This is a genomic window from Fibrella arboris, assembly GCF_041321095.1.
GTDB classification, from domain to species: domain Bacteria; phylum Bacteroidota; class Bacteroidia; order Cytophagales; family Spirosomataceae; genus Fibrella; species Fibrella arboris.
The window spans coordinates 1-115,343 of record NZ_JBGGWE010000004.1 but is presented as its reverse complement, the minus strand read 5'-3'; the positions used below and the strand labels follow the sequence as shown (position 1 = coordinate 115,343).

Below are 115,343 nucleotides of genomic sequence, written 5' to 3'. Positions count from 1 at the left end.
GGTATAAAGAAGCTACTTGGCTTGCTTTATTTCCTCGATCATCTGCTGAATCATTGCCAGCATGGTCTGTTTTGCCTGTGGGTTCTGAATGGCGTGCTGCAACATTTTATTCGACCGTAACTGGTAGTTGATCCGTTGCAAGTCCCGCATTTGTTCGTTCAACTCAGTTAGGTAAGGACTTTGCTCAACAATTCCTTCCGGGGTGAAATCGCCCAGGCGGCTAAATTTGAACGTTTCGCCCGTTGGTTCACCAGTCTGACTGGTCAACATCACGGTGACTTCCGGTTGATAGTGATCCAGTACATCGTCGACCGACTCCATATCGGGCACGGCTTCAGCCTCCATTGGCAATTCGTCTGTGAATTTGCCGATGTACAGCGTCTTGTTCATGCTGATCGGCGAGAGACTAGGCGGAATCTCTCGTAATCCGGGCCAGGCCCCAGGCATTGTGTTGTCAAATTGGTTCATCAATTTTCCATTTAATTAGGCAAGCCTTTAGAATTGTAGTACTAAGCTACTGAAACAGCTCATTCCTGCCAACTGTTTGTCGTCAATACCGGGTTTAATAACCAGATAGATTAGTTAACGGCAAGTTGACCGCTCAAGCTTACTTTCAAGTACGAATGAATTTCAACGCTTCGTGGACGAAATAAGCTATGCTGCGCAAGTGAAGGTAGGTTTGTCTCGTCATGATAAGACGTTCGGGTCTGCTGAACAGGAAGGGCGGCTTATTAAAGCTATACGACGGCAATGGCTGATAGCTACTCATTGATCAATGGCAAAAAGATACGTTGGTTTTAACTAAAAAGGCTGTTTATCAGATGATTACTCATGAGATAAACAGCCTTTTTAGTTAAAATCTACCTGTTACTTGAGCGTCAGCAGGTAACCAATCGTAAAGTTTGCATCCCAGTCGAACACAAACTGTTGGGTACCGGTGGCATCGGCTACCCCTTTATATATGGTAAGACCAGCCTTCTGTTTTGCGTTATCACCCTTATAATCAGCGGGCATTTTCAATACGGTGTACCGCTCTTTACCGACACGTACCTGTTTGGCCAGCTCAAATGGGATGCCGCCAATGATGAAGCAGGTCTTTCGGCGATCGGCGGGTACTTGCTTGGCCTTGCTCTTTACTTCATCGTACACCTTTGCATCGTCCGTACTTTCCTGGAAATACTTTGCACCATACGTTTCAAGCGCTGTGATGTCGCTGCCGTTCTTCCACGAAATCTTTGTGTTGCCCGACCCAATGTCAACGACAAACGCATTGTCATCAAATTCGGCGGGGAGCGCTGCCCGAAGTGCCAACCGACCCTCCTGTTCGGGGGTTACGGTATTGACAACGTAGTTAAGGGCTTTCAGATTTTTAATGATCTTTTGCGTGGCTTCTGCTTTCAGAGCACCGGAACTGACTACAAACTGAATGTCGCGGCCACCAACGCCGAAGTTGAGCATATTGGCAATGTACTGCTTTAGCCCCGACCGAATATCGAGGTCGGTCGCCATATTTTCCAGCACAAGACTATTACCAAAATCAGCTTTTTCCAGCTTCCACCGTTTCTGATCGTCGATTCGCACAATGAACGAATTGAATCCGCTGGCACCCAGCTCCACAACGCCTTTCAACTGGCCGCCCTGCGGTTCAGGCGCCTGAAAGTTAAAGGCCGAACGAGTGCCCCCCTGCGTAGCGGCATCGGCCGATCTGGCATCGGCCTCATCGGTAGTTGCTACACTGCCCGTGCCTTCAGCATCGGACGTTGTTTGTTCACCTGGCGGTAGAGTGGGCGACGTGGTGTCGGTTTGTTCGGTCTTGTTGCCAGCCTTGAATTTCTGGATCAGGTCAATACCGGCTACGTATTTCAGACCGAAATAGATAAGCCCTAGAATCAGAGCCGTGATCAATAGACGGCCAGCAGTGGTTAATCGGTTCATGGAAAAAATGGAGGTTTAATTTTTATGGTATGAAGCGTTGCCTCGTCGGCACAACTGGATGATTCGGTCAGTAAAGGGCTGGCTGTAGTATCGCTAACCAATAAACTGGTTCCAGCGCCTAATGCCTCGGGTACGTGATCACCCAGTTGTCACTCGTTTAATCGAGCAGACTGCGGTAGCCTTCGTCTTTAGGTGGGTTGATAACGCGGGCTTCGAGCGGCCGGTCGGCGGCAGGGGCGTTGATCTGGACCAATGAGAATTCGCCTTTGTTGTAGGCCTCCAGTAAAGTCTGGCCTTTGTCGGAGAGCATGCCATTCTGAATATCAACCCCGTTGATAAAGTCCATCGACAGGTCCATGGCCCGTTTCATTTCGCCGAGTTTTTTGCTCATATCATCCTGGATGTATTCCATCGACTCATCGAAGTAGAACTTTTTGTCTGGATTGCCTTTGAAGATGCTCACGGCGGTTTTCAGCGCATTAGAGCTTTCTTTCACAATCCGGTACTCAGTTTCTTTCAGTTTCACCTTGATATCGGTTTCTTTGATCAGGTAGTCGGCCGATTTGTTGACCTTCTCCATGAACTCAAGGACGAGCTTCATGTTCCGCTGAAGAGGAAATAATTTCTCGTTCATTTCCTGAAGACCGGCACCTTCCATAGTGGCCAGCGTAGCCGCTTCTTTCATACCGGGCTTTGTGGCTGCCAGTTCGTTGGCCTTATTAGCTTCGGCAAACTTCTGCTTGATCGAGTCGTTGTTCTCATTTATTTTCTTGTTCAGCTTCACGAGTTGGCCAGCCAGCGTGTCTATCTGTCCCTGCATTTTCTCCCGCTTTTCGCGAAGATCCTGCACGTAGATTTTCATGATGGCGATTGGGTCAAGCTGAATGACCGTGCCTGTAATTTTGCGCATCAGGGTTTTGTACAGGAAAAAAACGGCCGTGCGCACATCGCGACTCGTAAACAGAAAAACAAGGAGGGCCACAATACCCAGCAGAAACGCCAGGTAGAGCGTGTTCTCGGTTGCCCGGATGAGAAACTCCATGATCCGGTTGAAATACACCAGGCCCACGGCGCCCAATGCCCCGAGCATCAGCATGCCCGTGATACCTTCGGGGCGACCCCAAAACGACGCTTTATTGCTGTCGTTGTTGTCGCCACCTGCTAATTGTGAAAAGTCAGGAGAAGCCATATTGATTACAGTTGTAAGAGTTGTTAGTGAACAGTAAACTTATTTCAGATACGTTGCAATCTTCGACACATCGGATTTGATCTGATCGGTGAATGTAGCGTAGGTGGTTTCAAAATTGGCTTTGTTCTGATTGATCTTGGCGCTCTGCTCTGACACCTCGCCACTAATTTTACTTAAACGGTCTGTATTAGCGGTAGCACGCTGTTGCAACTCGGCTATTTGTTTGGCAATGGCTTCATTATCAGCCTGAAGTCGCTTCTGCTCATCCAGCAGTCCGCCCACCCTTTCTTTTGTAGCTACCTCTACACTTTTCAGAAAAGCATCTCGGTCGGCACTCAGGGCTGCCAGGTACTGGTTGGCAGCCGTTGCGAGCATGCCGGGGTCTCCGGTCGATGCCATGGCCTTAAAGCTTGCCCAGGCTGCCTGAAACTGTTTGTCTTCCGGAAGGCCCAGATTACCTAGATTGCGGAGAATCTCCCGGAACTCGAAATAATCTGGCCCCTGCAAGTTGGCTTTACTGAGTACACCTGCAAAGTGATCAATAAATTTAGTGTCTACCGAACCGGTAACTGTACCCGCAGCTTGTGCTGGCGCAGCTACAGATGAAATGCCCTGTGGCTCTGAGCGCGGCGGGGCGGCGGGGCTAGCAGGAACGTTGGGCGCAGCAGGGTCTTCTTTGATGAAGAAGCCTAACAGCTTATCGCCGAAGCTTTTGTCAGTATTCTTTTCAGAATCGGCCATGTTTGTTTGTTCGTGGTTGACGGGACAATACTACGAGCTTGTCTGAAACCTACAACGGGCAATACGGATAAACGGTTATGGGACTGGCCCAACGAACCCTGGACTTGACCAATAAAAAAGCCGACCCGTGGGGTCGGCTTTTTTATGATTTTACTGACATTAGCTGGACGAATTAAGCCAGCTGAGCCTGTAATTTTTGTTCGAGAACAGACTTCGGTACGGCGCCGATTACTTTATCGACCATCTGGCCATTTTTAAATACCATCAGCGTAGGAATGCTGCGGATACCAAATTGCATGGGCACCTGTGCGTTTTGGTCAACGTCCATTTTAGCGATAACCGCTTTGCCGTCGTATTCATTAGCTAGCTGCTCAACAACGGGGCCGATCATCTTACAGGGACCACACCACTCGGCCCAGAAATCGACCAGTACGGGTACATCTGAATTGATCAGGTCATTGAAATTAGCGTCAGTGGCTTCTAAAGCCTTTGATCCTGCTGCCATGATTATAATTAAGTTTATAGCGTTCAAACTCGTTTCATTGGCATAAACCCCGGTGGTAGTCTTTAGTTCCCCCGCCCCATTGTGCGGCCCGGTGCCGACGGTGGTTTACATTTACCAGGCGATCTCTTTTTGGTCGCGCCAGAATTTGCCCGTCTCGGTCTTGGGGGCATCCGTCGCCAGCCAGACGATCGTTTCGGCGCCCTTCTCGACGGAGCGGGAAGCCCCCGCACCACCCATGTCGGTACGTACCCAGCCAGGGCTGACCGAGTTAACGGCAATACCCGGCAACGCCGCTGCAAACTGCCTGGTGACGGCGTTGAGCGCCGTCTTTGAGATGCTGTAGGCCGGCGCATAGGTCTGCATGGTACCAAGCGTGGCCACATCACTCGATATATTAATTATACGGCCACCAATCGAACTCTTTTTAAGATGTGGCAAAAAATCCTGTGTGACCATGATCACGCCCTTTACATTTGTAGTCAGGGTCTTGTCGAGCAGTTCCGGATTGAGTTTTACGATCGTCTCCCCATGATCATCCAGAATGGCGGCATTGTTGATGAGTACATCCAGATGGTCGGCTTTCTGGGAGAACGTACCCGCGGCCTGTTTGATACTGACCGGATCGGTAACGTCGAGCTGTATAAAGGTGGCTTCGTAGCCTTCGTCGCAGAGCGACTGAGCCGCGGCGCGACCTTTGGCGATATCCCGCGAGCCAACAAATACGGCAAAACCACGTTTAGCCAATTGGCAGGCTATTTCAAAGCCAATGCCTTTATTTGCGCCTGTAATCAGGGCTGTTTTAGGATGTTGAGTCGTCATCTTGTACTGATGTTCGTTAGAGGTAAAATCAGAAAAGGTCACCTTTGTTTAAAAAGGAATCTGCGAACACACCGGTTGACAACTCAACACACCGTTACCTCAAATCACTTAGTAAGTTACTTAATCAGCAGTCACCTTTGCCCATTCGTTCTATCATCGTTTAACCACATCGCCTTATGAGGTCATTAATATCCCTCTTGTTGCTTTGCCTCTGCCTGTCTGTAGCTACTGCCCAGACGTCAGCTAAGAAAAAGACGACCACTGCCCAAAAATCGACGACTACCGCCAGGAAAGCTACGACCACACCTGTGAAGAAACCGGTCGCCAGTAAGCCCCGCTCAACGACGGTTGCCGCCGCCACTACCGAAGCGGCGGCCTCTACGCTGACATTTCCCAGTACCGAGCCCGACAATGCCGCCACGCTGGATGCACAGAAAAAGCAGCAGATGTATGACGAACTACATGGGGTAAAGAATCAGGCAAATACGCCCGATACCGGTAAAAAAGGCCGAAAAACCGATAAACAGCGTGACGCCGACGAAATGGCTACCCGCGCTGATCGCAAAACCACTACAGCTGCGGCCGATGAAGCACGTACCTATATTGGGGTGCGCGTTGGGGGGAACTACAATACGTACCTCGACAAGCTGACTATTCCGAATGGAACAGGTGGTATCATTGATGTGACGCCCAGCCCAATGTACGGTTTTCATGCCGGGGTGGTCTTCCAGTTCGGTCGGGGCGGTGTCGCTTTCCAGCCTGAAATCAACTTTAATCAGGACTACCTAAAAACAGCGGCGGGCACATTCTCGGCCAGTTCACTCGTAGTCCCTCTGTTCGCCAAGTTTCAATTCGGTCAACAAGGCAACACGCGCTTCTTTGTCAATGTTGGTCCTTACGGTGCTTATTCCCTTGAATCGGGAAGCACTGAAACAATTATTGGTTACGGTGGAGCATTAGGTCTGGGTGTAGGTATTCCGGTTGGATCAGGTAAGGTTACCGTCGAAGCGCGCGGTTATTACCCACTGGGTGATTCGAAAGGAACGTATGATTTTGCCAACATTCCGGGAAGACCAATCACTGGCCAATTTTCGCTTGGTTATCTGTTCCCGCTTGGAAGCCGATAAATGGGTGCATCCAGTTAAATTTGTAAGCAAACGAAACGGGTGGCTAAGGCTGCCCGTTTTGTCATATATGTAGGATGTAGCCAACAAGGCCGGATGGCTGGGTAGCGTTGCCCTGTTGAAATCCGTACTTTTGCGGCACTATTTGCAACAAAATGCCACTTAACAAACGCAATGTCCTGCGCTATACAGCCTGGACTGTGCTAGCCGTGCTCGTGCTGGGCATCATCGGGTCTGTTTACGCTTACACACAGCGCGAACGCCTGCTTAACGTAGCTATCGAACGAGCCATCAAAAAAGCAAAGCGGGATTATGATCTCACGCTTCGTATCGGCTCGGCCAATTTTACCGGGTTGACCTCCCTGTCGGTTACCAATGTATCTGTGGTACCAGCCAATCGCGACAGCCTTACGCGTGTTGATCGGGTTCAGGTAAGCGTTCGGCTCTGGCCGTTGCTGGTGGGTAACGTCGCCTTGTCGGAGCTATCGATCGAGAACGGTTTTTTTCAGGTTGTTAAGCGCGATTCATTGACGAATCTGGATAGTATTCTGAAACGTCGGAAAGATTCAACAGATACGCGAACACGCAAAAGCACCGATCTGTCTGATGTAGCCGAGAACCTCATCAACAACTTACTGACAAAGATTCCTGACGATCTGAACATTCGCAATTTTGATTTTCGGGTGGTCGATGATGGCCAGCAACTGAACCTGCTGGCGTCAGAAGCGAAGATTGACAATGGCGATGTGACCTCCACGTTTCTGCTGAATAGAAATGAGGCGATCTGGCACATTACAGGCGAGGCTTCGCCGTCGGATAAAGAATACAACGTAGATCTGTATGCCGTTGGCAAGCCGTTGGAAATCAGGTATTTGCAGCAGCGATTCAAGTTGAAGGCGCAAGCTGACACCCTACACGCTGAACTCCGCGACGTGGATCGCTCGGGGGCGGAGTTCCGGCTTGAAGGGGTAGGTTCGGTGCGGAATCTGCGGCTAAACCATCCGGCCTTGTCGCCCAACGATGTGCTGGTGCAACGGGCCGCGGTAGATGCCAATTTGTTTGTCGGTGAAAACTATGTGGGTGTCGATAGCAGCTCAACCCTACACCTTGGTGAAGTAAGTGCCCATCCGTTTGTCAAGTATACGTTGCCCGATGCTGAAGCAGGGACAGGCAAAGTGATCGTAGCGCAATTGCATACCGATGATATGGATGCACAGGCGTTGTTCAATTCGTTTCCGAAAGGGCTATTTGCCTCACTCGACGGCATGAAAGTGACAGGCAAACTACGCTATGACCTAACCTTCGCCTTTGATACGGCCCTACCCGATTCGGTGAAGTTCGATGCTGGTCTGACGCCTGATGGCTTCAAAATTGTACAGATGGGGCGTACCGATTTGCGACGGATCAATCAGCCTTTTATTTATACGCCCTACGAGAAAGATAAGCCGGTACGCGATATCTCGGTTGGCCCGGACAATCCTGACTTTACTCCGCTCGATTACATCGCTCCCGATCTGAAGAATGCGGTGCTTACCTCGGAAGATTACAATTTTTTCACGCATAAAGGCTTTAATGAAAAAGCGTTCCGGGTATCTATTGCGACCAATTACAAGGCAGGGTCTTTTAAGCGGGGAGCCAGTACGTTATCGATGCAGTTGGTGAAAAACGTCTTTCTGAACCGAAATAAAACGTTGTCGCGGAAGGTCGAAGAGATCCTGATCGTATGGCTGATGGAGAACGAACGGCTTGTCTCGAAGGAGCGCATGTTTGAAGTCTACCTGAACATCATAGAGTGGGGAAAGAACATCTACGGAATAAGCGAAGCCGCTCGCTATTACTTTGACAAGACGCCGGCAGAGCTTAATCTGGGCGAAAGTATTTTTCTGGCATTTGTCATTCCCAGTCCCAAAAAAGCGCTTACCCATTTCCAGCCCGACGGCTCGCTTCAGGTACGTAACGTGCGGGGATATTTCAAAATCATTGGCCGCATCATGGCCAAACGGGGCCTTACGCAGCCAGATAGCGGTGCTTATGGTTTCTACGATGTGCGACTACGCGAAGGTCTTCGTCAGCAAGTGATTCCACAGGAATACTACGAATCGGATAGTCTCGATACCGATCAGTCTGACGAAGGCGGCGGCATGGATGACCTGTTCAATCGCCTGTTGAATGGTAAACCCGACGACGACCAGAAACCGGCTACCCAACAACCAGCCGACGACGCACCGACCGTACGGCCGACTCGCCCAACTGATGAGCCTGTTGCTACTGATACAGTGAAAACCCGTAAGCAGCTACGGCAAGAACGCCGCGAGCGAAAACGACGCGAAAAAGAAGAGAAAAAGCAGCAACAGTCAGCGTCTGAGATAGACTAGTTCGTAGGCAAATCCGGCCTGGAGACGGCTGATGGAAGTACCGTCAGCCACAGGTAGGCCAATGTAAATAGGAGCGGTTCAACGTATTTTCTGTGCATCAGCCAACTTTAAATAATTATATTTGTTGTCTCATTATCAGTTCCCTGAATTTCAGCCAGCTAAATTGATTCGATTATGGCCATTATGATTACTGAGGAGTGCATCAACTGTGGTGCCTGCGAACCAGAATGCCCCAATACGGCCATCTATGAAGGCGGCGTAGAGTGGACATGGGGTGGTGGTACGTCCCTCGATGTTGTCGATTTTGGTGATGGTACCGTTGTGAGCGGTAAATCGCCCCAGACACCGGTTTCCAATGAGTTTTATTACATCGTTACAGATAAGTGTACGGAGTGCAAGGGTTTTCATGAAGAACCGCAGTGTGCCGCTGTGTGCCCGGTCGACTGCTGTGTGCCCGATCCTGAGCATGAAGAAGATGAAGAAACGCTGCTAGCCAAAAAAGCCTGGCTGCACGCGGAAGAAGAGTAGTAAACAGGACGCAGATAACGCAGATTGGGCGGGTTTGCACAGATTGTATCATCTAACTAGTAAGGTAACTAGGATGATACAATCTGTGCAAACCCGCCCAATCTGCGTTATCTGCGTACTAGCTATTGCCTAATGCACTACGCTGAAGAGCCGGTTCCAGCGAATTTTGTTCGCAGCGTTGGCCGGATTCGGGTCAATCGACATCCAGATGAATACCGCTTTACCGACAATATGATCGGCGGGTACAAAACCCCAGAAACGGGAGTCAAGCGAATTATGTCGGTTATCACCCATCATGAAATAATAGTCCTGTTTGAAGGTATAGGCCGTAATCGCCTTGCCACCGATGGTGATGCTCTTATCGGTCACCTCTACGTTGTCGTTGCCCTCGTATTTCTTGATAATGGTGCCATACAGCGCAATGGCTTTTTCATCGAGTTGAACTGTAACCCCTTCTTTGGGAACAGTAACGGGGCCAAAGTTATCGACTGTCCAGTTGAATTTGGTACCGCCATAAATCTGTGAGAAAGGCGTCGGTTCCTGGCCGGGCTCTTCATCGTAAGGGGTCACCTTCTTCACCCAATCCAGGGTTTTGATCTTATCGATTGTTTCAACAGTGGTGTTCAGTTTGTAACCAACAACTTTAGTCGCCTTGGTTAGTGAATCGGGCTGCTCAATGGGTTGCCAGTTAAACGTGCTGTTTGGGTAATCGTTGATGATGTCGTATTGCCGGAAAAACGCATCGTCGAGATCTCCTTTTGTTGTCTCGACGAAATAGGTCATCTGCGACTTTGGTGGAACCTCGGCCGCCTTGCCATTCACAAACACCTGCCGATGACGTACCTCCAGCACATCGCCGGGGATACCCATACAACGTTTGATATAGTTCGTTTTCAGATCGGTTGGATACTGATCTTCAGGCGGGAAATTGAACACGACAACATCCCCGTTTTTCACATGCGAGAAACCTGGCAACCGAACCTGCGGTAACTGAATCCAGTCAAGGTAGGAGGGAATCTCGGTCCCCCAGATTTTCTGGTGGGTTAACGGAACCTGCAATGGGGTTTTAGGCGTGCGGGTACCGTAGTGAAACTTGCTGACAAACAGAAAATCACCTACCATCAGGCTCCGCTCCATTGAAGGTGTCGGAATGGTGAAGGCTTCCATGAACAGCCAGCGGATAAGGGTAGCGGCTACGACCGCAAACAAAACAGAATCGAACCATTCACGGATGGCTGATTTTTTCCTGACCGGTTGTGCGGCCTTCGTTTTCGTGTTGACTTCAGACACAGGAAATTGATGTTCTTGATTCAAAGCCAGGTAATCAACGAACAGCACGTTGTTGAGGCTTACCCAATGAATCTTGTTGGTTTACAAAAATACAATGATTTAGTGGCTAACACCTAACCGCCTGTCCGGGCATTCAGATGGCTCATCATTCACCCAATAAATCGTCCATCCCGAAAATGCCCTGACGGGGTGCCAGCCATTCGGCAGCAACTACGGCACCCAAGGCAAATCCTTGCCGACTATGGGCCACGTGCGAAATCTCGATCCGGTCTACTTCCGACTCATACCGGACTACGTGGGTGCCAGGTACGTTGCCTTCACGCACCGAGTCGATCACGATGGCATCGGTCAGCTCGCCTTCGGCAGGTCTGTCTGCTTCCGATACGGCCCAGCGGTTTTTATAAGGTAGTTGGTCGAGTACCCCTTCGGCCAGCGTGATCGCGGTGCCCGATGGCGCATCTTTTTTTTCAGTATGATGGACCTCCGTCATCGACACCTGGTAACTAGGGTAGTCGTGCATGAACTTCGCCAGCGTTTTATTCAACCGGAAAAACAGGTTGACCCCAATGCTGTAATTAGAGGCGTAGAAGAAAGCGCTGCCCCGCTCACGAACGGCGGCCTCGATCTCGGTTCGCTGACTGAGCCAGCCAGTTGTGCCGCAAACCACTGGCCAACCGCGCTGAATGCAATACGTCAGATTGTCGACCACGGATTCGGGCGAACTGAACTCAATCACTACGTCGACGGCTTCGTTGGCTAGGGCGTCGAGGTCGGCCCGGTTGTTCAGATCAATGCGACCAACAATCTGATGACCGCGTTCAAGGGCGATCTGTTCGATGGCTTTGCCCATTTTGCCATAACCGAGTAAGAGAATATTCATTGGCACTAGAATATAGTAAAAGCTACTTTTTAAAATTCATGGTAAGTCGTATGCCCGGCACAAAGCCCGATACCGACGGAAGAATAACGGGGTCGTACTTTAAGGTGAGACTGTCAGAGATGTCAAACGTCTTCAGATGGGCCGTTACGTTGGCATCTACCACGTTCAACCCCCAGAACAGGGCCGTGAAAATGATATTATAATCCCGCCAGCGACGCCAGTAGTCAACACTTGCTTTGAGATAATTAAGCGAACGTTCATTTCCATAGACGAACGCTGTTTTAGTACGGCTTGGATCTTGTCCAGGTACGTCCGGTTTGTTGTAGGCCTCTGTATAGCCCGCTAAATACGTTTTATACTTACTCGTGAAATCAACGATGAAATAGCCGAATGTGCCGAAGCCCGCGTAGATGAATGGGACTTTCCATTTCTGTCCGTTATAGATCTGCCCCAGACCCGGGAGCATAAGAGAAAGAATAGCTGCCCGCTTCGGCACGATCTTCCTGATCTCCTCATTTGCCTTCGCCGACAGTTGAACTGTGTCGGTTGCAGCACTGTCCAGCTCATCGCCTACAGCCAGTGAATCGACGAGCAACGCATTATTATCGGTTGCCATCTCGGGCGTGAGTGTGTCTGTCTTGGCAGGCACACCAGGGCGGATGATCGGCCGTTGCTTCGTTGTATCGGGCGTCTGGGCCTGCAACGTACCCAGCAGACAGAAATACAGAAAGAGAACGTACCCAGCGTGGATGCGTCGGGCGTGGAGCCGCTGAGCGAATTGAAACGTGTTTTTCACTGAGTTACCCGGTAATAACGCGACCGGCGCGAACGTTTGTAGCCATGCTCGTAACGTAAACGCCGGTCGAAATGACACTGTTATTGTCTTAATCTATGTTAAGCCGAATAATTCAGGACGTTAAGAATGCGGTCAAGATCTTCCTGCGAGGTAAAGGGAATCTTGATCTCGCCGGTATGTTTCTCATCGGCTTTGATCACGACCTTGCTGCCAAACATCGATGAGAGCTTGAATTGCAGGCTCCGCATTTCCTGTTTGGGCAGGGTTGTCTTGCGGGCCGGGCTAGCCTCTTCGGTCATTGACAGATTCCGAACGGCTTCTTCGACCTTCCGTACTGACCAGTCTTCTTCAATGATTTTATTGAATAGCCTGATCTGCGTTTCGGGGTTCTCGATGTTGATGATCGCGCGGGCATGACCCATCGAAATGCGCGTGTCGCGCAACGAGGCCTGAATGGCCGGTGGCAGTTTCAGTAATCGGATGTAATTATTGACGGTTGTGCGGTTTTTACCAACGCGCTCCCCCAATTCTTCCTGTTTCAGACTGCATTCGGTGATAAGCCGCTGATACGACAGGGCAATCTCGATCGAATTCAGGTTTTCGCGCTGAATGTTCTCAATCAGCGCCATCTCCAGCATCTGCTGGTCATTCGCCGTCCGCACATAGGCGGGAATATGAACCATGCCGATCAGCTTGGAGGCTTGCAGACGGCGCTCGCCTGAAATCAGCTGGTAATGATCTTTGCCCAACTGGCGTACCGTAATGGGCTGAATAATTCCCTGAACGCGGATGGAGTCGGCAAGCTCGTTCAGGGCTTCTTCATCAAACCGGGTACGTGGCTGAAAGGGATTGGTTTCGATCTGATCGAGGTTGATCTCGGTCATGGTGCTGATCGATTCGTAGGGGGATGGTTTGGCCTGTTGCCGGCCATCGCTGTCTTGCAACAATGCCCCCAGCCCCCGACCGAGACCCATCATTTTATTGTTTTTTGGCGCACCCGCCTTCGCATTTGTCGTGTTCATCGAACAAATAAGTTTACCGTTTGCTGTTTACTGTTTTTAGTTGCTACGCTCGTGTGCATGTTACTGGCAGCGCAACTGTAAACAGTAGACTGAAAACTTTTTAAACAGTTTCCTGTGGCATAAGGCCATTTTTGGCCAGAATCTCGCGGGCTAAATTCAGGTAGCTAATGGCGCCTTTGCTGTCAGCATCCTGAGCCAGCACGGGCACACCAAAGCTTGGTGATTCGCTCAGTCGAATATTTCGAGGAATAATGGTATGGAAAACCATTTGCTGGAAGTGTGAGGTTACCTCCCCAACCACCTGGTTCGATAGCCGTACCCGTAGATCATACATTGTCAGCAGAATACCTTCAATGGCCAGATCCGTGTTTAGCCGCGACTGAATGATCTTGATCGTATTCAGTAGTTTGCCGAGCCCTTCCAGGGCAAAATATTCGCACTGTACGGGTATGATCACCGAATCTGCGGCCGTGAGGCTATTGATGGTAATCAGGCCCAGCGATGGCGAACAGTCAACGATAATAAAATCGTAATCTTCCCGAATCTGATTCAGGGCGTCTTTCATCTTGTCTTCCCGGCTCTGAAGATTGATCATCTCAATTTCGGCACCCACCAGATCAATATGGGAGGGAAGAAGATCGAGATTGGGGAAGTCTGTCTGAATAATGGCATCGCGCGTCTGCACATCCTCGATCATACACTCGTAAATGCTGTTCTCGATCTCCTTGGGGTTGTACCCCAACCCGGAGGTGGAGTTGGCCTGTGGGTCAGCATCGACAATGAGCGTGCGAAATTCTAAGGCGGCCAGACTAGCAGCCAGGTTAATCGTTGTTGTGGTTTTACCGACGCCACCCTTTTGGTTGGCAATGGCAATAACTTTACCCATGGGTTTGTTCGTTGCAGTCCCAAAGATGCCGGAACCAAGTTAGCTTTCCAAGAAACGTTTCACGAAAATGTTCCACAAAGAGAAGTTTCAGGTTTTAAGTCTCAAGTTTCAGGTCCGCTGCCAGTTCAGCAGTTGGTTGAGTAGCAACGCACCTGAAACTTGAGACTTGAAATCTGAAACTTAATTCTACGCCCATACTTTTGCGCCCTCGGTGCAGTTTCGGCACATTTCTATTTCTGCCCTGTTCTGAATAAGTGTTCGGCGGAAGCGCCGGTAAGCATCGCTGAACCATACTTCCCGGAAACTGTGATCCTGCAACGTACCCAGCTGATGATCGGCGTCTTTATCAAAGCAACACGGCACAACGCGCCCGTCCCAGGTCATTACGCAGGAGTGCCACATGCGCCAGCAGTGGTCGAGCAGCGCGTTCTTAATGCCAAATGTGCCGTCGGGTTTTAGGGCATAGCGGCTGTATTTTTCAATAGTGGGCATGAGATCTGATCCCTGTTCATACTCGTAGATCTGCGCCGTTTTTAGCTTTACTTCGTCTACCCCCAGTTCCTTAGCCAGCCGATGCACGTCTGCAATTTGATGTTCATTAGGCTTGACAACCAGAAACTGGAAGATCACATGCGGTGTAGCTGACTTCAACTGTTTTTTCCAACGAATCAGGTTCCTGGTTCCTTCCAGCACTTTACTGAGATGGCCACCCACCCGGTATTGCTCGTACACATCTTGCGTGGTGCCATCAATCGAAATAATGAGCCGATCCAGCCCCGACTCGATTGTCTTTCGGGCGTTTTCGTCGGTGAGGTAGTGGGCGTTGGTACTGGTAGCGGTATAAATTTTCCGATCGGCGGCGTAACGTACCAGTTCCAGGAAATTCGGGTGGAGATAGGGTTCACCCTGAAAATAGAAAATCAGGTAGAGTAAGGTGTCGTGCAGTTCGTCAATGGTACGCTTGAAGAGGTCAACACCGAGCATGCCCGTTGGCCGGGTAAATGACCGTAGCCCGCTGGGGCATTCCGGGCAACGCAGGTTACACGAGGTAGTTGGCTCAACGGATAAAGAAACGGGTAACCCCTTCTGGTTCGGTTGCCCCGACTGCCGGGAGGCGTAAAAACTGGTTAGCACACGAACGGCGTTAGCTATTCGCCGGGGTGTGAGTTTACTGGCAAAGTTCAGTCCGTCGCGGGTACGTCCCCAGAGTGATGAGCGGGTCATAGATGTAAAGGTACAGACGTACCTGCAAGGAGCACTGTCGGACGTGGGATTAACCAGATTGATTTTCTGGCAGGATTTGTCGCGGCTACGGTAAATCCTGCCAGAAAACCGGTGAATACGTAGAAACAAAGAAGGTATCCGCCAGGAGCAGATACCTTCAACGAGTACAACAAAACCACAGTCCGATGGGCCATAACCGAGGCTACGAACACTACACCTAAGCCTGTGGGTCTGTCGTTATATTTTAGTTTAGAGTTGAAGTGTTTGATAATCGCCTAAGCCAGGGGCTTCAATCGCCCGGCAGGCTGGCGTGCCAGAAAGATCTAGGCGTCGATCAGGAACTCATCGTGCTGGCTAACGTCGAGGCCTTCTTTTTCGTCGGCTTCAGAAACACGCAGTGGCAGGATGAGGTCAGTGACTTTCAATAACAGCAATGACATACCAAACGCAAAGGCCGACACGACAACCAGAGCGATCAGGTGAGTGGTGAACAGTTTGGTTACACCGTAAGCCAGTCCTTCGTCAACAACGGCTGCGTTAACGCCTTTGCTGGCGAAAATGCCGGTCATCAGCATACCGACCATACCACCAACACCGTGGCAGGGGAATACGTCGAGGGTGTCATCGAGGGTCGATTTAGAACGCAGATGCGCTACAAAGTTCGATACCATAGCGGCAATAGTGCCGATAAAGATCGCTTGTGGAATGGTTACGAAACCGGCGGCGGGCGTGATCGCTACCAGACCAACTACGGCACCAATTGAGAAGCCCAGGGCCGACACTTTCTTGCCTTTGGCGGCATCGAACAACACCCAGCCAAGACCGGCAGCAGCGGCAGCTGTGTTGGTGGTGGCAAAAGCGATGGCGGCCAATGGTGAAGCGCCTACAGCAGAACCGGCGTTGAACCCAAACCAGCCAAACCAGAGCAGGCCAGTACCCAGCAAGACATAAGGAATATTGGCAGGTGGCAGGAAATTCGCATTCACGTGGTTTTTACGACGCTTCAGATACAGCGCACCAGCCAGCGCAGCCCAACCAGCCGACATATGTACAACGGTACCACCGGCAAAGTCAAGTACACCAAGTTTGAACAGGAAACCTTCTGGATGCCATGTCCAGTGGGCCAGCGGAGCGTATACGAACAGGCTGAACAGGATCATGAACAGTACGTATGAACGGAAGTTGATCCGCTCGGCCATTGAACCCGTGATAAGGGCAGGCGTAATTACGGCGAACTTCAACTGGAAGAAAGCAAACACCACCAGTGGAATGGTTGCTGCCAGTGACCAGGGCTTGCCGTCGAGCACACCTTTGAACATCAGGAAGGTGCGTGGGTCACCGATGAAACCACCGATCGAATCTCCGAAGGCCAGGCTAAAGCCGCAAACTACCCAGATAAGGCTAATCACACCCATGGCAACAAAGCTCTGCAACATGGTAGAGATCACATTTTTATTGCTCACCATACCGCCATAGAAATACGCCAGGCCTGGTGTCATCAGCAGAACAAGGGCTGCGGCCATCAGCATCCAGGCGGTATCGCCCGAATTGATGCCTTCCGTCACGATGGTGGTTGGGACTGATGGACTGAGAACAGCCCATAAACTGATTGCCAGCAGGATAATCAGTGGAATAATTGCAGGTTTTTGCATGATAGTTAACTGGTTTTGTTGTAGAGAAAAATTGTTTGTATGCAGGGTGATTTGTCTATTCCGGTGGCTTATCGGGTAATTTACTCGATGGCCAGAACAGACAAATCAGCCACAAACGAACAGCTATGATTTAAAATTTAAAGATCGCAGCCATACCCAGGGTTGCCTGGCTTTTAGACAGCGTACCATCGTTCATCTCGAACTTGTTGGCCGAATAGCTATCAACCCGGAATTCAGGTTTAAGGAGAACGTGACCATTGGCGCCAGTGATATTACCCGTGATTGTAATTGAATTCACGCTGGCTCCGTTGCCGGCAGCATCTGTTAAGGCACGTGCCCCATTTTTATTGTCGAACGATTCGTACCGGATGCCGAGGCCAAACTTATCGGTGAAAGCGTAGTTCGAATAAATAGCGGCTCCACCCCAGCTTTTAGCGGTAGTAGGCCCTCCATATCCTTGATAATCACCGGTTTGTGAGCCAGCTGCAGCGTTCAGGCCCAGGAAGAATTTAGACGTAATCTGGTAGGTGGTAGTTAAATCAAAGAGCGAATAACTGGCGTTATCTGCCGAGACAGCCACACCCGTACCTGTTGCGTTCGGAATGTCTTTCGACGCTTCGTTCGATACAATCGCGTTCAGATATACGTTCCAGCCAGTAGCTGGTGACACAAACAATTGACCGATCAGGCCTTTTTTCTTGTTGTTGTCAACCAGGTTGTCAACGTTGTTGACCAGACCAACCATCAGATACGCTTTGTCGCTGAATGCGTACTGCGCTTTCAAACCGATATGGTAGAATGGACCATTATTGAAAAGGTTAGACAGCGAGTAGTTATAGTTCACCGGAGCATCAATAACCTCGTAGCCAATGTGTGTACCAAACTGACCAGCTGTAAAAGAGAGCTTTGGTGTTGCCTTGAAAACAATATAGGCTTGTTTGATGGCAAGCGCAGTTGATCCCTGTCCCAGTGGACCATAGAGGTTACCATAATTGCCCAGATCAGCAAAAGGTCCGAACGTGAGGTCCATCACGGCGTCAACTTTATCCGCTGTGTAGACCGCTTTGGCCTGAACCAGACCGATACCGAATTGACCTGCTTTCTGGTCGAATGCACGAGCATTGCCCACCCCTTCGCCATTCAAGCCGAGGTTAGACCGACTTTTAGGGTTGTTGAAGTTACCGAAATAGTATGTGTCGAGATAGCCTGAGAAAGTAAATTTACCAGTATCGTCACCGTCGGCTTTAGGCTTGGCTGCCGTGGGCTGAGCCACTGTAGGCTGCACAACGCCTGGCTTGGCAACAGTGGTTGTGTCTGTGGCATTAGCCGCAAAAGTCGAACTTGCTAAAAATGTAAGTAAAATTGATTTTTTCATGCTGTTTGTTTTGTTAGACTCGACGATAGTTGCAGTTAGGTTTCGTGCAAATTTTATCTAACAAAATGGACGTTGCAAGGTTTTATCCCTCAATTTTAATAAAAATGGCCCGTTAAATAGAAGATTCATTAAATATTACCATTAAATAAAGCCAAAAGAATAGAATTATACTGTGAAAAATCCAACTTTTATAAAATTCGGTATTACGGTGAAAATACAGAATATTATATTGATATTGGAATAAGCTAATTTCATATAAAATAGTGTCAAAAATGAAAAAAGCCCTGACTTCCGCCAGGGCTACAGACTACATAAATGAGGTTAGCTGGTAGGTAAACCGGCTACGCTACTTTGCAATGCACACCTTCCAGCGACCGGAGCGCGTTGAGTAAAGTGTTTGCAGGGGCAACACGCAATGATCTGGAGAGCAAGCCAACTTCAACACGCTCTTCCTTGTCGATTACTTTCATCAGCAGACTGCACGTACCTGGGTGAGCTTTCACCAGTTCGTCTATTTTGGTAATCATGTGCTCACTTAAAGAGGCAATGTCGAGCGTGATCAACAACTCCTTACAAAGCTTTTCCCGAATCTCGCTCAGGTAGCGAATGCTGGTTGGCTTAAATTCTAACTGGTCAGAATTCCACCGATTCTGCGTCTTACCAGTAACGTGCAGGAACAGGCCTACTTCTACATACTGTGCCATGCGGGCATAGTCATCGCCGAAGAGTGTCATCTCCATCGATCCCTGGTAATCTTCCAGCTTGAAAATCATGAACGGATTCCCATTCTTCGCAATCCGTGTTTGTACCGCCGATACAATGCCGCCGATTTTTATGTCAGGAGCATTGGTTTCATACACCTTATCCAGTGTGCAGTTACAGAATCCGTCTAGTTCGACCTGGAATTCATCGAGCGGGTGGCCGGTGATGTAGAACCCTACCACATCTTTCTCGTATTTCAGCTTTTCGATCTGGTTCCAGATAGGCACTATCGGCGGTTTAGGGCGCGGCATGGCCACGTCGTTACCTGCTCCACCCCCAAACAACGACACCTGCGAGGCTGCTTTTTCGGCGTGGTGCGTGTTGGCAAACCGGATAATCTTCTCGATGAAGGTGGCGTTATCGCCTGCTGGTACCTCGAAGTACTGCGCCCGGTGAACGGTCTCGTCGAGCGCGTCGAAGGCGCCGGCATACGCCAGTGATTCAATGGTTTTCTTGTTTACCGTTCGAAGGTTTACCCGGATGATGAAATCGAAAATGTCTTTGTAGGGGCCATTCTGGGTACGTTCTGAGATGATGTTCTCCACCGCCGCGTCGCCCGAACCTTTGATGGCACCCAGACCGAAACGGATTTCCCCTTTCTTGTTCACCCCAAATACGCGTTCCGATTCATTGACATCAGGACCAAGCACCGGGATGTTGATGTTCTTACATTCTTCCAGGAAGAACGTGATCTTCTCAATGTTGCCCAGACAGGAAGTCAATACGGCAGCCATGTATTCTGACCGGTAATGAGCCTTCAGCCAGGCTGTCTGGTAGGCGACGAAGGCATAGCAGGTCGAGTGCGATTTGTTAAAGGCATACGAGGCGAACGCTTCCCAGTCGGTCCAGACCTTTTCGCAGGTTTTGATAGGTAGTTTATTGGCTGCACAGCCATCCATGAACTTACCCTTCATTTTATCGAGCGTGGCACGGTCTTTTTTTCCCATTGCCTTCCGCAATACGTCGGCATCACCCTTGGTGAAGTTGCCAAGCTTTTGCGAAAGCAGCATCAACTGTTCCTGATAAACCGTGATGCCGTAGGTATCTGCCAGGTATTCTTCCATCTCCGGCATATCATACTTCACCTCTTCGCGGCCATGCTTCCGGTTGATGAAGTTCGGAATGTACTGAATCGGACCCGGACGGTAGAGGGCATTCATCGCAATGAGGTCCTCAAACCGGTCTGGTTTCAGGTCCTTCATATACTTCTTCATCCCGTCGGATTCAAACTGGAAAATGGCGTTTGTCTCTCCCCGTTGGAATAGCTCGTATGGCTTCGGGTCGTCGAGCGGAATATTGTCGATCTCGATCTCGCGTCCGTAGTTCTGCTTGATCAATCGAAGACACTCTTTGATGATCGTCAGGTTTCGCAGACCCAGAAAGTCCATCTTAATAACCCCGGCATCCTCGATGACTTTCCCTTCGTACTGGGTAATGATCAGGTTGGTGTCTTTCGAGGTAGACACGGGTACGATGTTCGACAGATCATCGGGCGCAATAATGATCCCTGCGGCATGAACCCCTGTATTCCGCACGGTGCCTTCGAGCCGACGCGCCTGCTGGAGTACGTTCTGCACTTTTTCGGTGTCGATCAGCTTCATGGTACGCCCCATGCCCTGATCCCCCGATTCAAGTGCCCGCATTCTTCGCACGTTCTCTACTTCGTCGGGTGAGATGATGTTTGATAAGCCACCCGGCCCGTCGATCGGATCTTCGAAGATCCGCTTCAGGGTCATGTTATAGGTAGGCTTGTCGGGCACCAGTTTAGCCAGCGCGTTCGCATCATTGAGGGGTAAATCCATCACGCGCGACACGTCTTTGATCGCCGATTTAGCGGCCATGGTGCCATAGGTGACAATCGCTGCTACCTGCTGCTTGCCATATTTATTCACCACATAATCGATCACCTTCTGACGACCTTCATCGTCGAAGTCGGTATCGATATCGGGCATCGACTTGCGGTCCGGATTCAGGAACCGTTCAAACAGCAGGTTATACTTGATCGGGTCGATGTTGGTGATACCGATGCAATAAGCCACCGCCGAGCCTGCCGCCGATCCCCGTCCCGGCCCCACCATTACGCCAATATCCCGGCCCGCTTTGATGAAATCGGCCACAATAAGGAAGTAGCCGGCAAACCCCATTGTTTTAATTGTGAACAACTCAAAGTCGAGACGTTCCTGTACCTCCTGCGAAATATCGACGTACCTGGCTTTGGCTCCTTCGTAGGTTAGGTGGCGCAGATATTCCCACTGGTTCATGACGTCGTCGGCATGCTGCTGGAACTCCTTCGGAATGGGGAAGTTGGGCAGCATGATGTCGCGTTTCAGTTTCAGCATATCGACCTTGCCCACAATCTCGTTGGTGTTGTCGATGGCTTCGGGCAGGTCTTTAAACAGCGTGGTCATCTCCTGCGTGTTCTTGAAATAGAACTGATCGCTGAAGAAGGCGAAGCGCGTGTTTTTGGGCATTGCCTCGTCGTCGTTGAATTCCTTCATCGATGGGGTGCTCTGCTTTTCGCCCGTGTTCACACACAGAAGAATGTCGTGGGCCACCCAGTCGTCCTGATCCACATAATGCGAATCGTTGGAGGCAATAATCTTGACGTTATACTTTTTGGCGAACTTGACCAGCACCTCATTGGCTTTGATCTGGTCGGGGATCTCATGCCGCTGAAGCTCTACGTAGTAATCTTCGCCAAAGCGGTCGAGCCACCATTTGAATTCGATTTCACCGGCCTCTTCACCTTTTTTCAGGATCGTCTTCGGCACCATGGCGCCAATGCAGCAGGTCGAGGCGATCAGCCCTTCTTTATACTGCTCAATGAGTGCCTTCGTAATCCGCGGGTATTTGCCATACAGCCCTTCCATGTAACCCAGCGAGCACAGTTTCACCAGGTTTTTATAACCCGTCGCGTTTTTGGCCAGCAGCAACTGGTGATATCGAACGTCTTTTTTGTCCTTGGTAAACTGCTTGATATGGTGATCTTCGACCACGTAAAATTCGCAGCCTACAATGGGTTTTATGCCCTGTTTAGCGGCTTCGGCCACGAATTCAAACACCCCAAACATATTGCCGTGATCGGTAATCGCTACCGCGGGCATATTGTCTGCTTTCGCCTTTTTGATCAGCTTCTTGATGTCAGCCTGCCCATCGAGCAGCGAATATTGGGTATGGCAGTGGAGATGTGAGAATTGCATAGGACAAGCGGGTTAACGATCTAAAATTAACCCATTAATTCCTGGAGAGAATAGACATGAGGCACGATATTTACCTGTATTTCGTAACTGACTGAGGCTGACCAATCCCGCGATTACTGGTTCAGCAGGCGGTTTAGGCAGTGTTTCCAGCCATCTACGACCTGCGTCACGGTGCTGCTTGCCTAGTTAGGTCAACCACCCTTGCTAATGACCGTGCTGAGTTGTTCAACTATTGCCGTAGCAGTGAGCTTTTGCTGTTCACCGGTGAGCATGTTCTTGACGGTCAGCAGGCCGGTTTGTACTTCGTCAGAGCCAATCAGCACTACGTATGGGATTTGCTTCTGGTTCGCGTAATCGAGCTGCTTCTTTACTTTCGAGAGATCGGGGTAGAGCTCGGCAGGTACGTTGGCGGCCCGCAACTGACTCAGCAACGGTAACGCCACCGACCGGGCTTCGGTGTCGAAGCAAGCCAGCAACACACGCGTTCCCTGCGCGGCCGAAGCTGGGAACAGGGCCAGTTCATCCATGACATCGTAAATACGGTCGACACCAAAGGAAATCCCTACGCCGGATAAGCCTGGCATGCCAAACGTACCGGTAAGGTTATCGTAGCGCCCGCCACCACTCACGCTGCCAATAGACACCCCGTTGGCTTTCACCTCGAAAATAGCACCGGTGTAGTAGGAGAGACCCCTTGCCAGCGTTACGTCAATCTCGACTCGTGCGTCGGTAAGGCCCAGGCCGCTGGCGTAGCGGAGCGTTTCTTCCAGTTCAGCAACACCCTGTTGCGCTAACGTTGACCCGGCCAGCCAGGTACGTAGTTGGGCCAGCACGTCTTCTGGCGTTCCGTTGATGGTAAAGAGTGGAGCAAGGGCCTGAATAGTGTCGGGGGCGAATCCCCGTTCGCTCAATTCATCGATTACTTTTTCCCGGCCAATCTTATCGAGTTTATCAATGGCCACGGCCAGTGTGCTTTCTTCACCCGGCCGGCCAATGGCTTCAGCGATACCAGCCAGAATTTTCCGATTATTGATCTTCAGCGTAAAATCAGCAATGCCAAGGTTCCGAAAAACTTCATGCACCATCATGACTATTTCGGCTTCGCAAAGCAGCGAATCGGTGCCTACCACGTCGGCATCGCACTGATAAAATTCCCGGTACCGGCCTTTTTGGGGGCGGTCGGCTCGCCACACGGGTTGCATCTGATACCGTTTGAACGGCATAGGCAACGCATGGCGATTCATGACAACGTACCGGGCAAAAGGCACCGTCAGGTCATACCTGAGGCCTTTTTCGGCAAGACGTGGGGTTAACTTTTTACTGCCTTCGGCCAGATCGCCGGCTGAAATAGTGGCGGCAAAATCGCCTGAGTTCAAAATTTTGAAGAGAAGCTGGTCGCCTTCATCTCCGTACTTACCGGTCAGGGTCGACAAAGTTTCGAGGCTGGGTGTTTCGAGGGGCTGAAAACCAAAGCGGCGGAATGTTTGCCGGATGGTATCGAAAATAAACAGCCGTTTGCTCATTTGATCCGGCCCAAAATCGCGCGTCCCTTTTACAAGTGATGGTTTCATGCCACAAAGGTACGGCTGTGTTCGGAATGGCGTTATCGGTTTTAGGGCGGCCATCCGAACACGCGCTATTTTCAGAACCATTCTATTCCACGTAGCTTTGCGGCTTCAAGTAAATTTTCGTCAGCTCGCCAGACCGATCGTCCAGTACGGATAATCGTGGGCAACTGATTGGGAACGCTAGGTCCAACCACCGTAATGCTATTCAATTCGCTTCATTTTTTACTCTTCTTCATCTTTACCACGCTGGCTTATTTTAGTCTGCCTCAGCGTGGTCGATGGGCATTGTTGCTGATCGCCAGTTGTTATTTCTACATGGCGTTTATTCCGGTATACCTGCTGATACTGGGTCTGGTTATCCTGATTGATTACGTCGCGGGTATTTACATCGAGCAATCAGCAGGTACCAAAAGACGTCTCCTGCTGATCGTCAGCCTGATTGCCAACATAGGGCTGCTTGCCTTCTTTAAATATTACGATTTCTTCCATGAGCAGATAACCAGCGTGCTGGCTACCGTGGGGGTATCGCATTCTGTGCCAACGCTGGGTGCCCTGGTGCCCGGTATCGTGTTGCCCATTGGCCTGTCTTTTCATACGTTTCAATCGATCAGTTACACCATTGAGGTGTATCGGGGAAACCAGAAAGCAGAGCGCAACATCGGCGTTTACGCGTTATATGTGCTGTTTTATCCGCAACTGGTTGCCGGTCCAATCGAGCGCCCGCAGAATATTCTTCCTCAGTTTCACGCCTTTCAGCCATTCGACTGGGCCCGTGTCAGGTACGGTCTGCTGCTGATGGCGGGCGGTTTTGTGAAAAAAGTAGTCATTGCCGACCGTATGGCGCTGGTAGTTGATCCTGCTTTCAGTGATGTGAACCTTTCGAACGGATCGACGCTGTTACTCGCCGCTGTCTTCTATTCCATTCAGATCTACTGCGACTTTTCGGGGTATACCGACATTGCCATCGGGGCGGGGCAGGTGCTGGGTATCAAGATGATGAAGAATTTTGACACGCCGTATCTAGCCTCCTCGATCAGTGATTTCTGGCGACGCTGGCATATCTCACTCTCCAGCTGGTTTCGAGATTACGTGTATATCCCATTGGGTGGAAATCGGATATCTACCGCCCGAACGTACCTGAACACACTTACCGTTTTTGGATTGAGCGGACTCTGGCATGGTGCCGACTGGAAGTTTATTATCTGGGGGCTCTTACACGGCTGCTACCTGATCATCGGTCAGGTGTGGACTGGTCGCCGGCAAGCCGGGAAGGTGGAGACTGTTCGCCGTAAATCGCAGGTGAACGGACTGGCTGTTGAGCGTCTCAACCAATTATTCACCTTCGTATTGGTCACCCTGACCTGGGTGTTCTTTCGGGCTGCCAGCACCAGCGACGCCATCACTGTACTTGGCAAAATAGCAACGGTTGACTTGTCGGCGCCCATTCAAACCACCGTGAGCAAAGCAGAACTATGCTTTTGCGCACTACTTATTGCGGCCCTCCTGGCCGAACCCCGCTGGATTTCCTTCACCAAACGGGTGAATAACCTACAGTTCTGGGCGACTTTCCTGGCGCTGATCCTGTGCTGTTACTTCCTGGGTGTGTTCACGGCCAATCAATTCATCTATTTTCAGTTCTAATGCGTAAGCATATGATGACCAAGTTGCTGCGTCTCGCGTTTTTAGGCTTATCAGGTGCTCTTTTTGTTGTGGCTCTGTCACCACCCATGCAGCGCTGGCTTGATAAGCACGGGTTTATTCCTAATCAGTATACCTACGGAGATCTTTACAACCTGTCTAATTTACCTGAATTCAAGGAGACAGAGATTGCCGCCAACGGCGATCTGACAGAGGCCGACAAACCCGCCAAACGCCTCCCTGATGTGGATGTGTATACGCTGGGCGATAGCTTTACGAATATCGATACCAGCTACTATGCCGGTAACCATAATTACCACCGCTGGGTGGGTAACAAAATTCCGCTTGAAGTAACACTGGACACCACGAAGAAAAACATTTTGGTGGTGCAGGTTATCGAGCGGGTACTTCAGGAGCGTTTATTTTCGCCTGAGCTCGAAGATATGTTCATTACAGGCGGGTTTGTGCCCCACAAGCTTTCCGGTACACCTGCGCAGGCGGCGAAAGCTCCGGCGCAGACACCGCCAGCTACCTCCTGGCTGTTGACGCGGTTTGGCGAAGAAATAAATCAGCGTATTGAGTTTCTGCTGTTCAACAGACCGCTATTCGTCAGGTTTAAAGAGGCCAAGGCAGAGTTCTTGTTCAGGCTATTTAACCGCACAACAGGCACAAGAGCGTCACGCGACAAAAAGCATTTGTTTTATCAGGTTGAGGTTGATTCAACGTCTAATTACAGTTCGTTTCGAGCAATCACCAATCAGCGGATCGATTCGCTCGTCAACAACTTTAATACACTAAGAAGGCATTATTTGGGCATGGGTTTCAAGGAAGTGTATGTTTGTCTGGTGCCTAACAAAGTGACTATTCTGGACCCTACCTACGCAACATACAACCACCAGATAGAGCGCGTTGAGGCCAATCCACGGTTAGAAGCTCCGCTTATTTCAACGATCGATACGCTCCGGCAGCACCCTGACTGGTATCACTTGGGAGACGGGCACTGGAACAGGCAGGGCAAAAAATTCTGGCTCAGACGGGTCAATGAGGTAGCGGCTTCCTGGTCGTCCGCCCGCTGATTCAGCCGCCACTTTTTTTAACGATCCTGCCAGTCACTACCTACCGGTGGTCGTAAAAGCCAGCAAGGCCGCCCTGCTGAATGAGGGCGATTCCATCACACATGGTAAAGACCCTAACGTCGGCGGGTTATCAACTGAGCTGAAACGGGACACAACAGTAAAAAAATAGGCTGACCAACGCTCCGGCTGAGGTAGATTGCCGGTACGGCAATGGTGCTGCAAACTGAACTGCTGAAGAAAGCGTAGTGCTCAGATTCAGCGGCAAAGTTCAGTATACATACCGATTTTTTGCCTGAAAATGCCTACTTTTGCGTTCCAAAAATTTGAACCGTCAATTAACGATATACTACAATGGGAGTTACCAAATTACTTCGCAAAGGCCGCAAGAACCGCGCTATTGCCAATAACGCCGTTAAAGCCATCAAGCAGTTAACGTTGAAGCCAACCATCAAGAATGTTGATGTTGAGGCTATCAAAGCGTCTTTCGCCGAGAAAAAAGCTTAATTGAAGCTTGAAACTTTTCAGGAAGCTCCGTCCCGTTTTGGTGACGGAGCTTTTCGTTTTTTATTGAATTCCTTTTGCCGACGCTTAATCTCCTGCCGGATAATCTGCCGGGTGTCGATCATGACCCGAAAACGGATGGCAGATCCAAAAACTACCAGTCCCCCATTGATCAGAATCAGACTATAAGTGCCCTTCAGAAACCAGCGCATGAAGGGAGCGCCAGTTTGCATATCGTAACCAGCCCCCGAAAAGACGCATAGGCCAAAACCGACCAATAACAGCCCGGCAGGAGCCATGATGAGCCACTTTGTACGGGCACTCATGCGTTTAACTAATCGCTGTCCGGGTGGCTTTGCTGGATTCGCCATGTACTACGAAGGGATACAGTAAGAGATAGACCTGCAAAATACAGCCTTTCATTTACTAGTAGACTTTTGTACGGGCATAGCCTCACTTTTTTGGCCAAATAAATGAAGCCACTCGCCTAAAAAGCCAAGGCCGTAGGCCGAAAGTTGTGTAAAGGCTGCCTGTAAGCTCAGCCAGCCTACGCGCAGGCTGCCTTCCCTACGCGTTGCATCGATCAGCACAAGTAGGGCAAAAAACAGGTAAACAACCAGGCCGGCAAGGGCCAACCCAGCCGATAACAGGGCCAGCAGTGGTAGGCTCAACCAGCCTAGTGTGAACACCACCGGAAACGTGTGCACGAGTTTGATCGGAATGTTGTAGGTACGTTGCAATTGCACGCGGGTACGACCAAAGCTGATGATCTGCCGGAAAAAAGCACCTAACGTACCGCGCCGTTTATGATACACGACGGCATCGGGAATGAGCCCAACGCGGTAGCCAAGGCGTATGAGCCGGGTACTGAATTCCATGTCCTCGCCCATATCGCGTTTGGCAAAGCCGCCAGTTTCGATGAAAACCCGGCGCGAGAGGCCCATATTAAAAGACCGTGGTAAAAACGAACCGCCCGCGTTCTGTTTTTTTCCACGGATGCCACCCGTCGTAAACACGGAGGTCATGGCGTAGCTGATCGCCTTTTGCGTATCCGAAAAATCAGGGCTGGCCCCGTCGGGTCCGCCGTAGGCATCAAGCTGGGTGTGGGCCAGATAGGTCTTAACAATCTCCAGGTACGTTGCCGGTACTACCGCGTCGGAATCAAACACAACGAAATAGTCGCCATTGGCCCGTTCAAAACCGTAATTCCGCGAAAAGCCCTGACCGGTATTCGGCTTGTCGAAATAGCGTACCTGCAATCGGTCTAGGTACGTCGTTACCACCTGTTCCGCTTTCTGAGTCGACCCATCCTCAATGACCAGTACTTCAAAATCCGTCATAGTTTGCCGGGTAAGGCTGTCGAGCAGGTCGGCCAGTTCGTCCGGGCGGTTATAAACGGGAATAATGACGGAAAAACGCATTCTCGCTAAACAATTATCAGTGCACAATCATCAACGTACCTGGCTTGTCAGTACCTCCCGGTTGCTGGGTTCATTGATCATTGTTCATCGTACTGGCAAGGCTGTCTTCATTAGCCTGGATTACCTGGTCAATTAGTTCGTCTGTCAGCGCAGTAGACACAAACAGGCTTTCGTACTGCGCAGGAGCGAGGTAGACGCCCCGTTGGAGCATGGCGTGGAAATACCGTCCGAACAGCGGAATGTCAGATGTTTTAGCCGACTCCAGATCGGTTACTGGCTTGCTGGTCATAAAGAGCGTGAACATCGAGCCAATCTGATTCACCGTAAAATTCAGCCCCAGTTTAGCGGCGCTGTTGCGGAAACCGTCACCCAGCCGCTGCCCAACGTCATCCAGACGAGTGTAGACTTCCGGATGGTCATTCAGGTGGTGTAGCATGGCCAAACCTGCCGACATGGCGATTGGGTTGCCCGATAACGTCCCTGCCTGATACACCGGCCCTGCGGGCGATACCATGTTCATGATGTCGGCTCGTCCGCCATAAGCACCAACCGGCATCCCGCCACCAATTATTTTACCCAGGGTGGTCAGGTCAGGTATAATACCGAACCGTTCCTGCGCACCTCCTTTAGCCAGCCGGAATCCGGTCATGACTTCATCGAAGATCAGCACGATGCCGTGTTTCGTACATAGATCACGGATGCCCTGCAAGAAGCCTGGTTGGGGGAGCACACACCCCATATTGCCGACAACAGGCTCAAGGATCAACGCCGCCACCTGATTGGGGTTCGCGGCGATCAGTTGCTCTACCGCAGCGAGATTGTTGAAAGGAGCGGTTAACGTGTCGTGTGCGGTTGCTTTCGTAACACCGGGACTATCGGGCGTACCCATGGTCATGGCTCCGCTACCCGCTGCAATCAGAAAGGAGTCGCCGTGGCCGTGATAGCAACCCTCAAACTTGATCAGTTTGTCGCGTCCTGTAAACCCGCGAGCCACCCGAATAGCGGCCATCGTGGCTTCAGTTCCTGAATTGACCATTCGCACCTTTTCGACAGAAGGGACCATGCTGATAATCAGCTCGGCCATTTCTACCTCTTTGCGGGTAGGCGCGCCAAACGAGAAGGAGTGCTGGATAGCGTCGCGGACGGCCTTCTCAACGGGTTCAAACGCGTGGCCCAGAATCATGGGACCCCACGAATTGATCAGCTCGATATAGCGTCGGTCGTCTTCGTCGGTGATATAGGCCCCGCTGGCCGATTTGATGAATAAGGGATGGCCACCTACGGCCCGAAAGGCCCGAACGGGTGAATTGACACCGCCGGGAATCAGCAGTTTTGCTTTCTCAAAAAGTTGTTCGCTCTTCATACTTGAAACAATGACTGACAGCCGCCGCGTGCCGATGCTTTGTTCGGAAAGCAGCCCCGACCAGTCTAATTTACTTTTACAAACCGGCTACCATCAAATTTGATGATGGGGACAAGCTGGTTGTCATTCGATCGCGTGTAATCAAAGCCCGACAGCACGTACTCATCACTCTCTTCGGTTCGTAGCAACGGCTTGACCTTCATATTTCCCCTGGCCAACTGTCGGCCAAAAAAGAGGAGCATGTCATAGCCCTGTGCTGCAAAAGTTGATGGAATGATATTACGCTTCGCCAGATACATTTCCTGAAACCCTTCGGTAGCGCTCCGCTCCCGATCTATAAATTCAGGGGCAATCAGGTATAACTCACGTCGGGTAAACGTTGAGAGTGAATTCCGGAAATAATCAAAAGCGGGGTACGTAGCCACAAGCGGAGCCGATATGTTCTTTCGACTCAGGGCCTCGAGCAAAGCCGGGCCGTCGTCGTTGTTACTGCTTGCCAAAAACACATGACCGGGCTTCTGTTCCTCGGTCACCTTCATAGAAGCGGCCATCGCAGTTGCTTTTCCTGTCAGTCGTTTGAATTCAATCACCTGAAAGCCCTGCACCTTAAGCGCCGCCTGATAGGCCGAGGCAAGCAGGGAGTCTTTTCGGGAAGCGCCGAAATAAACAATGGCTTTGCGATTCGTCAGCAAATCCTTAACGAAACTGGCTGTCTGAATGGCCTGTTGCGTGGTCGACGGTTGAGCCAGATAAGCGTTCGGCTGGTTAGATATCAGTTCACGCGTGGTGGCAATGGGGTTTACCAGCGGAATATCATTCTGCAACGCAAAGGCAGCAACCAGCCGGTTGGGTTCGGTGTAGAGTGGCCCAATGAGCAAATCATTTTGAGCAAATGAGGCATTGTTCAGCACGTCAAGCGTTTGGTCTGCATCATTATCAATATCATACGCAAACAGGTTAACCGTGATCCCTTCCGTCATGAGCTTGGCTTTGGCCAGTTTCATGCCTTCGTACAGATCATACACATATTGGTTGGATCGATTTCGTTCACTAACGCTGAACCGATTGATGCGGAACGGAAAAAGTACACCAACGTTGATATAGCCCTTTGTTTTAACCCGATCCGTGCGAACAACGGGGGCTGGCTGGCTAGCAGGTACGTTCGGCTCCGCCGCCCGGCTAACGGGCGGTTGGCTAACCGGCACTGGTTCGGGCGAGATGCCAAAGCGGTTCGATAGCCGGTCTGACAGTTCCAGGTCATCTTTGTCGGATGAGGTGCGCTGAATGAGATCGACTAGTGTACGGGCCAGCGTTTTGTTTTGTGGATACTGCTTTTGGAGTGCTTTAAGCCGGTTCAAGTCCCCGATTCGGGGCAGAAACGTCTGCTCCATCTTATCAACGTCGGTCCGCAAATCAGGTTCCGTAATAAGCTGCGTATAGGATAGCCCTTCGTCATACAGGCTTTGTTCATAAGCAGCGGCGGCAGCCAGGTAATAGCCTTCTTCTTTTTTTAGCCAGCCGGGAAAACGGTCAATCAGTTCTTTTAATGTGGTGCGGGCGGCGGCATACCGCTTTTGACGATACGACGCATCTGCATGATAGTAGTACGCAAAAGGGGCATAGCTACCACCTTGTTGCATAACGGGCTGTAGTTCTGTACGGGCCTTATCATAGTCGCCCACTTGAAGCAGCCGTACACCTGCCTTATACCGCCGCTCTATGTCTTTCACCTTTTGGGCGATCCCGGTTGTGTTTGACAGTGAATAAGCCAAGCCTAGCAGTACCAATCCTATCTGTTTCCTGGTCATAACTTTTGTTGGAACGCGAAAAGAGCAACGCCTTCGCTGCGTTGCTCTTTCAAGGGTGTCAGTTCGGGCTATTTCTGTTGTGATGCGGTTATGACGGAACAAACCAGGCAAGGCAACAGACCTATAACCTTATTTTTTAGCCCGCTTTTTGGCTTCTTCAGCTTGTTTACGTGCATCGTCGGCAGCGGATAACTGCTTTTGAAGCATTTCCTGGAATCGCGATTTTTTGCCACCCCCCGCCGCAATCTTCTTGCGATTTTCGTCGAGCACAGCTTTCAGTTTTGTTTCGTCAACAAAGTTTCTGATTAGCAACTGTTGAGCTATCGTCACTACGTTCGACACAAAGTAATACCAGGTCAGCCCCGCCGGGAAGGAGTTCAGAACGAACATGAACATGACCGGAAAAATATAGCTCAATGCCTTCATATTTACCGGGCCAGGCTGCTGGGGCGTGGTCTGGTTATTATAGTAGGCGTAGGCGATACTTGAGATGGTCATCATCACCGTGAACAAACTCAGGTGGTTGCCAACAAAGGGAATGTTAACGCCGAATTTGATAAATGAATCATAGGTCGACATGTCTGATGCCCACAGGAATGTCTTTTGCCGAAGTTCAATCAGGTTCGGGAAAAGCTGGAAAAGAGCAAACAGAATGGGCATGGTAGCCAGCACCGGAATGCAGCCGCTGAGGGGCGACACGCCCACTTCCTGATACAGTTTCATCTGTTCTTGCTGCTGCTTGGTCATGTCGTCACCAACGCGCTCTTTAATCACAGCCAGTTCGGGAGCCAGCACCCGCATCTTAGCCATGCTGACATACGATTTGTACGTGAGCGGAGTTAACAACAATTTCACAAACACAACCAGACAGATAATCAACAGGCCATAGTTGCTAATGAATTTCTCAAAGAAATTGAAGACCGGTACAAAAAAGTACTTGTTGATCGGCTTCAGGATCGAATAGCCCAGGTACACGTTCTGGTCGAAATCCGGTGCGATTCCTTCCTTGATGATCTGAAAATCATTGGGGCCATAGTAATACCGGAACAGTCCTTTTCCGGCTTTAACATCTGCCACCGGAAAACTCACATCGGCTACCGCTGTTTTAACCGTACTGCTATCGGCCAGATCAACTACGGTTTGAAATTTGGCCTTGGTCAGTTGCGTGCTCTGGGCAATAAAGGCCGATAAGAAATACTTGTGCTTGATCGCGAACCACTTCACCGGGTCTTCTACCACAGCTTCATTGCTACTTTCGTTTTCGGCCAGGTGATCAAAGTTATCTTTAGTGGTCAGGTAGTTGATGGTGGCAGCACGCCGGTTGTTGCTCAGGTCATTCTCGAACTGCGGCATCCGGTCTTCCCACAAAAGGCGCACCTCGCCGTTTCCTAGCACATTATCCAGATTACTGGCCCTCAGCGAATATTCGATCGTATAGCCAGTGGCAGGGACAGTGTAGGCTTGCTCCACTGATTGCCCATTACCTATGTCGGCCCGGAACGTAATGACCTGCGACTGACCGGCTACCGTTCCGCCCTGGGCATCGGTTTGGTAAAACAGTTCGTGCAGGTCAACCTTACCCGATTTGGTCGGTAGCTCCAATGTGGTGCGGCTTGTTTTGGCATCGACCAGAAAGAGCGGTTTACCGTCAAACGTCTTATACTTTTTAAGGAGTACTTCCTTTACGCGGCCGCCCTGCGTGCTGAACGTTACTTTAACGTCTGAATTTTCAACAACAATGTCGCGAGCCTGCCCAATAGCGGCCGATGCAAAATCGCCAAACTGGGTACGTGCCGTGGCCGAATCGAGTGGAGCGGTGGCAGCGGCAGAACTGCCTGGGACTGGTTTAGTCGTTTTAGTGATTTGGGCCGGTTTTTTCTCCGGCGCCGGTTTCGGTACCAGATACTGGTAGCCGACAAACATGGCCAGAATAAGTAACAGGCCAACTAGTTGATTGCGATCCATTTTTTATGTTTACAGTCTTCTGTTTACTGTTTAACAGGTACGTTGCAACACTTGAGGTGTAAGCCATCAGAACCATTGAACAGCAAACAGCAAACTATATTTCCGGGTGCAAAATTACGCCAATACGCCGGTTAACCAACAAGGGATTCGCTGGAGACGGGGGTCGTATATGCCTGCCGGTGGTCAGCAAACGCCATGGCCGCTTTCACGAATTGGACAAATAAGGGCTGTGGCGCCATAACCGTGCTTTTTAGCTCGGGGTGGAATTGTACCCCCACAAACCAGGGGTGCTTGGGCAGCTCAACTATTTCGACAAGTCCGGTTTCTGGATTGGTCCCTACGGCCCGCATGCCTCCTTTTTCGAATTGGTCGGTATAGGCACTATTAAATTCGTACCGATGCCGATGCCGCTCGCTGATGGTCGTTTTGCCGTATGCCTGATAGGAGAGAGAATCCTTCTTGATCTTGCAGGAGTAAGCGCCTAACCGCATCGTTCCGCCCATATTGACCACTTTTTTCTGGTCTTCCATCATGTTAATGACCGGGTGGGGGGTATCGGGGTTCATCTCGAATGAATGCGCATCGGCCAGCCCCAGCACATTCCGGGCGTATTCAATCACGGCACACTGCATACCGAGGCAGATCCCGAAGAAAGGCACGCCGTTTTCGCGGGCATACTTGATGGCGTTGATCTTGCCTTCGATGCCGCGCTCGCCGAAGCCGGGTGCAACCAGGATACCATCCAGTTCACGCAGCCGATCGTCTACAATTGATTCATCGGCTAGATTCTCCGACTGAATCCAGTCGATGTGCACCTTACATTCATTCTTCGAACCGGCATGAATAAACGCTTCTGCAATCGACTTGTAGGCATCGTGCAGCTCAACATACTTACCCACCAGGCCGATACGTACCTCATTCGTTGGGTTTTTCAACCCATTCAAAAAACCTTTCCAGGCTTCCAGATCGGCATCCTGATCATTGTAAAGGTCAAGCATGTACAGGGCCCGCTGATCGAGCTTTTCTTTTTTCATCAGCAGGGGTACGTCGTAGATCGTTTCGGCATCCATCGCCTCGATTACCGAGTTAACCTGCACGTTACAGAACAGCGCGATCTTCTTCCGAATGTCCATTGGCAACGGATGTTCGGTGCGGCAAACCAGAATATCGGCCTGAACGCCCGATTCCTGAAGCATTTTCACTGAGTGCTGCGTAGGCTTCGTTTTCAGTTCGCCCGCTGACTGAAGGTAGGGGACCAGCGTCAGGTGGATGATCAGCGTATCATGTTCATCCAGCTCAAACTTGAACTGACGGACCGCTTCGATGAAGGGTAGCGATTCGATATCGCCCACACAGCCACCGATCTCGGTGATCACGATGTCGTATTCTCCCGAATCGCCCAGGAGGCGCAGGTTACGCTTGATCTCGTCCGTGATGTGTGGTACTACCTGAACGGTTTTGCCCAGGAAGTCGCCTTTGCGTTCGCGCGTGATGACGTTGTTATAAATCCGTCCGGTCGTGATGTTATTAGCCTGCGAGGTTGGCGTATTCAAAAAGCGCTCATAGTGACCAAGATCAAGGTCTGTCTCGGCCCCATCGTCGGTAACATAGCATTCGCCATGTTCGTAGGGGTTCAACGTACCTGGATCAATGTTGAGGTATGGATCGAACTTTTGAATGGTGACTGACAAGCCGCGCGATTGCAGCAGCTTGGCCAGCGACGAGGCAATGATGCCTTTACCCAGTGATGATGTTACCCCGCCGGTAACAAATATGTATTTCGCGGAAGTGCGCGAGGAGTTGGTGCCCGTAGCCGCCATGAGGATATTCAGGTTGAAGCGTTACGGGGTATAAAGATACTACTAAGCAGGGAGGAAAAAGGAAAGCGCCACCGGAAATTATTCGATGTACTATGTGATAAGGACCATGGTACAAGTCGCTTTATATAGTCAATTGGCTGATAGTGACAGTTGCGGGGCACTTTAACTACTGCTGAGAAAAAATTTAACAACAGCCCATCTTTCTGCTTGTTCAGGCCAGGGAGGGAATAGATGTAACAAGCAGCCCAAGGCAACAACTGATCGGTTCTAGACATTTATATCATAAGAAATAGCAATATAAACTAGGTGCTGTTTATCAGATAGAACCTGGTTATGTAGCTGAAAAAGCGGCGGACTTGGGCCTGGTCTGAGTGACCTCTTTCCTGCGAATACTGTATTTTGCGTGTCTATTTTTCACAACGCATGACAAACGCTGATATAATCGATAGCCTCGAACTGACCGCCCGACTGATGGAGCTCCATAATGGTGATCCCTTTCGGACAAGAGCCTTCTCGGGTGCGGCTTTTTCGCTCGAAAAAGTGACAGAAGACCTGACTGAGCAATCAGTGGCAGATTTGATTAAACTTCCCGGCATTGGCAAAACAGTTGCGACCAAGATTCGTGAGTTTGTCGATACAGGACACTTGACTGAACTCGACGAACTACTGGCTCAAACGCCTCCCGGTGTACTCGATATGTTCAGAATCAAGGGCCTGGGTGTGAAGAAAGTAAAAACGCTCTGGCATGAACTGGGTATCGAAACGCTGCGCGACCTGCGCCAGGCCAGCGAAACGGGGCGGGTGGCAGCCATCAAAGGGTTTGGTGAAAAAATCCAGCAGAACATCCTCGACAACCTCGATTTTCTGGAAAGTCAGTCGGGCAAAGTGCGCATGGATAAAGCAGATCGGTTGGCCGTTCAACTACGCGACGAGTTAGCCGCGTTGGGTAGGGTAGAGGTGAGCGGTCAGGTACGTCGCCGGTCGATCGAAGTCGATTCGGTGGAATTGCTGGTCGAGTCAGCTGATCCGCTGGCCGTTCAGACGTACCTGAATGCCCAGCCGGGCCTGACACAGGACGTACCGGCTTCATCACCATTCAACTGGCGGGGGCGAGCCGAAGGAACCGATGTACAGGTAACGGTGATAACGTACCCAGCCGACCAGTTCGACCAGCAACTATTCATCCGCTCTGCCACAGAAAAGCACCTGGCCGAAACGGGACCAACCGGAAAAACACTCCTGCAAAGCGCAATGAGTGCCTCGGCCGGGTCAACGGAGGAAACCATCTACGCACAGGCTGGATTGCCCTATGTGGTGGCTGAAATGCGCGAGAACGACCAGGCCTTTGCCTGGTCGCAACGGCATAGTCCGGACGAACTGATCACCTGGGAAGACTTGCGGGGTACATTGCACAACCATAGCACCTGGTCTGACGGGAAGCACACGCTACGGCAGATGGCCGACTATGCCCGTGACCTAGGGTTACAGTATTTCGGTATTGCCGACCATTCGCAAACGGCCAGTTATGCCGGTGGCCTTACGCCCGAACGGGTGGCGCAGCAGCAACGAGAAATCGATGCGATCAACGCTGAGTATACAGCAGCTGGTACCGATTTTCGCATCCTGAAAGGTATCGAATCGGACATCCTGGGCGATGGTTCACTGGATTATACGGATGAGGTGCTGGCTTCTTTCGATTACGTGGTAGCGTCGGTGCACCAGACGCTCAACATGACTAAAGAGAAGGCTACTGCCCGCTTGCTACGCGCCATCGACAATCCGTATACCAGCATTCTCGGTCACCCTACCGGGCGGCTCTTGTTAGCCCGCGAAGGATACCCGCTCGATTTCAAAACGATCATCGATGCCTGTGCTGCCAACCGGGTGGTCATTGAAATTAACGCAAGCCCCTATCGGCTGGATATAGACTGGCGCTGGATCGACTATGCCATGAGCCGGAATGTGATGCTTAGCATTAATCCTGATGCCCACGAAATGCGTGGGCTACTCGATATGCATTACGGTATATACGCGGCTCGAAAAGGGGGGCTAACCCGCTCAATGACCTTCAATTCGCTACCCGTAGAGGCCGTCATAAACTACTTAAAACGGAAAATTGAGTAGGGAAGAAAACTAGAAAAAGTACTATTATTGCCGACCGTTTTTTGGATTTAATCGGATTTAAAGCGGTAGCTAGGAATTTCTGTATAAACTTTGTAGCCAGAATGACACTGTAGCTGGTCTGAAGCGCATTTTATCCTTGAATCCGAACATTCATCCATAAAGTGTTTGGTTGAACCGCCTACCATTCGTTAATTTAGACCCCAAAATTTAACACGTAGCTTCCTTGATCGTACACAGTAGCAACTGTCGCCAATATGAGAAAACTGCAATGCCCCAAGTTTGAGCTGGGCGAAACCCTCACCGCTGAACAGAAGAATTTTTTTGATAAGAACGGAATCATCATTTTTCCGAACTTCCTGAACCGCGATACTGTAACGCTTTTTTTAAGTGAATTAGCCCGAATTGAGCAGGAATGGCTCGCCGACGGGCGTGATAAAGTCAACGGTGTTCCCCTTAAGTTTGGCCGTGACGAAGCAGGCAATAAAGTCATTCAGCGGTCGTGCTTTTTGTCGCATGCCAGCCAGGTGCTCCACGAATTCCTTCAGGATCCACGGCTCCAAACGGTAGTTGACCTGCTTCAGCCTTATGAAGGCCGGATGGGCGAAAATGAAAAAGACGGCCTGGTCCTGAATAACTACGTTCGGACACCGAGCAGCCAGTATTCGCAGATGGGCTGGCATACAGATAGCCCCCGCGATATTTTCCTGGGTCAGCGTATCATGCCGATGTTGAACGTAGGTATCCACCTCGACGATTGCCCGATGGAGAATGGCGGTCTCCGGGTATTGCCCGGCACCCACAAGCAGAGCACATTCCGAATGCTGTTTGGCAAAAAATATTTCGTGGATAATAACCCCGATCCGCGTGAAGTTGGTCTGGACATTCAGGCGGGTGATCTAACCGTTCATGACGGTCGTATCTGGCACCGGGTTCAGCAGTCGCCGCTGATGGGCGAAGCTAGCCGCCGTCGGGTGATGTACGTGCCTGTTGTAACGGGTAAATACAAGCCGAAGAATGAATTCAGCAAAACGCCATTCTATCACCGTTTCATTCAGAAGGTGAATATCTAATAAGTTTACAGTTGTCTGTTTACAGTTTTCAGTTCACAGTCGTCAGGTTCATGTTGCTTCGGTAACTTTCAAACTGACAACTGTAAACTGGAAACTTCTTTTTTTATGTCCTACGCACTCATCACCGGAGCCAGCCGGGGTATTGGTCTGGCCATCGCTGCCGAACTGGCTCGCCGAAACTATAATCTGCTACTGGTAGCACGCTCAGGCGATCAACTGCAACAGCTTGCCCGGCAACTGGCAGCCGATTATCGGGTAAGCGTCGACTCACTGGCTGTGGATCTCTCGGATCCGGCCGCACCCCAACAGGTAGTGGACTGGTGTATGACTAACAAATACGCTGTATCAGTACTGGTCAATAACGCTGGCTACGGTCTTAGTGGTCAGTTTGAGCAGTATGCGGTGAGCGACAATCTGGCCATGATGCAGGTGAACATGACCGCGTTGGTAGAGTTGACCCAGCGGCTTCTGCCCGAGCTTCGTCGTCAGCCGCGTGGGTACGTGCTGAACATTGCCAGCTCAACGGCCTACCAGGCGCTGCCGGGCATGAGCCTGTACGCCGCTACGAAAGTGTTTGTGCTGAATTTCAGTCGGGGCCTCCACCACGAGCTAGCTGGCACATCGGTTAGCGTCACGTGCATTAGCCCCGGGGCCACTGACACGGGTTTCAATGATCGGGCGCAGATTAATCAGAAGGCACGCGAGGCGGCTAAAAAGATAACGATGACACCAGAGGCCGTAGCCAAACAGGCAGTCGTAGCTATGCTGGCCGGCAAAGCAGAAGTCATTACCGGGGGGATCAATAAACTGGGCGCTTTCGCCGCCTGGTTATTGCCTAAAGGGATCGTTGAAAAGACAGCGTACAAGATTTACAAAGAATCCTGATTAGCCAGACTGGTTTCCGTGAAGGGTACAGGCCGGTTAACGCTCTCTTCGAGTGAGATAAACGTCTCCGTTCGCTGAATACCGCCCACTTTCTGAATCTTGTCGTGTAAAACCTGGCGCAGGTGGAGTGTATCGCGACAAACGATCTTGGCGAAGATGCTGTAAATCCCCGTGGTGTAGTGAATGTTCACCACCTCGGGGATTTTCATTAACTGTTCAGCCACTTCCCCATATAGCGAACTCTTATCGAGGTAGATACCCAGGAAGGCACTGATGTCCCAGCCAAGTTTAGTGTGATCGATGATCAACTGCGAACCACGGACAATGCCCATGTCTTCCATCTTTTTCATGCGGACATGCACCGTACCGCCCGATACGAAGATGCGCTTCCCGATTTCGGTGTAGGCCATCGTTGCATCCTGCATCAATAAATTTAGAATTTTGAGATCGACGTTATCAATTTCTAAATTTTTGGCCGCTTTTTCCATAGTCATTTTGATGAATTGCTAACAAAAATAGCTTGTTTTTATATAAACCGTAAATTTTAGCTTATTTTTATAAAATACTTGCAATGAATTTACCCCGGCCACTATCTTTGCATTGTCAAGTTGATCAGGGGGATTAGACGCCCCGATTCCATTAACAAGACAAGGTTTTCATTGTAGGGTGTCGAAATTGGCAGACGTGCCCTCCTGTCTCGGGGGTGGTGATAAGGGATAAACGCAGCATAATGCCGCTTTGCGGAATTCGTTTCTTCGGAGCGACTGGGGTTGACCACCAGATGTTGTACTGTAGCTAACCGCACCGTGGGTGGTTCGAGTCCCCCTCCTACAGCTTTTTGGTTTTTAGTTTGTTGATGAAGTGTAATTACGACACGCCGGCTCAAGTTGAGGCCGGCGTTGTTTATTTTTAGCCGGTCGAATGCTGGCTGCTCCAGCCCATTCAGACCTATTCACTTCTCTTCGCTGAATGACTCCTCCGATTCTTCTTGGCGTTTTATTGCTGATCATCGCGGTTGTGCTTACCACCGCCAGCAGTACCAAACTGGTCTGGCAACGCTTCTACGGCGTTGTTCCCGCCACGCTACTTTGTTATTTCATTCCATCACTGCTAAACACAACTGGTTTGGCAACACCCGAGGCGGTCGATGCACTCTACACAGTAGTAACCCGTTTGCTACTTCCCTGTAGCCTGGTGCTGTTTACTGTGGGTGTCGATATACGCGCTTTTCAACGATTAGGCAGTAAAGCGGTGCTCATGTTCGGCGCATCGGCTGTAAGTATTATGCTGGGTGGTCCGCTGGCTGTATGGGCACTGGCGTATCTGTCTCCAGCTCTTGTGGGTGGAACTGGCCCGGATGCTGTCTGGCGGGGGCTGGCTACGCTGGCCGGTACCTGGATTGGTGGCGGGGCCAACCAGACAGCGCTCAAAGAAGTATTTCAACCCAGCGATGCGTTATTTTCCGCCATTGTCACCGTCGATGTTTTTGTGTCGAATATTTGGCTGGGTACGTTGCTATACGGCGCTGCCCGGGCTCCACGTATCGACCGCTGGCTTCGGGCCGATGTGTCGGCGGTCGACGAAGTGCGCCAGAAGGTACAGCAACAGGCTGCTGTCAGTGAGCGAACCCCAACCAGTACAGAGTTGGTGCAGGTGTTGGCCGTAGGGTTTGGCTGTACGGCAGTGGCAACGGCCATTGCCGATCCGTTGGCCGCTTATATCCATACGCACTCGCCCGTGCTGAACCGATTTAGCCTGGGTACGTCCTTCTTCTGGTTGGTGGGGCTTGCTACGGCATTAGGCGTAGCGGCTTCCTTCACCCGCCTGCGCCACCTGGAGGGCGCAGGCGCTTCAAAGCTGGCGACGGTGCTACTCTATATCATGATTGCCACCATTGGCTTGAAGATGAACGTACTCGCCATCGCTGATCAGCCGGGATTGATCATTGTCGGGCTTGTCTGGATGGCCTTTCACGTGCTGTTGATGATTGGGTTCAGCCGGCTGATCCGGTCTCCCTATTTTCTGCTGGCTGTGGGGAGCCAGGCCTGTATAGGGGGGCCGGCCACAGCCCCCATTGTAGCAGCGGCCTTTCATCCGGCACTTGCTCCGGTAGGCGTGTTGATGGCTATTGTAGGGTATGCTGTAGGTACGTATATGGGCTATGTCTGCGGCGTACTGATGCAACTGGCCAGCCCCTAAAACCAGCCCGCTGGTTGTTTAGGAATAATTAACACCCCTGTTGGCCCTTATTTCCCTATTTTTGGGCAATCGTTTCGTTCAATCCCTACACAAACATGCTTTCCTACAAACGCCTGAATAACCTCACTGGCTGGGTCATTTTCGCGGTGGCATTGATTACTTATGCTTTAACCGTTGAACGTACTGCCAGCTTCTGGGACTGTGGCGAGTTCATTGCCTGTGCCTATAAACTTCAGGTACCTCACCCACCAGGTGCTCCTTTCTTTCTTCTCCTGGGCCGTTTATTTTCCTTCCTGGCAGGAGGCGATGTAACAAAAGTGGCGTACTGGATCAACATGGTGTCGGTGCTATCCAGCGCGGCAACGATCCTGTTCCTGTTCTGGACCATTACCATGCTGGTGCAGAAAACACTAACGACGGACGAAGAAAACTACACGAACGCCGATACGTTTCTGGTGATTGGATCGGGGGCCGTTGGCGCCTTGGTTTATACCTTCTCCGATACGTTCTGGTTCTCTGCCGTTGAGGCTGAGGTATATGGTCTGTCATCGTTTTTTACGGCCGTCGTCGTTTGGGCCGCCCTGCGCTGGGAACGGATTAAGGATGAAGCCACGGCCAACCGCTGGGTCTTGTTGATTGCTTACCTGACGGGCTTGTCAATCGGTGTCCACTTGCTGAACCTTGTTACGCTGCCTGCACTGGCCCTTCTATTCTATTACAAGCACTATAATCGCTTGTCGCCCCGGGATATGCTGGCTACCCTGTTGCTGGGGATCATGCTGATGTTGGGGCTGGTGTTGCTCGAAAACGTGATCTGGCGGAGTCTATACATGGCGGTGCTGGTGGGGGCGTTCATCATGGTCTTGCGCACGCTGCCTGCCAACAAATACACCCAGCCAACTACCTGGGGCGTGGTGTTCGCCTTCTGCATCGGTATGGCGTTCCTGGGGGTGATCAACGCGGGTGTAATTCCTGGTCTGCCCAGTTCGGCCTTTGCGGTTGAACGGTTTGCGGTAAATACACTGGGTTTGCCTTTCAACGTGGGGGTCGTCACCTTCGTGATCGTGTTTTTCAGTGCCCTGATCTACCTCATCATCTGGTCGGCACGCAAGCGTAATGTAGCCCTGCATACAGGCCTGTTAGCGTTCGCCTTCGTGTTGATCGGCTATGCTTCTTTTATTCAGGTGCTGGTGCGGTCGAACTACAACACGCCGATCAACGAGAACGACCCGAGCGATGCGCTGAACTTCATCTCATACCTGAAACGGGAGCAATATGGCAGCCGCTCACTGACATACGGGCCGATTTTTACGGCTGAACCAACTGGCCAGGAAAGTGACAAGAGTAAGCTGGAGCCAGTATACATGAAGAATAAAACGGGTTACGAGATCTTCGATTATAAGCCGGTTTACACCTACGAAAAAGGGGATCAGATGTTGTTTCCACGGGTGTGGAGTAATCAGCAGAACCATCCGCAGCTGTATCGCCGGTGGTTAAATCTGGCCGAAGGGCAAAAACCTACGTTTGGCGACAATATCAATTTCTTTATCACCTATCAACTTGGCCACATGTGGGCCCGGTACCTGATGTGGAACTTTGCCGGTCGGGAGAGCGACATCGAAGGGGCGGGTTATCTGACGCCTTTCTCGAGTAATAAAGGCCTGCCCGAGGTGCTTCAAGACAATAAAGGCCGCGACAATTTCTATATGTTGCCGTTGGTGCTGGCCCTGCTGGGCATCGTTTATCAGGCGTTCCGCCGGCGTGGTGATTTCCTGGTGGTCATGTTATTGTTCCTCTTCACAGGCATCGCGCTACAGGTATTCCTGAACTCACCACCCTCTGAACCCCGCGAACGCGACTACATCTATGTGGGGTCGTTTTATTTCTTTGCCATTTGGGTAGGGTTGGGCGTTACGTCGATTGCCGAAGGATTGAACACCTTCATCAAGAGTGCAACGTTGCGCAATGCGTTGGTACCCGCTATTTTTCTGCTGGTGCCTGTAATGATGGGGGCGAAAAGCTGGGATAACCACGATCGGTCGAATCGATACCATTCAGTTGATTTTGCGAAGAATCTGCTGAACTCCTGCGCCCCCAACGCAATCCTGTTTACAGGCGGTGATAACGATACATTCCCGCTTTGGTACGCCCAGGAGGTGGAAGGCATACGGCGCGATGTGCGCGTGTGCAACCTCAGCCTGTTGGGTACCGAATGGTATATTCAACAGATGAAGCGGGATACCTACGAGTCGAAGGCCCTGCCTATCTCGCTGGACATGGAACAGTTCAACAAGGGGAAAAACGACATTGTCCTCTACTACGCCAACCCATCGGTGAAAAGTGGCATTGACCTGCGGCAGTACATCAGCCTGATCAAGCAGAATAGCCCGGCCATACAGGTGCCGCTGACTACAGGCGAAATGGCCAATACGTTGCCTTCTTCGACGCTCTTCCTGCCGATTGATAAAGCCGCAGTTGATAAAGCCGGTTTTGTGCCTGCGGAGTTGCGGCCTTTCCTGAAAGATACCCTTCAGTGGACGATCGGAGAGCGTAACCTGTATAAGCCCGACCTGATCATTCTCGATATGATTGCGGCCAATAACTGGCAACGGCCTATCTACTTCTCAGCGACCCTCGGGGGCGAAAGCTACCTGAACCTTCGGGACCATATGCAACTCGAAGGCTATGCTTACCGGCTTATGCCTGTAGCTATTCCGGGGGTGCAGGATGGGTACGTTAACAGCGATGTTATGTACAAAAACATGATGAACCGCATGGCGTGGCGCGAAATGAACAACCCGAACACTTATTACGATGAGACGTTCAAAGGGTCGCCGGTTGTATCAGCCCGAATCGCCTTCTTCCGGTTGGCGGATCAACTGCTGCGCGAAGGCAAAAAAGAGCAGGCTAAACAGGTGCTGGAGCGCAGCCTGAGCGTATTGCCCGATAAGAGCATCCCCTATGACCAGGTGTCGGCCAGTTATGTTCGTCTGTTGCTGGAGATCGGAGATACCAAACAGGCCACTGATATAGCCGATACCATGAGCCGGCGTGCTGATCAGAACCTGACGTATTACGAAAAGACAGGTCGGACGGTAGGCGAAACCAACGCTGATCTGTATGGGTTGCAGATGCTGGCCGAAGCCTACAAAGAAGCGAAGCAACCGCAGTTGTCGAAAAAATACGAAGACCTGCTACAGAAGCATTTTGCTATCATTGGTAATTAACCTGGAACGGCCCCTGCGCAGGGGCCGTTTTATTTTTATCTTTGCATGCACCAAGTTGCGCTAACGCACGTTGCCTAACATTACGTTTGACAGTCATGACACACGACACGCTTTCTACCATTGGTACGCTGATTTTCTACGCTGTATTACTCATTGCATCCTTTATCACGGGCCGTTGGCTGGTGAGCAAAGAGCGGAATTATTAGTATAGTTCAATGGTTTAGTGTCTATCGTACAATATCCGGCCTGGCTTGGGGTGCTGTACGATAGACACTATTTTTTTGGACAACCGTAAACGTTTACTTCGTATGCTTGGTGCGCTGCTTACCTGGATCTATCACCGCCTGGGCTGGAAAATCGTTGGGCCCAGACCAACCGTACCGAAAGCGCTTTGGGTTGTTGTTCCCCACAGCACCAACTGGGATTTTCCGCTTGGCCTCTGGATTCGCCACGAGCTACGTACCTACATCGGGTATCTCGCTAAAAGCTCGCTGTTTACCTGGTACGGCGGCTGGTTTTTTCGCGCATTAGGTGGCACTCCCGTGTACCGGAGCAAGGCCAACAACCTGGTGGAGGCTGTAGCCGAGACGTTTAATCGCCATGATACACTCCACGTATGTATCACGCCTGAAGGCACTCGTAGCGATGTTAGTAAGCTAAAGATGGGATTTTATTATATGGCGCAAAAAGCCAATATCCCCCTGGTTCTGGTCGGGTTCGACTGGTCGCGGAAAACCATTTTTATAAGCGATCCTATCTACGTAACGGGTGATTATCAGCGTGATATGCTTCCTTTCTACGAATTCTTTGCTGACTTTTCCTCACCGCATAAAACGTGGTTGTCTGATTGGATAGAAACCGGCGAAATTCCGGCTCCGTTAGCTGTTTCTGCCATTAAGTAGCAGACCTATTTCGTCCACATAGTTATTATTGGCTAAATTCGTTCAGATGGAATGGAAGGCGCAATCAATTCTATACCGAATGTAATAGATTGCGGTGCTCCTGTCCATAACCTATTCTGCTACGCGAGCCATGCTGCCTAAACTGGAACACTACCCTGTAAACTGGGTAGACGGGATGAAAATAGCCCGTAAGCACTTCACCGACTTTGAGCATTTTGTCAGTGATCATCTGCGCGATACCAGCGCCGTAGCGCTGACAAACTATAATTATGGCTTACTGTCGTCCGATTCGCCCCCCTTTGGTATTCAGGTAATTACAGACCGGACCCAGAACGTACGGGTACAGCTTACGCACTGCCGGGCCGTGACAGGAGCAGGATGCCGTATCGAAATAGTCAACCAGCAGGTTGAGTTGGCAACGAGCCTGCAGGCTATTTTAGATAAGTACAACATGCCTCCCGCCGAGGAGCTACAGTTCCTCATTGTGCTGTCGGTTGATCTGTATGTGCGGCAGCCAATTGGCGAACCTGCCAACAATGAACCCTTTCCGCGGCCTCCGTTCACCGTACCGACGTACACGTTGACAATTGTGCCGAGCAATCAGCAGGAAAGCGATCGAAAAACCGCGTATTCGTCGGCGGCTCAGAATGGCGTTCTTGTCGCCACACCACCTTATCCGTCAGCTTCATTTGAATCGCACCACCTGGTTGTCGGACAGTTGCTGGCTAAAAACGGTATGCTGAGTAAAGACGAAGCGTTTATTCCAGCCTGTGCCGCCATTAGTGCACACGATCAACTGCTTGCCTGGACCGAAAAGCTGAATAAAACACTGGCTGAAGTACAACGTGATGCCTATCAGATTGTGGCCAAAGTAGTTCGTAAACGCCGGACAGAACAGGCCTACAGAGCCGGGCCACTGGCCGAACAGATTCGGATTTTAGCCGAGCACATTGCGGGAAGTCTGGATGATGCCTTGAATCATCTTCAGTTTGGCGGGCGCGAACAGTCGCCGATGGAATACATCAGGTACGTTACCCGTGCTACACGGCTGCTGAAAACTACGCTCGATTGCCTCTGTGAAGAAGATAAAAATTCACCGTCGCTGGGGCGCGAACTGGTACTGCCTTATTTCCAGAGCTGGACAAATATTGAGCCTGCTACAGTAGAAACGGCCATTAACGACGTCATTACCAAGCAGTATCGACATGGGCAATTGCAGCACCACTTGCCCCTGATCGATCGGTGCTGGGAGTACATCCGGCTCATCTTCCGTCGTATGACAGAGTTAGAGTATATTGGTCAGGAGAATACCGATTATGATTTCGACACGCAACGCCGGTCGACACACCGGGCAGACCGACCAGCCGATGGGGTGAATGACCCGTTTGGTGGCGGCTATAGTTTTCAGTAAATTTTCGTAACGACCTCATCATTAATTAAACGTATGGATCCTATCAACAAGGCAGAGCGAAGTGCTTCCCTGTTCAACTTTGTACTGGTTTATTTATTGATCACAGCTGTACCTGTTGGCATTACGTACCAGCTGGCTAAAAAATCGGGTGGCAGCAGCCTCAACCAGAAGGCGGTCAGCGAGCAACAGTCACTGGCCGCTGAAATGACCGCACTACAATCGTATGTGAAGAAAATGGACGAAATTGATAAGACTCGTCCCGCCGAAAATGCATCTGACGAAACCTGGAATTCGTGGTTGCAGGAGGCCGAAAAACAGAACAGTGAGTTTAAAAGCAGGGTCGATATCTTCCAGCGGAACAATCGATTCACCGGCGCCCGGTTAACCATGCGCGACAATGCCTGTTCGTATCTGTACAGACTGAGCACCGAACGGCGGAACTACTTATCAAAACGGGCGGCCCTCCTCGACCGGCGTGACGATTCGGATGCCCTGGGACAGGCAGAGCAGGAAAAAAAAGAGTTGGAGGATAAAGTTGACAATTTAAAGGCACAGAACGATCAGCTCGTCATTGCGTCGAATGCCGCTATGGCGGCAGCAAACCGAGGTGGCGGGGGTGGAGGCGGTGGCGGCGCCGAGACTGGTCAGCTTAAAGCAGAGATTGAGGCGTTGAAGGATCAGATAGCCTACAATGCTGCGGTTGCTAAAAAAGAAAAAGCCGATGTACTGAGTTTTGGTAATGATGTAACAAAGCGGCGGCAGCTTTACACCCAGTCGAGACAGAGTCTGGAGAAGATTACACTGGAACGGAAGTTTGATCCTCGGCTGAAGCAGCAGGCCGAGGAGAAGCTGGATGAGATTGACCGCACGTTACTTGCATTGAACAGCAAGTAATCATTAGTGAAACGCCTGATAGTGAACAACGTATACGAAAACCGGCAAGCATTTTCAGCGTATGAATCGAGTGCTATCCATATATCCCCCAGTAGGATTCACGAGGCAGGGGCGTCGCGATAACAACGAAGATTATGTAGTGCCAGCTGTGGGTAAAGCCACGCCGACAGACCGCCTTTTCGTGGTCTGTGATGGTGTGGGCGGCGCTCAGCGTGGTGAACTGGCTAGCTTGCTGGCCGGAGAAACCATTGTTTCGTATACCCGTCAGCATCCTGGCCTTCAAATAGACTCCTCGTTTGTTCGCGCCGCGTTACTGGCCGTTGAAGAAGCGTTTGACCGGGCCATTGCTGATGAAACTGACGCCAATCTGTTAGGCATGTCAACAACGTTGACCCTGCTTAGCTTACACGAGCAGGGCGTTACCATTGCGCATATCGGCGATAGCCGGGTTTACCACATTAGGGATGGACAAATTCTCCACCAAACAGATGACCATTCATTGGTAAACGAACTGGTACGGGCCGGTCAGCTATCGCCCGACGAAGTGGCTACGCATCCGCGCCGAAATGTGATTACCCGGGCCATTCAGGGAAGCGAGCATCCAACGCAGGCTACCGTTTACGTGACGCAGGATCTGGCCCCCGACGATTATTTTTTCCTGTGTACGGACGGTGTTCTGGAGAGCATCTCGAACACGGACCTGACGCAAATTTTACTAAGCCACACCCTGAACGACCGCCAGAAAGTAGAACTGATCCTCGATAGCTGTGCCGAGCAATCGCGCGATAATTATTCGGGCTATCTCGTTCGGGTGGCGGAAACAGCCCCAATTGAACAATCTATCCTGTCCGATGAGGTGATGCCAGTGGTATCACCTCAGGTTCAGCTTGAAACGGCTCCAGTGCTGGCTGAACCGAGCCTAACTCCATTGACCGAGCCAATGCCCGAACCCGTGGAGGGGGCAGCAGAAGCCACGCCCGACTCTTTTCAGTTCACGATGGATGATGACGAGGAGGCCCGCTGGCGGCAACAGGAAAATAAAACATGGATCCAGCGCTTATTTTCGTAGACCAGTTGACCTGACCAGCCAGGTACGTTAAGAGGTGATGGTTCATCTGTTAACCCGGAAAGATGCCTGGCTCACACAGAATTATTGTCAGTCGTTTGTTGATTTAGCACCACCGTGGAATACCGCAAGCAGCAATTTCTCACCTACGATGAGTTCACCCGGCAATTTGCCTGCGATTATGCTATGCCCCTGGCAAGAGGCGGTCATGGGGAAATTTATCGTGGCGTTGATCTGGAGACCAACGAAGAAGTAGCCATTAAGCGCCGACTCTATAGTGTTGACGATAACGCACTAACCTTAGAAAAAGAATACGCCAACACCCAGGCCGTGCCCGTCAACCGCTTTGTTGTACGCTACCTGTATTATGGCCGGTACGCTACCCCATTCGGTACGTACGAATTTCTGGTGATGCGCTTTTACCGCGACGGGAACCTGACCAGCACGGCTTTATCCTGGAGCAGCTTGTCAAACCTGCAACAGCAGCGGTTCGTCAGTGAGTTTCTGCTGGGCTTGTCGCACCTGCATACCCACGGCATTGTGCATCGGGACATTAAACCGGAGAATGTGTTGCTGGTTCGATACAGCGATTCGGAAGGCATTGCGTTCCGACCAGTCATCGTTGATTTTGGCATCAGTAAGATGATGACCGATTATCCCGAAGCAGCGCGGGCGTTTGTTCAAAACAGTATGCGGATCGGTACCGTAACCTACATGGCCCCCGAGCAGTTGCATACGGAAAATATCGATTACAACGCCGACCTCTGGTCGTTTGGCATTATCCTGTATGAATTAATTACCGGTAAGCACATGATTGCCCGGAAGTCGTTTCCCGAAACGCAACGCGAAGAGGCGTATTCGTTTTGGAAACTGGCCAACGAAGAGCGTTTTCCCGACGATCTGCAGGCGATTCCGCAGCCTTATCAGCAAATGGTTCGCAAGTGCTTGATCGTCAGCTCGGAAGAGCGCATTCAATCGGCTCGGGCATTGCTGGACCTACTTGAACTGCAACCACGAATTATTGACGCCGAAAAGGCTTTCCGCAGTCAACAATGGGATGGTGTAATCGAAGCCCTCGATCCAATTATCGACAAGGCAGATATACCCGAGTTGACCGTTTGGCTGCAACAGGCCCGTATGCAGTCGGCATTGGCGCAACCTATTGAGTTGCTGGTTGAGGCACCTTCACCAACGCACGCTGATGGCCTGGTTGATGACGAGCCAATCGAGGAGGGGGACAGAAACCCGGAACTGGTAGCCAACGTACCTACCGAGCCTGACAAGCAGCAGGAACCTGTAGGCGTACCGTATCTAGACCAGACAGAACTTCTCGAAGAACCCGCTGAACCACTCTTTAACCGGAAACGCACGGTCACTACCGACGAGGTTGTGGTTGACGAAGCACCTGAAAAGGAGCAACCGGGGGGCAGTCTGGAAACAACACGAGACCAGGACCTGTCTACCTCCGATACCCTCACCGAAGAAGATACTGCCGGGCAGGCGACGCTTGCTACTACCCTGAAGGAGGCAGTTGTGGATTTGCCAATGACCGATGCCCGCGTTGACGAATTGCCTGAGGAGGAGGTCACGACTGAAACGGCTTCCGAGCCTGACACGGGTGAATTAACCGAAGCTTTTTCTGACGAGCCTATCGCTGACCAGCCGTCGCCTGTTAAGGCTTCCGCCACAGAGAGGGTTGAGGCTTCAGTTGCTGATTCAACAGAAGTGAACGTACCTGAATCAACTGACCAGTCGAATGAACCAGTAGTTGAACACGCCGCCCAACCGGCCTATATACCAGAAACGGAAACATTTACCGATATGTCGGCACAAACCGCAGCGGGTAATGGTGGGCAGCCAACACAACTGGTCGACATACCTTCGTTCGTTGCACCTGACCAAGCGGCCTATGAGCCCTTGCGGGAGGCGCCAACCAGCGGCCGCCTGCAGAAGGTGCTTGATGGATTTAGTGTGGAGCGGGTGCGTCAACGGGCTGGTGAGCTATATAGTGCCGCTAAAATGTCGAAAAACCGTCCCCTGCTCATTGGCGGGGGCGTAGCCGTGGTCTTGTTACTTCTGTTTGCGATAGATCCGGAAGGCCCGGGTACGGGCACTGTCGTGCAGTTAGATCCAAACGAATCATACGAAACATCCCTGAAGCGGTTCCAGACTTATTCGAGAACATATGAAAAAACTGGAAATCTGGACCCATACGTCTGGGCCTTTGTGCACTGCAATCCAACTTACGATGATAGTCTGGTTCAATCGGCAGTACGCCGGGCCGAAGCCGTACTGGCACAGAACCAGCTCCTGTTTCCCGACTACGAAGGAAATATCGCCGGCCTTAAGCGGCTGGAAATGAGATATATGCTCAAGGATAAAATTGGCTGGGAAGTTCGTCCGCACAATTTGTCGGATGAGAATTGTTTGCCTAAAAAATAATCAGCCAGCCAGCATCTGACGTAGCGCGCTTACCATCTCGGCACCGGTGCGTTCAGAAGCGCCCGGCGCCCCCATACGTTGTTGTAGGTCAACGTACCCAGCCAAAACTTCTTCCCGGCGGTTACCTTCAGGCAAAACGGCTCGCAATTCATCGGCCGTGCGGGCAGGTGTCAGGTCGTCCTGGATCAGTTCGGTAACCAGTGGTCGATCAACAATCAGGTTCACCAGCGAGATGTAGGGAACAGCAATGACCCTTTTTGCGATGGCGTAGCTAAGCCAGGAGGTTCGGTAGCAAACCACCTGCGGAATGTTCAGCAAAGCTGTTTCAAGCGTGGCCGTTCCTGAGGTAACCAAAGCTGCGGTAGCTGCCTGGAGCAGGTCATAGGCGGCGTCGGAGACCCGTTCCACATCCGGAAAATCGTGCAGCAGACGATCGTAAAGCGTATCGGGCAGATTGCTGACTGTACCAACTGCAAACCGGTAAGCAGGAAACTGGCGCGTGGTTTCCAGCATGATGGGCAGCATGGCGGTGATTTCCTGCCGACGGCTACCGGGCAGCAGAGCAACCAACGGCTTACCTGAATGACTTCGTAACCGAGCGGCCAGTGCTGCATTGGGCTGGTGGTTGGCCAGCGCGTCGAGCAGTGGATTGCCAACGTAGGTTACGTCGTAGTTGTACTGGTCGAAGAATGTCTTCTCGAATGGCAGAATCACGAAAAGCCGGTCTACATTGGCTTTGATGCCCAGCGCCCGCCGCTGATTCCACGCCCATACTTTAGGCGAGATGTAATAAAAGACCCGAATACCCCGTTTTTTCGCCCATTTGGCCATGCGCAGATTGAAGCCAGCATAGTCGATCAGGATAAGCACATCGGGATGATGATGCAAGATATCAGCCTGACACTCGCGCATTAATCGACGGATGGTACCCAGGTTTTTGGCAACCTCCCAAAACCCCATAAAGGCCAGTTCCCGGTAATGCCTGACAAGCGTTGCGCCAGCGGCCTCCATCTGCTCGCCACCCCAGGCACGTACCTGAGCAACGGTATCGTTTTGCCGGATCGCACGAATCAGATTCGCTCCGTGCAGGTCACCGGAGCGTTCGCCCGCTATTACATAATACGTCATCAGGGATTATTTATGGGGATCAGGTGGTCATTCGCCTCGATCAAAGGGGCCACGATACGCGCAACGGATCGCCCAATCACCATGGTCTACTCGCCATAATAATCGACAAAATTCCGCTCGGTTTCGTACAGACGGATTTGATGGAGGCGGGCTTCAGTAAGCGGCGACAGCGCCCGATCGAGCAGGCGCCAGATCTCCATCACCAGAATTTCGCAACTGGCCATTTTCCCCTGCATAAAGGGCACATCCAGGTTAATATTTTTGTGATCCAGTTGATCGATGATCTCTCGCCTGATGACATCACCCAACACTTTCAGGTCAACGACAAAGCCAGTATCCGGGTCGGGTTCGCCTTTTACCGTGACAATCAATTCGAAGTTATGCCCGTGCCAGTTGTGGTTGGCGCAGGGCCCAAAGACCTCTTTATTACGCTCCTCAGACCAGTTGGGGTTGAATAACCGATGGGCAGCGTTGAAATGTTCTTTTCGACTAATGTATACCATTGCATCTGGTTAGTTTACGGCGGTTACCAGATAACGCCGACTGATTAGGCTGCAAAAGTACATCTTTTTGGGCGATGACGATAAAGTACAACCAGACGGGCCGTTGCATGGGTTATAAGAAACGCTCTGAAAGTGATCAGCCAAGCCTAATGTAGATCCTGTTGGGAAAACCGATAAACCGAGCACGCTAGGATCCTTCGGGCTGTTAGAGGACGCTCGCTGGGTGGCTATCCTTTGAATAGTACTATTTTTTAAAAGAATACGTTATAGTTTCCTCTTCTGAAAGCCCGTACCTTTACAAACCTATTTCAGGATTTGTTCGATCAGTATTTGGTATTACACATAGGTTAGACGTTTAACAGAAGTTTTCTATGATTATTGTGACGGGGGCTGCCGGTTTTATAGGCAGTTGTTTGATTGATAAGTTAAACGCGGAAAACTTCAATTATATCATCGCTGTCGATGACTTCTCGAACCCCGACAAGAAGCCTAATCTCGCTGGTAAACAGATACAGGAATTCGTTGAGCGCGAACAGTTTTTCGACTGGCTCGATGCCAACTACCAGGAAATAGAGTTCCTGTTTCATATCGGTGCCCGAACCGACACGACTGAATTCGACTACGCGATTTTCGACCACCTGAATGTAGCTTATTCAAAAAAAATCTGGGAAAAATGTATCGACTACCAGATTCCGCTGGTCTACGCCTCCTCGGCGGCCACTTATGGGCTGGGAGAATGTGGGTACGACGATAATGAGTCGCTCATTCCGCAGCTGAAGCCATTAAACCCCTATGGAGAGTCGAAGAACGATTTCGATATCTGGGCATTGGCGCAGGAACGGAAGCCCTTTTTCTGGGCGGGCCTCAAATTCTTTAACGTATACGGACCCAACGAATACCATAAGGGGCGGATGGCCTCCGTTATTTTCCATGCCTACCACCAGATAGGAAAAACAGGGGGCATGAAGCTATTCCGGTCGCATAATCCCGACTTTGCCGACGGTGGCCAGATGCGTGACTTCGTCTACGTCAAAGATGTCGTTGATGTCTGCCTGTTCCTGATGCATCACCGCCGCAACTCTGGCATCTATAACCTGGGCAGTGGCATAGCCCGCACCTTTCTGGATCTGGCCAATGCGACTTTTGCTGCCATGCACCGTGAACCGCAGATCGAGTTTATCGATACCCCCGTCGATATTCGTGACAAGTATCAGTACTACACGCAGGCCAATATGAGTAAACTCCGTTCAATTGGTTACGAGCGGTCGTTTCATACCCTCGAAGGAGGCATCACCGACTACGTACAGACGTACCTTCAACACGAAAAGTACCTGTAGGCTTTGGCTATAGCCTGCCCGCGCAGCGAGACTACCAGGCAACCTCGATCACTTCATTTTTTAAATCGACCGTCGTAAACTGTTCACCAGACTGGCGGTGCAGGGTCAATAGGCCCTTGTTTACCCGAACAGCTTCCTGTTGCACTACGTGGGTAGCGTCTTTCTTTCGAAAAATTGAGACCGTTGTTTCGGTGGTGGGCAGCGTCAGCACGATTTTAGAGCCGGAGGCCTTCACTTGCCTGGCTGTTTCGGGCAGCGGCTGGCCACGCAGCAGCGCCAATGCCCGCGATGCCTGTGGCACACCATAACCTACATAATTATTGCCGTACGGGTAGAGGTGAGACGATTTTTCGATGATGTCCCGTAACTGCCGATTTGTAAGCTTTGGATTGGCCTGCATCAGGCAAGCGGCGAAGCCGGTAATAACGGGAGCAGCCAGCGAGGTACCATACAACGAGAAGCAGGAAACATTGGGCTTCAGGTACGTCAGGTTTTCAGGACCGATGCTGCTGTATCCGATACGGTTCCAAAGCCGTGAATTAGTCGCACCAACAGCAATAACGCCCTCTGCGTCGGCAGGTGTGCTCACAATGCGCCAGTTGCGATCATCTCCTTCATTGCCTGCCGACACGATGATGAGCATTCCTTTTTTGTCAGTGGCCAGCTGAGCCGCCCGACTGATCAGGCTGGTGTGGCCGTCCATCTGGGCAGGCTGGTAGTTTTCCGCCGGGTTACTAAAGCCTTTAGCGTAGCCAAGGGAGGTGTTGACCAGCCGCACGCCCAGACTATCCAGCCACTCGATAGCCTGCACCCAGTTGTCTTCTTCGCCCCGAAACTCACGGTTACCTGCATCCGTACGCGCCAGATAAAATGTGGCATCGTAGCCAAGTCCCAACTGTAGATTCCCTACTGGATCGTAACCGGCAATGGCGGCCAGTACTTCGGTACCGTGCGTGTCTGACATCGTTTCCAGCGTTCGGAATAAATTATTCTGCGTCGTGGGTCTATTAACGTAGTCGCGTACCTGGCGGAAACCACCGCGTACGGTGATCGGCTTCAACACATTGACCGAATCGGCGCCAAAAAAGCCGGCATCGATCACACCGACCTGTACGAAACGACCCGTCAGGTTCTCGGTTGCGAAGGCCGCCGCCTGAATCTGCGACATGACCGGCGCCAGTTTTGTTCGCTCAATGGAACGGGTTGATCGGGTCGCAACGGTAACAGACCGATCAACGGGACGCACCTCGCTAACAAACGGTAACCGACTGACCTGTTCGCGCTGGGTCGGCGTAAGCACCGCTGAAACAGCATTGAGCCAGCGCGATCGACATTGTACCTGAATGCCAAGTTGGGTGAGTTGAGCCAGGTAGGCGGCTGCAATAGGCCGGTCAGTATCATCGATGGGCAACTGGAGCGCCGCCCGGTTGATCAGGGCCTGCGGCGAAAGCGAGGGGGCGTCAGTTACCTGCTTGCTGGTCAGTAAGATCCAGCAGGTTTGTGACTGGGCTTGTGCTGACGTACCCAGCAACAGAAGCAGAAGTAAATGAGTTATTCGCACAATTTTTGTCGAGTAAGGTTGCGGTTTTGGGATGTAAGGCGGAAGTTGCGGTCTGAACGTACCCAGAACTGATGCGCCTGCTAAAGGCAACGGTAGGGCTTGTTCGTACACCTCAACTGGTAAACTTGTTTTATGCGCTATTCGCCCATCAACAACACACTTTTCAGCCAAAATCGTCAACGACTGGCCCAATTACTGCCCGAGAAGGCCATAGCTGTGCTGAATGCCAACGATATAATGCCTACCAATGCGGACGGTAGCATGCCGTTCCGGCAAAATAACGACTTATTTTACCTCACTGGTGTTGATCAGGAAGAATCGCGGCTCGTTCTGTTTCCCCAGCATCCCAACCCTGCGTTCAGAGAGGCGCTTTTTCTGCGCGAAACCAGCGAACTCATTGAAATATGGGAAGGGCATAAGCTGACTAAAGCTGAGGCAGAGCAGGTGTCGGGCATTCCGCAAAAACAGATCTACTGGATGAGCCAGTTCGAAAACATCTTTACGCAGCTGATTTTTGAGGCCGACCAGGTTTTCCTGAATTCAAACGAACATACCCGCAATGGGCTATCGGTACAAACGCAGGACGACCGCTACGTAGCCCATGTTAAACGGACCTATCCACTACACAAATTAGGCAGGCTCGCTCCGCTGATGCATCAACTTCGGGCCATTAAATCGCCCATCGAAGTAGCCTTGCTCCAACGTGCCTGCGATATAACGGACGGAATGTTCCGTCGGTTGCTCAAATTCGTCAAGCCGGGCGTGTGGGAGTATGAAATCGAGGCTGAAATGATGCATGAATTCCTGCGGAACCGGTCGCGGGGAGCAGCGTATACGCCCATTATTGCCGCGGGTAAAAATTCCTGTGTGCTTCACTACATTGAGAATTCGGCGCAATGCCAGGCGGGGGACGTGCTCCTGCTCGACCTGGGTGCCGAATATGCCAACTACAACGCCGACATGACCCGTACTATTCCTATCAGCGGCCGCTTCACCCCTCGCCAGCGCGCCGTCTACGAGGCGGTGCTGCGCGTGATGAAGGAAGCGCAGGCCATGCTGGTGACGGGAAACGTTTGGGACGAATACCACCGCGAAGTGGGCAAGGTGATGGAGGCCGAATTGATTGGTCTTGGGTTATTGGACCGGCAGGAAGTAGCCAGGCAGGACCCTGATTCGCCATTGTATAAAAAGTATTTCATGCACGGGACATCCCATTTTTTAGGTCTCGATGTGCACGATGTCGGCAATAAATACCGCCGCTTCGAACCTGGTATGGTGTTCACCTGCGAACCGGGAATCTATATCCGTGAGGAAGGGATCGGGATACGGCTGGAAAACAACATCCTGATCACCGAATCGGGCAATGTCGACCTGATGGCCAACATCCCGCTGGCAGCAGATGAGATCGAAACGCTCATGAACGAATAAAAAATGGGGTAGTAAGCGACGCCTGTTGTGCCACTTACTACCCCAGTTATGTTTTGTGTTGTGTAGGAACTACAGTCAGTTAGCGCGAGGGAGTCGTTTCCTGCGCGTTCAGCGCATGGCTCAGGCTGCTGAATATACGCCGAACGGCCGTTTCAATTCGCTCCCAGCCCTCGTCGGTACTCACGTCGATATCGACCACTTTATTGCTGTTATCGCTAACCAGACTTAGGTACGTTACACCCCCTAACACAATGGCTGTCAACGCCGTTGGATCGTAGGCGGGAAAAGGGGCCAGCTTATCGATTATTTTTTTGTACGATTCATTGCGGAAAGTGGACAGGCGCCGGGCCAGTTCCGTTTCGCTATTCTGCATCTCCCAACGGATCAGCTCCTGCGATGACTTGCGGCTTCTAAACTCGCGGGCAACTTTAATGACGTATTCAGACCAGATTTTACTGCGCTCTTCTGATCCCGGATTCGACGGAACGGTGTCGAGAAAACGGTCATTGAACATCGACAGAAAAAAGCCGCGTTGGACATAAGCTTCTAAAAGGCCGTTCCAGCCGCCGAAATATCGATAAATCAAGACTTTGTTCACGCCTGCCTTCTCAGCAACAGCATTGATGCCTGCCTTCTTGGTACCTTTTTCGGCCATCACATCACCCATGGCGCGTAGAATGCGCTCCATAGTCATGGCCCTGTTACGTCTTTTTACTTGCTTCATAGTCACTCAGATTTATGGATGATTACTCAATAAAGACTCCGTTTTACAGCAAAGCTGTACAATTAGCTGCATGTTACCAAGTGGTAACCTTAAAAATTAATTCAGCTTTAAGTCGTTTCTTCTTAAACAGGTGTAGATTCTGAGCTAATTCCAGATCATTTTAGTTGATTGATTATCAACTTTTTCACCTTTTAGTGTCCAAATTGGCCTTGGCTTTTACAATCCTTAAAATTGAAAAACGATTTCAACGATTGCTAGTAACTTTTATCTCACGGACATTTGGCAGGAGAAGAATCGTTTCGACCCGAGTACCGATCTATGTATCTTTGCGGCCTGTAGTTTTCTTGACAAACAATCATACCTAATATGGCCAATGTGCTGATTATTGGAGCCGGGGGAGTAGGCAGCGTGGTAGCCCACAAATGTGCGCTGAACGCAGCTGTGTTTACCTCCATCACGCTCGCCAGTCGCACCAAATCAAAATGTGACAAAATTGCCGATGAGATCAAAGCCATGCATGGCGTGGCGATAACCACGGCGCAGGTCGATGCCGACGTTGTTGCTGATGTAGTGGAGCTGATCAGGCAGGTTAAGCCGTTTCTGGTCATCAATGTAGCATTACCCTACCAGGACCTACCGATTATGGATGCCTGCCTGGCTACTAAAACGCACTACATGGACACGGCGAATTATGAGCCCAAAGAGGTCGCTAAATTTGAGTACAGCTGGCAGTGGGCGTATAAACAGCGCTTTGAAGAGGCCGGTATCATGGCTCTGTTAGGATGCGGGTTCGATCCGGGCGCTACCCAGGTGTTTACCGCCTATGCCGCCAAGCATCAGTTCGATGAGATGCATTACCTGGATATCATCGACTGTAACGCGGGAAACCACGGCAAAGCCTTTGCTACCAACTTCAACCCCGAGATCAACATTCGGGAGATCACGCAGCCGGGGCGCTACTGGGAAAATGGCGAGTGGATCGAGATTCCGGCCATGAGTATCCATAAGTCAATCGACTACCCGGCAATTGGCCCCAAAGAGTCGTATGTCCTCTACCATGAAGAACTGGAATCGCTCGTTAAGAATTTCCCGACGTTGAAACGGGCCCGCTTCTGGATGACGTTTGGCCAGGCCTACCTGACGCACCTGGAAGTGCTGCAAAATGTAGGCATGACGCGCATCGATCCGGTCAAGTTTCAGGGAATGGATGTTATTCCGCTCGAATTCCTGAAGGCCGTATTGCCCGCACCTGATTCACTCGGTGAGAACTATACGGGCCAGACCAGCATTGGTTGCCAGATAAAAGGTATCAAAAATGGGCAGGACAAAACCTATTACATCTGGAATAATTGCGACCACGCCGAAACCTACAAAGAGGTACGTGGTCAGGCAGTGAGCTATACAACGGGCGTTCCGGCCATGATCGGTGCCCTGTTGCTGGTAACGGGTGTCTGGCTGAAGCCCGGTGTCTGGAACTGTGAAGAACTTGATCCCGATCCGTTTATTGAGCAGATGAACAAGCAGGGACTACCCGTTCAGGATGCCGTGAACGTAGCTCTACCACACGAATACTAAGAAGTTTACGGTTTGCTGTTCACTGTTTTCAGTTGCGCTGCCACTGGAAGGACATTTTACTAAGTAGCGCAACTGAAAACAGCAAACTGTAAACTTTCTCATACCGGCGGCACCCCTACTGCCGTCCAGCCGCCATCGATGGTAAGGGTTTGCCCGGTAATGTGGCTGGCTTGCGGAGAAACCAGAAATAAGATAGAAGCTGCAATATCGTCTACTGTGGCCGGTCGACCCATTGGCGTAATGCGCGACCAGCTGGGAATATAGGCAGGGTCATCGGTGGTTCGTTCAGTCAGCGTTGCGCCTGGTGCCACTGCATTGATGGTGATGCCGTGCGGCGACAGGTCGATAACAGCCTGACGCGCCAGCATCTGCAAGCCAGCCTTTGTCATGCTGTAGACAGGCAGGCCGGGATGACCCAGCTGCCCCACAACCGACGACATCAGCACAATTCGTCCGGCTATTCTGTCTGCATTTTTTCCCTGCTCCCGCATCCGGGCGGCGGCGGCCTGAATCAGAAAGAATGTGCCACGCAGGTTTAGGCTCACGATCGTGTCGAAAGCCTCAGGCGTTGTGGTGAACAGGTCACCAAAAACGGTGATTCCCGCATTCGCGATGGCGATGTCGAGACGGCCGAACGTACTGACTGCCGTATCGACCAGCTGCCGGATAAAAGAAACATCAGCCGCATTGCCAGGACAAGCGACACACGACCCACCTGCTGCCCGAATCGAAACGGCTGCCTGCTCGGCCAGTGTCGTGTCAAAATCATTCAGGAGCACATTTGCACCTAGTCGGGCCAGATGGCGAGCCGTAGCGAAGCCAATGCCTTGCCCTGCTCCGGTGATAAGAACAGTCTGATGTTGAAAGGTATTGCTGGTCACTTTTTTTAATGTTTACCGGTCAGGGGAGAAGGCCAATGGATCAATCGCCAGACTGTGGAACGTACCTGGCTATCGATGTGGCCTGCCTGTTTTTTTAATGAGAATCCCGCTTAACCACACTGCCAGAACTACCCCGCAGGAAATCGAAATCGGCCCCCTCGTGTGCCTGCGTCACGTGGCGGATAAACATGTTCACATACCCACGCTCGTAGCCAAGTTCGAGGGGTTTGAAACTGGCTAAACGCAAGGCCAGTTCCTCATCAGACACATGCAGGTGCAGACTCCGGTTAGGTACGTCGAGCGTAATCAGGTCGCCATTCTGAACCAGCGCCAGGTTGCCGCCTACCGCCGATTCGGGTGAGACGTGCAGCACCACCGTTCCAAAGCCGGTACCGCTCATCCTGCCGTCGGAGATACGCACCATATCGTGGACGCCCTGTTCCAGTATTTTGGCTGGTAGCGTCATGTTGCCTACCTCGGGCATACCAGGGTAACCGCGTGGCCCCACATTTTTCAGCACCAGCACGCAGCCGGCATCCAGCGGGAACGCACCTGCCGAAAGATCAGGATCGTCGATGCGTTTTTTGTAATCATCGATGTCTTCGAAGACAACCGCCCTGCCGGTGTGCTGCATCAGTTCCGGCGTGGCGGCCGACGGTTTGATTACCGCCCCATTCGGACACAGATTGCCCCGGAGTACGGCAATACCTGAATTCGGTTTAAACGGTTCGGCGAGCGTGGCAATAACGGCCGGGTCATAGCAGCGTGCTTCGGCGCAGTTCTCGCCCAGTGTTTTACCATTTACCGTCAAGGCATCGGCATGCAGGTGGGGGAGTAGTTCACGAATCAGTGCTGGCAGGCCACCGGCATAAAAGAGATCTTCCACGAAGTGCTCACCAGAAGGTTGCAAATTCGCCAGCAGCGGAATCTGCGCCGACAGCCGGTCGAAATCATCCAGCGTCAACTGAACGTCATCACCCAGCGCACCCAGCCGACCCGCAATGGCCATCAGGTGTAAAATAAAATTGGTCGAACCGCCCAATGCTGCGTTGATCATGATGGCGTTCTCAAAGGCCTGGCGGGTTAGAAGTTTTGAGGGCGTCAGTCCCTCGCGCACCAGTTCAACCGACCGCACACCACTCATGTGGGCCAGCACTTTCCGGCGCGAATCAGCAGCGGGAATCGTTGCATTGTCGGGTAATGACAGGCCCAGGCTTTCGACCATCGCCGCCATGGTGCTGGCCGTACCCATCACCGCACAATGCCCCTGGCTACGGGCCATGCTGGCTTCGGCGGCGATAAATTCTGCCTGGCTCATGTTGCCCATCTTATAGTCTTCGGCAAACCGCCAGAGGTCAGACGTACCTATTTTACGCCCCTGAAAACGGCCCGCCAGCATGGGCCCGCCCGACACGACCATCGTGGGAATATCAACGGAGCAGGCACCCATCACCAGCGAAGGTGTGGTTTTGTCGCAGCCACAGAGCAGAATGACGCCATCGATGGAGTTGCCCCGGATGCTTTCTTCCACGTCCATGCTGGCCAGGTTTCGGAAAAGCATAGCCGTGGGCTTGATCTGGCATTCACCCAGCGACATCACCGGAAATTCGAGCGGGAAACCGCCTGCTTCCCATACGCCGCGCTTCACGGCCTCGGCCAGTTCGCGAAAATGGGCATTACAGGGCGTTAGCTCCGACCAGGTGTTACAGATACCAATGACAGGCTTGCCTTCAAATTCGTGGTGCGGAAAGCCTTGATTTTTCATCCAGGCGCGGTAAATGAAGCCGTCTTTGCCGGTCCGGCCAAACCATTCTTGTGAACGCATTATTTAGTCTGGAAAGTCGTTTTTGAAAAAGTACAAAGTCATGAAAGCCGTTTCTTTGTCAGGCAATGAGCGCTGATTGGTCTCGAAACCTTTACCCATAAGCTGATTTTTCAGACTTTGTACTCGAACTTAAACGACTTTCTAGACTTTGATTCATCAACCTATCGGTGTCTTCGATTCTGGCTACGGCGGTTTGACCGTTCTTCGCGAGCTGGTCAAGGCCCTGCCCGACTACGATTACCTCTACCTTGGCGATAATGCCCGTACGCCCTACGGTACCCGATCTTTCGAGACCGTGTATGAGTATACGCTCGAGTGTGTCACGTACCTGTTTGAGCAGGGGTGCCGGTTGGTGGTGGTGGCCTGTAACACGGCTTCTGCCAAAGCCCTGCGCAATATTCAGCAACTCGATTTGCCGCGGCTTTACCCTGGTCCAGGTACGTTGCCCACTCGCCGGGTACTGGGTGTGATCCGCCCTACGGCCGAAATCATCGGGCAGTATTCGCAGACCGGCCACGTTGGCATTCTGGCCACCAACGGTACCGTCACGTCGGAGTCGTATCTGGTAGAAATCGGGAAATTTTTCCCGGAATTGACCATCACTCAGGAGGCGTGTCCAATGTGGGTGCCCCTCATCGAAAACGGCGAGTCGACCCGGCCGGGGGCTGATTATTTCGTGAAACAGCACCTTGACCGGATAGTGGCTCGCGACCCACAAATCGATACGGTGCTGCTAGCCTGTACGCACTACCCATTGCTGTTGCCTAAACTGCACGCCCATTTGCCTGCGACAGTCCGACCCATCAGCCAGGGACCAATTGTAGCCCAAAGCCTGATCGACTACTTACAGCGTCACCCTGAGCTAGCCGAACAGTGTAGCCGACAGGGCAGGCGACAATTCCTGACAACTGATTCTCCCGCCGAATTCAGCCGCCAGGCAAGCGTGTTTTGGGGCGAGGCTGTGACCGCCGGAAAAGTCACTTTCTAATAGGCCTACTGGATCGAGTTGGTTCGTAGACTAGTAGACTTGGCTTTGTAGCGAAATTTTTTGACCTTTGCACGTGTTCTCTACTTACCGGTCAATTAACCAAATACGCGTTTAATGGCCTGTTTTTATAGGAACACTTCTGCATTTTATATGACTCCCGAACACGTTCATTGTCTGATTATTGGCTCTGGCCCGGCTGGCTACACGGCTGCTATCTATGCGTCTCGCGCTAACCTGAAACCCGTACTGTATCAGGGCGGCCAACCAGGTGGACAACTGACGATTACGACTGAAGTAGATAATTTCCCCGGTTATCCAGAAGGCGTACAGGGCCCGCAGATGATGCAGGACCTGGAAACGCAGGCCCGGCGTTTTGGTACCGATGTCCGCTACGGGCTGGTGACCAAAGTTGAATTTGTTGAAAACCCCGGTCCCGGTCGTCCCCATCGCGTATGGGTTGATGATACCCATGAACTGACGGCCGACAGTGTTATTATCTCAACGGGTGCATCGGCTAAATGGCTGGGTTTGCCCTCTGAAATGCGGCTAAACGGCCATGGCGTATCAGCCTGTGCCGTCTGTGACGGTTTCTTTTTCCGGAATCAGGACGTAGCCATCGTGGGCGCCGGTGACACAGCTGCCGAAGAGGCTAGCTACCTGTCTAATCTGTGCCGGAAAGTCTACATGATCGTCCGTCGTGGCGAAATGCGGGCGTCGCGGTTCATGCAGGCCCGTATCAAGGCGAAAGAAAATATCGAGATCCTGTGGCACACCGATACCCTCGAAATTTTGGGCGATAATGGCGTGACAGGGGCCCGGTTGAAGAATACGCAAACAGGTGAAGAACACGTTATTGACGTGACTGGCTTCTTTGTGGCGATCGGTCATAAACCCAATACTGACATTTTCAAAGGCTACGTAACGCTCGACGACCACGGCTATATTCAGACCGAGAAAGGAAGTACGCGCACGAACGTACCTGGTGTGTTTGCCTGTGGCGATGCGCAGGACAACATTTACCGGCAGGCCATTACGGCGGCGGGTACGGGTTGTATGGCGGCGCTCGATGCCGAACGGTACCTGGTTACCCTGGACATGCAGGAAGGGCCTAAATCGGCAAACGGAACCACCGCTGGTGTCGATCTGGCAATCAGCGAACCGGTTATAAGCTAACCTACTAGACACGAAAGAAACCATAAACGCAGACAACCCGGCCGCTACAGCCCCACCTACAGCCCCGTTGCCTGCGTTTATGGTTTCTTTCATTTTTTATCGTTGAATGAAAAAAACAGTATTTACCTGGCTATTAGCCGTTGGAAGTCTGTACGCGACCGTAACCGCACAGGCACAGGAAAGGGGGCGTTTTAAAAACGATACGAAGTTTACGCCGAAAACAAAAAACAACGCACCCACGCCTACCCCCCAAAAGGTAGAGGATGTGTTCGAACAGGAGTCGACCCAGCTTCGGTTCAACAGCCAGTTTGAACCAAAGAAGGAGCTGAACCCGGTCGTCAGTGAAGACACCAGTAGCATCGATCAGGGCGAAATCACGGTCAATGAAGTGATCGACTCGATGCAGGTGGGCGACGAATGGGTGAAAATTGCCGATTACTACGCCGTTTGGGACTCGCGCAGTATTGATCCCTACAATATTGATCCCCGTGACTTCGATCAGGTTGTTGACCTGAAACTATACGATCCTAAAGCCAACCATTACTGGTCGGCGCCCCTCGATCAGGGACTATTAACCTCTCAGTTTGGCTTTCGTTGGGGGCGCTGGCATACTGGCGTCGACCTGGATCTGGATACGGGCGATCCGGTGTACTCTGCGTTTGACGGCATTGTCCGGGTGGTTGGCTGGGATGGTAATGGCTATGGCCGTTTTGTGCTGATTCGCCATTACAATGGTCTCGAAACACTGTACGGCCATCTGTCTAAACAACTGGTTACTGATGGCCAACTGATCAAGGCAGGTGATCAGATCGGTCTGGGTGGCAGCACCGGCCGTAGCTCTGGGCCGCATCTGCACTTCGAAACGCGGTATGAAGGCAATCCCTTTGCCCCGATCAATATTTACAGCTTTCCGGCCAACACGATTATTTCTGACCACTTCCTGCTGACCCCCTCCGTTTGGGATCACCTGCGGGGCGGTAGCCGGTCGTCGGAACTGTCATTCAAACCAAAGTTCAAGCGTACTGTACTGCACAAGGTACGTTCTGGCGAGACGCTCTCGTCAATTGCCAGTCGTTACGGTCTGTCGCTGAGCAAGCTGGCCGAACGCAATCACATGTCTTCACGGTCACGCCTGCGCGCCGGTCAGAAGCTGCGGGTAAATTAGAGGGAAAGGAGAAACGGAGGAAAGGGAGGAAGGAGGAAAGGGAGCTGCCGCTAGCGTATTCAAGCGGCAGCTCCCTTTCCTCCTTCCTCCGTTTCTCCTTTCCCTCAATGGTGCGCCATGCCGCCTTTTTTGCAGCAGCTGGGCAGCTTATCGTACCCTTTGGGGTCGGCCGCTACTTCATCGGCATCATAACCGGTCTTGGTAATATTCGCTTTTAGCTTCGTGACGTCGGTTTTGGCGGGATTGTATTTAATCGTCACCACTTTAGAATCAACATCCAGTACGGCCTCCTTTACGCCTTTTTCAAAAGCGAGATTCTTTTCAATCCGGGCTTTGCACATCTCGCAGATTGCCGACGTCTTAATTTTTACTTCTTTGTCTTTATCGTCGGCGGCGAGTAGGGCTGTTCCGCCCAGGGTTAGCGCCATCAGGCTGCTCAGAAATAGGTTGCGGTTCATCGTAATCGGTTTTACGGTATGAAAGTAGGTAAATAGTTGGTTGGCTGGTTGTATAGCGACTTAACAAACAGCGGCTTACATCTGGTTCGCCATGGCGCGGCATTCCGCTGCACACCGGCGGCAGGCTTCAGCACAAGCCTTACAATGGGCATGGTGATCCGCGTGTTTTTCGCATTCTGTGGCGCAAGCTTCGCAAACGTCGGCACAAAGTTGCATGTATTGCTGCATGAATTGAGAGCCACGTGCTTCGAGCCTTCCACAGAGGGTACAGATGTCGGCGCAGTCACGACATAGTTTGATGCAGGCAGTCATGTTGTGATGCTGGCTGTCCTGGTCGCCCATTTCCAGGCAGGCGGTGGCGCAACGTTCGCAGGCTTCGGCACACTCAAAACAGGTGTCGGTGTGGTTTTGGGCGTGAGTCATGTCAGTCATAACGGGTATTGGGTTTATAGTTTGTACTATGTTCAAGCGAGTTAACCATAGGGTATAGAGCCGACTAGCCAGCAGGGCTGGATTGATTGCACCCGTTTTCATGGGGTCGTTGCGCAATACATAAGGGCACTAAGACCAGACAGCCTGAAAACTACAGTGCGCCCAGCATGAGGGCCGCCATCCCGATCATCAGGCTGTCTTCAATGATGGTAACGGTTGTCATGGGCAGGTTGAAGACGGACCCCAGACAGGCACAGCGGATTTTACGTTTGTCCAGCACGCTTTGCACAACGCCAACCAGGCTGACGCTCATGACAACCAGCGTTACCCAGTTGGTCAGCACCGGATTGAAGCCGGTCAGGTAGGCAGCGCCGAGGGCTAGCTCAAGGAAGGGATAGACGTACCCGTAGCCGGGAATTGCTTTTGCCACAATATCGTACATGCGGTAGCTACTGGCAAAACCCTTGACGTCAAGCAGTTTAAAGAAGGAAAAAATTAGAAAGAAGCCCGCCATGAACGTACCCATCGCCCGCATGCCATCGAACGTACCCAGGCGCAATTCGATCAGGGCAGTTACGCCGAGAATAAAGGCCAGGATGATCAGGAGCGGCTTGTAGGTGGTTACCGACGGCTCGGCCAGCGATTCGGCTGTAGCCGCCACCGAAGCGGTCATCACATCGATTTTCTGTGGCTGATGACTCGTGCCCATGGTGTTGATCACCTGCACTTCATCGGTCAGCGAATAGGCCCCTGCTTGGCGCACTGCTGTATCGAGTACTGCCGTGTCGATGGGGTGGGCCATGCTGACGATCGCTTCCGGTGGCGTCAGCGAAACAGCCGCCTTCTTAACGCCCTCCACGTCCTGAAGGGCTTCCTGCACGCGCTCAACGCAGGAGACGCAGTGCATACCATTGAGTTTATAGGTATGAATCATGGTTATGCTTGTCTGGAGCTGACGGTCGGGGTAAAGACATTGATCAGCGAAACAAAGGTATGGGGTACGTTTGACCGGAGTTTTACAGAATTCCGGCCCTGACTTACATCTTTTTGGCCTGATCAGAGCGTGTCGAGCGTCTGCCGGCCCGCAGGCACTTTACGAAACCGGGCGGGTGTACTGCCCACAATGGACCTGAACTGGTTACTGAAATGGGGTACGCTGCTGTAGCCCAAGTCGAAGGCAATGTCGGCGATACGCCTCTCTCCGTACTGTAACAATTCTTTTGCCCGTTCGATCTTTTGCAGGATTAAAAACCGCTCGATGGTTGTTCCTGTCTGCGCCGAAAAAAGCTGACTCAGATAAGAATAGTCATAGCCCAGTTTGTAGCTCAGAAAATCAGACATGTTCTGGTAGTCTGGCCGTTGGTGAACGTGGTGTACCTCGTTGATCAGCAGGCCTTTGATTTGTTCGGCGAGGCTAGTTTTTGGATCATCGATCAGGTCGAAACCCTCGGCCTGCAAGGTCGTCCGTATGGTCTCCTGGCTTACTTTGTCGGGCCATTGCAGTACCTCTACCCGGCCCAGCTCAACCGCCCCGACTGTGAGCCCCAGCTGAACAAGGTCGCGGGCAACTGCCCGTCGGCAGCGGTCGCAAACCATACCTTTTATGAGCAGTTCGGTCATGGTTCAATCGTGAATCGGAAGCCGGCGTACACCATCGCTCCGGTTATAGGTCCCCAGTTTTGCCCGGCGGCGTCGAAATTAGTGCCGAATGGATCAGCCGCGCCGATGATCGGGTTTGGCTGCCGGTAATTGGTCAGGTTCTCGCCGCCCAGGTAGACCTGCCAGCTGCGGAAACTGCGCGTCAGCTGGGCGTTGAGGTTGACGAAGGAGGGCGAATAATACCAGACCATCGACGAGTAGGTGGAGTGGGTATGCGTTTCGTCGGCATCGGGCAGGCGTTTCGGGCCGTTCCATTGCAAGGTGACATCAAATTTCCACTTGTCGTAGGGCAGGGCATACGCGGCATTTAGCAAGACCCGATCGCGGCTAACCATCATGCGGGGCATGAGCACATTTTCGCCCAGCGGCGCACCCATACTTTGCCGGGCATCAAACAGGCGGTAGGCCGCCTTGACCTCGGTCCGTTTGAAGGGAGAAACGGTCAACTCCGCCTGGAAGCTGTTGGCGTATGACCTTCCTGACAGGTTATAAAACAGCAAACTGCGTGGCTGATCGGCATCAACGATCAACTGATTCTGGAAATCAGTTCGGCTGGCATCGATCACAAGCGTAGCCTTTTTACCAAATAGCAGGAATTCGTTGGTGATGCCTGCGGTATATGTCCAGGCAATCTCGGGCCGCACGTTCTGATTTAGAAACACCCCCCGCGCTGATACCAGGTAGCCATAATTTTCGGCAATCTGATTCGGAACGCGCCAGCCCCGCCCGGCCGAGGCACGAAGCGTCAACTGGCCATGAATATGGTATTTCAGGTGGAGCCGGGGCGTCCATTGCAGACCATACAGATTGTGGGCATCCAGGCGGTTACCAATCACCAGCGCGAAGCGTTCCGGGTACGTATAAGTGTACTCCAAAAAGGCGCCGGGTACCGACTCAAACCGGTCGAGGGGTTGGGCTACGTACCGTTCGTGGTAATTGTCGAGCAGGTAACTGACGCCTGTTTTGATCGTATTGTTAGTCGTACCGATGATTGTCTGGTAGATCAGGTTGCCGTATACCGACTGCTGGTTGCCCGTATAAGGTCGGAGCCCGAAGCTCGATTCCTGGTTGTGCCAGGTGGCGCTCAGAATAAGCCCCAGGCCTCGATAAGGCTGATCGGGAAACAGACGGGCCGTTTTGCTGAATACCTCGGTGCGCCGGGTCGTGTTCGTAAAGCCGTACCGGTAAGCCCCCGCGCTGCTCAGCTGCCCTCCGTCCCGATCTTCCGACAGGGCTTTGACGCCAAACTGGGTCATCCAGCGTTCCGAGCTGTACTTGGCCCGCATCACACCATTGTACTGCGTATACAGGGGCAGATCCCGAAACTGATCGCCATTACCGTCCAGTTCATGGCGCAAGGCACTGACGTGGCCCAACGCACCGATACTCCATTTGTCGGAAAGGGCCTGCGAATAATTGACGTTACCTTCAACCCGCCCGAAGGCATTGACGTACCCGTTGAGTAGTACGTTGGGCATTTTGGTTTCGGCACGGTACTCTGGCTTGCGAAGCTCTACGTTCATCTGCCCGCTCATCGCCTCGTAGCCATTGACAACCGAGCCCGCACCTTTACCGATGTCGATGCTGGTGATCCAGGTGCCCGGAATATAGTTGAGCCCAAAGGTGGTGGCCAGGCCCCGAATCGTAGGTACGTTCTCAACGTTTGTCTGTACATACTGACCGCCCAGGCCAAGAAACTGGATTTGCTTAGCACCCGTCACGGCATCGGCGTAGGACACACTCACCGATGCGTTGGTCTCAAAGCTTTCGGAGAGGTTGCAACAGGCTGCCTTGGCCAGTGTCCGCTGGGTCAGCACCTCCGTCTGGATCGGATTCAGCCGGTCGATCTGCGTATTGCCCGCCGTTACAACTACCTCATTCAGTTGCTGAGTGGCCTTGAGCGTGACCGTCAACGGCACCGAAAAGTTGTTGACGACCAACGTATCTGGCTGGTAACCTACATAGCTAACAACGAGTCGATTGGTTGTACCAGTCGTGTCGATCGAGAAGGTGCCACTGGAGTCGGCAGCCGTGACGTAGATACCGCCCGACCAATAGACCGCCGCGCCGGGAAGGGGTATGGGTTGTCCTTTTTCGATGGCTTGTATCCGCCCCGTTATTTTTTGTGCCTGCCCAATGAATGGCAGGCATAAAAGACTGATGATGAAAAGGGTATGCATGATTTTGTCTGACAGGATAAACACCAAAAGCCTGATTCCATAGCAGAATCAGGAGCCGGGATAAGCTGTCAGATCAAATCAGGAAAGATTGCACGAAAGTCAGCAACAGTCGCCCAGACAAGGGTGGGGGCGACGCATACTCGGCAACTGCTACGTTGGTATGCTGATCAAATGGTCCGTTTAACAGCGTCAGCAGGACGGCTGATGGCCCTGCCCCAAACCGGTCGCTGATGACGTTAACGAACTTGACAAGCTGATGGCTCAGTGACGACGTAATGTCGACTTTAGCAAACCGGGTTTCGTCTTTACAACAGTCGGTTCGATTGACCGTCGGCGTTTGATCGGGGGCGTGTGAACGTACCTGGCAACGCTTGCAACCCGGTTTAGTGTCGTGGATCGAATAAACGCGTTTGCCCCGTAGCTGGCACGAATGTTCGACCAGCCCGAAGCCCATGCTGCTTAACAGCACGACTACAGCCATGAACAGGTGCAGGAAACGGAGCAATGCGTGTTTCATACCACAAAGGTCTATGCCTTTTCACGACAAAACAAATGCCAGTCGGCTACGCGTTCCCAACGGCAGGCGCTTCAAGTCATTGTTTTTACGGCTAGCGTGCTGAAATACAGCTGGGGACACGTGAAAAGGTGGCCATCTGTCGGATCCGCATACTCAATAGTGAGCAAGCCGGTTCAACAAACGACCACCTTCACAACGGGTGTTTCTGCAACAACTTACCTGTTGTCGGGAGTAACCGCGTCTTTCGTTTTTCTGGCAGCCTTACTGACGCCCCGACCGGTGGCTTTGGCGGCATTGCCTACTGCTTTGCCAGTGGCTTTTCCGGCCTTACCAACCGCTTTGCCTGCTTTGACAGCAGCGCGGCCCGTAGCCCGGGTGCCCTTTTCAGTAGCATTGCCCACGTCGGCAGCCGTGTTATCTACTTTACGTTCGGCGGGCGTCTGTGCAAAAGCGCCGGCAGATAGTGTCAGGCACAGGGCCAGACTGAAGATGGCTTTCTTATTCATGACGAATGAGAATCGATTAAATGTGAATTGATGGGTCGCTTCGTCTGTCGACGAGTAAACCGTTCTGCTAGCTAAACACATTGTTGGGTAGACCGGCTGATTTGTCAATCCAACGGTCCGATAACAGCGAGCAAAGGGGCTCTCGAAGCGGTTGATTTTAGGGAAGATGCATGCAGCGAGCCAATGATCGCTGAACAGAATGTCCAGTCTTTACGCCGGGCTATCGCGTTTGCGTGCGAAGGCATGACGACCGGACAAGGTGGCCTTCTGGCAGCAGGGAGCATTTGTTGATAAAATATGGTTGACTTGACAGTGAGAGAGCCATCTGATTGGTATGCTACGATTACTGATTGATAAAGCCAGTGATGGTCATAGCGACCTATTTTTGAAAATCGATGTGACGCCAAGCTACCTGAAGGTAGCTGACAGCTATTACCTGGCCGAGTTTCTGGAACTGACTGACGAAGAGATAGGGGCCATAAAAGAGGAGGAATGGCAGGCTTATAAGGCTACAAAGCTCATCAATCATTGGATCGAGCGCATAAAATCGCTGGAGAAAGGGCAGAAAACGTTTCTTCTCTATGACTTCTCTGACCAATATGTTGGCGGTATGCAGATCGAAAAAAATAAGCGGGGATTTCTTATTTCGTTCGTGTATACCACCGATCTGCAAGGATACGGGGTGGGGGTGTCAGGCCTGGATAAGCGGCTAGGAATGAATGATGTAGTAATGAAGCCGAGTACGAAATTGACCTGGCTGATCAGTGAAGCCGCTTTGTTTAACGGGTTGACCTGGAGTCTCGAGCAGCTCAGCGTTTAGCCTTCAGTTATTCCCGTCTGTCTCGCTGTGTATGCTCTTCCTGGATCCGTCATACTGAAACTGTTTCTTCAGTGAAGATTCGACGAAAAAAACGGGGAGTATAACGGACATAGTCGAAATAAGCATGGCTACCAAATAGAGATCAGCAAGTTGGCTAAGCAGGTTCGTTACCAGCTGTTTTTCAGCGAAGAAAAGAAGCACAATGCCGCCAATAATGGTCAGCTGACTCTTGATGGGTAGGTGGGCCACCAGCTTGGTGGCTGTCTTCCAGGTATCCTGCTTTCTCATGGACCGGCTTGTTCTGTAGCCATACAGGTAGTTGATGTTGTTGGGCTGGTATTTGGCGAAGAGTAAGCCACCGAGAAGACTACTCAACAGAATACCTGGCGCTGGCAAAATCAGGAGCAGATGCAGGGTGTTATCGACGACTACGCACGCAGGGTCAAGTTAACCTGGATAGGGTGATTGGGCCGGAGGGTGATCAGCGGCTTCGGCCGGATGGCGGCGGCATTGACAAGCTCGAAATCGAAGGCCCGAATGAAGAGATGGAGCAGAATCTGCATCTCCATTAGGGCAAACTGATTTCCGATACACAGCCGTGGCCCGCCCCCAAAGGGGATGTAGGCATAGGCAGGCCGGTCTTTATCGCGGCCTTCAGCAAACCGGTCGGGATCGAACCGGTCGGGGTCGGGCCAGTTGGCAGGGTCATGGTGCAGGAGGTAAGGACTCACAATGACCGTATCGCCTTTCGGAATCCGGTAGGGGCCAAGCTGGTCGTCGTTCAGTGCCATTCGGCTCATGGCCCAGGCGGGTGGGTACAACCGCAGCGCTTCCTGCACTACCTGCAACGAATAGGGCATCGACCGAAAAGCGGCAACGGGCGGCGGGCTGCCTGGCTCACTGGGCAACGTACCCAGCACGGCATCGGCTTCGGCACGTAGCTTAGCCACCACATCGGGGTGTAGCGCCAGCAGGTACGTTACCCACGCCATCGCCACGGCGGTTGTTTCATGACCCGCTGTAAACAGCGTGACACACTCGTCGCGCAGTTGTTGCTCAGACATACCCTGGCCCGTGTCTTCGTCTGTGGCGTAGAGCAGCATATCCAGCAGGTCGTCGCGGCGGTCACCGGTTTGTTTGCGGGTATGAATAAATGCATAGATGAGCGCATCGACCTGCGCACGTGCCCGGTTGTAGCGAAGATTGTTCGGCGTTGGCCAGGATCGGGGGACCTTAATGGGCGACAGTAACGATTTATTGGCCAATACATTCAGCGTCTCCAGCGAGTGCGATAACCCATCGAGTCGGCCTTCAACGTTGGTACTGAACAGTGTTTTGCAGACGATATGCATGGTCACGTCCATATACGCCTGCGACATATTGACTGGCTGCGACAGATTCAGGTGCTTCAGCTCAGCTATCCAGGCGGCCGATTCCTGCACCATCGTTTCGGCCAGGAGCGTGATCTTCTGTCGGTGGAAGGCAGGCTGGGCCAACCGGCGTTGGCTACGCCAGAAGTCACCGTCGCTGGTGAGCAGGCCTTCGCCCAGAAACCGCTTTAGAACAACAAAAGCTGGTGACCGCACATAATTGCGGTTATTTTCCTGCAAAACATGCTTCGCGTACTCGGGTTGGAAAACAAGGTGCTGCCGCCGCCCGCCAATAGTGAGCCGGACAACCTGGCCGTACTGCCGGTGGAGCCTGGTGAAGAAACCAAGCGGATCGCGGGCCAGCGAAAGTGCATTACCAAATAGGGGTAAACCCGGATGAACAGGGACTAACGTTTCCATAGGCTGATTGGTGATCGACAGGCAAACATAGCCAATCCGGCTCGTGAAAAGACAGAGTAGACATGGCCGTTCACTCTCTTAACGATAAGGCCGTTCAGGAGTTGCCATCATCCTGTATTATCGGCCCGAACACCTGTCACTATGTTTCTTTTCGCCCGTAATTTTACTATCCTGACCTGCTGTTGGCTGCTGATCGGCACCTTTACTGTTCGGGCACAGCCTAAAGAGGCGACGTTCAACGTCATTGCTTTTTATACCGCCAGGAATGATCAGGCGCACATCAGTTTCGTTCATGAAGCCAACCGCTGGTTTTCGACAGTTGCCGCGGCCAATGGATTCCGATATGATTCAACGGCCGACTGGAATCAGCTGAACACCAGCTTCCTGGCCGACTACCAGGTTGTTGTTTTCCTCGATACCCGTCCCGAAGACCCGGCTCAACGTGCCGCGTTCGAAACGTACGTGAAGCAGGGTGGCGCCTGGATGGGCTTCCATTTTTCGGCCTTTGCGCTCACACCGTCGACCTACCCACAGAACTGGGACTGGTACCACAACGAATTTCTGGGATCGGGTTCCTACAGGAGCAATACCTGGCGACCTACGTCGGCTGTTGTACGGGTCGAAACGGCCAGTCATCCGGCTATGAACGGGTTGCCTCATACCTTCACCTCGACCCCAAATGAATGGTACCGCTGGTCGAACGATTTGCGAAAGAACCCGGATATCGATATCCTGCTTGCCATTGATTCGACCAGTTTTCCGCTCGGAACTGGCCCCAAACCGCACGAGATCTGGCATAGTGGCTACTACCCAGTAGTGTGGACCAATAAAAAATACCGGATGATCTACCTGAACATGGGCCACAACGATATTGATTACGAACACAAAACCAACAAGGCCCTGTCTTCGTCGTTCGGTAACAAGAATCAGGATCAACTGATCATGAATAGCCTGCTCTGGCTGGGGCGCAGAAAACGGTAGGTACGTGCCCTCATTGTCGCTTTTTCTTCCGGTTCTTGCGCCACTGTCCAATGTCGTAGGTCAGGTTTTCGAGAAAAAACGACGGGCCCACCGAGATATAGAAGCCCGAGTAGTTTACCTGACTTTCGGGTACATCTTTCTTTAGAATAAATCGGTAACCGGTCAGCAGGTTGACCCCAAACCAGTGGAGGGGTCTGAACCAGCGGACGCTAGGAAACTGGTAGGAACCCGACAGGCCCACGCCCGCCGGAATGAAAATGCCCCGCGCCACTTCGCTCTCGGCTGTTTGATTGTTGACCTCGACGTAGCGCGAATGCCCATAGCCCAGCTCGAGCGGCAGGCTGACTTCAATGGCTTTTTTACGGAAGAGATAAGGCTCAAAATAGGCCGTTACGATGCGTAAATGCCGCTCGATAGCGTCGGACGTACCTGGCAGCAAACCGGGGCGATCAAGCGTCTGGTTAACGAAATAGAAACCCACTCCCGTTTTGAAAGCGGCCCGCCTGCCACCCGGTTCTACCTGGTCTGGATGCCGTACCGGAAATAGAAACCCCGCCCGAATGCCATACACACTCACCGGCACCCGACGACCATTATCGTTCCGGGTGTCATTGAAAAAAAAGAACCGTTGATCAGTCGATGCCGTGAAGGTCAATGCCTTAGGACTCGCGACTTTCGCCTTTGCCGAATCAGGCGCTGCGTCTTGAGCTGAAGCTAGTTTCGTTGGCTCATTAACATTGATTTTGGCCTGTGAAAAAGCAACCGATGTGGTGCTTACCCATAGTCCGACAAGTAGCAGTAATTGCCATAGACATTTCATAAATAACTGGAACGTTGGTGGGGATATAACCGGGAAATTGCTCAATGGTTAAGGTGGGTTATTACCCGCCCGCAGGGAATTGCCCGACCCGCAGCCCGTTTGCTTCGTATAAACGCGGCCTCCCACGCAACCAGTGTTGTGAAAAGCCTTATGGATGATCGTTTGTAAAATTGAACTATTCTAATGGGTGCCGGTTCTGCTCTCATTACTCATTGTGGGTCTGATCTTCCTGCGGCTCTAAGTCAATGATGAGCAAATCATGAAGCAGCTCTATTCGCCAGCGCATGATCTGGTGGCTACCAGCCGCGACAGGCAGCCAGTCAAACTGGTATACCGGATACAGACCTAACCAGTATACCTGGACAAGGCTACCAGCTGCGCCAGGCCACTTAATTCGGCATGTACCTGAGCAAAGCCGTTCCGTTTTGTGGGCGTCGTGTCAATGAATCGTGTGGCGCACTGGGTTTATATCGGTAGCTGCATACCCGGACAGCGAACTAGGCGCGTTCAGATTCGCGTGATCATCGACCCCTACGCCCAGCCTGTCGACCAGTTCGCCTCCGAGCCATCCGGTAATGCCCAGTATAGCGAAGCCTGCAAATGAAGCACTCAATGAGCTAACGGTCGGCAGATAGGCGTTTTCATCGCGCCGAATCAGCCAGCTCAGGCTAAATAACAGCAATACCATTACGTTGCCTAAACCGTGAATAAGGCCAATCCGTTTAGCACGTGTACCAGCCGGTATGGCCAGCCAGTCGATCCAGCCGGGAACAGCCGCAACCAATCCGCCAAGTATCCCGCCAACTACTGTCCAGAAAGCCACCAGCGCAAAAGCCCGGCTATCGGTCAGTAAATGCGCCACATCAAATAGAACTGACGTTGATAAAAGACCAAGCGGAAAAACAATTAAAATGGGGTGGAGGGCGTGCCCGAGCACCTTTGCCTTACTTTCCATAGCGTTGCATTGATTGTGATCTGGTAAATTAACTACTGTGTATACCTATTGTTGTTGAATTGTCTACTTAATTATATAAAATGACACGTCGCGTAGCAGTGACCAGGAAGTTTAGGGAATTTATCAAGCTGTTTGGGCCTATAAACAGGATCATTCATGGGTGAGCTCATAGCGTCGGTAACCAGTCTGGTTCATGTTGGTTTTGCCGTTTTGTCGCTACTCTCGGGTACGTTGGTGATCGTCTTTCCGAAAGGAACAATACAGCACCAGCGAATTGGATACGCTTATGTGGCAAGCATGGTGATCGTACTCACCACTGCGTTTGGCATCTACCGACTTTTCGGCCGGTTTGGTATTGTACATTGGGGAGCAGTTTTTAGTTGGCTGGTGCTGTTGGCCGGTCTTGGAGCAGTCTGGTTCCGCACCTATATCCGAAACTGGCGCTACTGGCATTACCTTGGCATGAGTCTGTCGGTCACTAGCTTGTATGCTACATTTATTGTTGAAGCCACCTACCGGCTTTTCCCTCCCCGTTTTTTCTGGTGGGCAACGGTCGGTACATCAGCCGTAATCTTTTGTATAGCAGGTTTACTGATCGTCCGGTACGCAGGTAACCTACGCCAGGCACCGATTCTGTCTGAGCAGACCCAGTCGGCAAATGAGCCACAACTAGGAAGGTAATCTGACGAGGCAGGTGCGTATGGCTGTTAAGCCGAAACTTGGCCCGGCCTGGCACGAATCGAATGGCTGGAGTGCGTATCAAAAGCGGTAGCCTGCCCGGAAACCGAATAACGGCACAAGCCCCGAAGGTCCGACTACAGCGCCTCCCGCATGAACGCTCACCTGTGTATTCAGCGCCAGCGCGTATGTGTATTCGGCTGAGACTTGCCCACCGAAGCGCCAGCCTTCTGTTTGCCGACGAACGATGTCGATCGGTGTACCACTTGGAACCGGGTATGGATCAACTTTCACAAACAGGTCCTCGCTACCATACCACAAGGCTGGACCAGCGCCAAGCCGAAGGGCGTGGTGAACGGAATGCAGTACGTTATACGCAGCGGTTAGGTCAACGGTGACGCGCCGACGGGTATTGGTGCCCACACTAACGTAATCAGGTATTAGCACGGTCGTTCGCTGGCTATTCATAAACCCCACCGTGAGGCCTAAACTCAACCGGTCGCGGGTGGTGTAGCGGCGGTAATCAAAGGCAAAGCGGTATTTAAGTCCATTGGCCGGATCAACCCCCAGGTAGTCGGCCCCAAGCTGAATAGCGTTCTTTGCCGGTACGTAGGGGAGTTGCGCGTGGCCGTCTATAACCGCTATCAAACAGCTGATTAGTAAGAAAAAATGCTTCATACACAGACCAGTTTAACGAGACGTCAATGGGGGAATTGGTTGAGACTATACCTTGTAACAGGACGCAGCTAACTAATTGAATTGTAGCCTCAATATACCGGCTTTCCCTGAGTAATTGGTGGATCTGATCACTTCTTTTCCGATTTTCCAGTCACTGGTTACTGATGAAATAAGGCTTTACAACGGCCGGGAGAAACTGGTCATACTGAGAAGGGTTCTCTCTGATCAGCGTAGCTGATACCGGAACCAGCCGTCGAGCCTGATCGAAGGGCACATACCTGAGTCCGCTGTGGTGGGCCAGGGGCGGTCCGTAAGCTTCGGAAGCAAAAAAAACGCTCACCGTAGGAAATCGATTCCTAATAAATGTTGCCCAGGCTTTCGTGGCTTCCCAAAGGGGTAACGACGGATCATGAAAGTCATCGAGCGCTGCGGTGACGGTAATGGTGGGGAAGGGGGCCAGCAACTCGGTAAGCCAGGCAAGTCGGAGGTCGGCCGGAATCGGGTCAGTGAATGTATAACTCATCGACACAATGAGCTGGTCGCATTGCTGTCGGGCAAAGTCGATCAGAGCCAGGTGCCCCGTGTGCACTGGCATAAACTTGCCGAAAACGAGCCCGGTCGTACTCATTTATCGTACAAAAATGTACTCTCCGTTGGTATACGGAGTAAGCACTAACCGCCGGCTGTCGACCGAAACAACTTTTATAAACTGACCAGCCATTGACGACATGAGGAATGTCTGTATCCTAATGCCACCATGTTCAACAGAGTAACTTCCCGAGGCGCTGAGAAAACCGTATTCAGCCGGAGTTGTGTTCGCATACGTTTCCTTGAACTGGCCCTCATTGTCGAACGTAATGAACACGCCTTTATCGGTAGGTACGTTAACGGTGGTGCAGGCCGTACCACTTGTTGGTTTGCAATACGTAGTGAGTCGCCATGTTCCAACGAAGGCGTTCGCTGGAGTAGGGTCTGATTTGGAGCAGGCAACCAAGAGAACGAGCAGGGCAAGTAGCGGAAATTTCATGTCAGGTCTGATTTGCTTCTACGCGTCTGACCCAAAACACCACACATCAGTTGCAATCCAGCAGGCTTAGCCGGCGGTTTTCTGCGAAGGGTAACTCCGATACTCGTGCGTCCAGAGGTAAGCACCCTGGAGGGCAATAAGGCAAAAAATACCGTATTCGATAGCGACCACCTTTACGCCTTTGATGAAATACACGTAGGTCAGAATCAGGTCGATCAACAGCCAGACGTACCAGCATTCGACTCGCTTCTGAATCATCATATAGGTCGCCACAATGCTCATGACGGTCGTGAATGAATCGATATACGGAAACGCACTCGGCTGACTGAATACAACCGGGAGCCAGCGGTGAAGGTTTTGCGCAAACGTACCCAGCGCCAGGGTACCCAGCGCTCCTGAAAGCGTCCACGTAAGCAGCTGACGAAGGGGCATCAGGCTGATCTTCAGCTCCTGGTGCTGATCTTCTTCATCGGGCCGTGGGTGCGTCCAGCGCCACCAGCCCTGGATGTTCGTGACCAGAAAAAACACCTGCAAAAACATATCCGGGTAGAGTTGAATCTGGAAGAACAGGAAAAAAAACAGCACTACGCTCACGGCGCCGATTGGCCAGCTCCAGATGTTGGCCCGCGCTGATAGCCAGACCGCCACGCCACCGCTCACCACGCCGGCAAACTCCAGATAACTCATCGGGTAGCCCCAGACCGTAAAAAAAATCGTTTTAATGTCGAAAAGAGCGGGCATAAAAAGCGTACAAAGTCTCGCCAGGTTAGCCATGCTACGGCAAGCGTTGATCGTGTCGAGTTGGTCTATAAAAAATCGGCTGGCTATTGATCGGCTACCCCGACGATGAGATAGGATGACAATAACCAGCCGATCAGTTGCTCAAAAGCCTGGCCTAATCTATGTCGCGCCAGGTTGAGATAGGAGCCAGCGAAATCGGTGCGGGGTCTGGCTCAACTGTTGGGTCGGCTGTGGCAACCGGTTCAGCCCCAGCCAGTACAGCACCGTCTTCTGCCTGTTTCGGACGGCTTTTTCTCCGCTTCTTCCGCCGTGGCCTGGCCAGTTCGGTGGGTACGCCCGTGGCTTCAGCAGCTGGTGCCAGGGCATCGGCAGAGACTGAGCCCTCAGTAGTTGCAACGGCGTCGACTGCCGGACGTGGCCCCCGATTACGACGGCGTTTACTTCGCCGATTTGGGTCACGTTCCGTACGTGCCGGTACCGCGCCTTCGGGGAGGTCAACGGCAGGCGTCTCCCCGTCTGCGATAACTGGAGAAGAAGACGGTATCTGATCGGTTGCAGGGCGTTCAGGGCGATTGTGCCTGGTCCGATCCGGTTGTTTACCGGCACGCCCACTACGCCCGCCATTTCGACCGCCAGACCGACCCCGATCAAAAGGACCGGGTTCATCCCGAACACCGGCTACCGGACCAGGACCATACCCTAACTCTTCGGTAATCGATAGGCGGTCGAGCTTGCGTTCGATCAACTTCTCAATGCGGCCCAGCTTATTCATGTCGGCCTCGTTCACAAACGTGATGGCCGTGCCGGTGGTGGCTGCCCGGGCCGTCCGGCCAATCCGGTGTACATAGTCTTCGGCATCGCGCGGAACGTCGTAGTTCACCACGTGTGTGATGTTATCCACGTCGATACCGCGTGAGAGCACGTCGGTGGCCACGATGATTTGTAGCTGCTTGTTTTTGAACTCGCGCAATACTACTTCGCGCTCTTCCTGTTCCAGGTCTGAGCTGATGCCTTTGGCAACGTACCCCCGTTTGGCAAGGGCGCGGACAATAGCGTTTACTTCTGACTTGCGCGAGGTAAACAGCACCATGCTTTTGACATCCATCTTACCCATCAGGTGTTCCAGCAATGGGAGCTTCTGGTGGTCTTTAGCCAGGTAGATCTGTTGATCAATCCCCGCCGCCGGTTTCGAGACCGACAGCCGGATTTCTTCCGGGCTGTTCAGGATCTGGCTGGCAAAGTGCCGGATCTTCGGGGGCATCGTTGCCGAGAAAAGCAAGGTCTGCCGCTCTTTGGGCAACGTACCCACAATCTTCAGAATATCGTCCGAGAAGCCCATGTCCAGCATTTTGTCGGCTTCGTCGAGCACCAGGTAATTGAGCTTGTCGAAGTTGACGTAGCCCATCTGCATGTGGGCAATAAGCCGGCCGGGCGTGGCAATGATAATGTCTGCCCCTGTTTCAAGGGCCCGGCGCTGCTTATCCCAGTCGTCGCCTTTACCACCCCCATAAATGGCAATGCTGGTGGCCGACACAAAATAGCTAAACCCCTCTACCTGGTCGTCGATCTGTTTGGCCAGTTCGCGCGTGGGCACCAGCACCAGCGTGCTGGTATGGTCGTGCTCGGCGTGGGCAATCTTATCGAGAAGGGGAATCAGAAAAGCGGCTGTTTTGCCGGTGCCAGTCTGAGCGCAGGCGATCAGATCTTTGCCTTCCTGAATGAGTGGGATGGCCTGCTCCTGAATGGGCGTAGCCTGTTTGTAATTCATGGCCTCAACACCCGACCGGAGGTCATCGTGGAGGTTAAATTCCTGGAATGTCAAGGTATCAGCTTGTAAAGTGAATGATCGGCTGACCTTGTCTTTCCTGGCCAGCAACCGCTTGGTAATGAAACAAAGATAGCCAAAAACCCGTTCGGCCAACTGAACAGCCTGTATTGGGTGCAGGCCCCTAGCCGGGCCAGTAGGGCAGATGGCATCAAGTTGCCTTTCACGGCTGTCAACGGACTCGACCGAATTGGTTTGCCTGGTTGCCCTACACGAAACTTATCGAGCTACCTGGTTGGCTCTTTGTTATTTTTACGCCTGCTTGAAGCGTAAGCCTGAGCGGCTCTATTAGACTAATACAGCACCTATGACGTTTATAGAATACTTAGCGAGTAAAAAAATAGACGCGGCGAAGTTTGCGGCGGCCGACCCGGCAATGTACACCCAATGGGCTGCACTGTTCGCCGAAATGCACCCGGAAAGCTTTACCGTTCAAAAGAAATTTATACTCAACCCAACTCGTCGTAAATACTTATTACGTTAATTTATGGCTAGCGAACTGACTTCTGTGTCAGTAGGGTTTTATTTTTACACCTCACCCATAACACTATGAGCCTCACTCTCGGTGAATTAAAAGGCATCAACGATGCCTTGATTAATTTATTAAAAGCCCAGGGTTTAATTGATTCTGAGACACTACTGGAAGCCACTCGCACGCCTGGCGGGCGAAAAGAACTGGCTGAAACCATTGGTGTAGACAAAGCCACCATTCTGGAGTTAGCCAATCGAGCTGATCTGGCCCGAATTAAAGGTATCGGCCGGGTATACAGTGACCTGATGGAAGAAGCAGGCGTTGATACGGTGAAAGAACTAGCGCAACGGGTACCCGAAAACCTGCACGCAAAACTGGTTCAGATCAACAGTGTACGCCAACTGACCCAACGGCCACCCTCTGCCGAGCAGGTAGCGGGTTTTGTGGAACAGGCCAAGAGCCTGCCTGCCATGCTCGAATACTAAGCAGCAAATTTTTGATCAAAAAGGGGTTCAGGACTAGTCCTGAACCCCTTTTAGGTTAATGGCCTGGCCAGATACTTAATCAGACGCTCTTCCAGATCATGCAACGTCAGGTTCGTATCGAGTGAACCATCCGTAGCGAGCGATAGCCGCCCGGTCTCTTCTGAAATAGCAATCACGGCCGCATCTGTCGCCTCGCTCATGCCAATAGCCGCCCGGTGGCGGAAGCCTACTGTAGCGGGTAATTCTGCATCATCGGAAACCGGTAAAATACAGCGGGCAGCCCTGATTCGACCCTCGCCGATCAGAACGGCCCCATCGTGCAATGGACTGTATTGATTGAAAATGGCCAGCAGGAGTGGTTTCGACAACTCGGCATCGATCCGTTCACCGGTTTCTGCCACCTTCGCCAGATCGTCGTTCCGTTGGATCACCAGCAGCCCACCCGCAAACTCGGCAGCCAGTGTTTTGCAGGCGTCCAGTACCGGGCGTAGCGGCGTTGCAGGTTCTGGCTGATCAATCTGCCGTAACAGCCACCGACGTACCCAGCGGTTGTTGCCAATGTTTGTTGACTTGCCGATCAATAAAAGAAAACGTCGAATCTCCTGCTGAAAAATAATGATCAGCGCCAGGGCACCGACACTGATGAAGTACTCCAATATAGTGGTCAGCAGGTTCAACCCCAGGGCCTTGGCAACCAGGTAGAAGAGATACACCAGCAGGTAGCCGACAAAGACCCGACTGGCCACACTGCCCCGTACTAAATTATAGATCTGGTACAATAGCAGCGCAACAACCGTAATATCAAGCAGATCGAGCCAGCCGACATCGAGAAAGCCAAGGCGGAAAACAAACATGAAGCAGACGAACTAAATAAACATAATGACTGCCCAAGATACGATGATTGCCTGCTCGACAGTACAAAACGGTTGTATTTCGCGTGTTTATACGGTAAACGACTGACCTTCAATAGCCAGTTCAGTGGCCGGAAATTCGTCCTGCGCCTCAACAACAAACTCATCGAAGGTTTTGTACCGGGATGAGAAATGACCGATCAATAACCGGCCAACGCCCGCTTTTTTGGCCAGTTGTGCGGCCTGCCGGGCGGTGCAATGATGGACCTCCACCGCGCGTTGGCTGTTATCGTCGCGGAAAGTAGCTTCGTGATATAACAAGTCTACACCCTGAATCTGATCGATGATCTGTTCGTTGTAACGGGTGTCTGAACAGTAGGCGTAAGCGCGTGGTGTCGGACCAGGGAGAGTGTAATCGGCCGTTGCATAGACTACTTGCCCCGCTTCGTCCAGCACGTCATGCCCGTCTTTGAGCGTCTTCAGAACAGCTACAGGTACGTCGATAGGCAACTTTTCCCGAAGTAGTTTCGGTTTGGGTTGTTTCTCCCGAAAGAGAAAGCCCGTGCAGCCGATACCATGATCAAGTGGAATGCTTTCGACCGTCAGGGCGGGTAAATCAAGCAGAAGTGCAGGCTTATCTGCGTCGACAGCCTGAAAGTGAAGCGGGAAGAAGAATTGACCGTTAGAAATGCGGAACGTTGTGGTGATAATGTCATCCAGGCCGTGTGGCCCGAACAGGTATAAGTCTTCCGTGCGCCCACCCATGTTCAGGCTGGAAAGCAGGGGCAGCAAACCAAAGTAATGGTCGCCGTGCAAATGACTGATAAAGATGTATTTCAGCCGACTGGGCCGGGCACGCTGCTCTAACAGCCGGTATTGCGTGCCCTCGCCACAGTCGATCAGGAAATAATCGCCGCCGTAATGTATTAACTGCGCCGTCTGGTGGCGATCCAGAGCGGGCGAAGCTGACCCAGACCCTAGAATAGTTACGGCAAAAGGTACTGCCGATGGCTTGTCAGCAACCGGAAGGTCAACGTTCTGGTTCGAAGCTCTCGTCCAACTCTCCATCATACTCATCGTCGGCTCCGCTACCGAAATCGTTTTCTAGTTCGTTCATGAACACGGCGTCGATCGCTTCTTCAACCGTGGGTAATATGGTGAGATCAGCAATGTTGGTCTCGTACAGAAAATCGGTCAGGTCATCGTTCTTGGTGACCAGCACCAGCAGGCCGAGTTCATTACTGCACTGCCGGTTAATTTTCCGGATGGCCATCACACCGGCATCATCAACGTTCTGGATCGTAGCCAGGTCAACGATGAGGCGGCTGTACCCTTCCCGAAACAGGCCACGGGCTGTTGTTTCAAACTTGGCGGGCGTCTCACCGTCAAATTGCCCTGCACCAGCGCGAAGCAGGGCGTACCGCTCCGTCTTCTCGATACTAAACTCCATTTAGTCTACTGCGTTTTTTTGATTATAACGAATGAACACTTTTTTCTAAGTAAGCTAAAATAGCCTGTTCTACCCGGGCATTGGCATCCCCTTCACCGGTTGGCTGGAAAGGCTGGCCTGTCACGGTTTCATACAGCTCAATGTAACGGGCCGAAATCTGCTGAATCCATTCGTCGCTCATTGGCGGAATCGTTTGTCCGTCTTTTCCCTGAAAGTTATTCGCAATAAGCCATTCTCTAACGAATTCTTTCGATAATTGTTTCTGGGCTTCGCCCGCTTCCAGTCGCTCGGCATAGCCATCCACGTAGTAGTACCGGCTCGAATCGGGCGTATGCACTTCATCGATCAGGTAAATCGTATCGCCAATCCGCCCGAATTCATATTTGGTATCGACCAGAATCAGGCCGCGTTCCCGGGCCATCTGGCTACCACGGGCAAACAACGCCAGCGCGTATTGCTCCAATTGGGTGTAGTCGGCTTCAGTGACCAGACCATTGGCTATGATGGCGTCCCGGGAAATATCTTCATCGTGGCCCTCATGCGCTTTGGTCGTGGGCGTAATGATGGGTTGCGGAAGTTGCTCGCTGTTACGCAGGCCATCGGGCAGCGAAACGCCGCAGAGCTCGCGGCCACCATCGCGGTAGGTCCGCCACGCATGCCCGGCCAGATACCCCCGCACCACCATCTCGACCGGATAAGGATCACAGGCCCGCCCAACGCTTACGTTCGGGTCAGGTACGTCGATGAGCCAGTTAGGGACAATGTCGGCGGTGGCGGCTAAAAAGTGCGCGGCTGTCTGGTTCAGCACCTGTCCTTTGAAAGGGATAGGGCGGGGCAGCACCACATCGAACGCCGAGATACGGTCAGAAGCCACCATGACCAGCAGGGGGCCTCCGGGTTGATCGGCAAACGAATATACGTCGCGTACTTTTCCTTTGTAATAACCGGTTTGTCCGGGGAAGTTAAAATGGGTTTCCTGAATTGCAGGCATAGAAAAGGGAGTCGTAGTCAAAATAAGTTTACACTCTGGAAAGTCGTCGGATCAGGTCAGCCGTTCAAGAATCATGGCTGAAGCGCCCCCTCCACCATTACAGATACCAACAGCCCCATACCGGCCACCTTTCTGATGCAGTACGTTGGTTAAGGTGGTAACGATGCGTGAACCCGACGAGCCGAGCGGGTGGCCCAGCGACACGGCGCCGCCAAAGACGTTTAGTTTCTCCTGGGGTACGTTCAGGACCTGACTAAACGCGAGCGGAACCACCGCAAATGCCTCATTGATTTCAAAAAAGTCGATCTGATCAACCGTTAGTCCGGCTCGTTCCAGGGCCAGGGGGACAGCTTTGATTGGCGCAGTGGTGAACCATTGGGGCTCCTGTTCAGCATCGGCATAGGCCACGATACGGGCCAGGGGTGTCAGGCCAAGTTCTGTTGCCTTGGCCGCACTCATCAGGACCAGCGCAGAGGCTCCGTCGTTGATCGTCGATGCATTGGCGGCTGTCACCGTACCTGTTTTTGTAAAGGCTGGTTTCAGGGTTGGTATCTTATCGAAGAAGACGTTTTTATACTCTTCATCTTCCTGAACAGTTACCGTTCCTTTTCGGCCGGGTACGTCGATGGAGACAAGCTCAGGGGCAAACAGGCCGGCAGCGGTGGCGGCTTCGGCCCGCCGGTACGATTGAATGGCATAGGCGTCCTGTTCGTCCCGGCTGATATGATACCGTTCGGCGGTGGCGTCGGCAAATACCCCCATCGCGCACTGATCGTATACATCGATGAGGCCATCTTTGGCCAGTCCATCAACGAGTTCAGCGTTGCCATACTTATAGCCAAACCGCGCTTTGGGTACGTAGTAAGGGGTATTCGACATACTTTCCATGCCACCGGCAATGGCCACATCGACCAGGCCAAGTTGAATGCTCTGCGCCGCCAGCATGATCGCTTTCGTGCCCGAGGCACAGACCTTATTGATCGTCGTGCAGGGAATAGTGGCCGGTAGGCCTGCTTTTAGAGCGGCCTGCTTGGCAGGTGCCTGCCCGACATTGGCCGACACCACATTCCCCATATATACTTCCTGCACTTGCTCGGGGGCAACGCCCGCTCGTTCGAGCGCCCCTTTGATGGCCGCCGCGCCCAAGTCGGTGGCCGACAGCATGGATAAGCTGCCGCCAAAACTACCGATGGGTGTACGTACTGCTGATATGATGACTACATCCTGCATGATTGAGTGTTTTCGCGTTGATGAATTGGATGATCTACCAGCGCCCGTGCGTTTTTTCGGGCGCTGACCGTCCAGCGCGCCGACGAGCCAGCGCATACGGAAGGTCGTCGGCCTGGAGCGCGTCTAGCACCTGTCGGGCCTGCTCGTCTGACAGGGTGGTGTTCCTGAACCGGTTAAGGCGATCCTGTTGCTGTTCTGTTCTGTCAACCTGTTGGCGTTGGGTTACTTCTGGTTGGGAAGTAGGTTGTGGCGTTTGCTTCGCCGATTTACGGTGAGGCTGCTTCCCGGAAAAACGCAACTTCACTAACTCAAAATTCCGACGGGCTATCACATTATCGGGATCGTTGAGCAGAGCACGCTGAAAATGAAGTAGTGCCGACGTGGTATCTCTGGTCAGGCAGGCCAGTAGCCCTAGCTGGGTAGCAGCCACTGCCTGTAACTGAGGGGTTGCTCCATTACCGCCCTGCTCATATTCGCGTTTGGCGGAGGCATACTGGCCGAGTTTGAAGTACACATGACCCAGGTTCACGCGTTCGCCCATCGTCGACACCGTGTGGCTCCCGACCAGATAACGATAATGAGAGAGCGCTTCCTGATACCGACCCGCCCGGTAGGCCTCGGCTGCTTGCCTGCGAACTAAATTTCGCCGTGAAATAAGACCCAGTTTGGTATCGCCCAACGTGGTGCTGAACCAGGTGGTGGCAATAATCAGAAAACTTACCAGGCGTACCAGCAGCATCATAGTGAGGTCAAAAGTACGGAATTTATACGTTGGCGGCGGCTTCGTTACAGCCGAAGTGTACGCACCGTGATGAGAACATCGAGCAGAAGCAGGAACAAGGCGATTCCCAGAAAGTAGTAATACTTGTTGGTGGTGACAGCCACCCGGCGTTGATTGATCGTACGTCCCGGTAGTGAGCGCAGACCAGCCGCCAGCTCATTGGTCAGGTGATCGGAAACGTCCAGATACTGGCCAGCGGTTGACTGAGCTAGAGAACGCAAAAAGTCGCGATTGAGACGGGTGTGGGCCAACTGCCCCTGATCATCGGTCAGAAAGCTTTTTCCATTCCGTAATGTACTGCCAATGTCTGTGCCTACACCAACGGTGAACAGGGCAATATCGTATCTGGTCAGACTGGCCAGCAGGGCGGGGGAGCAGCTACCAAAATTTTCGCCATCGCTCAGCAGAACAATGGCCCGGGTACGTTGCCGGGTACTGGAATCGGCCAGCATTTTATTGCGAGCCAGGTCAATGGCCTCGCAGAGGTTGGTACCTCCGCCGGTTGCATCTGTCCGAATGGCCTGCACTAACTGGTTCAGCGCCTGGTGATCGTTGGTCAGCGGTGACAATACAAACGCATCATCCGCAACCAGAATGAGGCCAAACCTGTCTGTTGCCAGTGAATCCGTCAGTTGCTGAAGGGTAAACTTGGCTCGTTCAAGGCGGGTAGGGGCTATGTCGGCAGCGTCCATCGACCGGGACACATCCAGCAGCAGAAATACATCCCGCCCCTGCGCCGACATGGCTCGGGTTGCTTCGCCAAAAAGCGGCCCCATCAGTGCAATCAGCAAAACGCCCAGGGTTATTGACCGAAGAACAAATTTCGGTACAACAGACCAGGGCGTTGTTTTCAGCTCACGAGCCAAACGGAGCGTTCGGATGAAATAGTAGGCGTAGAATCCCAGAAAAAGCCCAGTAATGACGCCATCAGTCAGCGAGAATGAAAATAACCAGTTCATAAAAAAAGTTTGTCCGCTTGCTCCTGAGGTGATCAACGGGTCAGTGGACTCAATCCCAGTTATTTGCCTGACAGGTACGCCTTGATAGGCAGGCTAAGTTGCTACAAAATTAACGGCAGAATGAAGATTTTCTTGACAGAGAGTTGTCAGACGTAATTTCTCCTTCTATATTTGCATCCTCATCAGGCGGGAAACGGCAGGATGATCAGCCAAGTGGAGAGATGGGTGAGTGGCTGAAACCAGCAGTTTGCTAAACTGCCGTACCCGCAAGGGTACCGCGGGTTCGAATCCCGCTCTCTCCGCCACTTGTAGTAGCGTACCTTTGTTTGCCAGTATAGTGCCGGTGGCAAACAGATAAACACCTCGGGGTGTAGCGTAGCCCGGTATCGCGCCTGCTTTGGGAGCAGGAGGTCGTAGGTTCGAATCCTGCCACCCCGACCATCGAAAAGCCCGAAATCTGTTTTGATTTCGGGCTTTTTTCGTTTTTCCGCAGCTTGTCAACAGCACACCCTGGGCTGAAACTATCGGAAAAAAGAATTCCCCGTTTACAACTGGTAGGCTGCTTACCACTCCAAAGATGCCTTGTTGTGATCCGGCGCGGTGTACGTTGTAAGTACACTACTTCGACAAGAAATACCCTCTGTTGTATATCAAACTACCAGTGAATTACTTACTCATTAGGCCTTGTACCGAATGCTAACTTGTTGCGCTCAATGACATCCACGTTGGTCTCTTTTACGTTAGTTACCAGAAGTAACAAATGACAATCCTTGAATGTGATATGCAAAAGATATACGTAGAAGTGGCCGAAGAAACGCACCTGGCAGTCCGGCAACTGCAATTGGAAGCCGATATGCAGGGCACCAAAAAACAGTTGAAAGAGATTTATCGGGAAGTCATCGAGAAAGGGCTGGCCCTATTAGCCAGCGGAAAAGTAAGCCATGAAAAAGCTTAATGCGCTAATTAAAGACGAGGTGTACCGGCAGGTGAGGCAGTACCAATTAGATCAGGCTGCCAAAGGACGCAAGCTCCGGATTGCCGAAGTTGTCAATGAACTACTCGAAAGGGGATTATCCAATAAAGCCGGCACTGCTTTGCCATAAGAAACCCTGGTTAAGGGGTCAAGGAATCGTTGCACACTAACTGGCTAGTGACTATTTATACGCACAGTCATGCGCGGAATATGGCTCGTGTGTAGCTCTATAGCCATCTATCAGTAGAAACCACTTCGATCAAATCTAGGCGTTGATGCTCAAATTGTTAGCTGCCCAGGCTGGGTAAGCATAGCTTCTACAGGTTGAAAAAAGCAGGTTTTTAGAGAAAATCGGGCTTTTCTGACTACTTTTGACGGCCAATTCAGGAAACTGGGCTGTAGTCGAGGGGCGGTATCCCAGCCACTGAGCGTTGGTAGTTGACGGGTGAAATAGCCGTTTTTTTCAGGTCATTACACATGTCATGTCTGGTCCCATAGCTCAGCTGGATAGAGCATCTTCCTTCTAAGAAGGCGGTCATTGGTTCGAATCCAATTGGGATCACCTTGTAATCAAGCACTTAGCTGTACTAGTTAAGTGCTTTTTTTATTGACTCGCCAGCATTCTTCGTTAGCTGTCGCACAAAAAAGCCCAGCGGTAGTACCGCCAGGCTTTGTGATTTATAGAGTATGGCCCCGTAGAGCCAGATAAAAAACGCTACTAGTCTTTTTGGTTTTCCGGCCCAGCTCGACGGGAGAGGGGGGCATGTCCTTCAATCACTTAATGCTCCAGCGAGGTACATTCAGTACGGGATGATGCCGCGCAGGATACGCAGGCTGATGGTCGCCTTATTGACATCGTATTTACGGCTGTGTTCAACCAGCGTTATCCACTCGTCCAGCTTGTAGGTGCCAGTGGGCAGCATCAATAAGCTAGGGCCGCTGCCCGCTTCCGATTGATTGGTTTGGTCGGGCAGCCGGGGCATCGCTTCGGCAACACCAGCCTGCAGGCCACTAGTTACAATCAATTTTTGTTTGCTTATCTGTCTGATCACCAATGTATTGTGTCATGGCAGAGTAGCCTGATGCAGAAAGATGGCCTCGGAGCTTTCGGTTTGAGAAATGAATGGTAAAAACTGAGATAAGATATTATAGAGGACTTCACGTGGACTCCACGAGTGGATTGCCCCAGAAGTGCTCGCCGTGACTGCTGATGTGTGTTATACTCGGGCGTATTGCCCTCGAAACGTATCGAGCGGATTGATGGTCAATGAAGGCTACTCTTTATTCAAATATCCTAATCCATAGAATAAATTGTCATACATTTGTTCAGTAAGTGAGTATTTTATCTGTCAGATTAACAGGCATTTGTCCGCGTTGTAAACGGTTTGTCTTTTCGAAGTCAATTCAGATGATGAGGGTGCAATCAGCGGTGGCCATCTGTTGGCTATACTCCCCAAGTGATTAGGGCCAATTGCCCACTACAGCAGCGTCGGAAAGCGTGAGCCCCTTTGGCCAGCTAGTAAGGCTACTGACAAGCCTACTTAACCAATTTGAGAATGCGCTATTCCTACCTGCTTCGTTTCGTTTTACTCCTGGCATCTTCTGAGGGATGGGCTCAGGCAACTTATACCCCCTGGCAAACTATTTATGAAGAGGGAGCAAACGAAACGGCGTTTCGGGTGCAGGTGAGCTTCAGGTTGACCAAAAAGGACTGCAAGACAAGTCCAGTTTCTTATTACCGGACGAGTGTCAGCAGAAGTAAGCCTAAGGCTTATCTCAGGTTTTCCTTTACGTACAGGGGCTGTGATGGTGCCTTGGGGACCGAAAGCCCAACCGTGGAGCTGGAAAAGGCTGGCGTACGGGAAGGCGGAGGTATGCTGTTCCCCGGCATACGCCTTGAAGGCGGGGTGTTTGCCGTCAAAATGACCGACTACGGCAGTAAGACAGTAGCCAAAAGTAATGCGGGCAGTAATGAGATTGTCTTTTCCGGCTCCTCGGCTGATAATACTGCTAAACCGCAACAAGAGCAGACGATCCGTAAAAGACAGGAGCCACAACGTCAGCAGGCAGACACCAGACAAAATACCCAGCAACGCCAGGCAGTTAGCGAGTATGATCAGGCCGTCACGCAGGGAAAGGCGACACAGGATGCCATAAACACCCTGGGAGACGCGGCCCAAACGTATGTTCAGCAGCGCTACGAACAGAAAAAGAAAGAGCAGCAGGAGCAAGACCGTAAAGCAGAAGAACGAGAAGAACGCCGTGCGCGTAAGGAAGAAGCCCAGGAAAGGGTGGCCGAGGCTAAGCGAGTGCAGCAGAATCAAACTATGGCACGCGCCGAAGCCTTTGTCAAACCACGTCAACCACCATCCTCTGCCTGGCCCGCCACTATAACGGCTGTCTACTACTTTGCTTATGCTGTCACTAGTCAGGCCATAGTAGCCTCTGCCAAACCCTTTGCCGTTCACCGCCACTCTGATGGCGGTTGGCCATTCTTAATTGATACCGAACGGCTCTTTAAAGAAGAAGCTTCCAGGCATGGGTATTCCATCAGTCAGGTTATTACGTCCGGTTATTATAATACGTATCAGGAGGCGCAGGACAGCCATGAGGCCTTCATGCAGGAATTGGGCACTGGGAGAGATCTAGTGTTGGTGCCGATTATCGTTGGTCAGCAGGGATCAGCGGCAACTAAGGTTAACACAACAGCCGATTTTTGGGATACTGGTAAGGCCGCTCCCACAGAGAAGGCAAAGCCTACGCCAGCACCTAAGAACAAACCAGCTCCGACTACTAAATCATTTTGGGATAACTAAGCATATGACCATGAAGGTAGCGGCTACCCCAATCCGGGGCTTTTTTATTTGCTTGATGGCCCTATTGCCCTCTATCGGTTACGGGCAGTCCAATGATACTAAAGCCATTATTACCTACCAACAGGCCGAACAAGCCTATGCAGAGGGTAATTTCAGTAAGTGTACTGAATTGATATATGAGGCGTACCAGTACCTGGAGAAGGGGGATCCGGGTACGTTTAAAAAAGCCCAACACAAAATCTATTACCTGTCGACAAAGTCACTGATAGGGCAGAATCTGTGGGTGGGTGCCAAGAACCAGGTAGATCAATATTTTGACCACAAGAAAGAAGACCTTTCCGACAGCAAGTATGTAGAAATGGTGCAGGCTCAACTGCAAATTGACAACCAGATTGAACTGATCAAACAAATAGCCAAGCCCTTCATTGGCACGTGGAAATTAAGAGGGGATATCGGAGGATTTGGCGCTGAATATCTCAACAAACCCTATTATAAAGATGGCCGATTTCGTGTCCTCACCAAACAGGGAGAACTGGTGATCTCGTTTGATACGTATACGTTGGAACTATCAATAAAAGGTCAGGGTGCCTACAAATACGCAAGTAGTAATTACTCAAAACGCGAAAAGGATGAGTACGTGTATGAATACTCGTTCCTGATTCAGGATAAACAGTATATTGGAGGCCCACTCACCGAAGTCTATTTTAATCCGCTCACTGATGATTTTGGGACTGGTGGCGTGAAGGTTAGCGGCACTATGCCCTATAGTTTTACTCCCCCACGAAGCACTGGCTCTTTAATTGAACCTTATGCCGCTGTAATAAGTCCCCCCCATCGCCAGAATGGAAGCGTCTACATTGGACTGGCTTTCGTCTCGAAAAAGAAAGGTCTTGATTACAATGGCGTCTTAATACTCGAAAAACAGCCCTAACCTCTCCAGCATACAAGGGGCGGCAGGATGATCACCTCACGGCCGAGGTTCGTCTGCATGACCATACCGCCTATGTGTGGTCGCGTTGTATCAGGTAGTTGGCCATATCTTGAACGACCTCGGGCGGAATCTGGTAGACGCCCTAATCGTCGGCCACGGCAATGAATTCACCATAAGCCTGCCAGTCGAGCCCGCCGTTAATGTCAGCCACGGTGGCTATACTAGTAATGCCTCTGGCTTCGAGATCGTATTTAGTTTGTTGAGGCAAGATCGGCCACAACATACGAATGATGGCGGCATTGTTGAGCGTGAAGCTGGTGGTAATAGGGTCTGTTCTGCGGTTTGCCTAGCTTACTTTATGAGCGATTGCGCGTAGGAATTGGGGAGGCGGCGCGGATAGTAGGTAGCCAGCCGTAAGTAGCCATTAAGGATATTTTCAGCCCATTTAAGCTGCCAACTTGAAGCTGTGTCACTGTTGGAAGTGCTGCCGTAGAAGTAGGGCTAACTGTTCCACCATTCCTGATTACTGCCGTTGTTCCTGTTCTGTAGAGATAAGCCAGTTTGTTAATTGCGCCAGCAGTAAGCGACTGAAACGATAGACTAGACTGTGCTACACCGCCAACAGTAGTAAATGCTGTTGCTGAAACTCGCGCATCCATTCGCTTGCCGTATTGTCATTGAATGAAATATACGCCCCCCTGGTAAGGGTTACGAACGTTTCTTTCCGCAAAGGAAGATAGTCTGTTGGGCTCTGTCTCTCCCTCAATCACTGGCATTACTACCACCTTTGCGCTCATTCAGCCTGGTCAACATATGTGATGAAGACAGTAGCAACGATAGAGACGATTCATGAATACAACGTTCTCACGCATCATCAGACCTGGCTTCCGTTAGTGAGTGTTCCTGACTTTTCTGAATCACCACGGAGCCATAAAGACACGACGCAAGCTGTACGTTTTGGCTGCTACAGCGTGTTTTTGAAAAAGGCCTGCTGATTGAGGAATAACATTTATTGACAATTTACAGCCGCCACCCGGTGATCAGCAGATTTACCTTTACAGCCAACTAGTAGTACCCCTTGATGGTATTCGTTCGATACGTACCGCTACCTTCTACTTCGGCGAGGGCATAAACCTCATCCTGTCCCCAGTCGTCGTTCAGCTGGCTGCCACGAACAAGTTTGGATCAGCCGATCGTGTAATAAAAAAACAATCGCCTTATCAGTGAATAAATTCAACGTATTGCATAGGGGCTTCTGTAGCACGGAGCCAGATGAAAACAGCATATTGGAAGTTGAGCTGCTCTTTGTATAGCATCAGTTTTTTCTTGTCGAAATCGACTCCATCCAGATTCTCCCACTTTTTAGCTTCGATTATCAGCAAATTCTGGTCCCGCATCCCCCGTAGGTGCACCACAATGTCCGGGTAGGCAGTTCTGGCTTCCAGATCGCTGATAGTAACCTGATCCTGCCCTTGGGTGAGCAGGCGGAGTGTTGTGCGATCGATACCGCCGCCGCTGTATTCACAGTCGACGTTCATGCTCCGGAAACAAAGCTGTAAATATTCGGCTAACTTATAGGTAATAGAACGTTCATTGGCCGTTCCTGTGAGTAGGTGCGCATCATTCTCAGTTAGCTGTTTGAGCGACCATTCTAATTTGGCTTCAATCTCCTCCTGTATGGTAATGGATGGTTGCATACGGTTGGCTGTTTATATCTACCGTCATTAGGCGTAGTGAAGCCGAGAACAGTCGAACTGCAAAAAAGCCCCGTTTCATTGAATCGGGGCTTTCGTTCGTTCTTTGGTTACTCAGTGACGCCACGCTCGACGTATCTGCTGGCTGACATACGAAAAATTTAGCTGGCCGGATTGGCAAACGATGGCGCTTTGGGCGGTACGGTGCCCGGCCTCACGGATCTGTTTTCTTATTCGTCTGCCGGAATGCCAGGCGAAGGCCAATACGTCTGGATCGATTTAAAAAAAGTAAACCACTGCTCAGAGGATATCGGTTTAGTGAAGTAAGTTGCTCCGCGCTGATGGACCTGCTGTTTGTCACCTGCATTGACCGACGAACTTATGACAATGATAGGTACGGTCTGATAAGCGGACCCCGGCTCCTGTAGCGATGTCAGAAAATTGAGCCCGTCTTCCAGTTTGGGCATATATAAGTTGGTCAGTACTAACCGGGGCAGGGGTTTGCCGGCGGCTACTGTTTGCTCGAGCTGGGTCAAGGCTGCTGGGGCATTGAGGGCATGTATGGTGGGTACATGGGGAAGGAGCCGTTTCAGATAGAGTTCCAAGATTCGCCAAAGGTCTGGCTGATCTTCAACGACCAGCAACCAACCCGCTGATTGGTCTTCTTTCATAGGTGCAGTCTGCTTTTTTGAGCGTAAACCAGTGCATCGCTGCCAACGTTATAAAAAAATGAGGCTATGCCTAATCACGGTGCCATATCGGCCCCGGCCCGACAGCCACCATAAGTCGCTGACCAGGGCTGAGCATCTATGGGTTATCCCTATACCTTTCTAGGGGAACAGGTCTCACAGCGTTTTCAAAAAAGAGAGCAACGCCCGTTTTTCGGTAGCTGTTAGCCTAAGCTTTTCGGCAGGAAGCGTTTGATGGGCCACCGTAAACCCAAGGCCCGCACCGCCCCCTTTATCGTAGAAATCAACGACCTGGGTTAGGGTAGTATAGGCACCGTTGTGCATATATGGAGCCGTCTGGCTGATTTTACGCAGTGTTGGCGTCTTGAAACTACCAACATGAAACGGAATACCGGTGATGGTGTACCGCCCGGCATCGGGGCTAAGGGTAAGGTTACGGCCTGTATCGGGCACGCCGATTACTTCACTCTCGGAACGGTGATAAGCAGGGGGGACAGTGCCGTTGTACAGCGGAAAATAATGACAGGTTGCGCATTTCGCCTTCCCCATAAAGAGGTTAAAGCCAAGCCGTTCACTGGCTGATAAAGCAACCGGCCTACCCCGAAGGTATTGATCGGTACGGCTATTCAAACTAATCAGCGAACGGATGTAGGTAGCCAGCGCATGCCGGACAGTGTAGGGCGTTAATCCGGTAGTGTATTGATCGGCAAACTGCGTGCGGTAATCGGCCTGCTGATTCAGACGGGCCACGGCTTGGGCCATTGATCCGCCCATTTCGTGTGCGTTGTGAATGACATCGGTCAGTTGCTGTTCGAGCGTAAAGACCCGCATATCCATAAATTGACTGGCTTGTAAGCCCGCATTCCATAACGTTGGTGTATTGCGCAGGGCCCCAGCCCCGGCTTTACGTCTACTGACCAGGGGGGGGGCGGTCGGTAGGCCATCCTGAAAAGCCCGGTCGGGCTGGTGACAGCTGGCACAGCTTCGGCCACTCCCTTCGGCCGAGAGAACGGGGTTATTGAACAGCCGTTTACCCAGTGCAATGCGGGCCGGGGTACTGGGTGGGTCGCTGTGAGTGGCGAAATAGTCTGGATCGAACGCTGACAGATCAGAGAGGGTCCTTGCCGAGGTTCGGAGGAGTCGTTTCTCGTTGAGGGTGGGTAATTTTAGCGCTAGCTGGGCATCGAGCAGCAGGCCCGACAGGGGATGGGCGCAGGTACGTATGAACCTGAGCCGATCGAAGCGGTTGAACGACGATGCCTGCTGTAGCTGATGCTGGGCGGTGCTGATTGTCTGGGCAATGCGACTGGCCAGGCGTGGGTTGGCAGCCCGTAGCGGATAACAGACCAGGGTTTCCCGGATGGCATGGAGGGCCGCCGCGGATTCGGGCAGTGAATAGCGCGCGACCGGCGAATCGAAACCGGTGATGCCCAGTGTTTCGATACGAAACACTTCCTGCCGTAGCGCATCGATAATAAAGGCATCGGACAGGGGATTGGTTGTTGCCAGCCGCCGTAGCTGACTAACCGTTTGGCGCATAGCCAGCAGTTGTTGAGACACCTCGGTGCGCCGGCTGGTATCTACCGGAAAAAGGAGCGGCTCGATAACCTGAAACCCTTCTGGCTGGAGTATGAAAGCTTGCCCGTCGTCGACTTCACCCTCAGGTACGTTCGGCCCATTCAGGTTTCTGGCCGACTGTAGAAAGTAGTAAGCCGTTAGCGGCTCGATGTGTTTGTAGGCTAGCCGTGCCCGTCGAAAGGCGGCTTGAACGGCGCGGGCAGGACGATGGCTGGTAACCTGACGACCCAACTCGACCAGGGTGGAATCCAGCCGGTTCAGGTTCGACTGATACAGCTTGGCAACGCGTTGCGTAGGCGGCAGGGCGGGGGCGGGGCAGGATACGCTAAACAGGCAACCGCAGAAGCCCGTGAGGCAGGCCAGCCAAAACGCTTTGTGTCGCAACAGACCCATCAGGTTATCGCCTGGTACTGGCGGGCTGCGGGCGGGTGAAGGGGGGCTGGCGCAGCAGTTGGAACGCGTTCTCGTCGCCCAGCAACACGGCCCGACGAAGATCATTTTCGGCCTGACTGAGCTGCCGAAGCTGAATACGGGCTACGGCGCGCCAGCGGTAGGCGTCGGGGCGTTCGTCGCGGATATGCCAGACGGCCTTATCAAATTCGCGGAACGCTTCAGTAAACTGATCAACGCTGTAGAGGGCGATACCTCGATCGAGGTAGCAGTCGGCCAGCGTATTGTCGATGCTGATGGCCTGCGTCAAGTCGTAGATAGCCGAATAATGATTGCCCGACAGGAGCTGGCATTTGCCCCGCCAGGCATAAGCAACCGCCGATTTTGGGTATTTATGAACCGCGTTGTTGAAATACGTGAAAGCCGGTTCAATGTCTCGCTGTTTAACGAGTTGAATGCCTTCCTGAAATCGCTTTGTGTCTTTATCGGCGGGAGTTTCATGATCGATCAGGTAATAGCGGATTACCAGATAGAGCATGAACAATACGCCCAGTAGTGCAACTTCCATAACGCTACCTTTTTCTATAGCTAAAGTAGGTAATTTCAACGAAAAACGGACGATGGCGCGCCGCTACGATGACGATAGCGGCAGGCTTTCACGAACGGCCTTAGGCAAGCCTGCCACTACCCGTTCGTAGGAGTGGTCGATGAGCTCGCGGATGAAACTGTCGCGCAGCGAACCGTCGGAGGTAACTGTGTTCCAGTGGGTTTTATTCATGTGGAACGCCGCCTGGATAGCCCTATACGACTCGCGAAGTTCAGCTGCCCGTTCTGGCTCACATTTCAAACTAACGCGCATCGGCCGTGATTCGATGTCTGACAACGCAAACAGTTTACCCGCCACCTTAAAGACCAGCGTTGTTTCATTGAAGGGAAACGACTCGGTAGTGGCGGGCTTGCTCAGGCAATAATCACGTAATTCGTCGACGGTCATCGGATGAAGGCACGGTAGAGCATCACCAGTATACAGATCAGGAACATGACAATCGAGATCCGGTTGATCCCGTGCATCATGCGCAGGTTCACGTTGGTCGGGCGGTTGGGGTCGGGCTTGCGGAAGACCCGCAGGAAGTAGTTGAATACTGGCCCAAGTTTGAAGTAATCAGCTAAACGGCTCACAGAAAGTGTGTTTATCGTTTGAAATTCATGAACTGGTCGCCTGCTGAACAAGCGCTGCGCCCTACTATATAAGCCAAATAAGAGACGAAAAGGTTTACTACTCTGTCCGTTATTTATGGGTCACAAGGTGGCTGCCTGAGTGGGTTCGAGCCAGCGACCATCTTCGCGGATCAGCTCGATCAGCTCATCAACGGCATTGGCGGCGGGCACCGATTTTTTCATCACCTGCTGACCGCGGTACAGGGCGATCTTGTCGCGACCAATACCCACATACCCGTAATCGGCGTCGGCCATCTCGCCGGGACCATTCACGATGCAGCCCATAATGCCAATCTTCACCCCCTTCAGGTGATCGGTACGCTGGCGGATGCGGGCGGTGGTTTCCTGCAAATCGAAGAGCGTTCGGCCACACGACGGGCAGGAAATGTATTCGGTCTTGGTGATGCGCGTCCGGGCCGCCTGAAGAATGCCAAAAGCCAGGCCATTCAGCTGTTTCAGCTCGTCGCTCTGCGCCGCCTGTAGCAGTAGCCCATCGCCAAAACCATCGACGAGCAACCCGCCCATATCAGTAGCCGCATAAAGTGGCCGATCGACCATGGGTACGTTATATCCTCGTTGCACAACGACCGGCAGCGTGAGCGCACGATTCACCAGGTCAACAAACAGCCGCCGCAGCTCAGGCATGGCGTGGGTATTGGTTGTACTGACCACGCCTACTACGTTGTGGTCCTGACGAAGTGCGCTGGCCAGCTCGTCGGTCAGTTCGGCTAACGTGAACCTGACAAAATTGAGCCGGATGTGTAGGCCCTGCGGGCGGGAACGGGCAGTCAGGTACTCGGCTGCCGACAGCATAGGGTGCACGTTCAACTGGTCGTTCCGGCTTTGCCAAACGCTATAGTCCTGGACTTCCTTAAGCCCGTTGGGCAGCATAAAAGCAGCGGGGGTCGCGCCCGTATAGAGGTAGTCTACACCAAGGTCGTTCATGGCCCACTTGTCGGGAACGGGCAGGTAGAAATGGCCAACGGCTTTCAGTACGTCGGTTTCCTGCACTAGAACATGGCTGTAATCGGCCAGTACTCTGGGTACGTTGGTGCCGCCAAAATTGGCCACTTCGTGCGTTTGCCGACGACTATACTGGAAAGGATCATAGGGTAGTTCGGTCAGGGCAGGAATAGGGCTGGCCGTTTGGGCGCGGGTGGTGTAGCGGTCGATCAAGGCCCTGGCTACGGGGGCCTCCAGTTCAGGGTCTTCCGTCAGCGACACCCGCACGGTATCGCCCAGGCCATCTTCGAGCAACGTACCTATGCCCAGCGCCGACTTGATCCGGCCATCTTCGGCTTCGCCGGCTTCAGTTACGCCCAGGTGCAGCGGGTAGGGTTTCAGTCCTTCTTCGTCGAGGCGTTGCACCAGCAGCCGGTACGCCTGCACCATCACCTGCGGATTGCTCGACTTCATCGACAGCACGATGTTATAATAATGTTCGTCTTCGCAGATCCGCAAAAACTCCAGTGCCGATTCCACCATGCCAACGGGCGTATCGCCGTAGCGACTCAGGATCCGGTCAGACAGCGAGCCGTGGTTGGTGCCGATGCGCATGGCCGTGCCATATTCTTTGCAGATGCGGACCAGCGGCAGGAATTTTTCCCGGATGCGTTCCAGTTCAGCCGCATACGAATCGTTGGTGTACTCGATATGCTCGAAACGCTTGCGGTCGGCGTAATTGCCGGGGTTGATCCGCACTTTTTCGACCACGCGGGCGGCCAGTTCAGCGGCGTTTGGCGTAAAGTGAATATCCGCGACCAGCGGCGTGGTATAGCCCCGGGCCCGCAGTTCCTTCCTGATATTCTCCAGATTCTGCGCTTCCTTCACGCTGGGTGCCGTAATGCGAACGTATTCACAGCCCGCCTCGATCATTCGGATCGACTGCTCCACCGACCCCAGCGTATCCATCGTGTCGATGGTCGTCATCGACTGCACCCGGATCGGGTGCGCTGACCCCATAGGTACGTTGCCAATGTTGACGGTAACTGTCTCGCGCCGAACATAGTCGGTCAGGGAAGGCGCATACAGACGCGGCGTTTTGGGGGTTTCGCCGGTGAGGGCGCTGGTCAGGAAATCGAGCATACAGCAGGCTTATTGAGCGCTACAAAGGTAACACATTCCATCGCAAGCCTGTTCACTGACCTCACCGCAGCGGTGGCACAGCTTCGCTAGCAGCCTTGCTTTCGCTCGCCCTTCGGCACCTGCAGAGTACAGGTGGCCCGTGACAGGCCGGGAACACCCATCCGTTGGTGCATGGCGGCGAAGCCAGGTCGGAGAGACGTCCCAGACGGACTGCTGCTCCTTGGGAATGACTCTACTGGCGAGGCTACGGGGTGGAGAGACTCTCCCTCTCCTTATTTCAAGGAGAGGGGGTTGGGGCGGTCCGACGTCTCGGTGAGGTGTTATCTTTGCCGTATGTATCCAGAAACAGCAAGACTTGAGCAGGCGCCGTCGCCCTGCTTTGTACTCGACGAAGCCAAACTCCGCCGAAATCTTCAACTGATCGACTCCGTACAGCGCGAAGCGGGCGTCACCATCATTCTGGCCCTGAAAGGCTTTTCGATGTTCAGCGCGTTTCCGCTGGTGCGCGAATACCTGAGTGGGGCCACCGCCAGTAGCCTGAACGAGATCAAACTCGTCAACGAATACATGGGTGTACCGGCCCACGCCTACGTACCAGCCTACCGCCAAGACGAATTCGACGAAATCCTCCGCCGCAGCAGCCACGTCACGTTCAACTCCTGGACGCAGTGGGAGAAGTTTAAAGGAGGAAAGGAGGAAAGGGAGGAAAGGGAGGAAAGGGAGGAAAGGGAGGAGGGAGGAAAGGAGGAAGGAGGAAAGGAGGAAGGAGGAAAGGGTGCTCTGCCTGGGCAGGATTTGGAAGCTAGCAAAGCTCCCTTTCCTCCTTCCTCCCTTTCCTCCTTTCCTCCTTTCCTCCCTCCTCCCTTTCCTCCCTCCTTCGGTATTCGCGTGAATCCGCAATATTCGGAGGTGGCCACCGACATGTATAATCCCTGTGTGCCGGGGTCGCGCTTGGGTGTTACGCGGGATAAACTGCCCGATACACTGCCTGCCGGGATCGAGGGCCTGCACTTTCATACCCTGTGCGAAAATGACTCGTTCACACTCGAACGTACCCTGGCTGCCCTCGAAGAAAAATTTGGTGACCTGCTCCATCAGGTAAAATGGGTGAACATGGGCGGCGGGCATCTGATGACCCGCGAAGGCTACGACACCCAGCACTTGATTGGCCTGCTGAAAACCTTCCGCGAGAAGTACGATGTCGAGATCATTATGGAACCTGGCTCGGCCATTGGCTGGCAAACCGGCGTACTGGTCAGCACCGTGCTCGACGTATTTGACAGTCAGGGAATTGCCGTGGCCGTACTCGATACATCGTTTGCCGCCCATATGCCCGATACGCTGGAAATGCCCTACAAGCCGCGCATTCGTGACGCTTATCAGGAGCCCGTGGCCGGTAAACCCACCTACCGCCTCGGCGGCATGACCTGCCTGGCCGGCGACTTCATGGGCGACTACAGTTTCGACCAGCCGTTGCAGGTAGGTGACCGGATTATCTTTGAAGACATGATTCACTATACCATGGTGAAAACCAGCACGTTTAACGGCGTTAACCTACCCGCCATCGGCATTGCCAAAGAAGATGGCACCTTCCAGCTTGTGCGCGAGTACGGCTACGAAAGCTTTAAAGATCGACTATCGTAAAGCGTTTACAGTTTTCTGTCTTCCGTTTACAGTTTTCTGTTTGCTGTTTTCTGTTGCGCTGCTAGTCAATCAAAAGGCTGATTAACCGTGCAACAGAAAATAGCTGTTTGCGTTAGCCAACTTGTCGCCCAGGCGCCCCGTCGCATAGCGACCCAATGGCTGTAGCGAAAAGGTCACACTATCTATATTATTTTCGTCGCGTAGCGACCTAATGGCTGTAGCAAATTGAGCTGCTTACATTTCCTTGCGTCGCATAGCGACCCAATGTCTATAGCGAAAAGGCCACGCTATCTATATTTTTCGTCGCGTAGCGACCCAATGGCTGTAGCGAAAAGGCCACCGCTATCTATATTTTCGTCGCGTAGCGACCTAATGGCTGTAGCGAAAAGGCCACGCTATCTATATTTTCGTCGCATAGCGACCCAATGTCTGTAGCAAATCGAGCTGCTTGCATTTCTTTCCGTCGCGTAGCGACCTAATAATTCAGCCAATGGTTAGGTCGCTACGCGACGGAAATACGGACAGCGTGGCCTTTTCGCTATAGACATTAGGTCGCTATGCGACGCAAGGAAATGCCAGCAGCTCGATTTGCTACAGCCATTAGGTCGCTACGCGACGAAAATATAGATAGCGTGGCCTTTTCGCTACAGACATTAGGTCGCTATGCGACGCAAGGAAATGTAAGCAGCTCAATTTGCTACAGCCATTAGGTCGCTACGCGACGAAAATAATATAGATAGTGTGACCTTTTCGCTATAGACATTGGGCCGCTACCCGACGGGGCGCCTGGGCGACAAGTTGGCTAATTAACAGCGCAACTGTAAACTGTAAACTATAAACAGACAACGTACCTCGGCGAAGCAACAGAAAACTGTAAACAGAAAACGGCAAACTGTAAACAGAAAACGGCAAATCGTAAACTGATTCTTTTATGGAAAACATCCTTCCCGTTCCGCAGCACAAGAACAAGCCTGGTACCAGCACCGGTCAGCAATTCTGGCATCACGGCGACAAAACCATTGATTCGTATTCACCCACCGACGGTAGCCTGATTGCCCGCGTCTATGCCTCGACCCGCGCCGATTATGACCGCGTGGTTGAAACAGCGCAGGCCGCTTTTGCCCAGTGGCGGCTCGTTCCGGCACCAAAACGTGGCGACATTGTACGGCAGATGGGCGACCAGTTCCGATTGTATAAAAGTGACCTGGGTAAGCTGGTCAGCTTCGAGATGGGAAAATCGCTCCAGGAAGGACTGGGCGAAGTGCAGGAAATCATCGACATCTGCGACTTCGCCGTGGGCCAGTCGCGCCAGCTCTATGGCCTCAGCATGCATTCCGAGCGCCCCGCCCACCGCATGTACGAGCAGTACCACCCGCTGGGAATCGTCGGTATCATTTCGGCCTTTAACTTTCCCGTGGCTGTCTGGTCGTGGAACGCCATGCTGGCCTGGGCATGCGGCGATGTGTGCATCTGGAAACCGTCGGAGAAAACACCGCTCACCGCCCTGGCCTGTCAGCAGATCATCCAGGACGTATTGCGGAACAACGATGTACCTGAGGGCGTGTCGTGCCTCGTGTCGGGCGGTCGCGATGCAGGCGAATGGCTGGCCCGCGACCCGCGTGTGGCGCTGGTATCGGCCACGGGTAGCACCCGCATGGGCAAGGCTGTAGGCGTAGCCGTGGCCGAACGCATGGGGCGCAGCCTGCTGGAACTGGGCGGTAACAACGCCATTATCGTGACCGCCAACGCCGATCTGGACCAGGCAATTCCGGCTATCGTTTTCGGTGCTATTGGCACGGCCGGGCAACGCTGCACCACCACCCGCCGACTCATTGTGCACCAAAGCCTGCTGCCTGAGGTACGTACCCGGCTGGCGCGTGCCTACGCCCAACTGCGCATTGGTGACCCGCTGGACCCCAACACGCACGTTGGCCCCCTCATTGATAAAGACGCCGTAGCCAGTTACCAGAAAGCCGTAGCCGATATTCGGGCGGCCGGGGGGACGTTCATGGTGGAGCCAGGTACGTTATCTGGCGCCGGCTACGAGTCGGGCTGTTACGTGAAACCCTGCGTGGCCGAGGCTCAGAACCAATGGCCCGTTGTGCAGCGCGAGACCTTCGCCCCCATCCTGTACGTCATTTCCTACACCACGCTCGACGAAGCCATTGCCCTGCAAAACAGCGTACCACAGGGGCTGTCGTCAGCCATATTCACGCTGAACCTGCGCGAAGCCGAACAGTTCCTGTCCGTTGCCGGGTCAGACTGTGGCATTGCCAACGTCAACATCGGTACGTCGGGGGCCGAGATAGGGGGGGCCTTCGGGGGCGAAAAAGAAACCGGCGGTGGCCGCGAATCCGGGTCCGACGCCTGGAAAGCCTATATGCGCCGACAGACCAACACCCTCAACTACGGCACCACCACGCCACTGGCGCAGGGCATCACATTTGAGTTGTAGGATTGAAACAGTAGCGAGAACAACTCGCGGGGTTTGGTGTATTACTAACTAATTGGTTCATTGCAGCAAATCCCGCTAGTTGTATGATAACCATCCGTATTGACCAGAAAGATCCGTCGTTGCTCTCTGTCTCTTTTCCACAGGACAACCTGGGCAATGAACTGATCAAACAGGTTCCGGGGCGGCGGTTCAGCTATTCGCGACAGGGCTGGACCGTGCCCAATACCCGCCACAGTGTGGTGAAACTGGGTAAGCTCTTCGGCAAAGACTACTGCCGGTTCGACGAAGCCATTGTTCGGCTCTACAAACCCACCGCCACCCACACCGACATTGACCAGGCAACTAGTCCGCCCTGGCCACCCGAGCGTGCGTTACGGCGCGAGCTGGAGCGACCGCCCAGCCCGTTTCGCTACATTCCAGTGGCTGGCATGTACGATGCACACCCCGTCATTGTGGCCCTGTCTGACCTGATGCGTGTTCGGAACTACAGCCTCAAAACGATCAAGAACTACAAACAGGCCCTTGTCTCGCTGATTCAGTTCGTCGGACAAAAGCCACTCGATGAACTCACCAAAGCCGACTTCCAGACGTACCTGCTGTTTTTGCGCGACAAACGATGCCTCAGCAGCTCGTCGATCAACGTGCATATCAACGCCTGGAAATTCTATCAGGAAAAACTGCTGCAGCGCGACAAAACGTATTACGACATCGAGTACCCCCGGCCAGCCAGTCCGTTACCGTCCGTTTACAGCGTTGCCGAAGTGAAAGCCATCTTCAACGCCACGACCAGCCTCAAATACCGCACCCTCTTCCGCGTCGTATATGCCACGGGGCTGCGGCTCGACGAAGTAGCTCATCTACGGCTAACGGCCATCGATCGCCAGCGGGGGCTGATTCACGTAAGATCGGGTAAAGGCAAAAAAGACCGCATGGTTATGTTGTCGTCTAAACTGCTTACCCACCTCATCGAGTACCTACAGCTATATACTCCCAAGACGTACCTGTTTGAAAATGCCCTCATTAACGAGCCGTTGGCCAAGCGAACCATCCAACACGTGTACAGTGAAACAGTTCGGTTTGCTGGCATCAAGAAGAAAGGAGGAATTCATACCCTGCGCCACAGTTTTGCCACACACCTGTTAGAATCGGGCACCGACATCCGATACATCCAGCAGCTCCTCGGCCACGAGAGCATCCTGACAACCATGCGCTACACCCACGTCACCGCCGACAAGATCAGCGCCATCAAATCGCCTGTCGACGATCTGCTGTAGTGACACCATCAACCTGAATGTCTTTGAACATACGCCACCAACAGGACACCTGACAAACGCGTAGACCAATTCGAGCCCGGATCAGGCGAATTTGCCGCTCGGCTAGATCGACATACCGCCCAACTCCGGCGTGTTACTGCCGGCCTATCTACATTGATTGACATCACTAGTCGCCAGAGCGACAGTAGTAGTTTCCTTCTTCACAAGCAGGCTGATCAGCAGGAACAACTTGCTAGACTTGAGGCCGGGCAAGAGGTTATCTATCAACGCCTTAACGCCTTTGGTCAAACGCTGATGGCCACCTTGAACGGTGTTCAAAAACCATCAGGGAAGTAGGTTTGCGTTGTCGGCACCACTGTGCCGTCGGAGTAACGGTCGCAGTTGCGATAAGCTATAGAAGCGACTTTTCAGCACATACCCCGCTGTATAGCGCAGGATAATTCGCTTATTTTGGAATAGCCGCCCACGCGTGTCAAATCGGTACAATCGTTTGTCTTTACCGAAGAAGTAGTTGGGAAAACCTTCAATGTCCCAACCGCGCTCAACCTGCTGATAGATAGGTAAACTTTTGCTCATCTCGGTTTGTACATGTCAACACAAATAGCTAAGATTGCGACACGAATAAGCAGGTGTTAATTGTGGCAGCAAAGGTACAAATCTAAAGAGTAGAATAAATCAAATGCGTCTGATTAACAGTGGCTTATAGTTTAGCGCCCCTGCACCCTCTATTCCGTTGGGTGGCCCATCAAGAATAAGTGGCGTGGGCGGGTTCCGTCTGACAAGGCAAGTAATTGGTAATGAGTGTTTTACTTTGTATGCCGCGTTACCTCTGACAGGGCAACGTACCTGCGACAGAACGTGATCGTAGGCGATTTGGTCGACACCGTAACGTACCTGAGCGCTACGGTTTGCCAGGCTCGGCGGACATTTTCGGCTTTTCTCGGTGAGTTCGGTAGTGTGCGTTTTTTATCAGCGCTGCGGTGGCGTGTTACCTCTGACAGGAGACTCTCGAAGTGCCAAGGGGCACCCAACACGAACAAGGGTGAAAAGGTCAGGGCTGTGTATCTTGCGTTCAGTAGCGTTACGGCCATCAGCCCTTGTGATCGTTGGGTGGCTCGTTTAAGTCGGTGGGTATTTCGCGTCTCTTGCGTCAGGGTAAATAATTGATAATGAGCGTTCTTTGTGGGTTGGCCACGTGCCTGGCGACAGGTTAACATCCGGCTGACAGCGCGTTTTGGCTGGCGTATCACGTATGGTTGGACAAGCCAATCAACCGTCGACAGAACGCCGACAAATGCGTTCTGGCCGACAGTTCAACGTACCTGAGTGTCACCGCTTGACAGCCTGGTTTGCTAGTTTCGGCCTCTCTCGGCTTGCTTGGTTACGTGCGTTGTTTATCAGCTCTGCGGGGTCCACTTACCTCTGACAGGAAAATGGTCGGAGTGCCAAAGCGGCACCCAACACGAACAAGGGTGAAAAGGTCAGCGGCACGTTGTTTGCGTTCAGTAAAGTTTCGGCCATCAGCCCTTGTGGTCGTTGTGCGAGATGCCCCCTACCTGCCCTTGCTTTTGTCCTATTTTTGGGCTAGCTTGTGGGCGCGGGCAGCTCGCTGTCAAGGGAACACAAGCTAGCCCAAAAATGCACGGCCATCGCGTCAGCCCATCCCCCGGATTCGATGGGTGTACACTAAAGCCAAGGTTGGTCGAGACCGGGGGACCGTCGGCACAACAGAGCAAGGGTGAACACTCCCTATCGGTCGCGTCAGCCCTTGCAGGAGTTGTGCGAGATGCCCCCTACCTGCCCTTGCTTTTGTCCTATTTTTGGGCTAGCTTGTGGGCGCGGGCAGCTCGCTGTCAAGGGAATACAAGCTAGCCCAAAAATGCACGGCCATCGCGTCAGCCCATCCCCCGGATTAGATGGGTGTACACTAAAGCCAAGGTTGGTCGAGACCGGGGGACCGTCGGCACAACAGAGCAAGGGTGAACACTCCCTATCGGTCGCGTCAGCCCTTGCAGGAGTTGGGTGACCCGTTCATGCAAGTGGGCGTATCACGTATCGGTCGACAGGTTAACATATTGATAGTGAGCGTTCCTTTGCTGGCGTTTCGCGTCTCGGTCGACAGGTGAATCACCACTCGACAGCGCGTTTTGGTTGGTTTGCCACGTACCTGGCGACAAGCCAAACCACCGTGGACAGCACGTTGACAAATGCGTTCCGACAGACACGACAACGTACCTGAGAGCCACCGTTCGACAGCCTAGTCTGTCGGCTTCGGCCTCTCTCGGCTTGTTCGGTTTGGTGCGTTGTTGGTTCGCTCTGCTGGGTCCACTTACCTGGGACAGGAAACTGGCTGAGTAGGCCAATGCAGCAGCCCAACCGAACAAGGGTGCAAAGGTCAGCGGCACGTTGTTTGTGTCCAGTAGAGTAGTGGCCATCAGCCCTTGTTGGCGTTGGGTGATGTCTCAAGCGTAAATGGGTATTTTACGCATCGGGTGACAGAGTAATAGATTGATAGTGAGCGTTCTTTTGTTGGTTTGCCACGTCACGGTTGACAGGCCAATGTCCGCTCGACAGCACGTTTTGGTTGGTTTGCCACGTAGCTGCCGACAGGCCAGTCACCGCTGGACAGCACGTTATAAAATGCGTTCCGGTCGACAAAGTAACGTACCTGAGTGGTTGCGGTTGACAGCCTCGGCCTCTCTCGGCTTGTTTGGTTGTGTGCTTGGTTGGTCAGCTTTGCAGGGTCCACTTACCTCTGACAGGAATCTGGCTGGTAATTCAGAAAAGCAGCCCAACTAGGCAAGGGTGAAAAGGTCAAAGGCACGTATCTTGCGTGGAGGAGAGCGTCTCCCATCAGCCCTTGCGGTTGTTGGGTGATTTTTCAAGCGTAAGTGGGTATTTTGCGTCTCGGGCGACAGGGTAACTAATTGATAGTGATCGTATTTTGTGGGTTTGCCACGTACCTGTTGACAATTTAGTCACCGGATGACAGACCGTTTTCGCTGGCGTTTCCCGTCTTGTGCGACAGGTCAAAATCCGGCGGACAGAACGGTCAAAATGCGTATCGGCCCACAGGGCAACGTACTTGAGGGGTCACGACTGACAGCATTGGCTGTTTGCTTTGGCCTCTCTCGTCTTGTTTGGTTGTGTGCTTGGTTGGTTAGCGCTGCGGGGTCCACTCGCGGTTGACAGGACACGGACGGAATGCTCAAGGCGGCAGCCCAACCGAACAAGGGTGAAAAGGTCAAGGCAACGTACCTGAATGTGGCTTATCTTGCGGCCATCAGCCCTTGTAGGCGTTGGGTGATTCGTTCATGCAAGTGGGTGTTTCGCGTCTCGGTCGACAGGTTAACTAGTTGTAAATGAGCGCATTTTGTTGGTTTGCCACGTACCTCTTGACAGTTTGGCGTCTGTTCGACAGCACGTTTTTATCGGCTTATCACGTCTGGTTGGACAGGCCAATTAATCGTTGACAGCCCGCTGACAAATGCGTTTCGTGCGACAGTACAGCGTACCTGAGTAGGAGTGATGACAGCCTGGTCTGCCCGTTTTCGGCCTCTCTCGGCTTGTTTGGTTTTGTGCGTTGTTGGTTAGCGTTGCGGGGTCCACTTACCTGGGACAGGAATCACGCGATTAGGCCAGTGCGGCAGCCCAACCAAACAAGGGTGAAAAGGTCAAGGCTGTGTATCTTGCGTTCAGTAGCGTTTAGCGCCCCTGCACCCTCTATTCCGTTGGGTGGCCCGTCCAAGGCAGTGGGTATTTCACGTTACGGGCGACAGGATAACGAATTGATAGTGAGCGTTTTTTGTGGGTTTGCCACGTACCTGTTGACAGTTTGGCGTCCGTTCGACAGCGCGTTTTTCTGGCGTATCAAGTCTCGTCCGACAGGTCAATCAACCGTGGACAGAACGCGTAAAAAGCGTTTTGTGCGATATGGCAACGTACCGCTGCGGCGGACCGTCTGGGTGTCACGGTTTGACAGCTTCGGCTTGTTCGGCTCGGCCCGGACGCGGGACCGCTCTCTCGGCTTGTTTGGTTTTGTGCGTTATTGGTTCGCTCTGCGGGGTCCACTTACCTGGGACAGGAAACTGCCGGAGCATTCAACGCGGCAGCCCAACCGGCGAAGGGTGCAAAGGTCAGGGCACGTACCTGAGTTTGGCTTATCTTGTGGTGCACCATCAGCCCTTCGTGGCGTTGGGTGATTCGTTCATGTCGGCGGGTATTTTACGTAACGGGCGACAGGATAACAAATTGATAATGAGCGTTCTTCGTGGGTTTGCCATGCATCTGTTGACAATTTAATCACCGTTGGACAGCACGTTTTTTGCTGGCGTTTTGCGTCTGGTTGGACAGGTCAGTAACCGTCTGACAGAACGTCGACAAAGGCGTATCGTGCGACACAGGAACGTACCGCTGCGGCGGACCGTCTGAGTGGCACCGCTTGGCAGCCTTGGGTTTTCGGCTTGGGTCTCTCGCGGCTTATTCGGTTGCGTGCGTTGTTGGTTGGCGTTGCGGGGTCCACTTACCTCTGACAGGAAACTGTCCGGCTAGCCTAAGCGGCACCCAACGAAGCAGAGGGTGTAAAGGTTGTCAGGTACCTGAGTTTTAGCTTATCTTTCGTTCACCATCAGCCCTCTGGGGTGTTGGGTGATTCGTCCATGTAAGTGGGCGTTTCACGTATCGGGCGACAGGATAACGAATTGATAGTGAGCGCTCTTTGTGGGTTTGCCACGTACCTCTTGACAGTTTAGCGTCTGTTCGACAGCACGTTTTTATCGGCTTATCACGTCTGGTTGGACAGGCCAATTAATCGTTGACAGCCCGCTGACAAACGCGTTTCGCGCGACAGTGCAGCGTACCTGAGTAGGAGTGATGACAGCCTGGTCTGCCCGTTTTCGGCCTCTCTCGGCTTATTCGGTTGCGTGCGTTGTTGGTTGGCGTTGCGGGGTCCACTTACCTCGGACAGGAAACACTCGGAGCAAGCCAACGCGGCAGCCCAACAGGCAAAGGGTGCAAAGGTCAGGGGCACGTACCTGAGTTCAGTAAAGTGATGGCCATCAGCCCTTTGGGGTGTTGGGTGATTCAGTCATGTAAGTGGGTGTTTCACGTTGCCGGCGACAGGATAACGGATTGATAGTGAGCGTTTTTTGTAGGTTTGCTACATACCTTTTGACAATCTGAACTCTGTTCAACATCGTGTTTTTGTGGGCGTTTCTCGTCCGGCTGGACAGGTCAATCACCGGTCGACAGCACGCTGACAAACACGTTTTGTGCGACACAGGAACGTACCTGAGTGCCATCGCTTGACAGCCTGGTCTGTTGGTTTCGGCCTCTCGCGGCTTGTTTGGTAATGTGCGTTTTGGTTAGCGCTGCCGGGGCCACTTACGGTCGACAGGAAACTGTCCGGCTAGCCTGAGGGGCACCCAACACGAACAAGGGTGAAAAGGTCAGCGGCATGTTGTTTGCGTTCAGTAGAGTTTTGGCCATCAGCCCTTGTGGTCGTTGGGTGAACTGGCCAAGATAGGAGTTAAAGGCGGGCTACCTGCGACACTGGAGCCACCCCTACAGGCCAGCGGGTTGGCTCGTTGGCTGGTTTCGTGTAACAGACCAACGGCCCCCACAGCGTAGTTTTTTGTGGGTTCGGCAGCTTGTCGCCGACAAGCCAGCCACCCCGACAAGGCAGGGATTGGCTTCACGCTTTGGCTTCATTTCTTCCTCCTCTGCGTTTGTTGGCTCCGGCTAACAGTGCAAACGCCCAAATTGGGGTGATGTATTAAAATCTAATTTTATTTGACATGAATCTTGGCGAAATATATGTAGAGTTGATTAAGCAGTTAATTCCTAATCAAAAGGAGCAGCTTTTAGCTGGTTGCACTATAGAACAAATTCTTGACTTAGAGCAGAAACTTGGCTTTGTACTACCAGATAGCTACAAATCTATTTTAAGGTTCTGCAATGGCGAAAATTGGCAAGCAAATTCCGCCAACCTATTTGGTATGCACATGCTGTCGATAGATGAAGTTTTATGGGAGTATGAAGATAAAATTTCAAATGAGTTCGAGGAAGATGTTGAAGTAACTCAACCTGCTTTAGTTCAGGCTCAAAAGTTAAGAATGAAACGGATTCCATTTGCATGTGACGGTGGGGGGGGCTTATTTGTGTATTGACTATGAACCAGCTTCTGGAGGAAAGATTGGTCAAATTATACACTTACCATTAGGAGACACAGACCCTATCACAGCAGTAGCTGATAGCTTCGACGACTTTCTACGCTTCCTTGTGGTCGATTTAGACTCCGCTCAAAATAACCCTCACATTACCAATAGGGCAGAGCACATTGGTAGCCTGCCTTTTACTTACAACTGGACATTTTGGGAGGGTTGGTCTACGTCAGAGGCTAAGTTACTTACTTCATAGAGAATCACAGGAAGTGTGATTAGAAGGTACGTTGTTGTGCGCTTCGCGCTGCCAGCTTTTCGGCTGAAAGGTGAATGACCGTTCGACAGCGCGTTTTGGTCGGTTTGCCACGTGCCTGTTGACAGTTCAAAATCTGGTGGACAGCACGTCGACAAATGCGTTTCGGCCGGCATGGCAACGTACCTGAGCGGTCACGACCGACATCCTCGGTTTGTTGGCTTCGGCCTCTCTCGGCTTCATCGGATTGTGCGTTGTTGGTCAGCGCTGCGTGGTCCACTTACGGGGGACAGGAAACTGTCCGGCTAGCCTGACCGGCACCCAACGTGGCAAAGGGTGTAAAGGTTGTCACGTACCTGCGTTTTAGCTTATCTTTCGTTCACCATCAGCCCTTTGTGGCGTTGGGTGATTCAATCATGTAAGTGGGTATTTTACGTATCGGTCGACAGGATAACGTGTTGATAATGAGCGTTTGTTTGCTGGTTTGCGGCGTCTTGGTCGACAGGTCAATCACCGCTGGACAGCACGTTGTGAAAAACGTCACGGCCGACAAAGTAACGTACCTACGAAAGCACGTTGACAGCCTGGTCTGCCCGTTTTCGGCCTCTCTCGGCTTGTTTGGTTGTGTGCGTTGTTGGTTAGCGTTGCGGGGTCCACTTACCTGGGACAGGAATCACGCGATTAGGCCCATGCAGCAGCCCAACAGGCAGAGGGTGTAAAGGTGGTGGTAACGTACCTGGGTTTGGCTTACCTTATGGCCATCAGCCCTTCGGGGCGTTGGGTGGCCCGTTCATGTGAGTGGGTATTTCGCGTCTCGTGCGACAGGTCAACTAATTGATAATGAGGGTTCTTTGCGGGATTGCCACGTACCTGTTGACAGTTTGCTATCCGGTGGACAGCTCGTTTTTTGGCGTATCACGTGTGGTTGGACAATTCAATCCACCGTGGACAGAACGTATTATAGCTACTTGTAGACTTGATTACGAACCAGTCGCAAGTCGTTCAGTTCGGGCAACGTTTGGGTACAATCGGCAGGAATGATGCCCCGTGTAATCCAGTTGGTGACCACCTGCGTAGTGAGTTGGTAGCGTTCCGCATAGCGTTTGATCGTGAGCCACTCGGCTAGATCGACTGTCTTGCCAGTGGCGGGTAGTAAAGCAATAGCCGCGTCAGATTCGCGGCGGTAGTGAGCCAGATCGCGCTCAGTATCAGTGGAAAGTTGTGTCAGCGTTGCCATCTTATCAGTTATTCGTCGTCTGCTTTTTCCTGTTTGAGTTCGTCTACTATTCGTTTATGGGTGAGGTAGCGGTTGATCCACTCGGTTTCTTGGTCTTTGGCTTCCAACTCATAATAATGTTTATCAAGGTAGGCTTTGGCATGATCGCGTTGGGTTTCATGAGTACGAATCAAAAAGTCGAGTTGTCGGCGGTTCATTGGGTAGATCAATAACGCTGGCAAACTACAAACTGTTTCGCAACAACACAAACAAATGGCTTTGCTGCTCGGTTTGACAGCCTTACCCTTTCTGAGTTTGGTTGCGTGCGTTGTTGATTAGCGTTGCTTGGGTCCACTTACCTCGGACAGGAAACACTCGGAGTAGGCCCGTGCGGCAGCCCAACCGAACAAGGGTGAAAAGGTCAAGGCTGTGTATCTTGCGTTCAGGAAGCTTTCGGCCATCAGCCCTTGTAGGCGTTGGGTGATTCGTTCATGCAAGCGGGTATTTTACGTAACAGGCGACAGGATAACAAATTGATAATGAGCGTTCTTTGTGGGTTTGCCACGCATCTGTTGACAATTTAATCACCGTTGGACAGCACGTTTTTTGCTGGCGTTTTGCGTCTGGTTGGACAGGTCAGTAACCGTCTGACAGAACGTCGACAAAGGCGTATCGTGCGACACAGGAACGTACCGCTGCGGCGGACCGT

At 52.1% G+C, this 115,343-nt stretch carries 101 protein-coding genes and 3 tRNA genes; 39 read left to right on the top strand and 65 right to left on the bottom strand.

The window, feature by feature from the left end:
- Positions 1-12 precede the first annotated feature (12 nt).
- The 6 genes from ACAW75_RS08095 to ACAW75_RS08070 form a co-directional block, all read right to left on the bottom strand.
- Entirely contained in the window at positions 13-390 is a 378-nt protein-coding gene (locus ACAW75_RS08095) for a type VI secretion system contractile sheath small subunit (RefSeq protein ID WP_370728190.1), read from the bottom strand.
- 477 nt (positions 391-867) lie between these two features.
- The gene (locus ACAW75_RS08090; protein ID WP_370728189.1) at positions 868-1,935 is read right to left on the bottom strand and encodes a hypothetical protein; all 1,068 of its coding nucleotides are present in this window, start codon (positions 1,933-1,935) and stop codon (positions 868-870) included.
- Positions 1,936-2,092: 157 nt separating this feature from the next.
- Complete coding sequence (locus ACAW75_RS08085) at positions 2,093-3,124, bottom strand: hypothetical protein (protein ID WP_370728188.1); 1,032 nt, start codon at positions 3,122-3,124, stop codon at positions 2,093-2,095.
- A 39-nt stretch (positions 3,125-3,163) separates the two neighbouring features.
- Entirely contained in the window at positions 3,164-3,865 is a 702-nt protein-coding gene (locus tag ACAW75_RS08080; RefSeq protein WP_370728187.1) for a hypothetical protein, read from the bottom strand.
- A gap of 172 nt (positions 3,866-4,037) precedes the next feature.
- Positions 4,038-4,370 carry a thioredoxin gene (gene trxA, locus ACAW75_RS08075; RefSeq protein ID WP_370728186.1) on the bottom strand — a complete coding sequence of 111 codons (333 nt, stop codon included), beginning with the start codon at positions 4,368-4,370 and terminating at the stop codon, positions 4,038-4,040.
- 111 nt (positions 4,371-4,481) lie between these two features.
- Positions 4,482-5,189, bottom strand: coding sequence for an SDR family oxidoreductase (locus ACAW75_RS08070; RefSeq protein ID WP_370728185.1), 708 nt, complete (start codon positions 5,187-5,189; stop codon positions 4,482-4,484).
- Between the two features lie 176 nt (positions 5,190-5,365).
- On the opposite strand from ACAW75_RS08070, the gene ACAW75_RS08065 reads away from it, so the two are divergent.
- The 3 genes from ACAW75_RS08065 (at position 5,366) to ACAW75_RS08055 (ending at position 9,216) form a co-directional block, all read left to right on the top strand.
- Positions 5,366-6,316, top strand: a complete 951-nt coding sequence (locus tag ACAW75_RS08065; RefSeq protein WP_370728184.1) for a porin family protein — start codon at positions 5,366-5,368, stop codon at positions 6,314-6,316.
- A gap of 152 nt (positions 6,317-6,468) precedes the next feature.
- The gene (locus ACAW75_RS08060) at positions 6,469-8,688 is read left to right on the top strand and encodes a transglycosylase domain-containing protein (RefSeq protein ID WP_370728183.1); all 2,220 of its coding nucleotides are present in this window, start codon (positions 6,469-6,471) and stop codon (positions 8,686-8,688) included.
- Between the two features lie 174 nt (positions 8,689-8,862).
- Positions 8,863-9,216, top strand: a complete 354-nt coding sequence (locus tag ACAW75_RS08055; protein ID WP_370728182.1) for a 4Fe-4S binding protein — start codon at positions 8,863-8,865, stop codon at positions 9,214-9,216.
- 129 nt (positions 9,217-9,345) lie between these two features.
- On the opposite strand, the gene lepB is transcribed toward ACAW75_RS08055, so the two are convergent.
- From lepB to hisS, 10 genes are all read right to left on the bottom strand, one after another.
- Positions 9,346-10,506, bottom strand: a complete 1,161-nt coding sequence (gene lepB, locus ACAW75_RS08050; RefSeq protein ID WP_370728181.1) for a signal peptidase I — start codon at positions 10,504-10,506, stop codon at positions 9,346-9,348.
- Between the two features lie 145 nt (positions 10,507-10,651).
- On the bottom strand, positions 10,652-11,386 hold the full coding sequence (gene dapB, locus ACAW75_RS08045; RefSeq protein ID WP_370728180.1) for a 4-hydroxy-tetrahydrodipicolinate reductase: 735 nt from the start codon (positions 11,384-11,386) through the stop codon (positions 10,652-10,654).
- A gap of 22 nt (positions 11,387-11,408) precedes the next feature.
- Positions 11,409-12,182 carry a DUF5683 domain-containing protein gene (locus ACAW75_RS08040; RefSeq protein ID WP_370728179.1) on the bottom strand — a complete coding sequence of 258 codons (774 nt, stop codon included), beginning with the start codon at positions 12,180-12,182 and terminating at the stop codon, positions 11,409-11,411.
- Between the two features lie 98 nt (positions 12,183-12,280).
- Positions 12,281-13,204, bottom strand: a complete 924-nt coding sequence (locus ACAW75_RS08035; RefSeq protein ID WP_370728178.1) for a ParB/RepB/Spo0J family partition protein — start codon at positions 13,202-13,204, stop codon at positions 12,281-12,283.
- 100 nt (positions 13,205-13,304) lie between these two features.
- Positions 13,305-14,090, bottom strand: coding sequence for a ParA family protein (locus ACAW75_RS08030; RefSeq protein WP_370728177.1), 786 nt, complete (start codon positions 14,088-14,090; stop codon positions 13,305-13,307).
- A gap of 186 nt (positions 14,091-14,276) precedes the next feature.
- Positions 14,277-15,314, bottom strand: coding sequence for a radical SAM protein (locus ACAW75_RS08025; RefSeq protein WP_370728176.1), 1,038 nt, complete (start codon positions 15,312-15,314; stop codon positions 14,277-14,279).
- 323 nt (positions 15,315-15,637) lie between these two features.
- Complete coding sequence (locus tag ACAW75_RS08020) at positions 15,638-16,966, bottom strand: ammonium transporter (protein ID WP_370728175.1); 1,329 nt, start codon at positions 16,964-16,966, stop codon at positions 15,638-15,640.
- 130 nt (positions 16,967-17,096) lie between these two features.
- Positions 17,097-18,341 (bottom strand): outer membrane beta-barrel protein, encoded by a 1,245-nt coding sequence (locus tag ACAW75_RS08015; protein WP_370728174.1) that lies wholly within the window; start codon positions 18,339-18,341, stop codon positions 17,097-17,099.
- A gap of 341 nt (positions 18,342-18,682) precedes the next feature.
- A complete protein-coding gene (dnaE, locus tag ACAW75_RS08010) occupies positions 18,683-22,303 on the bottom strand; it encodes a DNA polymerase III subunit alpha (protein ID WP_370728173.1) in 3,621 nt (1,206 codons plus the stop codon).
- Between the two features lie 191 nt (positions 22,304-22,494).
- Complete coding sequence (gene hisS, locus ACAW75_RS08005; RefSeq protein ID WP_370728172.1) at positions 22,495-23,874, bottom strand: histidine--tRNA ligase; 1,380 nt, start codon at positions 23,872-23,874, stop codon at positions 22,495-22,497.
- A gap of 195 nt (positions 23,875-24,069) precedes the next feature.
- Here hisS and ACAW75_RS08000 point away from each other — a divergent pair, with 195 nt between their 5' ends.
- The 3 genes from ACAW75_RS08000 (at position 24,070) to ACAW75_RS07990 (ending at position 27,089) form a co-directional block, all read left to right on the top strand.
- Positions 24,070-25,512, top strand: coding sequence for an MBOAT family O-acyltransferase (locus ACAW75_RS08000; RefSeq protein WP_370728171.1), 1,443 nt, complete (start codon positions 24,070-24,072; stop codon positions 25,510-25,512).
- An 11-nt stretch (positions 25,513-25,523) separates the two neighbouring features.
- Positions 25,524-26,585 (top strand): hypothetical protein, encoded by a 1,062-nt coding sequence (locus ACAW75_RS07995; protein ID WP_370728170.1) that lies wholly within the window; start codon positions 25,524-25,526, stop codon positions 26,583-26,585.
- A 351-nt stretch (positions 26,586-26,936) separates the two neighbouring features.
- Positions 26,937-27,089 (top strand): hypothetical protein, encoded by a 153-nt coding sequence (locus ACAW75_RS07990; RefSeq protein ID WP_370728169.1) that lies wholly within the window; start codon positions 26,937-26,939, stop codon positions 27,087-27,089.
- Positions 27,090-27,106: 17 nt separating this feature from the next.
- Here the strand turns inward: ACAW75_RS07990 and ACAW75_RS07985 are convergent, their stop codons facing one another.
- From ACAW75_RS07985 to pyrG, 6 genes are all read right to left on the bottom strand, one after another.
- A complete protein-coding gene (locus ACAW75_RS07985; RefSeq protein WP_370728168.1) occupies positions 27,107-27,412 on the bottom strand; it encodes a hypothetical protein in 306 nt (101 codons plus the stop codon).
- Positions 27,413-27,505: 93 nt separating this feature from the next.
- Positions 27,506-28,507, bottom strand: coding sequence for a glycosyltransferase family 2 protein (locus tag ACAW75_RS07980; protein WP_370728167.1), 1,002 nt, complete (start codon positions 28,505-28,507; stop codon positions 27,506-27,508).
- Between the two features lie 70 nt (positions 28,508-28,577).
- Positions 28,578-29,870, bottom strand: coding sequence for a glutamate-1-semialdehyde 2,1-aminomutase (gene hemL, locus ACAW75_RS07975; protein ID WP_370728166.1), 1,293 nt, complete (start codon positions 29,868-29,870; stop codon positions 28,578-28,580).
- Between the two features lie 65 nt (positions 29,871-29,935).
- A complete protein-coding gene (locus ACAW75_RS07970) occupies positions 29,936-31,678 on the bottom strand; it encodes an ABC transporter substrate-binding protein (protein WP_370728165.1) in 1,743 nt (580 codons plus the stop codon).
- 129 nt (positions 31,679-31,807) lie between these two features.
- Positions 31,808-33,643: a membrane protein insertase YidC gene (yidC, locus tag ACAW75_RS07965; protein ID WP_370728164.1), complete on the bottom strand. Its 1,836-nt coding sequence runs from the start codon at positions 33,641-33,643 to the stop codon at positions 31,808-31,810.
- A gap of 131 nt (positions 33,644-33,774) precedes the next feature.
- Entirely contained in the window at positions 33,775-35,463 is a 1,689-nt protein-coding gene (gene pyrG / locus ACAW75_RS07960) for a CTP synthase (RefSeq protein ID WP_370728163.1), read from the bottom strand.
- Between the two features lie 423 nt (positions 35,464-35,886).
- Here pyrG and ACAW75_RS07955 point away from each other — a divergent pair, with 423 nt between their 5' ends.
- The 3 genes from ACAW75_RS07955 (at position 35,887) to ACAW75_RS07945 (ending at position 39,542) form a co-directional block, all read left to right on the top strand.
- The gene (locus ACAW75_RS07955; RefSeq protein WP_370728162.1) at positions 35,887-37,587 is read left to right on the top strand and encodes a helix-hairpin-helix domain-containing protein; all 1,701 of its coding nucleotides are present in this window, start codon (positions 35,887-35,889) and stop codon (positions 37,585-37,587) included.
- Between the two features lie 254 nt (positions 37,588-37,841).
- Positions 37,842-38,657 carry a phytanoyl-CoA dioxygenase family protein gene (locus ACAW75_RS07950; protein WP_370728161.1) on the top strand — a complete coding sequence of 272 codons (816 nt, stop codon included), beginning with the start codon at positions 37,842-37,844 and terminating at the stop codon, positions 38,655-38,657.
- 105 nt (positions 38,658-38,762) lie between these two features.
- Complete coding sequence (locus ACAW75_RS07945; RefSeq protein ID WP_370728160.1) at positions 38,763-39,542, top strand: SDR family NAD(P)-dependent oxidoreductase; 780 nt, start codon at positions 38,763-38,765, stop codon at positions 39,540-39,542.
- Here ACAW75_RS07945 and ACAW75_RS07940 read toward each other — a convergent pair.
- A complete protein-coding gene (locus ACAW75_RS07940) occupies positions 39,527-40,030 on the bottom strand; it encodes an Lrp/AsnC ligand binding domain-containing protein (protein WP_370728159.1) in 504 nt (167 codons plus the stop codon). The two genes, ACAW75_RS07945 and ACAW75_RS07940, sit on opposite strands and share 16 nt — an antisense overlap.
- A gap of 481 nt (positions 40,031-40,511) precedes the next feature.
- On the opposite strand from ACAW75_RS07940, the gene ACAW75_RS07935 reads away from it, so the two are divergent.
- The 7 genes from ACAW75_RS07935 (at position 40,512) to ACAW75_RS07905 (ending at position 51,683) form a co-directional block, all read left to right on the top strand.
- Positions 40,512-41,741 carry a DUF819 family protein gene (locus tag ACAW75_RS07935; RefSeq protein WP_370728158.1) on the top strand — a complete coding sequence of 410 codons (1,230 nt, stop codon included), beginning with the start codon at positions 40,512-40,514 and terminating at the stop codon, positions 41,739-41,741.
- A 95-nt stretch (positions 41,742-41,836) separates the two neighbouring features.
- On the top strand, positions 41,837-44,968 hold the full coding sequence (locus ACAW75_RS07930; protein WP_370728157.1) for a protein O-mannosyl-transferase family: 3,132 nt from the start codon (positions 41,837-41,839) through the stop codon (positions 44,966-44,968).
- Positions 44,969-45,276: 308 nt separating this feature from the next.
- Positions 45,277-45,870 carry a 1-acyl-sn-glycerol-3-phosphate acyltransferase gene (locus tag ACAW75_RS07925; protein ID WP_370728156.1) on the top strand — a complete coding sequence of 198 codons (594 nt, stop codon included), beginning with the start codon at positions 45,277-45,279 and terminating at the stop codon, positions 45,868-45,870.
- A gap of 130 nt (positions 45,871-46,000) precedes the next feature.
- A complete protein-coding gene (locus ACAW75_RS07920; protein WP_370728155.1) occupies positions 46,001-47,281 on the top strand; it encodes a hypothetical protein in 1,281 nt (426 codons plus the stop codon).
- 33 nt (positions 47,282-47,314) lie between these two features.
- Complete coding sequence (locus tag ACAW75_RS07915) at positions 47,315-48,175, top strand: hypothetical protein (RefSeq protein WP_370728154.1); 861 nt, start codon at positions 47,315-47,317, stop codon at positions 48,173-48,175.
- 61 nt (positions 48,176-48,236) lie between these two features.
- Positions 48,237-49,244, top strand: a complete 1,008-nt coding sequence (locus tag ACAW75_RS07910; RefSeq protein ID WP_370728153.1) for a PP2C family protein-serine/threonine phosphatase — start codon at positions 48,237-48,239, stop codon at positions 49,242-49,244.
- 114 nt (positions 49,245-49,358) lie between these two features.
- On the top strand, positions 49,359-51,683 hold the full coding sequence (locus ACAW75_RS07905; protein WP_370728152.1) for a serine/threonine-protein kinase: 2,325 nt from the start codon (positions 49,359-49,361) through the stop codon (positions 51,681-51,683).
- Here ACAW75_RS07905 and lpxB read toward each other — a convergent pair whose 3' ends face one another.
- Together lpxB and ACAW75_RS07895 are read right to left on the bottom strand one after the other, a co-directional pair.
- Entirely contained in the window at positions 51,684-52,811 is a 1,128-nt protein-coding gene (gene lpxB / locus ACAW75_RS07900; RefSeq protein WP_370728151.1) for a lipid-A-disaccharide synthase, read from the bottom strand.
- An 86-nt stretch (positions 52,812-52,897) separates the two neighbouring features.
- Entirely contained in the window at positions 52,898-53,314 is a 417-nt protein-coding gene (locus ACAW75_RS07895) for a 6-pyruvoyl trahydropterin synthase family protein (protein WP_370728150.1), read from the bottom strand.
- Between the two features lie 371 nt (positions 53,315-53,685).
- On the opposite strand from ACAW75_RS07895, the gene rfaD reads away from it, so the two are divergent.
- Positions 53,686-54,651, top strand: a complete 966-nt coding sequence (rfaD, locus tag ACAW75_RS07890; RefSeq protein ID WP_370728149.1) for an ADP-glyceromanno-heptose 6-epimerase — start codon at positions 53,686-53,688, stop codon at positions 54,649-54,651.
- Between the two features lie 31 nt (positions 54,652-54,682).
- Here the strand turns inward: rfaD and ACAW75_RS07885 are convergent, their stop codons facing one another.
- Positions 54,683-56,206 carry a S8 family serine peptidase gene (locus ACAW75_RS07885; RefSeq protein WP_370728533.1) on the bottom strand — a complete coding sequence of 508 codons (1,524 nt, stop codon included), beginning with the start codon at positions 56,204-56,206 and terminating at the stop codon, positions 54,683-54,685.
- A 138-nt stretch (positions 56,207-56,344) separates the two neighbouring features.
- Here ACAW75_RS07885 and ACAW75_RS07880 point away from each other — a divergent pair, with 138 nt between their 5' ends.
- Positions 56,345-57,640: an aminopeptidase P family protein gene (locus ACAW75_RS07880; RefSeq protein ID WP_370728148.1), complete on the top strand. Its 1,296-nt coding sequence runs from the start codon at positions 56,345-56,347 to the stop codon at positions 57,638-57,640.
- A gap of 79 nt (positions 57,641-57,719) precedes the next feature.
- On the opposite strand, the gene ACAW75_RS07875 is transcribed toward ACAW75_RS07880, so the two are convergent.
- Complete coding sequence (locus tag ACAW75_RS07875) at positions 57,720-58,334, bottom strand: TetR/AcrR family transcriptional regulator (protein ID WP_370728532.1); 615 nt, start codon at positions 58,332-58,334, stop codon at positions 57,720-57,722.
- A 396-nt stretch (positions 58,335-58,730) separates the two neighbouring features.
- On the opposite strand from ACAW75_RS07875, the gene ACAW75_RS07870 reads away from it, so the two are divergent.
- Positions 58,731-59,939, top strand: coding sequence for a saccharopine dehydrogenase family protein (locus tag ACAW75_RS07870; protein WP_370728147.1), 1,209 nt, complete (start codon positions 58,731-58,733; stop codon positions 59,937-59,939).
- Between the two features lie 98 nt (positions 59,940-60,037).
- Here ACAW75_RS07870 and ACAW75_RS07865 read toward each other — a convergent pair whose 3' ends face one another.
- Together ACAW75_RS07865 and ACAW75_RS07860 are read right to left on the bottom strand one after the other, a co-directional pair.
- Positions 60,038-60,820: an SDR family NAD(P)-dependent oxidoreductase gene (locus ACAW75_RS07865; protein WP_370728146.1), complete on the bottom strand. Its 783-nt coding sequence runs from the start codon at positions 60,818-60,820 to the stop codon at positions 60,038-60,040.
- A 94-nt stretch (positions 60,821-60,914) separates the two neighbouring features.
- The gene (locus ACAW75_RS07860) at positions 60,915-62,645 is read right to left on the bottom strand and encodes an IlvD/Edd family dehydratase (RefSeq protein WP_370728145.1); all 1,731 of its coding nucleotides are present in this window, start codon (positions 62,643-62,645) and stop codon (positions 60,915-60,917) included.
- Between the two features lie 151 nt (positions 62,646-62,796).
- On the opposite strand from ACAW75_RS07860, the gene murI reads away from it, so the two are divergent.
- The 3 genes from murI (at position 62,797) to ACAW75_RS07845 (ending at position 65,971) form a co-directional block, all read left to right on the top strand.
- A complete protein-coding gene (murI, locus tag ACAW75_RS07855; protein WP_370728531.1) occupies positions 62,797-63,633 on the top strand; it encodes a glutamate racemase in 837 nt (278 codons plus the stop codon).
- Positions 63,634-63,783: 150 nt separating this feature from the next.
- Positions 63,784-64,806, top strand: a complete 1,023-nt coding sequence (trxB, locus tag ACAW75_RS07850; RefSeq protein WP_370728144.1) for a thioredoxin-disulfide reductase — start codon at positions 63,784-63,786, stop codon at positions 64,804-64,806.
- Between the two features lie 106 nt (positions 64,807-64,912).
- Positions 64,913-65,971, top strand: a complete 1,059-nt coding sequence (locus ACAW75_RS07845) for a peptidoglycan DD-metalloendopeptidase family protein (protein ID WP_370728143.1) — start codon at positions 64,913-64,915, stop codon at positions 65,969-65,971.
- A 104-nt stretch (positions 65,972-66,075) separates the two neighbouring features.
- Here ACAW75_RS07845 and ACAW75_RS07840 read toward each other — a convergent pair whose 3' ends face one another.
- The 7 genes from ACAW75_RS07840 to ACAW75_RS07810 all read right to left on the bottom strand — a co-directional run bounded on the left by ACAW75_RS07840 (position 66,076) and on the right by ACAW75_RS07810 (position 71,723).
- The gene (locus ACAW75_RS07840) at positions 66,076-66,429 is read right to left on the bottom strand and encodes a heavy-metal-associated domain-containing protein (protein ID WP_370728142.1); all 354 of its coding nucleotides are present in this window, start codon (positions 66,427-66,429) and stop codon (positions 66,076-66,078) included.
- A gap of 75 nt (positions 66,430-66,504) precedes the next feature.
- Complete coding sequence (locus tag ACAW75_RS07835; protein WP_441656233.1) at positions 66,505-66,963, bottom strand: four-helix bundle copper-binding protein; 459 nt, start codon at positions 66,961-66,963, stop codon at positions 66,505-66,507.
- Positions 66,964-67,012: 49 nt separating this feature from the next.
- A complete protein-coding gene (locus ACAW75_RS07830; protein ID WP_370728141.1) occupies positions 67,013-67,795 on the bottom strand; it encodes a heavy-metal-associated domain-containing protein in 783 nt (260 codons plus the stop codon).
- Positions 67,796-67,917: 122 nt separating this feature from the next.
- On the bottom strand, positions 67,918-68,481 hold the full coding sequence (locus tag ACAW75_RS07825; RefSeq protein ID WP_370728140.1) for an AraC family transcriptional regulator: 564 nt from the start codon (positions 68,479-68,481) through the stop codon (positions 67,918-67,920).
- Positions 68,478-70,700 carry a TonB-dependent receptor gene (locus ACAW75_RS07820; RefSeq protein WP_370728139.1) on the bottom strand — a complete coding sequence of 741 codons (2,223 nt, stop codon included), beginning with the start codon at positions 70,698-70,700 and terminating at the stop codon, positions 68,478-68,480. The genes ACAW75_RS07825 and ACAW75_RS07820 overlap by 4 nt, the downstream gene beginning before the upstream one ends.
- 73 nt (positions 70,701-70,773) lie before the next feature.
- Complete coding sequence (locus ACAW75_RS07815; RefSeq protein ID WP_370728138.1) at positions 70,774-71,217, bottom strand: HYC_CC_PP family protein; 444 nt, start codon at positions 71,215-71,217, stop codon at positions 70,774-70,776.
- A 215-nt stretch (positions 71,218-71,432) separates the two neighbouring features.
- Positions 71,433-71,723 carry a hypothetical protein gene (locus ACAW75_RS07810; protein WP_370728137.1) on the bottom strand — a complete coding sequence of 97 codons (291 nt, stop codon included), beginning with the start codon at positions 71,721-71,723 and terminating at the stop codon, positions 71,433-71,435.
- 334 nt (positions 71,724-72,057) lie between these two features.
- On the opposite strand from ACAW75_RS07810, the gene ACAW75_RS07805 reads away from it, so the two are divergent.
- A complete protein-coding gene (locus tag ACAW75_RS07805; protein ID WP_370728136.1) occupies positions 72,058-72,543 on the top strand; it encodes a hypothetical protein in 486 nt (161 codons plus the stop codon).
- Positions 72,544-72,546: 3 nt separating this feature from the next.
- On the opposite strand, the gene ACAW75_RS07800 is transcribed toward ACAW75_RS07805, so the two are convergent.
- Entirely contained in the window at positions 72,547-72,918 is a 372-nt protein-coding gene (locus ACAW75_RS07800) for an SdpI family protein (protein WP_370728135.1), read from the bottom strand.
- A 53-nt stretch (positions 72,919-72,971) separates the two neighbouring features.
- Complete coding sequence (locus ACAW75_RS07795; RefSeq protein WP_370728134.1) at positions 72,972-74,333, bottom strand: cytochrome P450; 1,362 nt, start codon at positions 74,331-74,333, stop codon at positions 72,972-72,974.
- A 141-nt stretch (positions 74,334-74,474) separates the two neighbouring features.
- Here ACAW75_RS07795 and ACAW75_RS07790 point away from each other — a divergent pair, with 141 nt between their 5' ends.
- Positions 74,475-75,314 (top strand): ThuA domain-containing protein, encoded by an 840-nt coding sequence (locus ACAW75_RS07790; RefSeq protein WP_370728133.1) that lies wholly within the window; start codon positions 74,475-74,477, stop codon positions 75,312-75,314.
- 10 nt (positions 75,315-75,324) lie between these two features.
- Here ACAW75_RS07790 and ACAW75_RS07785 read toward each other — a convergent pair whose 3' ends face one another.
- Both ACAW75_RS07785 and ACAW75_RS07780 read right to left on the bottom strand, forming a co-directional pair.
- Positions 75,325-76,134, bottom strand: a complete 810-nt coding sequence (locus tag ACAW75_RS07785) for a hypothetical protein (RefSeq protein WP_370728132.1) — start codon at positions 76,132-76,134, stop codon at positions 75,325-75,327.
- Positions 76,135-76,573: 439 nt separating this feature from the next.
- Positions 76,574-77,089, bottom strand: coding sequence for a DUF2231 domain-containing protein (locus ACAW75_RS07780; RefSeq protein WP_370728131.1), 516 nt, complete (start codon positions 77,087-77,089; stop codon positions 76,574-76,576).
- Between the two features lie 156 nt (positions 77,090-77,245).
- On the opposite strand from ACAW75_RS07780, the gene ACAW75_RS07775 reads away from it, so the two are divergent.
- Positions 77,246-77,770: a DUF2306 domain-containing protein gene (locus ACAW75_RS07775; RefSeq protein WP_370728130.1), complete on the top strand. Its 525-nt coding sequence runs from the start codon at positions 77,246-77,248 to the stop codon at positions 77,768-77,770.
- A gap of 78 nt (positions 77,771-77,848) precedes the next feature.
- Here ACAW75_RS07775 and ACAW75_RS07770 read toward each other — a convergent pair whose 3' ends face one another.
- From ACAW75_RS07770 to ACAW75_RS07750, 5 genes are all read right to left on the bottom strand, one after another.
- Complete coding sequence (locus ACAW75_RS07770; RefSeq protein ID WP_370728129.1) at positions 77,849-78,415, bottom strand: hypothetical protein; 567 nt, start codon at positions 78,413-78,415, stop codon at positions 77,849-77,851.
- A gap of 181 nt (positions 78,416-78,596) precedes the next feature.
- On the bottom strand, positions 78,597-79,073 hold the full coding sequence (locus ACAW75_RS07765; protein WP_370728128.1) for an adenylyltransferase/cytidyltransferase family protein: 477 nt from the start codon (positions 79,071-79,073) through the stop codon (positions 78,597-78,599).
- Positions 79,074-79,472 (bottom strand): lipocalin family protein, encoded by a 399-nt coding sequence (locus ACAW75_RS07760; RefSeq protein ID WP_370728127.1) that lies wholly within the window; start codon positions 79,470-79,472, stop codon positions 79,074-79,076.
- 66 nt (positions 79,473-79,538) lie between these two features.
- On the bottom strand, positions 79,539-80,213 hold the full coding sequence (gene pnuC, locus ACAW75_RS07755; RefSeq protein WP_370728126.1) for a nicotinamide riboside transporter PnuC: 675 nt from the start codon (positions 80,211-80,213) through the stop codon (positions 79,539-79,541).
- 154 nt (positions 80,214-80,367) lie between these two features.
- The gene (locus ACAW75_RS07750; protein WP_370728529.1) at positions 80,368-81,981 is read right to left on the bottom strand and encodes a DEAD/DEAH box helicase; all 1,614 of its coding nucleotides are present in this window, start codon (positions 81,979-81,981) and stop codon (positions 80,368-80,370) included.
- Positions 81,982-82,345: 364 nt separating this feature from the next.
- On the opposite strand from ACAW75_RS07750, the gene ACAW75_RS07745 reads away from it, so the two are divergent.
- Positions 82,346-82,522 (top strand): hypothetical protein, encoded by a 177-nt coding sequence (locus ACAW75_RS07745; RefSeq protein WP_370728125.1) that lies wholly within the window; start codon positions 82,346-82,348, stop codon positions 82,520-82,522.
- Positions 82,523-82,587: 65 nt separating this feature from the next.
- Positions 82,588-82,995 (top strand): DUF4332 domain-containing protein, encoded by a 408-nt coding sequence (locus tag ACAW75_RS07740; RefSeq protein WP_370728124.1) that lies wholly within the window; start codon positions 82,588-82,590, stop codon positions 82,993-82,995.
- 50 nt (positions 82,996-83,045) lie between these two features.
- On the opposite strand, the gene cdaA is transcribed toward ACAW75_RS07740, so the two are convergent.
- The 7 genes from cdaA to ACAW75_RS07705 all read right to left on the bottom strand — a co-directional run bounded on the left by cdaA (position 83,046) and on the right by ACAW75_RS07705 (position 89,257).
- Positions 83,046-83,849, bottom strand: a complete 804-nt coding sequence (cdaA, locus tag ACAW75_RS07735) for a diadenylate cyclase CdaA (RefSeq protein WP_370728123.1) — start codon at positions 83,847-83,849, stop codon at positions 83,046-83,048.
- An 87-nt stretch (positions 83,850-83,936) separates the two neighbouring features.
- Positions 83,937-84,914, bottom strand: coding sequence for a ribonuclease Z (locus ACAW75_RS07730; protein WP_370728528.1), 978 nt, complete (start codon positions 84,912-84,914; stop codon positions 83,937-83,939).
- Complete coding sequence (locus ACAW75_RS07725; RefSeq protein ID WP_370728122.1) at positions 84,877-85,296, bottom strand: STAS domain-containing protein; 420 nt, start codon at positions 85,294-85,296, stop codon at positions 84,877-84,879. Before ACAW75_RS07725 ends, ACAW75_RS07730 begins: the two co-directional genes overlap by 38 nt.
- 22 nt (positions 85,297-85,318) lie before the next feature.
- On the bottom strand, positions 85,319-86,287 hold the full coding sequence (locus ACAW75_RS07720) for a phosphoribosylaminoimidazolesuccinocarboxamide synthase (protein WP_370728121.1): 969 nt from the start codon (positions 86,285-86,287) through the stop codon (positions 85,319-85,321).
- A gap of 51 nt (positions 86,288-86,338) precedes the next feature.
- Entirely contained in the window at positions 86,339-87,517 is a 1,179-nt protein-coding gene (locus ACAW75_RS07715) for an acetyl-CoA C-acyltransferase (protein ID WP_370728527.1), read from the bottom strand.
- Positions 87,518-87,551: 34 nt separating this feature from the next.
- Positions 87,552-88,259, bottom strand: a complete 708-nt coding sequence (locus ACAW75_RS07710; protein ID WP_370728120.1) for a hypothetical protein — start codon at positions 88,257-88,259, stop codon at positions 87,552-87,554.
- 44 nt (positions 88,260-88,303) lie between these two features.
- A complete protein-coding gene (locus ACAW75_RS07705; protein ID WP_370728119.1) occupies positions 88,304-89,257 on the bottom strand; it encodes a vWA domain-containing protein in 954 nt (317 codons plus the stop codon).
- Positions 89,258-89,472: 215 nt separating this feature from the next.
- On the opposite strand from ACAW75_RS07705, the gene ACAW75_RS07700 reads away from it, so the two are divergent.
- The 5 genes from ACAW75_RS07700 (at position 89,473) to ACAW75_RS07680 (ending at position 90,792) form a co-directional block, all read left to right on the top strand.
- Positions 89,473-89,562, top strand: a tRNA-Ser gene (locus ACAW75_RS07700).
- Between the two features lie 59 nt (positions 89,563-89,621).
- Positions 89,622-89,698 (top strand) — tRNA-Pro (locus ACAW75_RS07695).
- Positions 89,699-90,038: 340 nt separating this feature from the next.
- Complete coding sequence (locus tag ACAW75_RS07690; protein ID WP_370728118.1) at positions 90,039-90,212, top strand: hypothetical protein; 174 nt, start codon at positions 90,039-90,041, stop codon at positions 90,210-90,212.
- On the top strand, positions 90,199-90,360 hold the full coding sequence (locus ACAW75_RS07685) for a hypothetical protein (RefSeq protein WP_370728117.1): 162 nt from the start codon (positions 90,199-90,201) through the stop codon (positions 90,358-90,360). Before ACAW75_RS07690 ends, ACAW75_RS07685 begins: the two co-directional genes overlap by 14 nt.
- 358 nt (positions 90,361-90,718) lie before the next feature.
- Positions 90,719-90,792 (top strand) — tRNA-Arg (locus tag ACAW75_RS07680).
- Positions 90,793-91,030: 238 nt separating this feature from the next.
- On the opposite strand, the gene ACAW75_RS07675 is transcribed toward ACAW75_RS07680, so the two are convergent.
- Positions 91,031-91,255: a hypothetical protein gene (locus ACAW75_RS07675; protein ID WP_370728115.1), complete on the bottom strand. Its 225-nt coding sequence runs from the start codon at positions 91,253-91,255 to the stop codon at positions 91,031-91,033.
- 531 nt (positions 91,256-91,786) lie between these two features.
- On the opposite strand from ACAW75_RS07675, the gene ACAW75_RS07670 reads away from it, so the two are divergent.
- Positions 91,787-93,046, top strand: coding sequence for a hypothetical protein (locus tag ACAW75_RS07670; RefSeq protein ID WP_370728114.1), 1,260 nt, complete (start codon positions 91,787-91,789; stop codon positions 93,044-93,046).
- Between the two features lie 10 nt (positions 93,047-93,056).
- On the top strand, positions 93,057-93,977 hold the full coding sequence (locus tag ACAW75_RS07665) for a hypothetical protein (protein WP_370728113.1): 921 nt from the start codon (positions 93,057-93,059) through the stop codon (positions 93,975-93,977).
- Between the two features lie 142 nt (positions 93,978-94,119).
- Here the strand turns inward: ACAW75_RS07665 and ACAW75_RS07660 are convergent, their stop codons facing one another.
- The 8 genes from ACAW75_RS07660 to ispG all read right to left on the bottom strand — a co-directional run bounded on the left by ACAW75_RS07660 (position 94,120) and on the right by ispG (position 101,631).
- Positions 94,120-94,245: a hypothetical protein gene (locus tag ACAW75_RS07660; protein ID WP_370728112.1), complete on the bottom strand. Its 126-nt coding sequence runs from the start codon at positions 94,243-94,245 to the stop codon at positions 94,120-94,122.
- 952 nt (positions 94,246-95,197) lie between these two features.
- Positions 95,198-95,674, bottom strand: coding sequence for a hypothetical protein (locus ACAW75_RS07655; RefSeq protein WP_370728111.1), 477 nt, complete (start codon positions 95,672-95,674; stop codon positions 95,198-95,200).
- A gap of 227 nt (positions 95,675-95,901) precedes the next feature.
- Positions 95,902-96,342, bottom strand: coding sequence for a response regulator (locus ACAW75_RS07650; protein WP_370728110.1), 441 nt, complete (start codon positions 96,340-96,342; stop codon positions 95,902-95,904).
- 174 nt (positions 96,343-96,516) lie between these two features.
- Entirely contained in the window at positions 96,517-98,331 is a 1,815-nt protein-coding gene (locus tag ACAW75_RS07645) for a cytochrome c peroxidase (RefSeq protein ID WP_370728109.1), read from the bottom strand.
- Between the two features lie 4 nt (positions 98,332-98,335).
- Entirely contained in the window at positions 98,336-98,896 is a 561-nt protein-coding gene (locus ACAW75_RS07640; protein ID WP_370728108.1) for a tetratricopeptide repeat protein, read from the bottom strand.
- Positions 98,897-98,959: 63 nt separating this feature from the next.
- Complete coding sequence (locus ACAW75_RS07635; RefSeq protein ID WP_370728107.1) at positions 98,960-99,322, bottom strand: MmcQ/YjbR family DNA-binding protein; 363 nt, start codon at positions 99,320-99,322, stop codon at positions 98,960-98,962.
- Positions 99,319-99,507 carry a DUF6728 family protein gene (locus ACAW75_RS07630; RefSeq protein WP_370728106.1) on the bottom strand — a complete coding sequence of 63 codons (189 nt, stop codon included), beginning with the start codon at positions 99,505-99,507 and terminating at the stop codon, positions 99,319-99,321. The genes ACAW75_RS07635 and ACAW75_RS07630 overlap by 4 nt, the downstream gene beginning before the upstream one ends.
- A gap of 120 nt (positions 99,508-99,627) precedes the next feature.
- Positions 99,628-101,631 (bottom strand): (E)-4-hydroxy-3-methylbut-2-enyl-diphosphate synthase, encoded by a 2,004-nt coding sequence (ispG, locus tag ACAW75_RS07625; protein WP_370728105.1) that lies wholly within the window; start codon positions 101,629-101,631, stop codon positions 99,628-99,630.
- A gap of 333 nt (positions 101,632-101,964) precedes the next feature.
- Here ispG and ACAW75_RS07620 point away from each other — a divergent pair, with 333 nt between their 5' ends.
- The 3 genes from ACAW75_RS07620 (at position 101,965) to ACAW75_RS07610 (ending at position 107,004) form a co-directional block, all read left to right on the top strand.
- A complete protein-coding gene (locus ACAW75_RS07620; RefSeq protein WP_370728104.1) occupies positions 101,965-103,275 on the top strand; it encodes a carboxynorspermidine decarboxylase in 1,311 nt (436 codons plus the stop codon).
- 931 nt (positions 103,276-104,206) lie between these two features.
- Positions 104,207-105,730: an L-piperidine-6-carboxylate dehydrogenase gene (gene amaB, locus ACAW75_RS07615; protein ID WP_370728103.1), complete on the top strand. Its 1,524-nt coding sequence runs from the start codon at positions 104,207-104,209 to the stop codon at positions 105,728-105,730.
- An 83-nt stretch (positions 105,731-105,813) separates the two neighbouring features.
- Entirely contained in the window at positions 105,814-107,004 is a 1,191-nt protein-coding gene (locus ACAW75_RS07610) for a tyrosine-type recombinase/integrase (protein ID WP_370728102.1), read from the top strand.
- Positions 107,005-107,328: 324 nt separating this feature from the next.
- Here ACAW75_RS07610 and ACAW75_RS07605 read toward each other — a convergent pair whose 3' ends face one another.
- Together ACAW75_RS07605 and ACAW75_RS07600 are read right to left on the bottom strand one after the other, a co-directional pair.
- Positions 107,329-107,580, bottom strand: coding sequence for a hypothetical protein (locus tag ACAW75_RS07605; protein WP_370728101.1), 252 nt, complete (start codon positions 107,578-107,580; stop codon positions 107,329-107,331).
- A 1,472-nt stretch (positions 107,581-109,052) separates the two neighbouring features.
- Positions 109,053-109,439, bottom strand: coding sequence for a hypothetical protein (locus ACAW75_RS07600; protein WP_370728100.1), 387 nt, complete (start codon positions 109,437-109,439; stop codon positions 109,053-109,055).
- Positions 109,440-112,799: 3,360 nt separating this feature from the next.
- Between ACAW75_RS07600 and ACAW75_RS07595 the strand changes: the two genes are divergently transcribed.
- The gene (locus ACAW75_RS07595; protein WP_370728099.1) at positions 112,800-113,171 is read left to right on the top strand and encodes an SMI1/KNR4 family protein; all 372 of its coding nucleotides are present in this window, start codon (positions 112,800-112,802) and stop codon (positions 113,169-113,171) included.
- Positions 113,140-113,421, top strand: a complete 282-nt coding sequence (locus ACAW75_RS07590) for an SMI1/KNR4 family protein (protein WP_370728526.1) — start codon at positions 113,140-113,142, stop codon at positions 113,419-113,421. Before ACAW75_RS07595 ends, ACAW75_RS07590 begins: the two co-directional genes overlap by 32 nt.
- A gap of 961 nt (positions 113,422-114,382) precedes the next feature.
- Here the strand turns inward: ACAW75_RS07590 and ACAW75_RS07585 are convergent.
- Together ACAW75_RS07585 and ACAW75_RS07580 are read right to left on the bottom strand one after the other, a co-directional pair.
- Complete coding sequence (locus tag ACAW75_RS07585) at positions 114,383-114,655, bottom strand: hypothetical protein (protein ID WP_370728098.1); 273 nt, start codon at positions 114,653-114,655, stop codon at positions 114,383-114,385.
- 8 nt (positions 114,656-114,663) lie between these two features.
- Complete coding sequence (locus tag ACAW75_RS07580; RefSeq protein ID WP_370728097.1) at positions 114,664-114,852, bottom strand: hypothetical protein; 189 nt, start codon at positions 114,850-114,852, stop codon at positions 114,664-114,666.
- Between the last annotated feature and the right edge of the window lie 491 nt (positions 114,853-115,343).

What these genes read in the sequence shown, in the direction of transcription:
- ACAW75_RS08095 (WP_370728190.1), bottom strand. Translation starts at nt 390, where the DNA reads ATGAACAAGACGCTGTACATCGGCAAATTCACAGACGAATTGCCAATG.
- ACAW75_RS08090 (WP_370728189.1), bottom strand. Translation starts at nt 1,935, where the DNA reads ATGAACCGATTAACCACTGCTGGCCGTCTATTGATCACGGCTCTGATT.
- ACAW75_RS08085 (WP_370728188.1), bottom strand. Translation starts at nt 3,124, where the DNA reads ATGGCTTCTCCTGACTTTTCACAATTAGCAGGTGGCGACAACAACGAC.
- ACAW75_RS08080 (WP_370728187.1), bottom strand. Translation starts at nt 3,865, where the DNA reads ATGGCCGATTCTGAAAAGAATACTGACAAAAGCTTCGGCGATAAGCTG.
- trxA (WP_370728186.1), bottom strand. Translation starts at nt 4,370, where the DNA reads ATGGCAGCAGGATCAAAGGCTTTAGAAGCCACTGACGCTAATTTCAAT.
- ACAW75_RS08070 (WP_370728185.1), bottom strand. Translation starts at nt 5,189, where the DNA reads ATGACGACTCAACATCCTAAAACAGCCCTGATTACAGGCGCAAATAAA.
- ACAW75_RS08065 (WP_370728184.1), top strand. Translation starts at nt 5,366, where the DNA reads ATGAGGTCATTAATATCCCTCTTGTTGCTTTGCCTCTGCCTGTCTGTA.
- ACAW75_RS08060 (WP_370728183.1), top strand. Translation starts at nt 6,469, where the DNA reads ATGCCACTTAACAAACGCAATGTCCTGCGCTATACAGCCTGGACTGTG.
- ACAW75_RS08055 (WP_370728182.1), top strand. Translation starts at nt 8,863, where the DNA reads ATGGCCATTATGATTACTGAGGAGTGCATCAACTGTGGTGCCTGCGAA.
- dapB (WP_370728180.1), bottom strand. Translation starts at nt 11,386, where the DNA reads ATGAATATTCTCTTACTCGGTTATGGCAAAATGGGCAAAGCCATCGAA.
- ACAW75_RS08035 (WP_370728178.1), bottom strand. Translation starts at nt 13,204, where the DNA reads ATGAACACGACAAATGCGAAGGCGGGTGCGCCAAAAAACAATAAAATG.
- ACAW75_RS08030 (WP_370728177.1), bottom strand. Translation starts at nt 14,090, where the DNA reads ATGGGTAAAGTTATTGCCATTGCCAACCAAAAGGGTGGCGTCGGTAAA.
- ACAW75_RS08025 (WP_370728176.1), bottom strand. Translation starts at nt 15,314, where the DNA reads ATGACCCGCTCATCACTCTGGGGACGTACCCGCGACGGACTGAACTTT.
- ACAW75_RS08020 (WP_370728175.1), bottom strand. Translation starts at nt 16,966, where the DNA reads ATGCAAAAACCTGCAATTATTCCACTGATTATCCTGCTGGCAATCAGT.
- ACAW75_RS08015 (WP_370728174.1), bottom strand. Translation starts at nt 18,341, where the DNA reads ATGAAAAAATCAATTTTACTTACATTTTTAGCAAGTTCGACTTTTGCG.
- dnaE (WP_370728173.1), bottom strand. Translation starts at nt 22,303, where the DNA reads ATGCAATTCTCACATCTCCACTGCCATACCCAATATTCGCTGCTCGAT.
- hisS (WP_370728172.1), bottom strand. Translation starts at nt 23,874, where the DNA reads ATGAAACCATCACTTGTAAAAGGGACGCGCGATTTTGGGCCGGATCAA.
- ACAW75_RS08000 (WP_370728171.1), top strand. Translation starts at nt 24,070, where the DNA reads ATGCTATTCAATTCGCTTCATTTTTTACTCTTCTTCATCTTTACCACG.
- ACAW75_RS07995 (WP_370728170.1), top strand. Translation starts at nt 25,524, where the DNA reads ATGATGACCAAGTTGCTGCGTCTCGCGTTTTTAGGCTTATCAGGTGCT.
- ACAW75_RS07990 (WP_370728169.1), top strand. Translation starts at nt 26,937, where the DNA reads ATGGGAGTTACCAAATTACTTCGCAAAGGCCGCAAGAACCGCGCTATT.
- ACAW75_RS07985 (WP_370728168.1), bottom strand. Translation starts at nt 27,412, where the DNA reads ATGAGTGCCCGTACAAAGTGGCTCATCATGGCTCCTGCCGGGCTGTTA.
- ACAW75_RS07980 (WP_370728167.1), bottom strand. Translation starts at nt 28,507, where the DNA reads ATGCGTTTTTCCGTCATTATTCCCGTTTATAACCGCCCGGACGAACTG.
- hemL (WP_370728166.1), bottom strand. Translation starts at nt 29,870, where the DNA reads ATGAAGAGCGAACAACTTTTTGAGAAAGCAAAACTGCTGATTCCCGGC.
- ACAW75_RS07970 (WP_370728165.1), bottom strand. Translation starts at nt 31,678, where the DNA reads ATGACCAGGAAACAGATAGGATTGGTACTGCTAGGCTTGGCTTATTCA.
- yidC (WP_370728164.1), bottom strand. Translation starts at nt 33,643, where the DNA reads ATGGATCGCAATCAACTAGTTGGCCTGTTACTTATTCTGGCCATGTTT.
- pyrG (WP_370728163.1), bottom strand. Translation starts at nt 35,463, where the DNA reads ATGGCGGCTACGGGCACCAACTCCTCGCGCACTTCCGCGAAATACATA.
- ACAW75_RS07955 (WP_370728162.1), top strand. Translation starts at nt 35,887, where the DNA reads ATGACAAACGCTGATATAATCGATAGCCTCGAACTGACCGCCCGACTG.
- ACAW75_RS07950 (WP_370728161.1), top strand. Translation starts at nt 37,842, where the DNA reads ATGAGAAAACTGCAATGCCCCAAGTTTGAGCTGGGCGAAACCCTCACC.
- ACAW75_RS07945 (WP_370728160.1), top strand. Translation starts at nt 38,763, where the DNA reads ATGTCCTACGCACTCATCACCGGAGCCAGCCGGGGTATTGGTCTGGCC.
- ACAW75_RS07940 (WP_370728159.1), bottom strand. Translation starts at nt 40,030, where the DNA reads ATGGAAAAAGCGGCCAAAAATTTAGAAATTGATAACGTCGATCTCAAA.
- ACAW75_RS07935 (WP_370728158.1), top strand. Translation starts at nt 40,512, where the DNA reads ATGACTCCTCCGATTCTTCTTGGCGTTTTATTGCTGATCATCGCGGTT.
- ACAW75_RS07930 (WP_370728157.1), top strand. Translation starts at nt 41,837, where the DNA reads ATGCTTTCCTACAAACGCCTGAATAACCTCACTGGCTGGGTCATTTTC.
- ACAW75_RS07925 (WP_370728156.1), top strand. Translation starts at nt 45,277, where the DNA reads ATGCTTGGTGCGCTGCTTACCTGGATCTATCACCGCCTGGGCTGGAAA.
- ACAW75_RS07920 (WP_370728155.1), top strand. Translation starts at nt 46,001, where the DNA reads ATGCTGCCTAAACTGGAACACTACCCTGTAAACTGGGTAGACGGGATG.
- ACAW75_RS07915 (WP_370728154.1), top strand. Translation starts at nt 47,315, where the DNA reads ATGGATCCTATCAACAAGGCAGAGCGAAGTGCTTCCCTGTTCAACTTT.
- ACAW75_RS07910 (WP_370728153.1), top strand. Translation starts at nt 48,237, where the DNA reads ATGAATCGAGTGCTATCCATATATCCCCCAGTAGGATTCACGAGGCAG.
- lpxB (WP_370728151.1), bottom strand. Translation starts at nt 52,811, where the DNA reads ATGACGTATTATGTAATAGCGGGCGAACGCTCCGGTGACCTGCACGGA.
- ACAW75_RS07895 (WP_370728150.1), bottom strand. Translation starts at nt 53,314, where the DNA reads ATGGTATACATTAGTCGAAAAGAACATTTCAACGCTGCCCATCGGTTA.
- rfaD (WP_370728149.1), top strand. Translation starts at nt 53,686, where the DNA reads ATGATTATTGTGACGGGGGCTGCCGGTTTTATAGGCAGTTGTTTGATT.
- ACAW75_RS07880 (WP_370728148.1), top strand. Translation starts at nt 56,345, where the DNA reads ATGCGCTATTCGCCCATCAACAACACACTTTTCAGCCAAAATCGTCAA.
- ACAW75_RS07875 (WP_370728532.1), bottom strand. Translation starts at nt 58,334, where the DNA reads ATGACTATGGAGCGCATTCTACGCGCCATGGGTGATGTGATGGCCGAA.
- ACAW75_RS07870 (WP_370728147.1), top strand. Translation starts at nt 58,731, where the DNA reads ATGGCCAATGTGCTGATTATTGGAGCCGGGGGAGTAGGCAGCGTGGTA.
- ACAW75_RS07860 (WP_370728145.1), bottom strand. Translation starts at nt 62,645, where the DNA reads ATGCGTTCACAAGAATGGTTTGGCCGGACCGGCAAAGACGGCTTCATT.
- trxB (WP_370728144.1), top strand. Translation starts at nt 63,784, where the DNA reads ATGACTCCCGAACACGTTCATTGTCTGATTATTGGCTCTGGCCCGGCT.
- ACAW75_RS07845 (WP_370728143.1), top strand. Translation starts at nt 64,913, where the DNA reads ATGAAAAAAACAGTATTTACCTGGCTATTAGCCGTTGGAAGTCTGTAC.
- ACAW75_RS07840 (WP_370728142.1), bottom strand. Translation starts at nt 66,429, where the DNA reads ATGAACCGCAACCTATTTCTGAGCAGCCTGATGGCGCTAACCCTGGGC.
- ACAW75_RS07835 (WP_441656233.1), bottom strand. Translation starts at nt 66,963, where the DNA reads ATGAAAACGGGTGCAATCAATCCAGCCCTGCTGGCTAGTCGGCTCTAT.
- ACAW75_RS07830 (WP_370728141.1), bottom strand. Translation starts at nt 67,795, where the DNA reads ATGATTCATACCTATAAACTCAATGGTATGCACTGCGTCTCCTGCGTT.
- ACAW75_RS07825 (WP_370728140.1), bottom strand. Translation starts at nt 68,481, where the DNA reads ATGACCGAACTGCTCATAAAAGGTATGGTTTGCGACCGCTGCCGACGG.
- ACAW75_RS07820 (WP_370728139.1), bottom strand. Translation starts at nt 70,700, where the DNA reads ATGCATACCCTTTTCATCATCAGTCTTTTATGCCTGCCATTCATTGGG.
- ACAW75_RS07815 (WP_370728138.1), bottom strand. Translation starts at nt 71,217, where the DNA reads ATGAAACACGCATTGCTCCGTTTCCTGCACCTGTTCATGGCTGTAGTC.
- ACAW75_RS07810 (WP_370728137.1), bottom strand. Translation starts at nt 71,723, where the DNA reads ATGAATAAGAAAGCCATCTTCAGTCTGGCCCTGTGCCTGACACTATCT.
- ACAW75_RS07805 (WP_370728136.1), top strand. Translation starts at nt 72,058, where the DNA reads ATGCTACGATTACTGATTGATAAAGCCAGTGATGGTCATAGCGACCTA.
- ACAW75_RS07795 (WP_370728134.1), bottom strand. Translation starts at nt 74,333, where the DNA reads ATGGAAACGTTAGTCCCTGTTCATCCGGGTTTACCCCTATTTGGTAAT.
- ACAW75_RS07790 (WP_370728133.1), top strand. Translation starts at nt 74,475, where the DNA reads ATGTTTCTTTTCGCCCGTAATTTTACTATCCTGACCTGCTGTTGGCTG.
- ACAW75_RS07785 (WP_370728132.1), bottom strand. Translation starts at nt 76,134, where the DNA reads ATGAAATGTCTATGGCAATTACTGCTACTTGTCGGACTATGGGTAAGC.
- ACAW75_RS07780 (WP_370728131.1), bottom strand. Translation starts at nt 77,089, where the DNA reads ATGGAAAGTAAGGCAAAGGTGCTCGGGCACGCCCTCCACCCCATTTTA.
- ACAW75_RS07775 (WP_370728130.1), top strand. Translation starts at nt 77,246, where the DNA reads ATGGGTGAGCTCATAGCGTCGGTAACCAGTCTGGTTCATGTTGGTTTT.
- ACAW75_RS07765 (WP_370728128.1), bottom strand. Translation starts at nt 79,073, where the DNA reads ATGAGTACGACCGGGCTCGTTTTCGGCAAGTTTATGCCAGTGCACACG.
- ACAW75_RS07760 (WP_370728127.1), bottom strand. Translation starts at nt 79,472, where the DNA reads ATGAAATTTCCGCTACTTGCCCTGCTCGTTCTCTTGGTTGCCTGCTCC.
- pnuC (WP_370728126.1), bottom strand. Translation starts at nt 80,213, where the DNA reads ATGCCCGCTCTTTTCGACATTAAAACGATTTTTTTTACGGTCTGGGGC.
- ACAW75_RS07750 (WP_370728529.1), bottom strand. Translation starts at nt 81,981, where the DNA reads ATGAATTACAAACAGGCTACGCCCATTCAGGAGCAGGCCATCCCACTC.
- ACAW75_RS07745 (WP_370728125.1), top strand. Translation starts at nt 82,346, where the DNA reads ATGACGTTTATAGAATACTTAGCGAGTAAAAAAATAGACGCGGCGAAG.
- ACAW75_RS07740 (WP_370728124.1), top strand. Translation starts at nt 82,588, where the DNA reads ATGAGCCTCACTCTCGGTGAATTAAAAGGCATCAACGATGCCTTGATT.
- cdaA (WP_370728123.1), bottom strand. Translation starts at nt 83,849, where the DNA reads ATGTTTGTTTTCCGCCTTGGCTTTCTCGATGTCGGCTGGCTCGATCTG.
- ACAW75_RS07730 (WP_370728528.1), bottom strand. Translation starts at nt 84,914, where the DNA reads ATGGAGAGTTGGACGAGAGCTTCGAACCAGAACGTTGACCTTCCGGTT.
- ACAW75_RS07725 (WP_370728122.1), bottom strand. Translation starts at nt 85,296, where the DNA reads ATGGAGTTTAGTATCGAGAAGACGGAGCGGTACGCCCTGCTTCGCGCT.
- ACAW75_RS07720 (WP_370728121.1), bottom strand. Translation starts at nt 86,287, where the DNA reads ATGCCTGCAATTCAGGAAACCCATTTTAACTTCCCCGGACAAACCGGT.
- ACAW75_RS07715 (WP_370728527.1), bottom strand. Translation starts at nt 87,517, where the DNA reads ATGCAGGATGTAGTCATCATATCAGCAGTACGTACACCCATCGGTAGT.
- ACAW75_RS07710 (WP_370728120.1), bottom strand. Translation starts at nt 88,259, where the DNA reads ATGATGCTGCTGGTACGCCTGGTAAGTTTTCTGATTATTGCCACCACC.
- ACAW75_RS07705 (WP_370728119.1), bottom strand. Translation starts at nt 89,257, where the DNA reads ATGAACTGGTTATTTTCATTCTCGCTGACTGATGGCGTCATTACTGGG.
- ACAW75_RS07690 (WP_370728118.1), top strand. Translation starts at nt 90,039, where the DNA reads ATGCAAAAGATATACGTAGAAGTGGCCGAAGAAACGCACCTGGCAGTC.
- ACAW75_RS07685 (WP_370728117.1), top strand. Translation starts at nt 90,199, where the DNA reads ATGAAAAAGCTTAATGCGCTAATTAAAGACGAGGTGTACCGGCAGGTG.
- ACAW75_RS07670 (WP_370728114.1), top strand. Translation starts at nt 91,787, where the DNA reads ATGCGCTATTCCTACCTGCTTCGTTTCGTTTTACTCCTGGCATCTTCT.
- ACAW75_RS07665 (WP_370728113.1), top strand. Translation starts at nt 93,057, where the DNA reads ATGAAGGTAGCGGCTACCCCAATCCGGGGCTTTTTTATTTGCTTGATG.
- ACAW75_RS07655 (WP_370728111.1), bottom strand. Translation starts at nt 95,674, where the DNA reads ATGCAACCATCCATTACCATACAGGAGGAGATTGAAGCCAAATTAGAA.
- ACAW75_RS07650 (WP_370728110.1), bottom strand. Translation starts at nt 96,342, where the DNA reads ATGAAAGAAGACCAATCAGCGGGTTGGTTGCTGGTCGTTGAAGATCAG.
- ACAW75_RS07645 (WP_370728109.1), bottom strand. Translation starts at nt 98,331, where the DNA reads ATGGGTCTGTTGCGACACAAAGCGTTTTGGCTGGCCTGCCTCACGGGC.
- ACAW75_RS07640 (WP_370728108.1), bottom strand. Translation starts at nt 98,896, where the DNA reads ATGGAAGTTGCACTACTGGGCGTATTGTTCATGCTCTATCTGGTAATC.
- ACAW75_RS07635 (WP_370728107.1), bottom strand. Translation starts at nt 99,322, where the DNA reads ATGACCGTCGACGAATTACGTGATTATTGCCTGAGCAAGCCCGCCACT.
- ispG (WP_370728105.1), bottom strand. Translation starts at nt 101,631, where the DNA reads ATGCTCGATTTCCTGACCAGCGCCCTCACCGGCGAAACCCCCAAAACG.
- ACAW75_RS07620 (WP_370728104.1), top strand. Translation starts at nt 101,965, where the DNA reads ATGTATCCAGAAACAGCAAGACTTGAGCAGGCGCCGTCGCCCTGCTTT.
- amaB (WP_370728103.1), top strand. Translation starts at nt 104,207, where the DNA reads ATGGAAAACATCCTTCCCGTTCCGCAGCACAAGAACAAGCCTGGTACC.
- ACAW75_RS07610 (WP_370728102.1), top strand. Translation starts at nt 105,814, where the DNA reads ATGATAACCATCCGTATTGACCAGAAAGATCCGTCGTTGCTCTCTGTC.
- ACAW75_RS07605 (WP_370728101.1), bottom strand. Translation starts at nt 107,580, where the DNA reads ATGAGCAAAAGTTTACCTATCTATCAGCAGGTTGAGCGCGGTTGGGAC.
- ACAW75_RS07600 (WP_370728100.1), bottom strand. Translation starts at nt 109,439, where the DNA reads ATGGCCACTACTCTACTGGACACAAACAACGTGCCGCTGACCTTTGCA.
- ACAW75_RS07595 (WP_370728099.1), top strand. Translation starts at nt 112,800, where the DNA reads ATGAATCTTGGCGAAATATATGTAGAGTTGATTAAGCAGTTAATTCCT.
- ACAW75_RS07585 (WP_370728098.1), bottom strand. Translation starts at nt 114,655, where the DNA reads ATGGCAACGCTGACACAACTTTCCACTGATACTGAGCGCGATCTGGCT.
- ACAW75_RS07580 (WP_370728097.1), bottom strand. Translation starts at nt 114,852, where the DNA reads ATGAACCGCCGACAACTCGACTTTTTGATTCGTACTCATGAAACCCAA.